Below are 113845 nucleotides of genomic sequence, written 5' to 3'. Positions count from 1 at the left end.
CTTCGTCGGGCCGCCGCCGAACGCCATCGCGGCGATGGGCGACAAGATCGAATCGAAGAAGCTCGCCAAGGCCGCGGGGGTCAATGTCGTCCCCGGTTTCCTGGGGGAAATCCGCGACACCGAACATGCCGTCGAGATCGCTTCGGGCATCGGCTATCCGGTGATGATGAAGGCCTCGGCCGGCGGCGGCGGCAAGGGCATGCGGCTGGCCTGGTCCGAGCAGGACGTCCGCGAGGGCTTCGAGGCGACCAAGCGCGAGGGGCTGGCGAGCTTCGGCGACGACCGCGTGTTTATCGAGAAGTTCATCGAGAGCCCGCGCCATATCGAGATCCAGCTGATCGGCGACAAGCACGGTAACGTCCTCTATCTCAACGAGCGCGAATGCTCGATCCAGCGGCGGCACCAGAAGGTGGTCGAGGAAGCGCCGTCGCCGTTCGTGACGCCGAAGATGCGCAAGGCAATGGGCGAGCAGGCTGTCGCGCTGGCGCAGGCCGTTGGCTATCATTCGGCGGGGACGGTCGAGCTGATCGTCTCGGGCGCGGATACCAGCGGCGAGAGCTTCTATTTCCTCGAGATGAACACAAGGCTCCAGGTCGAGCATCCGGTGACCGAGGAGATTACCGGGCTCGATCTGGTCGAGCTGATGATCCGCGTGGCTTATGGCGAGAAATTGCCGCTGGCGCAGGATGAGGTGCAGATCAACGGCTGGTCGATCGAGAACCGGGTCTATGCCGAGGATCCCTATCGCGGCTTCCTGCCGAGCACCGGGCGGCTGGTCCGCTATCGTCCGCCGGCGACGGGGGAGGGCGTCCGCGTCGATGACGGGGTGACCGAGGGCAGCGAGATATCGATGTTCTACGATCCGATGATCGCCAAGCTGATCACCTGGGCGCCGACCCGCGAAGAAGCGATCGACGGGCAGATCGCCGCGCTCGATGCCTTCCGGGTCGACGGGATCGGCCACAATATCGACTTCCTCTCGGCGCTGATGCAGCATCCGCGCTTCCGCTCCGGCGCGATCACCACCGGCTTCATCGCCGAGGAATATCCCGAGGGCTTCCATGGCGCGCCGGCCTCGCAGGCGCTGAAGCGCAAGCTGGCGGTGATCGCCGCGACGATCGATATCGAGCGCGCCGAGCGTGCGGCCGAGATTTCGGGGCAGCTCAACGGCGCGATTGCGGTGGGCGACCATCGGGTCGTGCTGCTCGATGGCGAACGCTTCGAAGTCAGCGTCGGCGAGCGTGTCACCGTCGATGGCCAGACGGTCGAGATCGAGGGGGAGTGGGGAGCGGACAATCTGATCCTCACCGCGCTGATCGACGGAGAGAGCTTGAGTGTCGGCGTGGTCCGTCAGGGCACGTCGTGGAAGCTCACCGCGCATGGGGCATCGCACCTCGTCCAGGTCCTGCCGCCGCACGTGGCGCAGTATCGGCACCACATGATCGAGAAAATTCCGCCCGACATGAGCCGCTTCCTGCTCGCGCCGATGCCGGGGCTGCTCACCCGGCTCCATGTCGGCCCGGGGGATCGGGTCGAGGCGGGCCAGCCGCTCGCGGTGGTCGAGGCGATGAAGATGGAGAATATCCTGCGCGCCGAGAAGGCCGGGACCGTCAAGGCCGCCAATTTCGCCGAGGGCGACAGCCTGGCGGTCGACGCGGCGATTCTGGAGTTCGAGTGACGCCGGCGCTAATGCGAGTGTGCGGACGAGGCGCGGACGAGATCGGGCATGCGGCCGTTGCCCCCCAGCATCGCCGCGGCTTCGTTGCGGTTCTTCACGCACAGCTTCACGATGATGTTGTGCATGTGGTCCTTGATCGTCGAAACCTCCAGCCCGAGCGCGCGGGCGATCTGCTTGTTCGACATGCGCTGGCGGACGAGGCCGAGGATATGATGTTCGCGTCCCGACAATTTATCGAGATCGGTCGAACGGCCCTGGCGCACCGCGAGCAGCGCTAGCCGCTCCTGCATCCGGCGGGCCACCCGCGGCGGGCATAGCAGCTCGCCGCGGCCCGCGGCTGCAATGACCTGTAGCAGATCGTCGATCGAATCATTCTTGGTGACGAAGGCGGCCGCGCCGGCCTCGACACAGCTCAGCACTTCGTCGTCGCTCTCGACCAGCCCGAGGGCGATGACCGGGCGCCCGCCCGCGGCGCGATAGGCCGATGTGACGCTCTGCGCGGGATCGCCTGCGTCGGAGCTGGTGGTAACGTCGATCAGCACCAGGTCGCACGCCGTCGACAATAGCAGCGCCTCGATCTGGCTCGTGTTGGCGCCGCTTCGGCCTGAGCGCGGACGAATGCGACTTGCTGTTCCTCGCCGCGGTCGTCGAGATCAATCCGCGCGCGGCGCGGATGGTCGCCCTGCTCAACGACAATGGCGGGCGATCGCGACCGGTCGCGGGCGTCGTGGCCGATTGGGAGGGCGATGCCCGCCTGCTGATCGAAAGGCTGGCGGGCGACGGCCCGCTGACCCGCCATGCGCTGGTCTCGATCGAGGGCGACGGGCCGATCGCGACGCGTACCGTCGTCGTCGACGCCACGATCTGGCCGCTGCTGTTCGACCTCGAGCGCCAGCCGCCCTTCCCGGTGGAAACCCTCGAGGTGGCCGCGCCCGAGCGGCTCGAGCTTCCCGGGCACGTCCAGGCCGAGGTGGCGCGCGTCATCGAAGGCCTGGAGGGGCAGGATCCGGCGGGAATCTTCGTCGCGATCGTCGGCGACGAGGAAGTCGGGCGCGGCGCGATTGCGCGTACCGTCGCCTCCAGCCTGAACCGGCGCGCGATCACGGTCGCGGGCGCGGCGCTGCAGACGCCGGCCGCCGTCGCCGCGCTCGGGCGGGAAGCGATGATCGCCGAGGCGGCGGTCATCGTCGCCGATCCCGACGCGATGCCCGCCGAATGCTGGCGGCGGCTCGTGGCGGAGCTGGAGGCGCCGCTGTTCACAGTGGCCGATCCGGATCGGATCAAGCCGCTGCTGCTGGCGACCAGCCGGCCCGCGATCCTGATCGCCGCGCCGCGCCGCGACTGGGCCCAGCGCATCCGCATGTGGCGCGCGCGGGCGCCGGTCGATTGGCAGCCGGAGGCGATCGACGACATCGCGGATCGCTTCGACTTCGGCAATGCGCGGATCGACGCCGCGCCGGGGCTTGCGCGTGCCGAGGCGCGCGCCGCGGGCCGGCCCGCGCCCGATGCCGGCGATGCGCGCCTGGCCTGCGAACGCATCCGCGACACGCGCTTCGGCAGCGCCGCCGAGCGGCTGGAGCTCGCCTTCGATGTGAACGACATCGTGCTGCGCGAGGAAACGCGGCGCGAACTCGATCTTGCCATCGCCTGGGCGCGGCACGGCGCGCGCCTGTTCGGCGAGGGCGGCCCCGGCGCGTCGCTCCACGCCGGCGCCGGGCTGGCCTGCCTGTTCACCGGGCCTCCGGGCACGGGCAAGACGATGGCGGCGCAGATCGTCGCCCGCCAGGTCGATTATGCGCTCTATCGGGTCGATCTGTCGCAGGTCGTCGACAAATATATCGGCGAGGGCGAGAAGCGTATCTCGTCGCTGTTTAAGGAAGCGGGGCGATCTCGCGTCGCCTTGTTCTTCGACGAGGCCGATGCGTTGTTCGGAAAGCGTACCGAGGTTCGCGATTCGCATGATCGCTACGCCAATATCGCCGTCGATCACATGCTGCAGGAGATCGAGCGCTTTCCGGGCTGGACGATCCTGGCGACCAATTTGTCGGGAAACATCGACAATGCCTTCATGCGCCGCATCCGGGTGCGCGCCGACTTTCCGGCGCCCGGCCCGGCGGATCGGGTGGCGATCTGGGAGCGGCTGTTGCCGCCGCTCGATGCGCGCCGCGACATTGTCGTCGCGCTGCTCGCCGAGCCCTATGAACTGGTCGGCGGCGAGATCCGCAACGCGGTCTATACCGCGCATCTGCTCGCCGCGTCGGAAGGGGAGGCGTTGGCGATGCGCCACTGCGTCGCCGGTCTCACCCGCGAGTTGAGCAAATCCGGGCGCGTGGCGGATCTGGGGGTACTGGCGCCCTGGCTTCCCGATGTCCCCGGAGCACCGAGAGGCAGGGTCATCCGCGCGGTGGGCGGGGTTTCCGAAAGCGCGCTTGGCGGCCAGGGCGCTTCCTATCGGACGGCAGGGTAGGGCCTGCCGCTTACTCGACGGCCCGAATCAGTGCCCGCGTCACATCGCCCATGAGCCGCATCCGCACCGGGATCGGCAGGCGGGTGCTGCGGATCATCACCGCGACCGCATAGGTGCGGCCGTCGGGCGATTTGACCAGCCCGACATCGTTATAGCCGGTCGAGAGGCTGCCCAGATCCTGCCCCGTCCCGGTCTTGTGTGCGATGGTCCATCCCGCGCGGAGCCCCGATTTCAGGCGGAGCGGCCCGGTCCTGCTGGCGTTCATCAGCGTGAGCAGGTGCACGGTCGACTCGTTGCTCAGCAGCTCGCCCTTCTGCAGCAGCGCGAGACCATGCGTGATCCCCGTGGCCGAGGCCCCGTCAATGGGTGCGGCGAGATAGCGCTTCAGCGCCTTGTCGCGCGCCGCGAACGGCATCTTGGCGCGCGCCTGCAGGAAGCCCCAGCCACCGGCCCATTCGGGTCGCCAGCGCAGCCCGGCGGTCTGCGCCTGGAGCAGGCGCTCGCCCGGTCCGAAGCCGACCCCGGCAACACCCTTGTTCGCCAGCATGCGGCGGATCGCGGCCGGACCGCCGACCTTCCACAGCAAGACGTCGTTGGCGCTGTTGTCGCTTCGTGTCATCGCGCCGCGCAGCAAAGCGCCGATCGTGGTGCGATAGCCGTCCTTGTCGACCAAAGCGCGGATGGGCTGGTGAAACAGGGTCAGGTCCGATTTTCGGACGGTGACCGGATCGCTGAGCTTCAGCGTGCCGCGATCGACCGCATCCATCAGGGCAATCGCCACCCACAGCTTGCTCACGCTTTGCTGCGGCAAGGGGATGTCGGCATTATACCCCACGGTCCATCCCCGATCCACGTCGCGGATCGCGATGCCCACCGTTCCCCTGAAGCCAGCGCCCAGCGCCTGCACCGCATTGAGCAGGTCCGCCGGCGGTTGCTCGGGACGGGCAACCAGGGCGGCGGCTGAAGCCGATGCCGGGCTTACCGTCGCGGTGACCGGCGGGGTGGGCGGGAGCCGCTGGACCGGCGCTGGAGGGCGGGGTGCCGCGCCGGTCGGAACGCAGGCAGCGGAAAGCAAAACGATGCCGAGGGAGGCGATTGCCCCCCTGGCCATTGGAAATCTACGCAAACGCAAACTCGCTACTCTGTGACGCTCCGCGACGCAGGACGTGGCCTTTACTGCGTCGGCTGGGGCTTGCTGGCCTTGACCGCGGCATCGAATTCGTCGGCGGTAAAGGTCAGCGCAAGGCCGGCCGGTGTCATGATGAACGCCTTGCGCGGCAGCTGAAGGTCGCCGCTCTTGTCGGCCAGCGTCAGCACGACCCATTCCTCGCCGACGACCGACTTCACCGTTCCCAGAAGCGCGGTGCCGCGGACGCTGCGTACCTCGGCGCCGGGCTTCAACGCCGCCACCAGCGCGGCGGCATTGTCCGCGCGCGCCTTGGCGGCAGCGGCGTTCAGTTCGTCGCGGGTCAAGGCGATCACGAGACCCTTCGGCCATTGCGCGAAGGCGCTTGGCGGCAACGTCACCTTCTCGGTGCCCGTGGCGACGACCGCATTCCCGCCGACGATCGATTCGATCGTGCCGACTTCGCCTTCCTTGGCATCATAGACCTTGGCGCCGACCGTCAGGCTGGGCGCGCCCTGGGTCGCCGCAGCCGCAGCCGCAGCAGGGGCGGGAGTCGCGGGCTGCGCAGTCTGGCTCTGCGCCTGCGCAGACGTGGCGATGATCGCGGTGAGGCCGAGGGTCAAGGCTGACAGGGTTCGCATGGTTCATCCATTCATGATTTCAGGTACCGCCGCCGCCTAGCAGCCGACACCGCGCAACGGGGGATCGCATCGGTGAGCCGTGCACTGCTTTGGACCAGTCGTGCCCGATCGGCGAAGGTTGCACGGCTCGGAACATAACGGGGGAACAGGTAACGCCGACATGATCGCTTGGCAGCGGATGCGGACTTTCTCCTGCTGCGCCGGCCGTGATGCCGCCTTCAGATCAGGAATTGACGGAGAGTTTCGAGGGGGTCGCTTTCACTCGCAACAGGCTCGATATCGAATCGCGCGGTCCTAGGTCGAGGATGCCCGCAGCGGCGGCGCTGGACTGGCTGGCTTCCAGCGGCAGGGCCGCATGACCCGCGCACAGGATGAATTTGTCGATCAGCGCGCTGTCCGGCAGCGGGTTGCCGGGATGTCCCGCGGCATGGGGCACTGCGTGGTGCAGTCTCTCGCCGGAGTGCAGGATTAGCGTCAGCGACCCGCTTGCGGCATGCGCCCGACCCCAAGCGGGATTGGAGCGCTCAACCACGCGCTGTGCCAAACCAAGCACTGCTTCCTCGCTGCGCGCGCCGTCGTCGAACGAATTGAGCGACACCTCGCCGTGCACGAGCGCGTGCGCCGTGGCGAAAGGAATGGAGAATTTCGCCTGAATCGCATTCCCTGGCGCGGCTTTGGCAGGCTGCGGGCGGATCAGCATCTCCTGCACCGGGCCGATTTCCGCCTCGACGCGTTCGATGTCGCGCCAGTCGCAGCGTGCGCGGAGCTCCAGCGCCGCCTCGATATAGGGATGCGTTCCCCGGCAGCTCGGCCAGGGCTTGAAGCTGACCTCGTCGCCAAGGAAGCGGCTGCCCAGATCGGCGGTCAGCGCGTCGGTCGGTCCGCCGCCGCCATAGACGGCAAAGAAGCCGCCGCGTCCTTCGAGGGGTTCCGCGAACGCCTGTGCGCCGGCCCGGGCGAGCAACGCCGCCTCGACGGCGCCGCGCGCGGCGAAGGCCTCGCGCACGCCGCGCAGCGGCGAGACGGGGTCATATTTGATTGCGCCGGGGAAACTCGCGGACAGCATCGCGAGCCCCATCGCATCGCGAATGCCGTCGGCGTCCAGCCCGATCAGCTTCGCGCACGCGGCGGCCGAAGCGATCAGTCCGACCAGGGCAGGGGGATACCAGCCGCCTTCTTCATAAGCGCGCGCAGGCGACAGCGACAGGCGGCAGGCGAGGTCACTCCCCACCGCCATCGCCGCGAGGAAGTGCCCGCCGTCGATTCCCGGCTCGGAATCGGCAAGCGCCAGCAATGCCGGGACGAGCGCGGCATTCGGGTGCGCCGCGCCGGGATCGAAAGTGTCGCCGAAATCCATAGCGTGGGCCAGCGCGCCATTGGCCAGCGCCGCTGCGAGGGGCGTGGTGCTCTTGTCCGTCCCGAGAATGCGCGCGGGCCCCTTGCCCTGGTCGAGCGCAAGCTTGCGATACGGCAGGGCTTCGGCGGCGAGGCCGCTCGCCGCGAGCGAGACCCCCAGGGCATCGAGCAGTGCGCGTCGCGTCGCATGCCGTGTGCGCTCGCTCAGCCGGTCGTAATCGATCCCGGCGAAATGGGCGGCGACCTGCGCTGAAAGCCCGATATTTGTTTTGGCGCACAACATTCTATGCAATCGCTTTCATCGGAACTAATGCGGATGCAAGCAGAAAAGGGAAACTGATATGGCGCGCTTGCTTTTCGTCCTGCCGTTGGCGCTGGCGGCTGCAGTGTCGCTGCCCATTGCCGGCCCGCTTGCCGCACAGCAGGCCTCAGGCACAAGGTCGCTTTCCGGCACTTTGCCCAGCGGAGCCAAATGGGTCGCGCAGGTTCCCGCCGTCTGGAACGGCACGCTGTTGCTGTGGAGCCGCGGCTATTCCCCCACCGCCGGTTCGCCCGAAGCGGCGGGGCGCGGGATGCACCAGCAATTGCTCGACGCAGGCTATGCGATCGCCGGATCCGATTATGGCGCAGGCGGCTGGGCGCTGGCCGAAGCGGTGCCGGCGCAGCGGGCGACGATCGCGGCCTTCGCCGCGGCCCATGGCACGCCCAAGCGGGTGATCGCCTGGGGCTATTCGATGGGCGGGCTGGTCAGCACCGCGCTGGCGGAGGAGCCGAAGCCCGCGATCGACGGGGCACTGGCGATGTGCGCGTCGATCGGCGGCGCGGTCGGCATGATGAACATGGCGCTCGACGGCGCCTATGCCTTCCGGACGCTGGTCGCCCCTGATGCAGGAATCCGGTTGGTCGAGGTGGATGACGACCGTGCCAACGGCAAGCGCGTGAACGACGCGCTGGCGGTCGCGATGACCACGGCCGAAGGCCGGGCCCGGGTGGCGCTGGCCGGGGTGCTGGGCGGCATCCCCGGCTGGACCAGCCGCGACCGGCCCGAGCCCGCCGCAAGCGATGTCGAGGCGCAGGTGGACGAGATCGGGCGCAGCTTCACGATGGGCATATTCCTGCCGCGCACCGATCAGGAAGCGCGCGCCGGCGGGGTCTTTTCGTGGAATGAGGGCATCGACTATCGCAAGCAGCTCGCGCGCTCGGGGCGCCGCGCGATGATCGAGGGGCTGTATCGCAAGGCCGGGCTGGATCTCGATGCCGAACTCGCTCGGCTGAATGCCGGCCAGCGCGTCGCCGCAAAGCCGGACGCGGTCGACTATATGGTGCGCAACTACACCCCCAATGCCCGCCCGGGCGTGCCGCTCCTCGCGGTTCAGACCGTCGGCGATGGCTTGACCTCGCCTTCGCTCCAGCACGGCTATGCCGAGGCGGCGCGCGGCGACGTCAAGAGCGTCTATGTGCGCGGCGCCGGGCATTGCACCTTCGCGCCCGAGGCGGTGATCGCCTCGATCCGGTTCCTGGACGCGCGGCTGGAGCAAGGGAAATGGGGCAAGTCACCGGCGCTGTTCGTGCCGTACACGCCGCCGCCGATGCTGCGGCCGTTCGTTCGCGGACGTGAAGGCCGGTAACGACCGGTCAGTCTATCCGCTTCTTCGTGACGGTCCATTGCGTGTCGGTGCAGAGCCGGCAATCCTTGCCCTTGAAGCTCCTCTCCGCAGCGGCATCGCCGCGAAGCTGCCAGTTGAGCCACTGGACCGCGACCTGTGCGACGGGGCCGCCATTGGCCTGCTGGAAGGTACCGCCATGGCCCACGTTCAGGTCGGCGAGCATCACCGGCACATGCTCGATCCGGCGAACGTCGTCGGTGCCGTTGGGATAGGCCACGTCGCCTGGGCCGCCGAGCACATAGAGCACGGGGGTATGCAGTGTCTTTAGCAGCGACTTGTCGACCGTCAGCCCGGCGATCGGATTGCTTCCATCGGTGAATACGCCGCTATTGTGGACAATCACTGCGCCGACGCGCGGATCGCCCGCGACCTGCAGCGCCTGCAATCCGCCGCAGCTATGCCCGGCGACGGCGACCATCTTCGGATCGATACGCTGATAATAGCGGCTGCCCTTGCGACCGTTTTCGGCGAGCGCCCAGCTGATTCCGGCGCGGACTTGGTCGGAGGTGGTTTCCACGGCGAGCCTCCTGGGGCCGGCATTGGCTGGGCGCGGGACGGCGCTGGCGCCGGGGCCACTCATGACCTTGCCGGGCGCGATGACGACATAGCCGTGCGAGGCGATCTCGGCCAAATGGAAGCGCGCGCTGGCGCCGTCTGCGCCGCAGCCGCCATTGCCCCAGACGAGCACGCCCAACTTGCGAGCGCCCAAGGCGTCCAGCTTTGCCGGACGATAGACGACATGGTCGGCGAGCGTCGGATCGACTTCCTTGATTGCCGGAAAGGCGCCGGTGCCGGGCGTGTCGGGGGCCGCATTGGCTGCCGCGCGGGCAGCGGCCGCGTCCGCGGCCGACGGCGCGGGCGAGGTTTGGGGAGTCTGCTGCGCCGATGCCGCGGTTCCGACCAGGGCAAGCAGGGCCAACGTATATCGCATGCAGACTCTCCCGATCTTGGTATGCGGGGAAGCTATTCTCCCTGCCTAGGCGAATGCAAGCGGTTTCATGCGCTTTCGCGGGCGATCACGCGGAAGCCAACATCGATCTTGTTGTCGATCGGCGTGCCCGACGCGCGAGCGCGCAATACGCGAAGAACTTCGCGCGCAATGCGTGCGCCGTCGACATCCACCGAGGTGATCGTCGGGCGCATATCGCCGGCCATGCGCAAATTGCCGAATCCCGTCACGGCAAGCTGGTCGGGAACCCGAACCCCTGCCGCCTGCGCTTCGATGATCAACCCCTGGGCGATCCAGTCCGATCCGCAGACGACCACGTCCGGCCGTTCGGGCAGGTCGGCAAGCGCGCGATAGCTAAGGCGGCCCTGGCCGAAATTGCTTGGCACGTTGACTTCGAGCCGGGTCGGCTCGGTGCCGCCGTCGCGCATCCACCGGTCGGAGAAGCCCATTGCCCGGCGTTCCGATCGGCTCGATCGCGGCACCACCAGATGCGGTCGCCGGTATCCGCGCCCGCGCAGGAAGCGCGCCATCTCCTCGCCTGCGGCACGATGCGAGAAGCCGATGGCCACGTCGATCGGCTCCTCGGGAAGGCCCCAGGTCTCGATCACGGTGACGGGGTTGGCGCGCAGCCGTGCGCGCGTCTCGGCATCGGAGACGATGCCGGTCAGGATGATCGCATCGACGCGCCGAGCCAGCGCCATGTTGATTTCAGCCTCGAGCCGGCCATTGTCGGAGCCGGTGAGCGCCAGCACGACGCTGTTGCCGTCGCTCGCCAGTTCCTCGATCATCGCCTCGACCGTATCGTTGAAGATCGATGCAGCGATGTCCGGCACGAGGGCCGCGATTAACCGCGAGCGACTGCCCGCCAGTGCACCGGCGGTCATGTTGGGCACATAGCTGGTCGCCGCGATCGCCGTTCGGATACGCTCGGCTGTCGCCTCCGCGACCACTTCGGGGTTGTTGAGGAAGCGCGAGACCGTCGCCGCGGAAACGCCGGCGTGGGCGGCGACATCGTCCAGGCGGGGTGCGCGGGCAGCCATGGCCACCCTATGGCCGAAATGGACCGACCGCGCCAGAACGCAAAAGTGGCTTGCAAGCGCTTGCACTGCGCAGTACCAATATTGTTATGTCGCATGACTTTGATCCCCTGGCGCCCGAGACCTTTGGCAGCGCAAATGCCGAATATGCGCGGCTGCGCGAGCGGTGTCCCGTGGCGCATAGCGATGCCTGGGGCGGCTTCTGGGCGCTAATGAAGCATGCCGATGTCGCGGCCGCGGCGAGCGACTGGAAAACCTTCATCACCTCCAAGCAGAATGTGATCCCCAAGGTCGCGTTCACCGGGCGACGCCCGCCGCTGCATCTCGATCCGCCCGAGCACACGCCCTATCGCCGTGCGCTTGCGCCGCTGTTCACCGAGCGGAGTATCGCCCGGCTCGAGCCGATCATTCGCTCGATCTGCCGCGATCTTCTGGCGAAGATGGTGGCCAATGGCGGCGGCGACGCGGTCGCCGATTATTCGGCGCATATGCCGATCGCGACCTTCGCGCACTGGATGAATCTGTCCGAGGATGCGGTTGCCGAGCTCACGCGGGTGGGCCAGCGCTACAATATCGCGGTCCAATCGGCCGACATGGAGTCGACCAAGGAATCGAGCCTCGTCCTCTACGACATGGCGCGCGGCATCGTCGCGGATCGACGCGCCAACCCGATGCCCGAGGATGAGGATGCGACGAGCGCGCTGCTTGCGGTGCGCGTCGATGGCGAGCCGCTCCCCGAGGAGTTGATCGTCGGCACGATCCGTCAGGTTCTGGTCGTCGGCATCATCGCGCCCGGCGTGCTGATCGGGTCGATCGCGGTGCATCTCAGCCGCGACCGCGCGCTCCAGTCCCGGCTTCGCGCCGATCCGTCGCTGGTGCCCGCCGCGGTCGATGAATTCCTGCGGCTCTACACGCCCTATCGCGGCTTTGCCCGTACCGCGGTCGAGGATGTCACCGTCCGTGGTTGCCCGATCCCCGCCGGCGAGCCGATCGCGCTGGTCTATGCCTCGGCCAATCGCGACGCCGATGTGTTCGATGATCCGGATAGTTTCCGGCTCGACCGGCCCAACATGAAGGATTCGCTCGCCTTCGGCCGCGGTCCGCACACCTGTCTCGGCGCCGGGCTCGCCAAGCTCGAGCTCGTCGTCGCGGTCGAGGAACTGCTTGCCGCGGCGTCCGGCTTCACCCTGACCGGAGAGCCGCGCCCGACCCGCTTCCCCGAGATCGGCGCGCTCACCGCCCCGATCGCCTTCGAGGCGGCGGAGGCATGAGCCACGTCTTTCTCGCCGTCGGCGATCTCGCTATGGATCGCGACGATTATGACGAGAGCTTCGTCGATACGCGCGACGTGCTGCGCGCGGCAGACATCAGCTTCGGCCAGATCGAGACCAGCTTTGCCGAAAGGGGCGTGCGCTTGCCGCAGGCGCGCCATGCCGTCCTGGCCCGCCCCGATGGCGCGGGGGCGCTGCGCCGCGCCGGCTTCGACATTGTGTCGCTCGCCGGCAACCATGTCCTCGACTGGGGCAATGACGCTTTCTTGGAGACCGAGGCGAACCTGCAGGCGGCCGGGGTCAAGACCGTCGGTGCAGGCGCGAACCTCGCCGAGGCGCGCAAGCCCGTCTTATTCACGCTCGGCGACGGGACGAAAGTCGCCATCCTCGCTTATTGCAGCATCCTGCCGCACGGTTATTGGGCCGACGAACGCCGCCCGGGCTGCACGCCGATGCGCGCCTTCACGGTCTATGAACAGATCGAGCACGATCAGCCCGGCACGCCGGCGCGCATCCACACCTATCCGCATCGCGAGGACCTGGCGGCGATGGAAGCCGATATCCGCGCGGCCAAGGCGCAAGCGGACGTGGTCGTGGTCTCGCAGCATTGGGGCATACACTTCGTCCGCGCGTCGATCGCCGACTATCAGCGCGACGTCGCCCGCGCCGCCATCGCCGCCGGTGCCGACGCCATCCTCGGCGGGCATGCCCACATCCTGAAGGGCTGCGAGATCGTGGACGGCAAGCCCGTTTTCTATTCGCTGTGCAATTTCGCGACCGATCTCCGCATGGACCCGATCCACGCCGCGTCGAAGAGCTTCAACGAGATCCGCGTGCTCGCCGAGGAATGGGAGCCCGATTTCGAAAGCCTCTACAATTTTCCCAAGGCATCGCGCCTCTCGATGGTCGCGCGGCTTGAGATTGCCGGCGGCCGGATCGTCCGATCGGGCTTCCTGCCCCTCTACATCGATCGGGACGCCGTGCCGCGCTTCGTCGCGCCGGGCAGCGAACGTCATGCCGAGGTCGTCGACTATGTGGCGGCCGTCACTCTAGAAGCAGGGCTCAACGCCCGCTATCGCGTGGAGAGCGAAATGGTGGTCATGGAAGCGGCGGCATGAGCGCCGCCAACAAGAGCGGCGCGTCTGCCTTCCCGCTCGAAGGCTATGTCTTCCTCTATCTGATCGCCTATCTGCCCAACGTAATCATCACCAAGCTGGTGACGAGCACCGTGCACCCCGGCCTGGGCCGCCCGCTGACCGGACTGGAGACGCTGCCGGCCTCGCTGATCATCAGCCTGGTGCTGACCTATCTCTTCATCTGGTGGTCGGGCTGGCACAAGGATGCGCATGGCGTGATGGTGCTCGGGCGCCGCATCCCGGTGCCGACCAAATATACTTTCTATTCGGGGCTGGGCACTGCGCTGGTCCTGTTCACGGTGCCTTTGTCCTTCACTTTCGAAGGCGTCAGCATCCCCTTCATCCAGCTGCTGATGCGGGGCGATATCCTGCTGATCGCGCCGATCGTCGACCTGATCTTCGGGCGCCGGGTGCGCTGGTGGAGCTGGACGGCGCTGGTGATGGTGCTGATCGCGATGGTCATCACCCTGGCCGATCGCGGCGGCCTGTATCTGCCGCCACTCGCGATCCTGACGGTGGTGCTCTACACGATCGGCTACTTTGTCCGCCTGCTGGTCATGACCAAGGTATCGAAGAGCGGCGATCCGGCCTCGATCCGCCAGTATTTCGTCGAGGAGAAGGTGTTCGCGTTGCCGCTTTCGGTGGCGCTCCTTGCCGCGGTTTCCGCGTCGGGGATCGGCAGCCAGTCGGGCGCGCTCGGCTGGGGCTTCCTTTCGGTGTGGACCGATCCGGTGATCCTGCCGCTGTTCGGCATCGGCGTGACGCTCACCATCGTCTCGGTATTCGCGATCATCATCCTGCTCGATCCCCGCGAGAATGCCTATTGCGTGCCGCTCGAGCGCGCCGCGAGCCTGGTTGCGGGTGTCGGCGGCGCGTTGATCCTCGCCTGGGTGTGGGGGCTGCCGCACCCGCGTCCGGCGGAGCTGGTCGGCGCCGGCATCCTGATCGGCGCCATCGTGCTGCTTTCGCTTGCACCCCGCTTTGCCGACCGTCCCGCCCGCGCGGCGCGCGCCGAGACGATCTGAACCACGACAACAGCGATCGAACCGCAGGGACATGCGGAAAACATGAAGAGGAGGGAAGAATGGATATCATCGTCAACCGGCGCACGGCCGATCTGCTCGGCCGCACGGCCATCGGCGCGCTCGCACTTGCTCTATCGACGCCTGCACTGGCGCAGGACGCCACGTCCCCCGCTCCCGTGACCGAGGCGGAAGAGCAGGCGATCATCGTCACCGGCAGCCGCATACGCGGGATCGATCCGGTCGGCTCGGCGGTCATCGCGATCGACTCCGAACAGATCATGGAAGAGCCGGTCACCTCGACCAACGACATCCTGCGCCGCGTGCCGCAGGTCGTGTCGCTCGGCGCCAACCGCGCGGGCGGCACTGCCCAGAACGGCGCGGCGAACGCGACGCGCGGCGCGGGCATCAATCTGCGCGGGCTTTCGACCAACGCCACGCTGTTGCTCTATGACGGTAAGCGCCTGCCGCCGCAGGGTACGCAGGGCCAGTTCACCGATCCCTCGGCCATCCCGTCGATCGCGCTGGGCCGGATCGAGGTCGTCGCCGACGGCACCTCCGCGGTTTACGGTTCGGATGCGGTCGCGGGGGTGGTCAACCTAATCCTGCGCAAGGATTTCTCGGGCATCGAGGCGCGCGGTCGCTACGGCATGACCGAAGGCGACTATTATGAGGCGCAGGCGGCCTTGCTCGTCGGCCACAAATGGGACGGCGGCTGGATCATGGCCGCGGGCGAATATGCCAAGAACAACAATCTGTTCGGCTCCGAGCTCGACTTCTACACATCGGACAATCGCGCACGGGGCGGACGGGATCTGCGCGGCACCAACTGCGCGCCGGGCACGCTGGTTGCCGGCGGCGTCAACTATGCCATCCCGCAGGGCGGAGTGACGGGCGGCAATATCGGAAGCCTCGTCGCCGGCACGCGCAACCAGTGCGAGTTCAACGATATCGCGCAGGTCATCCCCGACCAGGAACGGTGGAGCGGTGTCGCCGCGGCGAGCCACGAGATCACCGGCGGCATCCGCATCTTCGCCGACGGCTATTATTCGCGCCGCAGCGGCACGCTGCTGTTCAACCCGACGGTCAACGCCACCGTGCCGAGAACCAACCCGTTCTTCGTATCGCCGGTCGCAGGTGCGACATCGGTGACCGTGCAGACCAATTTCCTCGCCGACACGGGGCCGCTGCTCAACCCCTATTGGTCGAGCACCTGGAACGTCGCCGCCGGCGTCGAGGCCGATCTGTTCGGCGATTTCCAGGGCACCGCTTATTACGCCTACGGCAAGTCCGAGGAAGTCGCCGATCGGCGGCGCTCGGGCGTCAATGCCGCTGCTCTGGCGGCCGCGCTGGCCGATACCAACCCGGCGACCGCGCTCAACGTCTTCGGCGGGTCCAACAACCCCGCGACGCTTGCCCGGATCACCGACAATTTCTTCGTGATCGAGGGCCGTACGCGGCTCGAGGTACTCAACGCACAGATGGACGGCTCGCTGTTCGAGATGCCGGGCGGGCGCGTTCGGATCGCGCTGGGCGGCGAGCACCGTGTAGAATATACCTATACCTCGCTGCTCCAGGGCCAGGCCGCCACGCAGGCGCGCACCGCCAGCGACGGCAGCCGCAACGTCGATGCAGTGTTCGCCGAGTTGTTCATTCCGCTGGTCGGCGCGGGCAACGCCTCATCGGGGCTCGAGCGCCTGTCGCTCAGCATTGCCGGGCGCTACGAGCATTATAGCGACTTCGGCAGCACCACCAATCCGAAGGTGGGCATCACCTACGCGCCATGGCTGGGGCTGACCTTCAAGGGCACGTTCGGGACGTCGTTCCGCGCCCCGACCTTCAGCGAGGTCTCGACCGTCGGCGGCGGCGCCGGGCTGTATTTCGATACGTTGCCCGGGCCCAACGGCAATCTGATCGGTATCGGCATTGCCGGCGGCAATCCCGGCCTCGCTCCGGAGAAGGCGACGACCTGGTCGTTCGGGGTCGATGTCGCGCCGACCGCCATTCCCGGTTTGAATGCGTCGCTGAACTATTTCCGGATCGACTATACCGACCAGATCCAGGCGCTGCGCGGTACCCCCGGCCTGCTGACCAACCCGATCTACAGCCAGTTCGTCCAGTTCAACCCGACCGCGGCCGAAGTCAGCGCGCTGGTCAATTCGGGCCTTCCGCTCAACGCTGCGATCAACCAGTCGCTGGTTACCTTCATCGCCGACGGACGGCGCCAGAATCTCGGCACCTCGCTGCTGCGTGGGCTGGACTTCACCGCCGCCTATCGCTGGGACTGGGGAGGAGTAGCCCTCGATGCAGGGGTCCAGGGCACCTATGTCCTCGATTATCTGTTCGAGGCGGTTCCCGGATCGGGGCTGGTCGACGTACTCGACACGATCGGCTTCATCCAGAAATTCCGTACTCAGGCGGATATCGGCGCAAGGGTCGGTGGGCTCAAGACGCGGCTGACCTGGAACCACCTCAACGGCTATACCAATACCACCTCGACCGTCGTGCGTGACGTCAGCAATTACGACACGTTCGATTTGCTGATCGGCTACGATTTCACGGATCGGATCAACCTGTCGTTCGACGTGCGAAACCTGTTCAACGAGGATCCGCCCTTCGTCGACACGACCAACGGTTTTGACCCCCAGGCGGCGAACCCGATCCCGCGGCTCTTCGCGATCACGGCAAATGTGAAGTTCTGATGCCGGCGATGCTCGCCGTCGCGCTTGCCGGATGCGCGTCCCTGATGGGCGCGCATCCGGGCGGAGTGTCCGTTACCGCCGCGACCATGGTCACGCCGGCCCCCAATTGGGCGCCGGAGACGCAAAGCTTCTACCGTCCTGTGCCGGTCAGCGTGAAGCTGTGCCGGGTGGAAGGGACGATCGAAGCGAATATCGGCTTCGAGCTCTGGCTGCCCGCCGACTGGAACGGGCGGCTGCTGGGCGCGGGCGTAGGCGGCGATGCGGGCGTCTTCAACTATAGCGACATGAGCCGGCGCGTGGCCGAGGGTTTCGCGACGGTGACGACCGACAGCGGGCACAAGGCGGGCCAGCCTCGCTGGATGGCGGATGCCAAGGCGCGGGTGGATTACGAGCATCGCGCCGTGCACCTGACTGCCGTCGCCGCCAAGGCGCTGTCGGCCAAATTTTACGGCCGCGCGGTCGATCGCAGCTATTTCACCGGCTGTTCGGGCGGCGGGCGCCAGGCGCTGAAGGAAATGCAGAATTACCCCGGCGACTATGACGGCGTGATCGCCGGCGCGCCGGGGCCCTATATGCCGCTGCAGTCGGTGCGGATGATGTGGGGCGCACTGCTCCAGAAGCACAACCCTGCGGGCGCGCTGACCGACGCCGACTGGGCGTTGTACGAACGCAAGGCGACCGACGCATGCGACCGGATCGACGGCGTCGAGGATGGCGTGGTGGAGAATCCGCTGCGCTGCTCCTTCAAGGTCCAGACGCTCGCATGCAAACCCGGCCAGACGTCGGATTGCCTCACCAGCCCCAAGCTCGCCATGCTCCATGCGATCGTCAGCCCGATGCCCGACGAGAAAGGCAAGGCGATGGACTGGGGCCTCTATCCCGGCGTGCGCACGCGTCCCGGTCCGCCGTCGCCGCTGCTGCGCGCAATGTGGGCGGACGGCGTGCATAACGATGCGAACTGGAAGGAGGACAGCTTTCGCCGAACCGCCGATCTGGAGGCCGCGAACCGCGCGATGCCCGAGCTTCGCGCGGACAAGGTTGCGATACAGCCCTTCCTGAAGGCGGGCGGCAAGGCCATCCTCTACCAGGGCTGGGCCGATCCCTCGACGAATGCCGGCCCGACGTTGGCTTATTATGCCAGCCTGAAGCGCGCGCATCGAGAATTAGACCAATCAGTGCGGCTTTTCATGGCCCCCGGCACCTATCATTGTGGCGGCGGGCCGGGCGCCGGCATGTTCGGCGGTTCGGGCCATCCGACCACGCCCGGGGATCCCGAACGCGACATACTCTGGGCGCTGATCCGCTGGGTCGAGCAGGGCAGGGTGCCCGAGCGGCTGACCGCGACCAAGTTGGAGGGCGACCAGGTCCGTTTCACCCGCACGCTATGCCCGTTTCCGAAGGCTGCGCGCTACGACGGTCGCGGCCCTGTGGATGATGCCGGCTCCTATGCCTGCGAGACCGATGCCAGCTTGTTGCGCGTGCTCCGCATGGATAAACGTGGCTGAGACGCGTCGCTTCGCGCCGGCATAGAGCTTGTTCGGTCGCGGTGGGCGGCAGTGAACACCGCTACGATCTGGGGAGCCGAACGAGTGCCGCGTTATCATGAGGCTTAGCGCGGCGACGGGACGTCTGGTGTTGCTGGGGGCGATCATCGCGCTTGGTTCGCTCGCCATCCAGATCATCGTGCCCGCGCTGCCGATGCTGGCTGCGGGCATCGGCGCGACGCCATCGGGCGGGCAGCTGATCATCTCGCTCTATCTGATAGGGCTGGCGCTCGGCCAGTTGATCTGGGCTCCGATTGCGGACCGTCATGGCCGACGCCCCGTCCTGCTGGCCGGGATCGTGATTTTCTTCGTCGGCACGCTGATCTGCGCTTTCGCCGGGGGTCTCGGGACGATGCTGGTGGGGCGCGTGGTCCAGGCGATCGGCGCATCTTCGTCCTTGGTGTCGGGCCGGGCTATGGCCACCGACAAGGCGCCGGTCGGACAGGCCGCGGCGCCGCTTGCCGTGCTGACCAGCGTCACGCTGATCTCGCCGGCGCTCGCCCCCGCGATCGGCGGGGTGCTGGCAGGATTGGGCGGCTGGCGTTCGCTGTTCTGGATCCTCGCGGCGCTGACCTTGCTGGGCGGCGTCCTCGCGCTCCGCATGCTACCGGAAACCCGACCGGGCGACGGCAAGCCGCTTCACCCCGGCCGGCTGGTTCGCACTTACGCCCAGGTCGCGCTGCACAGCGGTTATCTCCCGCTCGCCTTCGCCAATGCGTTGATCAGCGGGGGCTTCTACCTGTTTCTTGCCGTTTCGCCTTTCATCCTTGCCGCAGCCGGCGCTACGTCGGCCCAGGCGGGCCTGTTCTACTCGGGCGTGGCCTGCGCGATCATCGGCGGGACGCTGACTGTGCCGATCATCCTGCGGCACTGGCCGGCACGGCTGCGCATGCTGGGGTCCACGGCGCTAGCGGCGGGGGCGGTGACGGTGATCCTGATCGCCGCGACGGGCGCCGATCCGATCGGCCTGTTCGTGGCGATGAGCCTGATCGCCCTCGGTGCCGGGCTCACCGGACCCTCCTTGCTCGCCGAGGCGATCGAGCGGCAGCGCGAGCGCGCCAGCACCGCCACGAGCCTGTTCGGCACGATGCAGATGGGCGGCGCGGCGCTGATTTCGACGCTGGCGGTCCGGATCGCGCCCTCGGTCGCAGTCGAGCTGGCGGCGATCGGGGTGCTCGTGCTGCTCGCGCTCGCCGCACGCCACCTCTGGGCTGGCGCGGCGAAACCGATCGAGCCTTAGCCCCGCCGCTTCGCGTAATCGGTTGCCGGGCCCTCCAGGAAGGCCGCGATCTGGCGATCCACGGCATCTTCGTCGCTGGCTTCGCGATTATAATTGTCGAGATCGAGCGATAGCACGGGAACCCCCGCTCGGCGCAATGCGCGCAACACGAAGGGATCGGCATCGGACAGCGCCACGGCGCCGTCCACCGCATGGCTCTCAGCCTCGCGGACATGCCAGGCGCCCGCCCAGCTGGGCATGCGCAATTCGTCGCCCATCGTCACGAAGCGCGCGGCGAGCGCACGCATCGGGTCCTGCCCCGCGTTCGTGCGGCGGATATAGCCGTCGGCGGCGAGCGCGAGATACATCGACCAGACGAACACCGCGCCGTGGCTTTCCTCCCAGCGCTGGTAGAAGCCCATGTCGCTCCACATGCCGCGGCCGACCCACATCAGGCGAAGCTTCTCGCCCAGGCAGGCGGCTTCGCCCTTCTCGTGGCGGTCGCGCACTTCCTCGTAGAAATCGCGTGCGGCGTCGCGCGCCCAGACGGTGCCGCGATGCCATTGCGGGACCATCGTCGCGGGCATCGTATCGGCGACCGATACGGGCACGGGGGAGGAGCCGGCGATCAGGTCGCGGGTCTTGCGGTAATAATCCTCCTGCTCGTTCACCAGATCCATGATCTCGGCGAACTTTACGGGGTCGAAGCGGCGGTCGCTGGTCGCTTCGATCTGCGCGACCATCGCCTGCAGTTCCTCGACCATCAGCGCGATCCGGTGCGGCTCGATGACCTCGTCCCAGCGGTCCTGCAGGCTGTCCCACCAATCGAGCGGGATTTCGAGGCGGCTTTCGATGCTGCGCTCGAACAGGAACAGGTCGGCGCCGGTCTCGCGCGCCCAATGTTCGAAGATCCTTGGGGTGGCATCGGTGCCGAGCACTGCCTGGACATAAGCCGGGCGGGGGAGGCCGCCCCAGGGTGCCTGTTCCGCGTCGGTATCGAAGGCGGCGGCGAGGCCTTGCGAGCTATAGGCCTCGGCGTCGCTGGGATAGCCGTGATCGCGCAGCAGCTGGAAATAGCGCGGCGACTGCTGCTTGGCGGCGGCGATAGACGCCCACCATTGGTTGACCACGAACGGCACGTCCATCGCGCGCAGGATTTCCTGCGGGCTGTTGGCGTTGACGACGGCAAGCGGCGCGCCGCCGTCTACCTGCGCGCGCAGGCCCTGGAACCAGTCGCGCTGGAACGCGCCGAAGCCGGCGAGCGAGGCGAGCGATTTGCGGCTACGGCGGCCGTCGCTCGGCTTGCGGGCAGGTGCCGGGCCCTTGTCGGCGGCGGGGAGGGGGGCGGGGGCGCCGATCCGCTCGACGGTGATGCCGCGCGCGCCGAGTTCGCGCTCGAACCAGCCCGCATCCCAAGCTGTCGCCTCATCGCGATCGGATTCGACGATGATAGCGTGGGTTGTGCCCAGCTTTTCCATCCGGGCGACGATATGCTCCAGCCGCGCGGGGGCGGGGGCGAGCATTCGTGGAGTCAGGCGCGCGGGCTCGGCGAAGCCTTCCGGCGTGTCGGGGGTATTGCCCCAGGCATCGACCAGCGGATCGCCCCATTCCTGATCGTCGCCGATCATGCGGAGGCCGCGCGTCGCAAGCTCGCGCTGGCGGGCGGTCGAATAATGGGCCGAGCCGAGGACGAAGACCGGGGTGCCTTCGCTGTCGCTTGTGGCCGCGGCGACCAGGTCCCGCCATTCCGTCGGGGGCAGGGCGTGGGCCGCGGCGATGGCGGCGATGCGCAGCGTGCCGGTGAGGTGGGCGATGGCGGCGGGGCGGGTGCGCTCTTCGTCGGTGGTTGTGGCGAGGGCATCACTCGATCCTCCCCGGAACGGGGAGGTGGCAGCCGAAGGCTGACGGAGGGGGCTATCCGCGGGCCCCGCCGCCTGTGGCGCGCCCCCTCCACCATGCTGCGCATGGTCCCCCTCCCCGTGCCGGGGAGGATAGTTGTGGCTAAGCCACTCGACCAGCGCCGCGATCCGGCCCTGGTTGTACGTGCGGCTGGATTCGCGCGGCAGATGCAGCAAATCGAGCATATGGACCGGGCGCGGCGGCATGTCGCCGGTGCGGAGCAGTTCGCGCACCGCGGCGAACAGCTGGGGGAGCTCGCTGTCGGCGTGGGTGAAGAGCAAGGCGTCGCCGCTGCTGTCGGCGACGATCTGTTGCAGCAGCGATCGTCCGCGGTGCGAGAGCGTGCCGTCTCCGGCGAGCAGATCGGCGTCAGGCGTCGGGCCGGGACGGGGAACCATTCGCACCGGCGCGAAGCCGGCGGCGCGCAGCAGCGCATAGGGTGCGTCCTGGCCGAGCACGCGGATGACCCGCGCGCCTTCGCCGCGCAGGCGATCGGCGACGGCGCCGGGATCGTCGCAGGCCGCGATCAGGCGCGCTGCCGCATCGGTCATCAGATCACGCCCTTTGCGCGCAGCTCGGCAATGCGTTCGGCGGAGTAACCAAGCGCGTCGCCCAGCACGCGATCGTTATGCTCGCCGACCTTGATAGGCATGACATCGTCGAAACCGGTGTCGGCGCCGGAAAAGACGATCGGGATGCCCGCCGTGCGCAGATCGACCGCCGAGCTGTAGTTCGGGTGCGTCACCGGCACCGCCTCGTGCCGGCTGATCACGCGATCGTCGAGCAGCGCATCCTCGGGATGGCGGACGGGGGCGACGGGCACGCCCTCCGCCTCCAGCGCCGCGACGACGGCCGCCACCGGCAGATTGCGCGACCAGGCGTTGATCGTCGCCTCGAGCACCGCGGCATTGGCTACGCGGGTGTCGCGGCTGGCGAAGCGCGGGTCGCTCGAGAGTTCGGGCTGTCCCATCGCGCGGAACAGGCCGAGCGCCAGCTTCTCATGCACCGCGACCAGGGCGATATAGCCGTCGGCGCATTCGAACACGCCGAACGGCGAGAGGCGCTGGACGGTGAGGCCGGTGCGCGCCTGCATCCCTGCCGCCGCCATCGCCGACCAATTCTCGATCGCGACGAAGCTGGTGAGCGCGCCGAGCATCGATACGTCGATATGCTGGCCGATGCCGGTGCGGTGGCGCTGTTCGAGCGCGGAGAGGATGCCGATCACCGAGAAGACCGGCGCGAGCATGTCGGCGATCGGGATGCCGATGCGGACCGGCGGCTCGCCCGGCCCGCCGCTCGCGAACATCGCGCCCGACAATGCCTGGATGATGATGTCCATCGCCTTGCCGCCCTCGGGCGCGGTCGCGCCGAAGCCGGAGAGCGAGCAATAGATCAGCCGCGGATTGACGGCTTTCGCCGCTTCATAGCCGACGCCGAGGCGGTCGGCGGTGCCGGCGGTGAAATTCTCGACAACGATGTCGGCGGTGCGGACGAGATCGAGGAACACCTCGCGCGCCTCGGGCTGCTTGAGGTTCAGCGTGACGCCCAGCTTGCCGCGGGCGCGCGTCAGGTGGCTGATCGAGACGTCGTCGTCGTGGCGGCGATCGACGGTGATCCCGTCGCGGCCGACATAGGGGCTGTTGTCGCGCGCCAGGTCGCCGCCCTTGGGGTCCTCGACCTTGATGACTTCGGCGCCGAGCCCGGCGAGCAGCAGCGTGGCATAGGGGCCGGCCAGCGCGCGGGTGAGATCGATGACGCGCAGCCCTTCGAGCGGGCGGTCACGGGTGATGTCGGTCACTGTATTTTTCCTTCAAGCGCGGCAATCTGCGCATCGTCATAGCCAAGGGTCGCCAGCACCGCCGCCGTGTCCGCCCCGGCGGGACGGGCAGCGTCGGTGACGGCGGCGGGGGTGTCGGAGAGTTTGATCGGGCAGCCGGTGTGGCGGACGGTGCCGCCGGGGGCGGGCAGGTCCAGCACCATGCCGCGCGCGTGATTGTGCGGATCGTCGAGCGCCTCGGCCACGGTCAGCACCGGCGCGAACTGGGTGCCGGCGGCCTCAAGGATGGCGAGCCATTCCGCACGTGGCTTGGTTTCAATCACGGCGGCGATCCGTTCCTTCATCGCTGGCCATCCGGCGCGGTCCATCTGCCGGTCGGCGAGCTCGGACAGGCCGATCGTCTCGACAAAGATCCGCCAGTAGCGCGGCTCCATGTCAGTGGTGACCAGATATAGTCCGTCGGCGCAGGCCCAGATGCCGCTATCGGCGCGGTGCATGCCCTTGGGCGGCGCCTTCGCGACATCGGGATTGCGCGAAAGGATGTTGGCGATCAGCGCCAGCGAGCTGTCCGACATCGCGATATCGACCTGCTGGCCCTTGCCAGTGGTGGCGCGCGCGATCACTGCCGCCAGCACGCCGATCACGGCGTTCGAGCCGCTGAGCAGATCGGCGACGGGAACGCCGGGGAAGGCGGGGCGATCGGGGTGGTCGCCAATCCGCGACAGCGCGCCGGCGATTGCCAGCGCCACCGGATCGTGGCCGGGCTTGCGCGCATAGGGGCCGGTCTGGCCGCACAGCGTGACCGAGCAATAGATCAGGCGCGGATTGAGCGCGGTCATTTCGGGCCAGCCATAGCCCATGCTGGCCATCACGCCGGGGCGGTAATCCTCGACGAGGATGTCGGCGCTTTCGATCAGCTTGTGGATCGCCGCGCGGCCATCGTCCGAGCCCGGATCGATCAGCACGCTTTTCTTGCCGCGCGCGAAAATGTCGTGCGCACGCAGCCTGGCATTCTCCTCGTCCGAAAGCTTGTCCCAGCCGAACACTTTCCGTTGCTTGCCCAGCTCGCGCGGATTTTCGATCCGGATGACCTCGGCGCCGAGATCTGCGAGCAGCCAGGTGCAATAGGGCCCGGGGAGGAATTTGCTGAAGTCGACCACCTTGAGGCCTGCAAGCGCGCTCATGCGCCGTCCCCCTGGTCGAGCGACGAGACCCAGAGCGGCCCCGGCAGCTTCACGCCGTCCACCTCGCGCCAGAAGCCGCGTGCGGCAAGGTGGGGACTGTCGAGCGCGTCCTGCGGCGTATCGATCCACGATAGCCCAAGCCCCGCTTGCTGCGACATCGCGCCGAGCTCCGCGCGCGTGTGGCGCAGGAAGAAGGCCTCGACGACATTCTCCCATTCGATCAGCGTTTCCCGGGGGATGTCGGCGACCAGGATCGCGTCCCAGTCGACCTCGGCGAGCGGCCCGGCGGCGTCGCCCATCGCCTTGACCATGCCGCGCATCATCGGCTGGTTGTCGACCAATGCCCAGGTGACGAAGCCGTCGGCGCACGGCCAGATCTGGCGCACGCCGGACTTGCCGCGGATCAGCAGATTGCCGGTGCGATTGCCGATCCGGCCGGTCCATTGCCAGGTCAGCGGCTCGCGATAATTGGCGAGCACCGCGGACTGATAGGCCGACACTTCCACCAGCTGGCCTTGACCGCTGGTAGCGCGCGCATAGAGCGCGGTCAGCGCGGCGGTGACCGCCTGGATCCCGGCGAGCGCATAGGCCTGCTCGCCCGGCAGCGTGAGCGGCGCGCGATCGGGATCGCCGATGATCGTCATCAGCCCCGAGCGCGCCATCAGCGTGAGATCGCTGGCCGGGCGCTCGCCGAGCGGGCCATCTGGAAGGAAGGGGGCGACGACCACGTCGATCAGCGCCGGATTGGCGGCAGCCAGCGCCGCATGATCGAGTCCCGGATTGCGGACAAGGATGTCTGCCGTGGCGAGCAGGGCTTGCGCGTCGCCCAGCGTCTTGCCTTCGCTCCAGGCGGGGTGGCCGGGCTCGGCGCGGACGACGCGTGCGCCGAGTTCGGCGAGCATCCGCCCGGCGATTTCGCCCATGCCGTCGGTAAGGTCGACAACCGTGAGATGTGCGAGAAGCGGCGTCATGCGAGCGCTCCTGCCTGGGTCAGCTCGGCGACTTCGGCCTCGCTCATGCCGAGCAGATCGACGAAGATTGCATGATTATGCTCACCCAGGTTCGGCGGCGCGGTGACACGGATTGCGCTTTCGGAAAAGCGCAGCGGTGGCGCGGGCATGTCGCAGGTGCCGATCTTCGAATGGGTGATCGGCCGATAATGGCCGCGTTCCGCCAGTTCGGGATCGGTGAAGACGTCGCGGCCGTCGTTGACGGCCTCGGCGGGAATGCCGAGCGCGGTCAGGCGATCTGCGAGCGCATGCTTGTCCTGATGGCGCGTCCATTCGGACAAAGCCGCGTCGAGCGCGTCTTCATTCGCCTTGCGGCCTTCGAGCGTGGCGAAGTGCGGGTCGGCGATGCCTGCCGTCTCCGCAAGGATCTCCCATTCGGCGTCCGAGCGCGCGACGATCGCGATCCACTGGTCGTGCCCGCGCGCCGGAAAGGCGCCGTGCGGGGCATGGCCGGCCGAGCGATTGCCTGGCTTTCCGCCATTCCCGGCCTGCGCACTGGCGAACTGATCGGCCATCACATGGATCAACGGCTCGGTCTGGCTGATGTCGATATGCTGGCCCTCGCCGGTCTGGCGGCGATGCTCGAGCGCGGCGAGCGTCGCGACGGTCGCGAACATCGGCGCGACGACGTCGCCATAAGCGAAGGGCGCCATGTGCGGATCGCGGTCGGGCCAGCCCGAAAGCGCCGCCATGCCCGACAGCGCACCCGCCGAATTGCCATAGCCGCGCATCGTGCCGAGCGGCCCCGATCGGCCGGCGACGCTCACGCTGATCTGGATGATCGCGGGATTGATCGCCTTCAGCGTGTCGAACGAAAGCCCGATCCGCTCCATATAGCCATGGCTGAAATTCTCGACGACCACGTCCGCCCAGGCGACCAGCTTCTTCGCCACTTCGACTCCGCGCGGATCGGAGAGATTGATCGTCACCCCCATCTTGCTGGTGTTGGTGATGCCGAAGAACAGCGACGCATCGGGATCGCGCACGCCGCCGGCGAAGGGCGGCGACATGCGGCCGAGATCCAGCCGCTTGCGCGATTCGATCTTGATGACGGTAGCACCCATGTCTGCGAGATCCTTGGTCGCGCGCGGGCCCGCGCCGACCCAGGAGAAATCGGCGACCTTGATGCCTTGTAGGGGGAGGGTCATCGCGCGGCTCCCGGCGCACACTGGATATCGCCGCTGGCGATCAGGCGCTGGGCTTCGCGGAACACCGGCACCGCGTCGATGTCGAGGCTGGCGAGCCGCTGCGCCTGGCCGAGCGCGTCCTGGTTATAGAGCGCATCGAAACGGCGCTGTTCGGCCTCGGGGATTGCGTTGAAGGTGATGCCTTCTTTCTTGCCATAGTCGATCCCTGCTTGCTCGGCCTTTAGCAACTGGCGGTTGAGCGCGGCTTCCCATTGCTTGCGCCCCACGGTCAGCAATTGCTGCAGATCGGGCGGCAGCCGATCCCATGCCTTGTCCGACATCGCCCGCGCCGGATAGGCGCCGCGGCTGAAGCGGATCGTCGTGAAATGCTTGGCGACCTCGGCGAAGTGGAGGCTGCGGATCGTGTCGGCGGGGGCGACGACGCCATCGATGACGCCTTTGGCCAGCGCCGCATAGACTTCGCCCATCGGCATGTTGACCGGATCGGCGCCGAGCTGCTTGAGGATGTCGACTGCGTCGCTTTGCGAGCGCAAACGGAGCCCCTTGAAGTCGGCGAGGCTGCGGATCGGCCGGTCGCGGGTGAGCACGCCGGGGAAATTGCCGCCCTGGACCGCGAGGATGTGCAGCCCCTCTGTCTCCTTGCCATATTGCGGGAAGCGCGCGGCGAGGCAGTCATAGACCGCGACCTGATCGGGGATCGTCTTGATGCCACCGTAGAAGCCCGATTGACCGCGCAGCAGATGCGCCCCGCCCTTGGCATAGATCGGCGTGATCAGCCCGATATCGGCGACGCCGTGGCGGATCTCCTCCATGCTCATATCCGCCGAGAGCAAGGCGCCCGACCAATAGGGCCGGAAGGCGATGCGACCGCCGCTGTTCGCCTCGACCCACTTCATCCAGTCCTGATCGGCAAGGCCAAACGGATGGGTGGGGGGATAGGGGCTGGCATAGGTCAGGACATGCTCCGCCGTCGACGGCGGCGCGGCGTTGCAGCCGGCGAGGGCGAGCGCGAAGAGGCTAGCGAGGATATTGGGAAGTCGCATCGTCAGCCCGCCATCACGCTGGGGAGCCACAGCGTGACCACCGGGAAGGCGATCAGCATGGCCAAGTGGAAGAAATCGGCGATCAGGAAGGGCACGATGCCGCGGAAGATCTGCCCGAGCGGGATATCCTTGCCGATCGCCTGGATGACATAGACGTTGAGGCCGAGCGGCGGGTGGACGAAGCCGATCTCCATCGTGCGGACCAGGAAGATACCGAACCAGATGGGGCTATAGCCCAGCTCCATCGCGATCGGCAGGAAAATGGGCGTGGTCAGCAGCATCAGCGCGAGGCCGTCGAGGAAAGATCCCAGCACCAGCAGCATCAAGGCTATGACGATCACGACCACCACCGGGCTCGCGTCCATCTCGCGCACGGTGTTCGACATGAGATCGGCGATGCCGGTCACGCTGATGAAGGTGGCGAACAGGATCGCGCCGAAGATGATCAGATAGATCATGCCCGTGGTCGTCAGCGTCTTGGCGAAGGCGCCGCCGATCGCCTCGCGGTTGAATGCCCCGCGCACGGCCATCAGCGCGAAGGCGGCGAGCACGCCGACCGACGCTGCCTCGGTGGGGGTGAACCAGCCGATCATCAGACCGCCGATCACGAAAACGACGAGCAGCAGGATATCGAGAATGCCGAGCAGCCCGCGCATCCGATCGCGCCAGCCGACGCGCTCCGACTTGGGGCCCAGTTCGGGGCGGAACCAGCAGAGGATCGCGATCGCCGCCATGTAGAATAGCGCCTGGCTCAGGCCCGGGATGATCGCGGCGGTGAACAGCCGGCCGATCGAGACTTCGGCGATGATGCCGAACACGATCAGCGCGCCCGAGGGCGGAATAAGCGCGCCGAGCGTGCCGCCGGCGGCCAGTGCTCCCGCGGCGAAGCCGGGATTGTAGCCCGCGCGCCGCATCTCGGGCAGTGCTGCCGAGCCGACCGTGGCGACGGTGGCGAGGCTTGATCCGCTGATCGCGCCGAAGCCCGCGCAACCTGCGATCGAGGCGAGCGCGAGCCCGCCGCGGCGATGCCCGATGAAACGCGCGGCGACGTCGAAGAAATCGCGGCTCGCTCCGGCGGCAAAGCAGAGATGCGCCATCAGCAGGAACAGCGGCAGGACCCCGAGTTCGTATTTGTTGGCAACTTCGAACACGACGACGCCTGCCTTCACCAGCGCCGCCTCGGGCGAGAGCATCACCATCAGGCCGAGCACGCCGGTCAGCGCCAGGCTGACGCCGATCGGCACGCCGACGGTGAGCAGGAACAGCAGGCCCAATATGCCCGCGAAGCCGATCAGCTCAGGCGTCATGTCCGCCCTCCGCCACCGGCCGGCGCGCGAACGCCGCCTTGAGGAACAGGATCGCCACGATGCCGAGCGCGATGATCATGAGCAGCCTGAACCAGCGCAACGGGATGTGGAGCAATTCGGAACGCTCGTGCGCGTTCCACAGATCGCAAAGCAGGATCAGCGACCCGACCATCAGCAGCCCCACGGCGAGCGTGCCGAGCAACGCCGCTATGCGAGCAAGGCGTTGGCGGCGGGCAGGGGGCAAGCGGTCGGTCAGAATATGCACCGCGGCATGGCCGTGCGCCAATGTGACGCTGACCATCGACGCCGCGGCGATGAATACGATCGCCGCCTGGACGATCTCGATCGATCCGAGCAGCGCGAAGCCGGTGTGACGGCCGAGCACCGCGATCGAATCCGCGGCGGTGGCAAGCAGCAGCCCCGCCGATCCGATATAGAAAGCGGCTTTGCCCGCGATGCCGCTGGCGGCATTCTCTTCGCCCACGGGCGGGGCGGCATCGGTGACGGGAAGTGACACGCCTTACCTCTTCGGATTGACAGCCTTCGGAGCGGGCCGTCTAATGAAAGCAATTATTGAAACCGTATATTATTTCAACCGTATATTTTTCATACTATCGCTCCGTTCGAGGGAATGCAGGTGAAGCAAAGCGGCGCCAAGTTGCCAGAGCGCGACGGCGAGCGCAGGATGCAGCTGGGCAGGCTGGGTGACTATGTCGGTTTCCGCATGCGCCGCGTCCAGAACCAGCTTTCGGCGGATTTCTCCGCGGCTACGTCGCATTTCGGAATCCGTTCCGGTCTCTCTTCCTCGCTTGCGTTGATCGACGCCAATCCTGGCCTGTCCCAGCAGGAACTGTCGAGCGCGGTAGGCCTCGACAAGTCGATTACGGTGCAGATCGTCGACGAGCTCGAGCGGCGGGGCTGGGCGCGGCGCGAGCGCTCCACCATCGATCGCCGCCGCCACGCTCTGGTCGTGCTGCCGGAGGGGAAGGCATTTCTCGATCAGCTGTTCCAGATCATGGAGGTGGTCGAGGCCGAAGTCCTGGCCCAGCTCAGTCCCGAGGATCGCCCGATCTTCGATGCGTCGCTCGATCGGATGTACGACGTGTTTCACCGCTGAGCGTCAGGTGATGGGCGGGGGCACGCGCTTAATGCCCCCGGCTTCCTCACATCGAAAAGCGGATCGAGGCCGCCATCACCCGCCCGATCGGGCTGGCGGCGGTGGCATCATAGCCGCCATTGCCGTTTAGCCCAGGCGCAAGGTTCACATAAGGGGGCCCGGTGTCGAGCAGGTTGCGCACCTCGAGGCCCAGCTTGATACCGTCGAACATTCCGCGCGCGCCCATTTCGCCCAGATCGAAGCCCAGGATCAGATCGATCGGAGTGAAGCTCGTTACCTGCTGGTTCGGGGTGATCGCGGTGTTGCGATAGCCATTGACGTGGGTGACGGTGACCTGCGCGAGCATGGCATCGAGCTGCCACGCAATGCTGCCACGCGCCTTGAACGTCAGCGGGTTGAAGATCGTGTTGCGCCGATCGACGGGGGTTCCCGCCGGCGAGACCGCGGTCTTGTAGTTCGTCAGATAGGTGCCGCTGGCGTTCAGGTTGAACGTGCCGAGCGTATCCGTCGGGATGCGCCAGTTGATCGTCGCGTCGATGCCGCTGGTGTTGGACTGGCCCAGATTGTTGTTTCGGCCATCGACGAACAGCGTGACGTTGTTGGGATTGCCGCCCGGGAAGGTCCCGCGTGCCAGCACCACTCCCTGCGCCAGAAGCTCCAGCACGCGATCGCGCGCCTGCGTGCCGCGCAGGATGATGCCCGTGCCCGCAAATTCGGACTCGCGCGTCAGTAGCGCGAGATCGGCAAGATAGCTGTCGACCTGGTTGATATATTCGACGTTCCAATAGGTCGCGCTGACTCGAAGGTTCGGCGTGACGTCCCAATCGCCGCCGACCGACCAGGTCGTCGCTTCTTCGGGTGCGAGGTCGAGGTTCGCGCCCGAGAAGGCGAAACCGGTCAGCGGCGCGCCGCCCGCCGGGTTCTGATAGGTCTGGCCGAACAGATTGTTCGAATTGCCGTAGATTTGCGAGATCAGCGGTGCGCGGAACGAGGTGCCATAGCTGCCGCGCAACACCAGGCCGCGGAGCGGCGACCAGTTGACGCCGAACTTGGGATTGGTCGTCTTGCCGACGTCGCTGTACCGATCGTGACGCACGGCGAGATTCAGCTCGAGCCGCTCAAGGCCTGGCGTCGCGTTCATCGCGCTGAAGATCGGAATCTGAATTTCGGCATAGCCCGAATCGACCCGGCGGTCGAAATTGCGGAACACGATCGGCGTGCCGGCAGCGCCGCGTGCGCTGCCCAGGCTGGTGTCGATCTCCTGGCCCTCATAGCCGGCTGCCAGCTTCACTTCGCCGCCGGGGAGGCTGAACAGCGTGCCGTTGATGCGCGCTTCGTAGCCGATGAATTTGTTGAGCGTGGGCGAAAGCGTCACGAAGTTGCTGATCGCGAGCAGCGTCGCGTCCGACGTGCGACCGCTGCCGTACGGATCGAACGCAGTTGCCGGGTTGCTGCTGGCCAGCGCGGTGTTGAGTGCGGTTGCGTTGAGCCCGCGCACCTGATCCGACTGGTCGTTGCCCTTCCCATAGGTCATCAGCGCTTCGACCTGCCAATCGCCCGGCAGCTTGACGCGCAGCCCCGGCGTAATCTGCCAGTTGGTAGCCGATCCGAACGAGACGTCGCGCGGCAGATCGTTGATGAAATTATAGTCGATCGTGTAGCTGCTGCCGGTAAAGCCGGCGGGCCGGACGAAGAAGGCGTTGGTCTGCGGCACGGTCAGGGTCGAGCTGAAATAGGCCGGCAGCCGCTGATATTCGCGTTTGCTGTAGAAACCATCGGCGAAGAAGGTCAGCCAGGGCGTGATCTCCTGAGTGAAGGTGCCGTTGACCGAATTATAGTGCTGTTGCGGGATCAGGTCCTGGCCGACCAGATCGTCGCAGCTGTTGCTGGTACCGGGAACCAGCGAGCCGGCATTGGCCGCCGTCAGCAATCCCGGCATCGCATAGCTGACGCCGCCGGCGCGCAGCGTGCCCGGCGCGCAGCGGGTGACCAGATAATTGTTGCCGCCGAAGCCGCGCTGGTCCGAACGGAAGAAGTCGCGGTCGTCGCCGCTAAGGTTGGATCGGTAGACGCGCTCATAAGCGACCATCGCCTGGCCGGTGTCCCAGGTCTTGCCGATTGCGATGCCGAGCTGTGACTCCTCGAAATCGGCACCGACGCCGTAGCGTGCGCTGGCCTCGATGCCGTCCAGGCTACGCCGCGGGATGAGATTGACCACGCCGGCGATCGCATCCGATCCATAGATTGCCGATGCGCCGTCCGCGACGACTTCCACTCGCTCCAGGCCCAAAGTCGGGATCACCGACGGCTCGAACGCGCGGCTGTTATTCACTGCGCGATGACCATCGACCAGGATCAGCGTCGCATAGGGGCCGATGCCGCGCAGGTTGATCGTGTTGCCATAGGTGATGTTGCCGCTGCCGCCGCCCTGGCCGCGCGAATTTTCGGATACACCGAGGTCGAAGACCTGCGGCAACTGCTGAATGAGGCGATCGGTGGTGACGGCTCCGGAAAGCTCGACCTCTTCGCGCCCGAGCACGGTGACCGAAGAGCCCACCGGCGCAACACCGCGCAGGCGGCTGCCGGTAACGACGATGTCGCCATTGCCTTCCTGTTCAGCAGTCTCGACATCCAGCGTCTGGGGCGCGGCATCCTGAGCGAAGGCAATGCCGGGCGCGGCCATCGAAATCGCCAGCGCGCTGCAGGCGACGTGAAGGCACTGGAAATGCGAACGCCGGGAGAAACCTGTCATGCGATCATCCTCTCTGTATCGACCGCTGTGCGGCTCGGCATCGATATGATCCTAGACAGTATGTTTTGTCAACGATATTGAACCGTCTTCGGGGGTTGCAGCGTCTGGCTCAATCCGCCCGTCGGACGAGGATCATGGGTCAACAGCACGACCTGCTTGGCGCGATTGCGCCCTTTGTGGGTTACCAACTCCGGCGAGCATCGGGCGCCTTCGCCGGAGATTTCGCGGCCGCGTTCGAAGGGTCGGGGATGCGCCAGGGGCTGATCGCGATCCTGTCGATCGTCGCTGCCAATCCGGGAACCAATCAGGGAGCGGTGGGCCGGGCGCTGGGCATCAAGAGCGCCAACATGGTGTCGCTTATCGGCGAACTGGTCGATTCCGGCATGATCGAACGTGCGGCAGACCCGCGCAACCGGAGAGCGTTCCTCCTCAAGATCACGCCGCGGGGCAGCGCATCGCTTGACGCTTCTCTGGCGCGGATCGCGGCGCACGAGCGTCGGATGATGCGAGGGTTCAGTGCGACCGAGCAGGCAACCTTGCGCGATCTGCTGGCTCGCATCGAACCGCACGAGGGACATGGCTAGGCCCACCGAAAAGTCCAGGCTCCGACGCGTTGCGCACCTTTACGCCGTCTTTATGCAAATGCCGCGCTTCCCCATGGAAGCTTAATCCGCATCCGCACCACATCGCATGCTCCAGATAAGGAGTGCCGATGTGAACGATCTTCTGTGGCTGGGGGTGCTGGCGGGGCTGGCCCTGCTGACCTTCGCCTATATCCGCCTCTGCGATGCTTCGTAAGGACGGGGCGATGACAACTCCCCTCATCCTTGCCGGGCTCACCGCGCTGGGCCTGCTCCTTTATCTCGTGGCCGTGCTCATCCGGCCCGAGCGCTTCTGACGGAGACGAAGCCATGACCATTCAGGGTTGGACGCTGATCGTCCTGTTCGTGGCGATCCTCGTCGCGCTCGCCAAGCCGATGGGGGCGTGGCTCTTCGCGCTTTACGAAGGTCGCCGCACGCCGTTGCACGTCCTGCTCGGCCCCGTCGAGCGGGGCTTCTACAAGCTCTCCGGGATCGACCCGTCGGCCGAGATGGGCTGGCGCCGCTACGCGCTGCACATGCTGTTCTTCCAGATCGTGCTGCTGCTCTTCACCTATGCGGTGCTGCGCCTGCAAGGCGTACTGCCGATGAACCCGCGCGGGCTCGCCGGGCTGGGTGCAGACGGCGCGATGAACACCGCGATAAGCTTCACCACCAACACCAACTGGCAATGGTATTCGGGCGAAGTCGCGCTTTCGAACTTCAGCCAGATGTTCGGGCTGGTGATCCACAATTTCCTGAGCGCGGCGACCGGCATTGCGATTGCGTTTGCGCTGTTCCGCGGCTTCGCGCGGCGCGAGGCGGCGGGGATTGGCAATTTCTGGGCGGATATCACGCGCGTCACGCTGTATCTGCTGCTGCCGATCTCGATCGTCTACGCGGTGTATCTCGTCGCCAGCGGCGTGCCGCAGACCTTCCTGTCGTCGGTCGATGCGACCACGCTCGAGGGCGCCAGGCAGACGCTGGTGATGGGCCCGATCGCTTCGCAGGAGGCGATCAAGATGCTCGGCACCAATGGCGGCGGCTTCCTCAATGCCAACAGCGCGCACCCGTTCGAGAACCCCAGCGCGCTGACCAACTTCATCCAGATGCTGTCGATCTTCCTGATCGGTGTCGGGCTCACCAACACCTTCGGGCGCGCGGTAGGCAACCAGAAGCAGGGCTGGGCGATCCTCTCGGCAATGCTGCTGCTGTTCGTCGCCGGCACTGCGGTGGTCTATTGGGCCGAGGCCGCGGGCAATCCGGTGCTCCACAACCTTGGTTTGGCCGGGGGCAATATGGAGGGCAAGGAGACTCGCTTCGGCATCGCCGCATCGGCCCTGTTCGCGGCCGTCACCACGGCGGCTTCGTGCGGCGCGGTCAATGCGATGCATGACAGTTTCACCGCGCTGGGCGGCATGATCCCCCTGTTCAACATGCAGCTGGGCGAAGTCGTGATCGGCGGCGTCGGCGCGGGCATCTATGGCTTCCTGCTGTTCGCGATCCTTGCGGTGTTCGTCGCCGGGCTGATGGTGGGGCGCACCCCCGAATATGTCGGCAAGAAGATCGAGGGGCGCGAGGTCAAGTTCGCGGTGCTGGCGATCGCGGTGCTGCCGCTGTGCATCCTGGGCTTCACGGCGCTGGCATCGGTCCTGCCGGCGGGGCTGGCGGGTCCGCTCAACAAGGGGCCGCACGGCTTCAGCGATATCCTCTATGCCTTCACCTCGGCGACGGCGAACAACGGGTCGGCCTTCGGCGGCATCACGTCGGGCACACCCTTCTACAACGGCCTGTTGGGCGTCGCGATGTGGCTGGGTCGCTTCTTTGTGATCGTGCCTGCGCTCGCCATTGCCGGCAGCCTGGCGATGAAGAAGCACAGCCCCGAATCCGCCGGCTCGTTCCCGACCACCGGCCTGCTGTGGATCGGGCTGTTGGTGGGCATCGTCCTGATCGTCGGCGGCCTTACCTTCCTCCCCAGCCTCGCGCTCGGACCGATCGCCGATCATCTCGCGATGATCCGTGGCCAGCTTTTCTAAGGCGTACTTCCATGACAAGTGCATCCTCGATGTTCTCGGCCAAGCTCGTCGCTCCGGCGATCGGCGACGCCTTCAAGAAGCTCTCGCCGCGGCAGCTGGTGAAGAACCCCGTGCTGTTCACGACTGCCATCGTGGCACTGCTCCTCACCGTGCTGCTCGGCATCGGCGGCGACGGGCTATCGGTGCCGTTCCAGCTCCAGCTGATCGTCTGGCTCTGGCTGACGGTGCTGTTCGGCACCTTTGCCGAAGCGCTGGCCGAGGGGCGGGGCCGTGCCCAGGCGGCGTCGCTGCGCGCCGCCAAGTCCGAGCTCAAGGCCAAGCGGACGATCGGTGTCGCCGATGCCTGGGAGTGGGTCGGCGCGGCGCAGCTGGCGAAGGGGGATGTCGTGCTCGTCGAGACCGGCGATCTGATCCCCGCCGACGGCGAAGTGATCCAGGGCGTTGCCTCGGTCAACGAAGCCGCGATCACGGGTGAGAGCGCGCCGGTGATCCGCGAAGGCGGCGGCGACCGTTCGGCGGTGACTGCGGGCACGCGCGTTATCTCCGACTGGATCAAGGTGCGGGTGACGCAGGAGCCGGGTCAGGGCTTCCTCGATCGGATGATCGCGCTGGTCGAGGGCGCCGAGCGGCAGAAAACCCCCAATGAGATCGCCCTGACGATCCTGCTGGTGGGCCTGACCATCATCTTCCTGATCGCGGTGTCGACCGTCCCCGGTTTCGCCGCTTATGCCGGCGGCGGCATCCCCATCGCGATGCTCGCGGCGTTGCTGATCACGCTGATCCCGACCACGATCGCCGCGCTGCTTTCGGCGATCGGCATCGCCGGCATGGACCGGCTGGTGCGCTTCAACGTGCTCGCCAAATCGGGCCGTGCGGTCGAAGCAGCGGGCGATGTCGACGTGCTGCTGCTCGACAAGACCGGCACGATCACGATCGGCGACCGCGCGGCGAGCGAGTTCCGCCCGCTTGCCGGGGTTACGATCGACGAGATCGCGACTGCCGCCTTGCTCGCCAGCCTCGCCGACGAGACGCCCGAGGGCCGTTCGGTGGTGACGCTGGCGCAGGGCAAGCATGAGGTAGCGATGCGCGCGCTGCCCGACGGTGCCGAGATCATCCCATTCACCGCGCAGACCCGTATCTCGGGCGTCCGCACCAGCGGCAGCCTGATCCAGAAGGGCGCGGTCGACGCCGTGCTGCGCGCCAATACCGGTTCGGGAAACACCCCCGCCGCCACCGAAATGCGGAAAATCACCGACGAGATCGCCCGTTCGGGCCAAACGCCGCTGGCGGTGGCACAGGACGGGCGGCTGCTCGGCGTGATCGCGCTCAAGGATGTGATCAAGGCCGGGGTGCGCGAGCGTTTCGCCGAGCTGCGCCGGATGGGCATCCGCACGGTGATGATCACCGGCGACAATCCGCTCACTGCCGCCTCGATCGCAGCCGAGGCGGGGGTCGACGATTTCCTCGCCGAGGCGACCCCGGAGGACAAGCTCGCGCTGATCCGCAAGGAGCAGCAAGGCGGACGGCTGGTGGCGATGTGCGGCGACGGTACCAACGACGCGCCGGCGCTTGCCCAAGCGGACGTCGGCGTGGCGATGAACACGGGCACGCAGGCGGCGCGCGAGGCCGGCAACATGGTCGATCTCGACAGCGATCCGACCAAGCTCATCGAGATCGTCGGCCTCGGCAAGCAATTGCTGATGACGCGCGGGGCGCTGACCACCTTCTCGGTCGCCAACGACGTCGCCAAATATTTCGCGATCATCCCCGCGATGTTCCTCGCGCTCTATCCGGGGCTGGCAGTGCTCAACGTGATGGGGCTGCACTCGCCCGAGAGCGCGATCCTGTCGGCGATCATCTTCAACGCGCTGATCATTCCTTGCCTGGTGCCGCTGGCGCTGAAGGGCGTGAAATATCAGCCGATGGGGGCGGGGCCGCTGCTGGCGCGCAACCTGGCAATCTACGGTCTCGGCGGACTGATCGCGCCGTTCATCGGCATCAAGGCGATCGATCTGGTCGTCGCCGGACTGGGCTGGGCCTGAACTGAAAAGCCCCTCCCCTTCAGGGGAGGGGTTGGGGTGGGGCCTTCATCACGGGCGCTGGTCTCGCTGAGACACAGCCCCACCCCTTCCCCCTCCCCTGAAGGGGAGGGGCTTATGTGAGAGAGAAGAATATGCTCAAGGATTTCACCACTGCACTCCGCCCGGCGATCGTCCTGACGATCCTGTTTGCAGCCCTGCTCGGCCTCGCTTACCCCGCGGCGCTCACCGGTATCGGCCAGGTGGCGTTCCCAGCCCAAGCCAATGGCAGCCTGATCCGCGACGGCAATACGGTCATCGGCTCCGAGCTGATCGGCCAGGCCTTTGCTTCGCCGCGCTATTTCCACGGTCGGCCTTCGGCTGCAGGCAGCGGCTATGACGCCAGCATGTCCTCGGGATCGAATCTCGGGCCGACCAGCCAGGCGCTCGCAGACCGCGTCACCGCCGACATCGCCGCCAACCGCATAGCACCAGCAATTTCGGTTCCCACCGATCTGGTGACTGCCTCCGCCTCGGGGCTCGACCCCCATATCAGTCCCGAGGCGGCTTTTTATCAGGTCGACAAGGTTGCCGGGGCGCGCGGGATTCCTGCCGGCACGGTACGCGGGCTGGTCGAGGCGCAGGTCGAGGGACGCCTGTTCGGCTTTCTCGGCGAACCGCGCGTCAATGTTCTCGCACTCAATCGCGCGCTCGACAGGGCGGCCCTGCAAGGCGCAAAAGCACTCGAGTGAACGACGCCCCCCATTCCGACGGCAGACCCGATCCCGAGGCCCTTCTGCGCACCGCCGCGCAGGAGGGTCGCGGTCGTTTGAAGGTGTTGCTCGGCGCCGCGCCGGGCGTCGGCAAGACCTATGAGATGCTTACCGAAGGCGCGGCACGGCGGCGCGGCGGTACCGATGTCGTGATAGGTGTGGTCGAGACGCATGGCCGGGCCGAGACCGAGGCTTTGGTCCACGGTTTCGAGATCGTACCGCGCCGCACCATCGAGCATCAGGGCCGGCCGCTCGAGGAAATGGACCTCGACGCGATCCTCGCGCGGCGGCCGCAGCTCGTGTTGGTCGACGAGCTCGCCCACAGCAATGCGCCGGGAAGCCGCCACGACAAGCGCTACCAGGATGTCGAGGAGCTGCTGGGCGCCGGGATAGACGTCTACTCGACCGTCAATATCCAGCATCTCGAAAGCCTCAACGACGTCGTCGCTTCCTTCACCAAGGTCCGCGTCCGCGAAACCCTGCCCGATCGCGTGCTCGAAAATGCCGAGATCGAAGTCGTCGATATCCCGCCCGACGAGCTGATCGAGCGTCTGAAGGACGGCAAGGTCTATGTCCCCCATGAAGCGACCCGCGCGCTGGGGCACTTCTTCTCCAAGTCCAACCTGTCGGCGCTGCGGGAACTGGCGCTGCGGCGCGCGGCGCAGGCGGTCGATACGCAGATGCTCGAATATCTGCGCGTCCACGCGCTGGCCGGGACCTGGGCGGGCGGGGACCGGTTGGTGGTGGCGGTGAGCGAACTGCCCGGCGCCGCCGAACTGGTACGCGCCGCCAAGCGCATCGCCGATGCGCTGCGTGCGCCCTGGACTGCGGTCCATATCGAGACCCCGCGCTCCAGCCGCTTCGGGGATGTCGAGAACCGCCGTCTCGCGGCGACGATGCATCTCGCCAGCCAGCTCGGCGGGCAAGTCGCGTCGGTGCCGGCGGCGACGGTGCTCGGCGGGCTTACCCGCTTCGTCACCGAGGCGCGGGCGACGCAGCTGATCGTCGGCAAATCGGCGCGCTCGCGCTGGTTCGAATTCGTCCATGGTTCGGTGGTCGATCGGCTCGTCCGCGAGACGCCGGGGGTCGCCGTGCATGTCTTGCCGATGGCCGATGCCGGGCATTCGCCGGCGCGAAACTCCGCGCGCACGAACGGACACGGCTCGGGCCAGCCTGGCGGGTATCTGGTGTCGCTGGGATTGACTGCACTGGTGACGTTGATCGGGGTGAGCATCTTCGCACCGGGAAGCATCACCAATATCGGTCTTCTCTATCTGCTGCCCGTGATGGTCGCGGCGACGCGGTACGGCGTGCGCACCGGCATCTTCGCCGGGCTGGCCTCGTCGCTTGCCTATAATTTCTTCTTCATCCCGCCGACCGGCACCTTCACGATCCAGGATCCACGCAACGTCCTCACCGTATTGGTGTTGCTGGGGGTGGCGATCGTCACCAGCCAGCTCGTCGCGCGGGTGCGTGGTCAGGCGATGCTGGCGCAGCGCAGCGCTGCGCAGAACAGCGCGCTGGCCGGCTTTGCGCGGCTGCTGACTGCGGTGCGCGATCGCCAGGCACTCGGCCAGATCCTGTGCGCCGAAGTCGGGCGGCGGCTGGATGCCAGCGCCGTGCTGCTGTTGCCGATAGAGGGCGAACTGGTGCTGAGTGCGGCCCATCCGCCCGAAGACCGGCTCGAGGCAATCGAACAGGCGGCGGCGCGCTGGGCTTTTGATCACAACACCCCCGCCGGGCGCGGATCGGACACGCTGACCGCGTCGGAATGGCTGTTTCAGCCGATCGTCGCGGGCGGGCGCGTGCTCGGGGTGATGGGTCTCGCACGCCCCGATGCCTCCGCGATCCGTTCGGATCAATTGCCCCTGCTATTGAGTCTGCTCGACCAGGCCGCGCTGGCGCTCGAGCGGATCGCTCTCGAAGGCGAGATGGCGACGATCACCCAGCTCAAGGAGCGCGACCGGCTTCGCGCCGCTTTGCTGTCGTCGGTAAGTCACGATCTGCGGACGCCCCTGACCACGATCCTCGGCATGCTCGCCGAAATGCGGCCGGCTTCGGACGAACAGGTCGAGCAGCTCGCCGCGGCGCGCGGCGAGGCGGAGCGGCTGCATCGCTTTGTCGCCAATCTGCTGGATATGGTGCGGATCGAAGCCGGCGCGCTCCATCAGTCGGTTGAGCCGATCGATCTTGCCGAGGCAGTGGCGGCCGCGGTGCACGATCTGCGCCGTGCGCTCGAGGGACACCCGATCCTGCTCGATGTGTCGCCCGAGCTGCCGTTCGTCATGGTCGATCCGCAGCTCTTCCATCACTGCCTGATCAACCTGCTCGAAAACGCCGCCAAATATGGCGATTCCGGATCCGCGATCACGGTGTCGGCGCGGCGCCAGCCGGGCGCGATGACGCTCAGCGTGCTCGATGAAGGTCCGGGCCTCCCGCCGGGCGACGAGGCGCGAATCTTCGAGACGTTTGCACGGATTGAGGGATCCGATCGAAAGGGCGGCACCGGGCTGGGCCTGGCCATCGTCAAGGGCTTCGCCGAAGCAATGGGGCTTTCGGTTTCCGCCTCCAATCGTGACGACAAGCCCGGGGCCTGCTTCACCATCAGGATCCCCGAGGGGCAATTGAAGAAGGGATCGGCGAGCCAATGAGCCCGCATGCCAACATCCTGGTAGTCGACGACGAACCCGCGATCCGGCGGCTGCTGAACGCCAGCCTGGCGCGCGGCGGCTACCGCGTGGTCGAGGCCGGCAACGCCCGCGAAGCGCTCAGCGCGATGCAGATCGACAAGCCCGAGGCGGTGCTGCTCGATCTGGGTCTGCCCGATCGCGATGGGCTGGAGTTGATCGCGCTGATCAAGGCGTCCGGAGCAGCGGTGATCGTCATTTCTGCGCGCGCCGCGACTGCCGAAAAAGTGAGCGCGCTGGACCTTGGCGCGGACGATTATGTCACCAAGCCCTTCGACACCGAAGAGGTGCTTGCACGAGTGCGAACCGCGTTGCGGCATCGGCTTGCGTCCGAGATCGATGCTCCGACGGTCCGGCTGGGAGACATCGAGATCGACCTCGCGGCGCGGCTGGTTCGGAAAGACGGGAGCGAGGTTCGCCTCACGCCGAAGGAGTTCGGGTTCCTGGCCGAGCTTGCGAAACACCCGGGCAGAGTGGTCACGCATGTTCAACTGTTGCGCAGTGTCTGGGGCCAGGGGCACGAGCGCGACGTCGAATATCTGCGCGTGGCCGCGCGCGGTGTCCGCAAGAAGCTCGAGGGTGGGGCGGGGCCGTCGTTCATCCGCAACGAACCCGGGGTCGGCTACAGGCTGATGATTTCGCCCTGAGCGCGGGACGATCGCTTTTTCTGCGTCGTAGCTGGGAACGCACGGCGGCTTTGCCGCTGCTCCACCGACTGATCCGCGAATGTGCGAGATCGACGCGACCGCATCTTCATCCAGAGGACGGGATGGGCCCGAAGACCGATCCTGCTCGTTCAGCATCGCGTCAATCGGAGTCCCCACTGAATGTTCGAGGTCCAGCGCGGCGCCGGCCGTAAGTTGCTGCTTATCCACGGTCTGGGGGGAAGCTGGCAATCGTGGAGCACCATCCTGGGAGCTCTCAGCGCCGAACGGACGGTGATCGCGATCGACCTGCCTGGACACGGATCCACCCCGGCGGAAGCCGATAGCGGGACTTTCGACGGCCTCGTGGGCAGCGTCGAGCGTTACGTTGGCGACAAGGGGCTGGAAGGGATCGACGTCGTCGGCAGCTCCATGGGAGCGCGGATCGTGCTGGAACTTGCTCGGCGTGGTCGCGTCGGCAACGCTGTTGCACTCGACCCCGGCGGCTTCTGGCGCGGTTGGGAGCGCACGTTTTTCAGGACCACCATAGGCGTCTCGGGACGGCTGCTTCGGGCAATCCGGCCGCTCCTGCCGATGCTGAGCAGCAATGCCGCATCACGCACGGCATTGCTGGCGCAGCTTTCCGCGCATCCTTGGAAGCTCGATCCGGAGGTGGTTGCGACGGAGTTGGCAAGCCTCAGCACGACACGGACCTTCGACGCCTTGGTTCATGACCTTTCGAACGGGCCTGAGCAAACCGGTCCGGCCGCCGACCCGGCTCGCCGCATCGTGATCGGGTGGGGTCGCCACGATCGACTGTGCCTGCCAAGGCAGGCAGCGCGGGCGAAAGCCGCCTTTCCCTCCGCACATCTGCACTGGTTCGAGGCCAGCGGGCATTTTCCCATGTGGGACCAGCCTGAGGACACGGCGGCCGCGATACTTGCGGCAATCGAGTGACCCATGTTCCTTCGCCAGATCGGGTACTGCGCGGTGCAAGTGCCCCGTGGCGCGACCATGGGGCTGCTGATCGCGGCAGCCGACAAGCCCGCAGCTGCCTTGATATCCGCAGGTGAAGCCACGGGCTGCCGATCTCGAGGCACTCCTCGCAGCCGCGCGCTTGGCGTGACCTGCCTGCATGATGGTATCGGCGGCCTCGCTCGAGGTGAACAGTCCGCGTCGCGTCAGCCCCTCCGGACGGTCGGCGGCGGATGTCCGCCGCCGAGCCCTATCAGCCTCGAACAAACGCCAGAAGGTCTGGATTGAGGACAGCGGCATGTGTCGTCAACATCCCGTGCGGGAAGCCGGGATAGATTTTCAGCGTGCCGTTCTGGAGTAGCTTGACCTGGAGGAGGGACGCATCGGCATAAGGGACGATCTGGTCGTCGTCGCCCTGCAGCACCAGCGTCGGCACGGAGATCGCCTTCAGATCCTCTGTCTGGTCGGTCTCCGAAAACGCCTTGATGCCCGCATGGTGCGCCAGCGCGCTGCCCATCATGCCCTGGCGCCACCAGTTGCGGACGACGGCGTCCGACACCTGGGCGCCGGGCCGGTTGAACCCGTAGAAGGGACCGGAGGCGACATCGAGGAAGAAGGCGGCGCGGTTGGCAGCAAGCGCGCTGCGGAAACCGTCGAACACGCTGATGTCGGTCCCGCCCGGATTGTCCGCGGTCTTGACCATCAATGGCGGCACCGCGCTGACGAGCACGGCCTTGGCGACACGGCCCTGGGGCTGTCCGAACCTGGCGACATAGCGAGCGACCTCGCCGCCTCCGGTCGAGTGGCCGATATGGACAGCGTTCCGGAGATCGAGATGTTCGGCGACGGCGGACGCGTCGGCGGCATAATGGTCCATGTCGTGACCGGTGTCGATCTGCGAAGAGCGGCCGTGCCCGCGGCGGTCATGCGCGACGACGCGGTAGCCATGCTGGAGGAAGTACAGCATCTGCGCGTCCCAGTCGTCGGCACTGAGCGGCCAGCCGTGGTGGAACATGATCGGCTGAGCGTCCTTGGGTCCCCAGTCCTTGAAGTAGATCTCCGCGCCGTCCTTCGTCGTGATCACAGTCATGCTGGCCTCCATTTGCAGGCGGACGCTGGCGGATGCCCGTCCGATCAGGCCGATATCGGCGGGGGACGGAGGTAACGATATCATACGCAGGTTTAGGTTCCGGGGATGGCGCCCCAAACCTCCGTATGATGGTTCCGGGCCGGCCGATCGTGGATCCGATGGTCACGCAATCGAGGACCGGACGATGACCATCACGCAACACGCCGCTTTCGAAGTCGCAGCCGTGACCGTGCTTCCCGCCCTTCGCGAGCCGAGCAGCATGGACGAGGCGAACCACCGGGTGGCGAACAGCCTCCAGCTTACGGCTGCACTGGTTTCCATCGCGGCGCGGCGCATTACCGATCCGGCGGCGCTCGCGGTGCTCGACACCACGACGCGCCGGATCGCGGCGATTGCGGGGGTCCATCGGCAACTTTATCGGCAACGGTCGGTGGGTGGAGTCGATCTCGGCGGCTACCTGGAGGATCTCGGCGCCGACCTGGAGACGAGTTGCGGCGACGCCGATGCCGGACGCCACGTCCGCGTCGCCGCGGATCGGGTGGTGGTCACGCCCGAGGTTGCGACCTCGATCGGGGTAATCGTCTCGGAGCTGGTGGGTAATGCCTGCAAATATGCCTACCCCTCGGGGCACCCGGGTGATGTCGAGGTCTCGCTGCGCGATGCCCCGCGGGGCGGGTTCGTGCTCGAAGTTGCGGACCAGGGCCGTGGGCGGATAGCCGGCGCGGCGCCGGAGGGAAGCGGCCTGGGAACCGAGCTTGTCGCGATGATGGCTCGGCGGCTGGGTGCCCAGCACAGGTGGCACGACGCCCGTCCCGGGACGCGTTTCACGCTATGCGTTTGAGCTCGACCGAAAAGTCCGGATCTACGACCTACCTCGGTTCGCCGTTGCGATCTTCGGCGACCTCGTCCAGCTTGGCGATGCTTCCGGTCGCGTGGATCGGGGAGTTGCGGAAGACGACGATGCGCGACGATCCGAATGGCAGGCTTCTGGCGGTGAGGATTCACGGCGTGGCGGCGTTGTCTCTGGCCCTCGCTGTGTTCGCGCTCGACGTGCTGAGCCCGCTGCAGGGTGCGGTCGCCGTGCTCTACACGATCGTCGTCGTCATGTCCTCGCGCAGTCACGATCGGCGGATGATGCTGGCGACCGGCGCGGTCGTGTTCGCGATGGCGGTTTCGGGCTACTTCCTGAGCCATTGGGGCGAACCCCTCGGGTCGCCGGCCGTGCGCCTCGCGGTCAGTCTGGTCGCGATCCTGATCACCACCTTGCTGAGCGTGCGCAACCTCGCCGCCGCCAGAGAGCAGCGGAAATCCGAGGATCGCTACCGCACGATCTTCAATGCGGCCGGCCTGCCGATCTGGGAGGGCGATTGGTCGACGGCCTATGCGCTCCTGGCGGAGGGAGGCTCCGCCACGCCCGAGCAGATCGACCATATCGCCCGGACGGCGACCATCCGCGCGGCGAACGACGCCGCGGCACGCCTCTTCGGCCTGCCGGACGGACGCTCGCTCGTCGGCGGAACGCTGACATTGCACCACACCCCTTCCGCGGAGGCGGCGCTTGGCCGCATCCTTGCGGCGCTCGTCCGGGGAGATCAGGGGATCGAGGAGGAAACCCAGTTCCTCACCGCATCCGGCGCGACGGTGGACGTGGTTCTCCGCGTGACGGTCCCGGCTGGGGCCGATGGCTGGAGCCGCGTTCTGATCATGGCCATTGACGTGACCGAGCGGAACCGTGCGCAGGCGCGGCTAACCCAGTCGCAGGCAGAGCTCACCCACGTCGCGCGCGTCACGACGTTGGGGCAGCTCGCCGCTTCGATTGCGCATGAGGTCAACCAGCCGCTGTCGGCGATTATCACCTATGCCAAATCCGGCCAGCGGTGGCTGGCGCGCGAGGCGCCGGACGCAAAGGAAGCTGCCGACTGCTTCGATCACATCGCTTCGAACGGAGGGCGCGCCGCTGAGGTCATCGCCCGCATCCGCGACCTCGCCCGCAACGCCGAACCCCGCCAGGACACGCTGCTTCTGGGCCCATTGATCGAGGAGACGGTCGCGCTGCTCAGCCGCGATCTCCAAATGAACCAGGTCTCGATCACCCTTGGGGTCGCGGGTGACCTGCCGCCCGTGCGCGGCGACCGGGTCCAGATCCAGCAGGTGCTCATGAACCTGATGCTCAACGCCGAGCAGGCGATGGCCGGAACCCCGGCGGAACAACGGGAGCTTAGCGTCGAAGCCCTGGCCGAGGGCGGCATTGTTCGCGTCGAGGTGCGCGACCGAGGCACCGGCATCGCCGCCGACCCCGAGAGCCTCTTTGCTCCTTTCTTCACCACCAAGAGCGACGGATTGGGGATGGGCCTGTCCATCTGTCGCTCGATCGTCGAGCGGCACGGCGGGAGCCTTGTCGCCGCGAACAATCCCGATCGGGGCGCGACCTTTCGCTTCGTGCTGCCCGTAGCCCAGGCCGAGAGGGAGGCCGCGTGACCGTCTATGTGATCGACGATGACCCAGAGGTGCTGGGTTCGCTGGGCAGCCTGCTGCGCTCGACCGGGCTCGACGTTGCGCTGTTCCAGACGCCGAGGGAGTTCCTCGCCGCCGCGCCGCCGACGGCAGCCTCTTGCTTAGTCCTGGACGTGCGGCTGCGCGGCCAAAACGGCCTCGATTTCCAGGAGCAGTTGGCGAGGGAGGGGGTGGCCATTCCGGTCATCCTGATCACCGGCCATGGCGACATTCCGATGACCGTGCGTGGGATGAAGGCTGGCGCGGTCGACTTCCTGCCTAAGCCGTTCACGGAAGAACAGATGCTCGCCGCCGTCGATAGCGCGCTGGCGCGCGATCGGGAGCGTCGCGAGCATGCCGCCGGCGCGGATGCGCTGCAGCGATGCTACGAGCGCCTGACTCCGAGGGAGCAGGAGGTGATGGGCCTCGTTGTGACCGGCCTGATGAACAAGCAAATCGCGGCGCGAATGGCGCTTTCTGAGATCACCGTGAAGATCCACCGCGGCAATGTTATGCGCAAGATGGAGGCGCAGTCGCTCGCCGACCTCGTGAGGATGGCCGAGTCACTCGGCATTCGGGACGATACCATCCACCGGTTTAACATCTGAGTATGATGGCGCCGCCACCGTGACAGGCGCATCGGGTGGACTGTATCCAGGAGTATCGAGTGAGCGCCTCCCTTGTTATCGGCATCGTGGACGACGACCCTGGCGTGCGGGGAAGCATCGAAAGCCTCGTGCGATCCGCCGGCATGATTCCCCATTGCTTTTCCAGCGCCGGCGAACTGCTGACCACCGACGGCGCCGGATTGGCGTGCGTCGTGACCGACCTCCATATGCCGGAGATGAGCGGGCTCGCGTTGCAGGCGGAGATGCTGCGCCGTGGCTGGACGATTCCTCTGATCCTAATGACCGCTTTCCCCACCGATGCGGCCCGCGAGCAGGCGATGCGTGCAGGCGCAAGGGCTTTCCTGACCAAGCCGGTGGATCCCGACGCATTGCTCGACGCCATCGAGGCCGGGATCGGTTGATGGATGGAGGCCCTTCAGAGATGGGCTGGCGCACGTTCAGCGGACGTCTTACGCGCTGGTGGCGGCGCTGGAAAGAGAAGCCGGCACGGAACCGGGGTTCGCTAAGCGGCGCGGCGAAGAATGGCTTGAACGGACGGTCCGCCAAAAGGTGAATCGGATCAAAGCAAGCTAGGTGCTTGAAGTCGATGGTGACCCCTACGAGAATCGAACTCGTGCTTACGCCGTGAGAGGGCGTCGTCCTAACCGCTAGACGAAGGGGCCGATCAGCACCGGAACGGCGGCACTTAAAAGGCGATGCCGGGGGCGTCAAGCGGAGATGCCGTCAGACGCCCCTCGGAGCGGAGCCTAGAAGGCGGCGCGCACCCCCGCGAAGACACTGCGCCGCTCCACCGGATAGAAGATCGCGCCGCTGGGGACATAGGTTACCACCGCCGAGACATCGCCCGCCGCCTTGCGGTTTGCCAGGTTGCGCGCATCGGCGAAGAGCGTGAAGCGATCGTCGATCTTCGCCTCGGCGCTCAGGTTGAACAGGACATAGCCATCGGCGCGGAAGCTGTTGGCATAGTCCGCCCAGGCGCCGCGCGGCACCCATTCGAGCGCGGGGGAGAGGTGCAGATCGGCGCTGCCCAGCCGCAATTCGCCGCGATAGACATGTTCGGGGATCACCGGCAGCCGGTTGTTGCCGAATTGCAGATCGCCGAGGAAGGCGAAGTCGCTATATTGATACACCTGCCGCAGCCGCGCCCACTTTGCCAAATCGAGGTCGAACCCGGCCTCGATCCCCTGGTGCCGCGTCCGCCCCGCATTGAAGGTGGCGGCCGGAATGGTCGGCGGCGCGACGCTGAACTGGAGCAGTTCGCCGTCGAGATTCGCCCGGTATAGGCTGACATCGAAGCGCAGCGGCCCGATCCGCCCGCGCCCGCCCACCTCCGCGGTCCAGCCGCGCTGCGCATCGAGCGGCACGAAGCTGGCGATCTGGGCGAGCTCGATGAAGCCGGGAAGCTCGTGGCTGCGACTGTAATTCGCATAGAGCTGGATGTCGGCCGCAGGCTCGAACAGCACACCCAGCTTGGGCGAGATCTGCTCGAAGGTAGCGCGGCCAGTGGTGACGAGCGGGAAGCTCTGCTCCTGCCGCCGCAGCCCCGACGTATAGACCGCGCCCGCGATCAGCGTGAGGTTAGGCAGCGGACGCACGCGGCCCTCGGCATAGGCATCAATCGTGCGCGAGGTCAGGTCGGCCTGGAAGGTGGGCGCGCCGCGCTCGCCGTCGATGTTGATATAGCGCCGAGAGTCGACCGAGCCGAAGCGCGCGGTGATACCTGCGGTGAATCCGAACATGCCGAAATCCTGGTCGAGCCGGGCATAGCTGCCCCAGTCGGTCGAATTCTGGTCGGTCACCTGGAAGATCGGATGGTGGAGCTGCTTGGCGTTGAGGAACAGGCCGACATCGAGAGTGCCCGCGCCGATCGCGATGCTCGTGCGGTTCTGCAGCCGGATCGAGTCGATGTCGCGCGCCTGGTCGCCGGCGAAATTGCCGGTCTTCGGCGCGGTGCGCGCCGTCGCATAGGTCAGCGCGCCGGGCAGCTCCTGGCGGATCGTCTGTGCCGAGGCATAGAAGCGGGTCTCGACATCGTCGTTCAGCCGGATGCCGAGATTGCCGTTGACCCGCAGCGCCTTGCGCCGGGCATGGTCGCGGTCCCCGTCCGAACTGTCGCCGGCGATCGCCAGCCAGGCGTCGCCGCGCGCATCGGCATAGCCCATGCTCGCCAGCCCGCGGATCGTATCGAAGCTGCCGCCGTCGACGCGCAGCCGCACGCCTTTGGCCGAGCGACCGGTCGGCGTCACGCCGTTGATCGCACCGCCCAGCGTCGACGAGCCGAAGCGCAGCGCATTGGCGCCGCGAAAGACCTCGACATGCTGGAGGAAGGCGGGGTCGAGCTCCTGGAAATCGCCATTATCGTCGGCGAGGTTCAGCGGCACGCCGTCCTGCAGCAAGGTCAGCCCGCGCATATGATAGCCGCGGCTGATCCCCGATCCGCGGATCGAGAGCCGCACCTCCTGCCCGAAGCGCGGCTGGGCATAGACGCCGGGGGAGAAGGCCAGCACGTCGCGGAGCGAGACCGCGACCTTCTCGTCGAAATCGGTCGCGGGGACGACATGGGCGCCGCCGGGGGTCTCGCTTACCCGCTGGATCGCCTCGGCGACCAGCCGTTCGGCGGTGACGACGATATCGTCGCGGGGATCGGGGGCCTGCTGGGCGAAGGCGGGGAGGGCGGCAAGCAACAAGGGCGCGCCAAACAGCGCGCGGGTCAGATTGGACATTATGATTCCTCAGATGAACGAATGCAGGCGCTCGCAAGCGCCGGGACGGTTCAGATGAGGGCAGGGGGTCCGGTCGAACGGGGCGGGGGTGCGGCCAGGCCGCGCCCGGGGGCGGCAGCAGGAGTCGGCGTGAGCGCCGGCGCGGATGCGTCCGCCGGAACCAGCATCGGCACCGGCGCGAACGTCGCCAGCGGTTGCGCCGCGGCGGCGAAAGCGCAGGGTTGGTCGGTGGCGGGTTGATGTTCGGGCTCGGACTGTTCGCCGGTCGCATCGGCGAGCAGCGCCTTCGCCTCGGCCAAAGCGGCGTTGCCTCCTGTGCCGCTATCGGCGCACCAGGAAAGCGTGAGCCCGGAAGCGCTTGCCTGGGGCATCCAGCCGGCGGGCAACGCCATGCGGAACAGCAAAGCGCAGGCGACGAGCAGCAGCGCGACGTATCGCCTTGCATTGCGCGACTCTGGCCTGCCGATCATGCCCGGCGCTTTAGACCTTCGCTCGCGTGAAGCAACCCTCAGCCGGCAACCGGAAGCCGCAGGTTCCCATCGGGCTCATAATGGACCTCGCTGTAAGCGAGCACGGCGTCGAGCGGCAGATCGCCATAGATGTGCGGGAAAAGCTGGCCGCCGCGCGACGGCTCCCATTTCACGGCGTCGCCGAGCACCTCGAGGTCGACCGCAACCAGCCACAGCCCCTCTTGCCCGGCGAAGTGCTTGTCGAGCGTCTCGCGCAGCTGCGCCTCGCTCGAGAGGTGGATATAGCCGTCCGCCAGGTCCACCGGCGCCCCCTCGAACCGCCGCTCCTGCTCAAGCGTCTGCATCTGGTCGCTGGTGAGGATCTTGTACGCCGTCGCTGCCGCCATCGCCATTCCTAACCGAGCTGCATTACCCGAAGACGCGGCGTCACTCCGGCGTACCCTCCGCCAGATCCTCGCCGGTATCGCCATCGGGCGTGGGCTCGCCCGCGATCGGGCCATCGCCCAGATCGGCCTCGGCTTCTTCCTCGCTCTCGGCGATCCGCGCCGCGGAGACGACATGCTCGTTATCGGCGACGCGGAACAGGATCACGCCCTGCGTATTGCGCCCGGTAACCCGGACCGAGCCGACGGTGGTGCGGATCAGCTTGGCCTGGTCGGTCACCAGCATCAATTGCTCGCCATTATGCGCGGGGAAGCTCGCGACCACGGGGCCGTTCCGATCCGAGCTGACGATATTGGTGATGCCCTGGCCGCCGCGGTTGGTGCGGCGATATTCATAGGCCGAGGTGCGCTTGCCATAGCCGTTGGCGGTGACGGTGAGGATGAACTCCTCCGCCGCCTCGAATTCGGCCATGCGCTCGGAGCTCAGCGTGACTTCGCGGTCGCCTTCCTTCCACGGCGCGGCCTTCAGATAATCCTCGCGCTCCTGCGGCGTGGCGTCGAAACCGCGCAGCACCGAAAGCGAGATGACCTCGTCGCCCTCGGCCAGCCGCGCGCCGCGCACCCCGGTCGAGTCGCGGCTCTGGAATTCGCGCACGTCGGTCGAGGCGAAGCGGATCGCCTTGCCCTGCTTGGTCGCGAGCAGCACATCGTCGGTCTCGGTTAGCAAGGACACGCCGATCAGCCGGTCCTCGGACCCCTCCTCGAAGCGCATCGCGATCTTGCCGTTGGTACGGATATTGGCGAAGGCGTCCATCGAGTTGCGGCGCACGCTGCCCTTGGCCGTGGCGAACATCACGTGGAGATCGCCCCAGGTCGCCTCATCCTCGGGAAGCGGGAGCACGGTCGAGATCGTCTCGCCGCTCGCCAGCGGCAGCAGGTTGATCATCGGCCGCCCGCGCGTGGCGGGGCCACCCTCGGGCAGGCGCCAGACCTTCATCCGATAGACCTTGCCCTCGGTCGAGAAGAACAGGACCGGCGTGTGGGTGGAGGTGACGAAGAGATGCGTGATCGCATCCTCGTCCTTGGTCGCCATGCCGGCGCGGCCCTTGCCGCCCTTGGCCTGCGCACGGAAGGTATCGAGCGGGGTGCGCTTGATATAGCCTTCCATCGTCACGGTGACGACCATGTCCTCGCGCTCGATCAGATCCTCATCGTCGATCCCGTCGGCGGCGGCGGCGATCTCGGTCCGGCGCGGCGTGGCATAGGCCGCGCGCACCGCGACCAGCTCGCCGCGCATCACTTCATACAATTTGGCGCGGTCGCCCAGGATCGCGAGCAGTTCGGCGATCGTCTCGGCCAGCCCGGCAAGCTCGTTGCCGATCTCGTCACGGCCCAGTGCCGTCAGGCGATGCAGGCGCAGATCGAGGATCGCGCGGACCTGGACGTCGGACAGGCGATAGACGTCGCCGGTGATTTCGGTTTCCACCGCCTCGACCAGGCGGATGTAGGAGGCGATCTCGGCGATCGGCCATTCGCGCCGGAGCAGCGCCTCGCGTGCCGCCGTCGGGCTCGACGATCCGCGGATGATGCGGACGACTTCGTCGAGATTGGTGACCGCGACCACCAGACCGAGCAAGATGTGCGCCCGGTCGCGCGCCTTCGCAAGCTCGAACTTCGAGCGGCGGGTGATGACCTCTTCGCGGAACTTGACGAAGGCCTCGATGATGTCGCGCAGGTTGAGCAATTCGGGCCGGCCGCCGCGGATCGCCAGCATGTTCGCCGGGAAGGACGACTGCGCCGGCGTGTTGCGCCAGAGCTGGTTGAGCACGACCTCGGGAGTCGCGTCGCGCTTCAGGTCGATGACGATCCGCACGCCCTCGCGGTTCGATTCGTCGCGAATGTCGCTGACGCCTTCGATCCGCTTTTCCTTGGCCGCCTCGGCGATCAGCTCGACCAGGCGGTTCTTGCCCTGCTGGTAGGGGATTTCGGTGAGCACGATCGAGCGCCGCTCGCCGCGCTGTTCGGTGATGTGCCGGCTGCGCAGCATGATCGAACCGCGCCCGGTCTGGTAGGCCGAACGACAGCCCGCGCGGCCCAGGATGATGCCGCCCGTGGGGAAATCGGGGCCGGGGACGATCTCGATCAGTTCCTCGATCGTGATGCCTTTATTGTCCATGTAGGACAGGCAGGCGTCGATCACTTCGCCCAGATTGTGCGGCGGGATGTTGGTCGCCATGCCGACCGCGATGCCGCCCGCGCCGTTGACCAGCAGATTGGGATAGCGGGCGGGGAGGACCGTCGGCTCACTCTCCGAGCCGTCATAATTGTCCTGGAAGTCGACCGTGTCCTTGTCGATATCGTCGAGCAGCGCCGACGCGACCTTGGCGAGCCGCGCCTCGGTATAGCGCATCGCCGCGGGGGGATCGGGATCCATCGAGCCGAAATTGCCCTGGCCGTCGATCAGCGGCACCCGCATCGCCCAATCCTGGGCCATGCGCGCCATCGCGTCATAGATCGAGCTGTCGCCGTGCGGGTGATATTTACCCATCACGTCACCGACCAGACGGGCCGACTTGCGATAGGCGCGCCCGGCGACATAGCCGCCTTCCTGCGCGGCATAGAGGATGCGGCGGTGGACGGGCTTCAGACCGTCGCGAACGTCGGGGAGCGCACGCGCCACGATCACGCTCATCGCGTAATCGAGATACGAGGCCTTCATCTCGTCGACGATCGAGATCGGGGTAATGTCGGAGGGGTCGGCGAGGATGGTCTCGTCGGTCAAGATATCGCGCTTTCGGGTTTTGTGACGTTCCTGTGGCTCTAGCGCGCGGCATACCACCTGCCAAGCCCGCGCGCTCGCGCGCACGCGTGAGGAAGGCTTTAGGCGGCGGAGGGATCGCTCTCATTCAAATGGCGTTCATGCCTCGATTGGCATCGAACTAAGAGCGCCTCGCGCTTGTATGGTGCGATGCAGCCAATTAGAGGGTCCCCCGACCCCGTACGCCGTTCCCACGAGGAGAGTTCTTAATGACGTTCGCTTCGAAGCTCGCGCTGGCCACCGTGCTGACGCTGGGCACTGCCCTTCCCGCAGTGCCTGCCGCCGCCCAAGACGCCAAGGCGCAGGCAGCCCCCGAACTCAAGGTCAGCAAGGAATTCCGCGAAGCCGCCGCCGCCGCCGATGCCGCGTTGAAGGCAAAGGATCTGACCGGCGCCGACACCCAGATCACCGCCGCCGAGACGCTGTCGAAGAATGACGACGAGAAATATTATTCGGCGTGGCTGCGCCTGCAGCTCGAACTGGAGCGCAAGAACGAAGCCGGGCAGATGAAGGCGCTCGGTATTTTGGCCACCAACCCGCGCACCCCGGTCGACCGCGCGAAGGCCTATGGCTCGATCTATCAATATATGGTGGGCGCGGCGCTCGCGACGCAGAAGAAGCATGCCGAGGCGATCCCGGCGCTGCTCAAGGCGCGCGAGCTCGGCTCGACCCAGGCCGATCTCCCCATCCTGCTCGCCAATTCCTACAGCGCGACCGGCAAATCGGCCGAGGCGATCGCCGAAGTGGACGCCGCGATCACCGCGAGCAAGGCGGCAGGCCGAAAGCCGCCGGCGGACTGGTACAAGTTCGTAATTCCCAAGGTGAATGCCGGCGGCAATCGCGCTGCAATGGCCGGGTGGCTGACGCGCTTCATCCAGGAATATCCGACCATGCAGAATTGGCGCTGGGCGATCCAGGTGTTCCGCCAGGGCACGACCGGCGACGCCGCCAAGCTTGAGCGGATCGACCTCTATCGCCTGATGCGCTCGACCAATTCGCTGGCCGATCGCGGCGACTATTCGAACTACGCCTTCGCGACGCAGCAGGCCGGCCTCCCCTGGGAGTCGGTTGCGGTGATCGAGGAAGGCCGCAAGTCGGGGAAGGTTCCGACGACCGACCGCGATACCCAGACCACGCTCACGGCGGCGCAGACCGCAGTGCGGACCGAGGGATCGCTCGACACCCAGGCCAAGCAGGCGGCCGCCGCCCCCAACGGCAAGCGGGCAGCCAGCACCGGCGACGCGTTCCTGGCCAGTGGCAACTATGCCCGCGCGCTCGAACTCTACGATCTCTCGCTCACCAAGGGCGGCGTGGTCGCAGAGGAGGTCAATCTGCATCGCGGGATCGCGCTGCTGCGGCTGGGCCGCAAGGACGAATCGCGCGCGGCGTTCGCCTCGGTCCAGACCGGGCCCTACGCCAACATCGCGTTGCTGTGGCAGGCATCGATCGACTTCCCGCCGCTCGCCTGAGCGGCCCGCATAGCGACGGACGGGGAGGGGCGGCAGCGATGCCGCCCCTTCTTACATTTCGGGGACGGGGACGCCGGGAAGCGCCTTCGACGTGCGGATCGTCAGCGAAGTCTTCACATGCTCGACATTGGGCGCGGTCGTCAGCTTGGTCGTCAAAATCTGCTGGAAGCTCTGAAGGTCCGCGGCGACGATCTTGAGGATGAAATCGATTTCGCCGTTGAGCATGTGGCACTCGCGCACCTCGGGAATCTCGGCGACCAGCTTCTCGAACGCCTGGAGGTCGCTTTCGGCCTGGCTCTTGAGGCTCACCATCGCGAAGACCGTCAGATTATAACCGAGCGCGGCGGGGTCCAGCGCGGCATGGTAGCCGCCGATCGCGCCTTGCTGTTCCAGCGCGCGAACCCGGCGCAGGCAGGGTGGTGCCGTGAGCCCCACCCGTTCGGCCAGCTCGACATTGGTCATCCGGCCATTATCCTGAAGGAGCCCGAGGATCCGCACGTCGATATCGTCGAACCGCATCTGGATGTCTCTCTTTCACTTTGGTTTCGTTGCACCTGAGCCTCGGTAACTATAAGAATATTACAGCGCAACGCAATTGTCCCACATTGCGACGTACTGAAATCAGTGGTTCCGAAGCGGCGTTCCAGCAGTTAAGGAATCCTTACGGCACGCGTTCGCGCGCCGGGACATTGGGTGAGCATCGCGTGCGTTTCGACGACACATTGGGGACGGTGCTGGCAGCCGATCTGGGTACGCCTTATGGTGTGCAGTCGGCGTGGCGGCAGCTTGTCGATCTGATCGGTCGCCGGCGCGTCGGGGCCGAAAGTGGGGCGATGGCCACGCTCCGCGCGATCCGCGCCCAGGTGCCCGCGTCGATTCGGGCGGCCAGCGCCCGCGCGCTGGAATATGCCAATCCGCCCGGGCCGCTCGTTCGCTTGTTCGCGCTCGACGATCTTCCGATCGCAGCCCCGGTGATTCGCACCGCGCGGCTGACCTCGGCCGAGTGGATTCAGCTGCTCCCCGATCTTGCACCGGCCGCCCGGTCGCTGTTGCGCAACCGGCGCGATCTCGGCCCGCTCGTGAAGCGTGCGCTCGAAGCCTATGGGGCGGTCGATTTCGTCCTGCCCAACCATGCCCCGGCGTCGCTCCAAAGCGGGACGGGGAACCCCGACACGCGCATTGCGGAGCCCTCCGCCGCGGCGCAGGATTCGGGCATGGAATTCGCCGCGTCGATCGAAGCCGAGCCTGCCCAGACCGCCGCCGCGGCCGACGCGGGCACGTTCGCGATTTCCGAAGTCGTCGCCCGGATCGATGCCTTCTGGCGCCACCGCGAGGAAAGCGGCCCGTCGCCCTTCGCCGCGCCCGCGCTCGCCGTAGATTTTCGTTTCGAGACCGACGCCAAGGGCGTGATCCGCTGGGTCGAGGGCGTCAGCCGCGGTCCGCTGGTCGGGCTCTCGCTCGATCTGCAGGGGCGGACCGATGGTTCGCGCGTCGATGGCATCGCCGCGGGTGCGTTTCGCCGCCGCGCCGGGTTCTCCAACGCGCGCCTGGTCATCGAAGGCGACTCCGACGCCACGGGCGACTGGCTGATCTCGGCGATCCCGGCGTTCGATCCTGCCAACGGGCGTTTCAGCGGCTATCGCGGCACCGCGCGGCGCCCCCGCATCGACGAGCGCGCCGAACCGGTCCGTCCCGCGACCGCGGCGATGCCCGCGGACTCGCTGCGCCAGCTCGTCCATGAATTGCGCACCCCGACCAACGCGATCGCCGGCTTCGCCGAGATGATCGAGACCCAGATGCTCGGCCCCGTCGCCGAAGTCTATCGCGGTCGCGCGAATGTCATTCGCAGCCAGGCGCGCGAACTGCTCGGCGCGATCGACGATCTCGATCTCGCCGCGCGGATCGACAGCGATGCGCTGTCGCTCGTCCCCGGCCAGGTCGCGTTGCGGCCGCTGCTCGCCGGCATCGTCGAGGATCTCGACCAATTATCGCAGTTGCGCGGCTCGGCGATCGCCTTGCCCGTCGACGATTTCGCGGTCTCGGGCGATCGGCGCGCGGTCGAGCGGCTGCTCGCGCGGCTCATGGCGACGCTCGTGTCGGCCAGCAGCCCCGGCGAGCGGATCGGAGTCCACACCGCGATCGAAAGCGCGGACCAGGTCGTGATCGCGATCGATCGGCCCCGGGCCCTCGCCGATTATCCGGGCGACGCGGTTCTGGGCATCGACGACGAGCGCGAGGATTCGACGCTGCTCGGCACCGGCTTCGCGCTCCGGCTCGCGCGCAATCTTGCCCGCGAGCTCGGCGGAAGCCTGGTGATCGAGCCCGAGCGCTTGACTTTGCGCCTCCCGGCCTCCGTAACCGCCCAGGTGGGACAGGCAAATCTGAACTGATCGTGGGGGATGGCGATCTCCGGGGGGGCTATCGCCCGGTAGCGCCTGCGCAAAATGCCGCCCTGGATTGGCCGGACATGTTCGGCACGCGCTTCACGATCTTCGTCGATACCGAAGAGGAGTTTGACTGGCGGCTGCCGTTCGATCGCGCGGCGCGGGGAACCACGCATGTCGCGGCTATACCCGCTGCCCATGCGCGCTTCGCCGCGCACGGCGTCCCGCTCACCTATCTCGTCGATCACCCGATCGCGACTTGCCAGCGGTCGATCGATATTCTCGGCGATCTGATCGGAGACGGACGCTCGGCGATCGGCACCCAGCTTCACCCCTGGGTCAATCCGCCGTTCGACGAACCCGTGAACGGTTTCAATAGCTTCGCCGGTAATCTTCCCGCCGGGTTGGAAGACGCCAAACTGGCGGCGCTGACCGACGCGATCGCCGTCGCATGGGGCAAGCGGCCCGTCGTCTATCGTGCCGGTCGTTACGGGATCGGGCCGGCGACCTTCGCCGCGCTATCCCGGCTGGACTATCGCATCGATAGCTCGATGCGCGCACGCTACGACTATTCGGGCGAAGGCGGCCCCGATTACTCGCACATCGGGAACCACGCATTTCGCGTGGGCGACCTGGTCGAGCTGCCGTTGACGACCGTCTATACCGGCGCGCTGCGTCGTGGCGGTCCCGCGCTGTATCGCGCGCTCGGCCGGCTGCCGCGCGGACGCGGCGTCGGCTCTCGGCTCGGCCTGTTCTCGCGCGTCGCGCTGACACCCGAGGACATGCCGCTGCACGAGGCGAAGGAAGCGGTCCGCGTCGCGGTGGGCGAGGGGGTGCGCCTGCTCAACTTCAGTTTCCATTCGCCCTCGGTCGAGCCCGGCCATACGCCCTATGTCCGCGACGCTGCCGGTCTGGCGGCATTCTTTAGGTGGTGGGAAGAAATACTGACGCTACTCGCACGGCTGGGCGTCGCGCCAGCCTCGCTCGACGAGATCGTCGACGCCGCTTGCGGCGAGCCCGCTTCCTCCGCTATCGCCACCCCTGCGGCTGGGGGCCTGTAGCTCAACTGGTTAGAGCTGTCCGCTCATAACGGATAGGTTGCGGGTTCAAGTCCTGCCGGGCCCACCAGCGCCGCGCCGGGCGAAGCGATAGCGAAGCTATCGCACGCCTCAAGGCGCGGCCGGCCGGCGGCGCCTTGAGCGCCGTCCGACGACGCGGCTTTGCCGCGGCGGACCGTTGGCACTCAGATGCCCTTGTGTGTTCCGCCCGAACCGCCTAACCGACCCCAGCGTCGGGGAGTGGCGCAGTCCGGTAGCGCGCCTGCTTTGGGAGCAGGATGTCGCAGGTTCGAATCCTGTCTCCCCGACCACTCAATCCGGATCCATCTCCACCGCCGGCGCCGCGGGCAGCGCGTCGGGCACTCCGTTGAGCGCACGATGCAGCGCATCCTGGTCCAGCGCGCCCTCCCAGCGGGCGACAACCAGCGTCGCGACGGCATTGCCGATGAAGTTGGTGATGCTGCGGCATTCGCTCATGAAGCGATCGACTCCCAGGATGAGCGCCATGCCCGCGATCGGCACCTGCGGCACGATCGCCAGCGTCGCCGCCAGCGTGATGAAGCCCGATCCGGTCACCCCAGCCGCGCCCTTCGAGCTCAGCATCGCCACCCCGAGCAAGGCGAGCTGCTCGCCGAGCGACAGCTCGACCCCCGTCGCCTGGGCGATGAACAGGGCCGCCAGCGTCATATATATGTTGGTGCCGTCGAGGTTGAACGAATAGCCGGTGGGCACCACCACCCCGACCACTTCCTTGTCGCAGCCGGCGCGCTGCATCTTCTCGATCAAGGCGGGCAGGGCGGCCTCGGACGAAGAGGTGCCGAGCACGAGCAGCAGCTCGGCCTTGAGATAGCGCAGCAGCTTGAGGATTGAGAAGCCGTTGAGCGCCGCCACGCCGCCCAGGATCGCCAGCACGAAGATCGCCGAGGTGAGATAGAAAGTGCCGACCAGCGCGCCCAGGCTGATCAGGCTGCCCAGGCCATAGCGTCCGATCGTGAACGCCATCGCCCCGAACGCGCCGACCGGCGCCGCCCACATCACGATCGTCGCCAGCCGGAACACCACCAGCGCCAGCCGCTCGAGCATCTCGGTCACCGGCCGGGCAGGGGCGCCGACCAGCGCCAGCGAGATGCCGAACAGCACCGCGACGAACAGGATCTGGAGGATCGATCCGCTGGTGAATGCCGAGACCAAAGTCGTCGGGATCACGCCCAGCAGGAAACCGGTGAGGGTGGATGCGTGCGCCTTCTCCTCGAAGCCGTGCACCGACGCGGCGTCGAGCGTCGCGGGGTCGATGTTCATCCCCGCGCCGGGCTGGAACAGGTTGGCGACGATCAGCCCGAGGATCAGCGCCAGCGTCGAAAAGAACAGGAAGTAGGCAAAGGCCTTGAAAACCACCCGGCCGAGCGTGCCCAGCCCGTGCGATCCGGCGATCCCGGTGACGACGGTGAGGAAGATCACCGGCGGGATGATCATCTTGACCAAAGCGATGAAGCCGTCGCCAAGCGGCTGCAGGCTTGCCCCGAAGTCGGGAGCGAAATGGCCGACCGAGATGCCGGCGACGATGCCGACGACCACCCAGAAATAGAGCAATCGCCAGAATGGGCGCGGCGGGACGGCAGGGGGAAGCGCAGTGAGCATCGCTCTACATATACCGCAAACGCGAAAAGGGCGCCCCCTTGCGGGAGCGCCCTTCAGCCTGGTCGAGTCCGACCCTTTCGGGCCGGACGTCCGATCAGTTAGCGTTCGCCTCGGCGGCGTCAGCCATATTCTCTTGAACGTCTGCAGCGTTCTCGAGAACGGCCTCAGCGACTTCGTTCGAAGTGTTGTCGGCTGCCTCTTCGTAGATCGCTGCGTTCGCCTCATGGCTCTCGGCAACATTCTCGGCAGTGGTGTTGGTGGGCGTGCCACCGCAAGCTGCGAGCGACATCAGGCCGGCAGTTGCGGCGAGAATGAGAATCTTCTTCATGGGGTGCTCCCTTGGAACATAAACGTTTCGCTCCCGGCCCGAACGCCGATGCGAAACGCTGGAATAGCGTTCGTTGCGGTGCGGTCAATCGCAAATGTGCCGCACTGCAAGAAAGTTGCCACTTTTTGGCCCGATTGTAGACATGTGGGATCGACGCGTTTTCGCGGTTTAGCGCCTCGCGGGCGCCGGCGCGGGACCGATCGTTTCGGGTGCGTTCGCCACAATCGCCAGCATCGTCGTCCAAGCTGCCACATTCTGCCGCAGCTGGGCCGGGTCGACCTTGTCGAGCGTGTCGTCGGGCGTGTGGTGCAGGTCGAAATAGCGCAGTCCCGATTGGCCGAGCGCGACCACCGCTGTGCCGGCCCGAATGACTGCCCCTACGTCCGCGCCACCATCAGGCTCGCCCGACCCCTTCGCGATGCCCAGCGGGGTGAGCGCCGTCACCAGCCGGTCGCCTACAGCCTTGGCGCTCTCGGGCAGTCGCATCTCGACCCGCCAGATGCGGTCCGCACCGAAATCCGATTCGGAGGCGAGCGCATGATATTCGGACTTGTGCGCCGCGAAATACGCCGCGCCGCCGAACACGCCGGGCTCCTCGGCGCCCGCCCACAGCAGGCGGATGGTCCGCCGCGGCTGGCCGGCATCGGCGACGCGCTTGGCGGCGGCGGTGACGATGCCGCAGCCCGATGCATCGTCGATCGCGCCGGTGCCCAGGTCCCAGCTGTCGAGATGGCAGGCGATCAGCACGATTCCCGCCGCCGGATCGCTGCCCGGCACTTCGGCGATGACGTTGCCCGATCTGCCCTGGCCCTTCATTTCCGAGGTCACGACCAGCTTGAGCCGCACCGGCCCGCGCTTGAGCAGCCGCTGGAGCTGCTCGGCGTCGGGGAGCGACAGCGCCGCCGCCGCGGTGGGCTTCACCCCCTGCGCCCAGGTCGTGCCGCCGGTATGCGGGTTGCGGTGATGATCGGTGCCGATCGAGCGGATCAGCGTGGCGACGGCGCCCTTGCTCGCCGCGAGCGACGGCCCAAGCCGCCGCGCTGCGCCCGACGGGCCATATTGCGAGCCGTCCTGGGTCGCGGTCATCGCGTGGCTGATGAAGGCGATCTTGCCCTTCAGGCTGCCCGCGGGTGCGGCCTGCAGATCGGCGAAGCTCGCGAAGTAGACCACGTCGCCCTCCACGCCGCGCGACCCGGTGGAGCCCGAATTGCCCAATGCCGCGATCGTCAGCTTCTGCGCCGACGCGCCCAGGACATGGGCTTCCTCGTCGCCGCGCTCCCAGACGGGCATCGTGAACGGCTCGATCCGGACATTCTGGAAGCCGAGCGCGGTCAATTTCTTGACCGACCAGTCGCGCGCCCGCGCCTCGGCCTCGGTCGCCGCCAGCCGCTGGCCGATCTCGGTGGTCAGTCCCTCGGTAATCTCCCAGGCGAGATCGTCCTCCAGCGCCGCCTCGCGCAGCGCCGCCACGTCGGGGGCGGTCTGCGCCAGTGCGGGGAGGGGAAGGGCGAAGGCGGCGATGGCCGCGAGCAGGGTGCGCTTGTTCATGGGGGCGGTGCTAACCGCCCGCGCGCCGTTTGCCAATGCGCGGTCCAATCGCTACATGCGCCACCGACTTTCCAGCCCTTTAAATTCCCGGAGACCGCACGTGGCTGCGCAATATGCCTTCGTCATGAAAGACATGACCAAGACCTTCCCCGGCGCGCCCAAGCCGGTGCTGTCGAACATCAATCTGCAATTCTATCAGGGCGCCAAGATCGGCATCGTCGGCCCCAACGGCGCCGGCAAGTCGACGCTGATGAAGATCATGGCGGGCGTCGACACCGACTTCACCGGCGAGGCGTGGCCGGGCGAATATATCACCGTCGGCTATCTCGAGCAGGAACCCCAGCTCGATCCGACCAAGACCGTGCTTGAAAACGTCAAGCAGGGCGCGCGCGAGACAGCGGACCTGGTCGATCGCTTCAATGCGATCTCGGCAGAGATGGGCGATCCCAAGGACGACACCGATTTCGATGCGCTGATGGAGGAAATGGGCGATCTCCAGGCCAAGATCGACGCGGTCGACGGCTGGACGCTCGACAATCAGCTCGAAGTCGCGATGGAGGCTTTGCGCTGCCCGCCGGGCGACTGGCCGGTCGAGAATCTCTCGGGCGGTGAGAAGCGCCGCATCGCGCTCACCCGCCTGCTGATCCAGAAGCCCTCGATCCTGCTGCTCGACGAGCCGACCAACCATCTGGATGCCGAAAGCGTCAACTGGCTGGAAAACCATCTCAAGGAATATGCCGGCGCGGTGCTGATGATCACCCACGATCGCTATTTCCTCGACAATGTCGTCGGGTGGATCCTCGAAATCGATCGCGGCAAATATTTCCCCTACGAGGGCAATTATTCGACCTATCTCGAGAAGAAGGCCAAGCGCCTCGAGCAGGAAGAGCGCGAGGAATCGAGCCGCCAGACCGCGATCAAGAACGAGCTCGAATGGATTCGCCAGGGCGCCAAGGCGCGCCAGACCAAATCCAAGGCGCGTATCGCCAAGTTCGAGCAGCTGGTCGAAACGCAGAAGAACCGCAAGCCCAACAGCGGCCAGATCGTCATCCAGGTGCCCGAGCGGCTGGGCGGCAAGGTGATCGAGGTCGAGAATATCTCGAAGGCCTATGGTGATAAGCTCTTGTTCGAGAATCTCAGCTTCACGCTGCCGGCGGGCGGCATCGTCGGCGTGATCGGCCCCAACGGCGCCGGCAAATCGACCTTGTTCAAGATGATCACCGGCCAGGAAACCCCGGACACCGGCACGATCGAAATGGGCTCGACCGTACGCCTCGGCTATGTCGATCAGAGCCGCGACCATCTCGACCCCAAGAAGAATGTCTGGGAGGAAATCTCCGACGGGCTCGATTATATGAAGGTCAACGGCCACGATGCCTCGACCCGCGCCTATGTCGGCGCGTTCAACTTCAAGGGCGCCGACCAGCAGAAGAATGTCGGCAAGCTCTCGGGCGGCGAGCGCAACCGGGTGAACATCGCCAAGATGCTCAAGAAGGGCGGCAACGTCCTCCTGCTCGACGAACCGACCAACGATCTCGACATCGAGACGCTGGGCGCGCTCGAGGAAGCCATCGAGAATTTCGCCGGCTGCGCCGTGGTGATCAGCCATGACCGCTTCTTCCTCGATCGCCTCGCGACGCACATCCTGGCGTTCGAAGGCAATTCGCACGTCGAGTGGTTCGAGGGGAATTTCGAGAGCTATGAGGAAGACAAGCGGCGTCGTCTGGGCGATGCGGCGGATCGGCCTACGGCGCTGTCGTACAAGAAGCTGACGCGCTGAGCCGATGACGGTGGAAGTTGCGCGCTGGAACGGGTCCCTGGCGGAAGCCGCGGACCCGTTGCTCGCGCTGTGCCGATCGGTGTTCGACGACTTCAGCGACGCCTATCTGCTTGATCGCCTGCCAAGCCTGAGCGACCCCGACCTGTGGCTCGCAGTCGAGGATGGCGCGTGGCGCGGCTTCAAGCTCGGCTACCGCCGCGGCCCGCACCTGCTCTATTCCTGGCTAGGCGGCGTCGATCCGTCGCTGCGCGGGCAGGGCATCGCTTCGGAGCTGATGCGCCGCCAGCATGATCATGCCGCAGCGAACGGCTACCGTTTCGTCGAGACCCGCACCCGTGCGGCGAACAATCCGATGATCGTACTGAACCTGCGCCACGGCTTTCATGTAGCCGGGTTCGAGATCGACAGCGGTGGCATCCCGATCGTCACCCAGCGCAAGAAACTGGTCGCAGGCTAAGTCACGGTGACGCTGGGGATCATGGCGTTCAAATCCCCGCCGTTTCCAGCGTCAGCTCTGGAATCGTGGCCGCCTCGATCCGGTCGCCGAACGCCACCTCGCACCGCTGAACATAGCCATCGTCCTCAGGCGCCCACATCTGGTGGATGACCCGAGCATTCACATCCGCGACCCAATATTCGCGGATGCCCGCCCGAGCATAAAGGACGGACTTCCGGCCGAGGTCGCTTATCAAAGTCGTGTCCGCCACCTCCACCACCAACGCGACCGAAGTGACAGGCACCAACCCCTCGCCCACGGGAAGGGAAGTCACGACAATATCCGGCTCGGGTGAATCATGCGGGGGGATCGCAACCGAAACCTCCACGAGCGCCTCCAGATCATTACCTAAACTCTTGAGGGCATCGGCGAGCAAGCGATAAAGGTTGCCCTTCAGCCGGGCGTGCGGCCGATGCTGCGCGTTCATGAAGAAGATTTCTCCTTCGATCAGCTCGGTCTTGGCATAATCGGCGAATGCGCCAAGTTCATTGAGCGCGAGATAGTCCTCGATCCGCAACTTGAGCGGCATCGGTGAAGTGTTGAGCGGGCGCTGCTCGGTCATGCGCGAAACCTATCACATCGGACGTAGCTCTCAAATCGCCAAACCTCAGCGCAGCCGATAGGTGCCGTCGGGCTGCTGATATGCCCGACCGTCGATAATCAGCACCGGCAGCCCCGGGCCGCGGGCCTTGTCGGAAAGCGCCACCTTTGCCGCGCAGACCCTGACATCGGTCAGGCTGCGCCAGATGCCTACGCGGGCCTTGGCAAAGGCGCCGAAGCGCTTCTTGCCTGCCGCGCAAGCCGTGTCGTCGCGCATCGTCAGGATCCAGGGCTCGCCGAATACCGGTCCAGTCGCAACGCAGCTTGCCGCCTTGATATCACGGTGGACCAGCCCCTCTTCCGCATCGAATGGCTTGGCGAGTTGCTTCGCCGCCACCAGCCTCGCAGCGGGCGTGCAGGCGAACATCACCGGCCCCACGGCGCCCCGAGGGATTCCGCCGGGCGCGGGTTGGGCGGCTAGCAGCATCGGGATCGACAATGCGATGATCGACATGGCAGGCTCTCCTCAACCTATCGAGACATCTTCGCATCTGTGCAGCAATCGTCAAGCGCGCGATTGGCGCCGGGCTCAGCGTTGCGCGCGCATCGCGTCGACGCTCCAGGGCCCGGGGCCTGCCGCGGCAAGATACAGGAAGATGAAGCAGTAGAGCATGATCGCTTCGCCGCCATTGACCGACGGATAGAGGCCATTGCCGGCATGCGCGTAGAAATAGCCGACTGCCGACATTCCCGAGGCGACGAACGCCACCGGTCGCGTGAACAATCCAATCAGCAGGAGCGCCCCGCCGACGAGCTCGATCGCCCCGGCCGCCAGCAGCAGAGGCGGCAGCGGGCCCTCCATCGCGAAGGGCGGGATCGCGAAGAATTTGGACGTGCCATGGTGCAGGAAACCGAGCGCGGCGGCGATCCGCAGCACGCTCAGTAGTTGCGCAGACCAGTTGGTCGGTATCGGCATGTTCGTTCCCCCCACGGAGAGGAAAGGCTCCCACAGCCCCGCGCGAGCGTCAACCTCAGGCGGTGAACCGCTTCGTGAAGCCTTTGCTTGCCTTGTCGTCGTCGGTGGGGAAGGCCTCGACATTCTCGACACGGGCATGGACCGGCCCCTCGCGCGCGCCTTCCACCAGCGCCGCCAGCGCTTCCTCTTCGCCGGTGGCAAGGATTTCGACGCGGCCATCCTTGAGGTTGCGGACCCAGCCGGTCAGCTTCGTGCGCTGCGCGGTGCGCACCACCCAGTCGCGATAGCCGATGCCCTGCACGCGCCCGGTTACGAAAATCCGCTGTGTCGCCATAAATCCTACGCTCGCTGGAGCCCGCAGATGGGCTCGCGCGCTCTCCTCTAGCATGGCGGCGGCGGAGGCAATGCCCAAGGCGATTCGGCTCGCCGCAACTGGGGCACGCATCAGGGGTAGGTGATCGCGATCACTTCATATTCGCGCTCGCCGCCGGGGAGCGTCACGCGCCGTACGTCGCCGACGCCCGCACCCCGCAGTGCCCGTGCGAAGGGCGAGTTCCAGCCGACCCGGCCGGTGCCGGCATCGGCCTCGTCGTCGCCGACCAGCGTCAGCACCCGCTCGGAATCGTCTTCGTCGGCAACGGTGACGGTGGCGCCGAAATAGACGCGCGTACGATCCACCTGCTGCGCCGGATCGACCACCTTCGCCGCCTTCATCCGCCGCGACAGAAAGCCCAGCCGCCGATCGATCTCGCGCAGCCGCTTGCGGCCATAGATATAGTCGCCATTCTCCGAGCGGTCGCCATTGCCCGCCGCCCAGGAGATGGTCTCGACCAGCTTCGGCCGCTCGCCGCCGAACAGGGCGTCATATTCGGCCTTGAGCGCGGAATAGCCGGCAGGGGTGATGTAATTGGGACGGTCCATGCGATGTCTTTACAACCAACCGTCACCCCCGCGAAAGCGGGGGACCATCTCCCGGGCGCGCCAGAAATGCGACAGCGGTGGCAGTCGAGGCACCTGCAGGAGATGGACCCCCGCTTTCGCGGGGGTGACGGCGGTAGGCTAGCCCGGCCGCTTCCCCAGATACCAGCTCAGATTCGCCGGCCCGCGGCTGCGCGCATGCTGCGGGTTGAGCAGATCGTAGACCACGGCATTCTCCAGCACCCGCTGGACGTAATTCTTGGTCTCGAAGATCGGGATATCTTCCACCCAGCGCAATATGTCGCCGCCCGGCAGGCGCGGATCGCCGTTCGCGCGGATCCACTTGTTCACATTGCCCGGCCCGGCATTATAGGCCGCCACTGCCAGCGGGTAGCTGCCATATTGGTTGTAGACGCGCTGGAAATAGCTCGATCCGAGCTGGATATTGTAATCGGTGTCGGTCGTCAGCGAATCGCGGTTGTAGCTCAGCCCGAGCTTGCCCGCAGTCTCGCGCGCGGTGCCCGGCATCAGCTGCATCAGCCCGCGTGCGCCGGCATGGCTCACAGCGGCGCGATCGAACTGGCTCTCCTGCCGCGCGATCGCGTGGATCATCGTCCAGTAATTCTGGTGCCCGCTCGGCACCCTTACCGACGGGTAGCCCGCCGCGGTATAATCGGAGAGCCCGTTCTGCAGCGCGCTGCGGCCCACCATCACTCCCAGATCGGGGCGGCCGATCGTGCGGCTCAATTCGGCGGATAGGATATGATCGGTATCGGTCGTCGCCGCCTGGGCGATCTGGCGCACGAACATATTCTGCGCCGCTCGATCGCCCTGCGTGCCGAGCAACTGCGCCGCGCGGACGATCTCCTGGCGGAAGAAGGCATCGCGCGTCGCCGGGTCGACGGTCCCGGGCTTGAAGTTGGGCGCGGTCAGCGCCTTGCCCATCCGCTCGGCGGCGAGCTGGCCGTAATAGAGATCGGGAAAGCCCGCTGCGCGCTGATAATAGCCATCGGCTGAGGCCCGGTCGCCCGCCGCTTCCGCCGCACGCCCGGCCCAATAGAGCCCCTTGGATTGAGTCGTAGGCGTCTTCGATCCGCGCGAATAACGTTCGAACATGCCGATCGCTTCGCGAGGGCGCGAAAGATTATAGAGCGCGGTGGTGCCCGCCAGCCAGGTCAGGCTGGTATAATCGTCGCGCTCGCCCAGCGGCAGCGCACTGATATCGGTCCCCGCCGGGAAGGCGTCGTCGACATTGGCCGCGATCTGATAGGCCACATTATACTGCCCGTCCGCCGCCGCCCCGCGCGCCGCCGTCAGCAGCACCTCATACCACGCCTCGGCGTCGCCGGGATAGGATGTCAGCTGCGGGCGCTGCGCCAGATAGGATCGCATCGCCGCGCTCTGGCCGGTGTCGCGCAGCCACAGCGCGCGATCGGCGATATAGCCCGGATCGCTGCGGCCGGCTGCCATTGCCGCGGCGCTCTTGTCGCCGGCATCCGCAGCCCTGGTGCGAAGCGCGATCCGCGCCTCGAAGATCGGCCGCTTCGCCGCCGATACGTAGCCCAATTGCCGCTGCGCCAGCGCCATCGATCCGCGCCACAGCAGCATATCCATCCGCGCATCATGATCGGCGGGGGTGAGCGCGCTCGAAAAGCCGCTCAGCAGCTTGCTCTCGTCGGCGGTGCGCAGCACGCCCGCGCGCCAGGCGCGCCGCGCCTGCTCGTCGGCCTCGGCGCGCTTGCCCGATACCGCCAGCGCCTCGGCATAGCGCAGACGCCCGGCCGGAGTCAGCGGTGCGAAGCGCTCGAAGAAGCGAATCGTCAGCGAAGGCGCCGAGGCGCCGCTGTCGAGCGCCGTCTCCGCCGCGGCGCGCCGGCTCGTCTCGCCGGGCCAGCCGGGATGCGCGAGGATGAAATTGGCATAATCGGAGAAGGGCCAGTTATCGGATTGCTGGAGCCGCTTCCATTCGACCAGCGCCTGATCGAGCGCGCTCGACTGGACATATTGCGGCGGCGTTCGCGGCATGCCGCTTTCGATCGCCTGGCCATACCAATCCATCTGCTCGCGCACGAGCTGCGACGAGGCGGCCAACCCCGAAACACCCGCGAGCAACAACGCGCTCTTCAACCCAAAACCCAGCATGCTGGACATGATACGCGACCACCGCCTATCTGCCACCCCTGTAATCGCCCGCTAAGGAAGTTTTCGCCGCATGTTTTCCGGCTCCATTCCGGCACTGGTCACCCCGTTTCGCGACGGCGCCTTCTCCGAGCCCGATTTCCGCGCGCTCGTCGAGTGGCAGATCGAGCAGGGCTCGGCTGCGTTGGTTCCCTGCGGCACCACCGGCGAAGCGGCGACGCTCACCAAGGAAGAACAGTTCGAGATCGTCCGGATCTGCGCCGATCAGGCGAAGGGCAGGGTGAAGATCCTCGCCGGCGCCGGCTCGAACGACACGCGTGTCGCGATCGGCAATGTCGAGGCGGCGCAGGCCTCGGGCGCCGACGCCGCCTTGATGGTCCCGCCTTATTATAACCGCCCCAGCCAGGAGGGTATCTTCCGCCATTTCGAGGCAGTGGCGCAGGCGACCGATCTGCCGATCGTTCTCTACAATGTCCCCGGCCGCACCGTCACCGACATCCAGCCCGCCACTGTCGCGCGGATCGTCAAGGCCTTCCCCCGGACCTTCGTCGGGATCAAGGACGCCAGCGGCAGCCTCGGCCGCGTCACCGAGCATCGCCAGGGCTGCGGCCCCGCTTTCGCCCAGCTTTCGGGCAATGACGAGACCGCGCTCGGCTTCAACGCGATGGGCGGCACCGGCTGTATCTCGGTCACCGCCAATGTCGCGCCAAAGCTGTGCGCCGAGTTCCAGGCCGCCTGGGCGGCGGGCGACACCGCGCAGGCGCTCGCGCTGCACGATCGGCTCTATCCGCTCCACATCGCGATGTTCAGCGATGCCTCGCCCGGCCCGGTCAAATATGCGCTCGCCCGCGTCCGCCCGGGCTTCCCCGCCGAGTTGCGGCTGCCGATGACTGCGCCGTCCGAGGCCAGCCGCGCCGCGGTCGACGCCGCGCTCGAATATGCTGGGTTGATCTAACCTTATCGTAGCTTTTTGAGTCTATCCGCGGGTTCGTAAGGAGCTTGCGGACGCGCATGATGCACGGGAAATTCGAGATGCAGGCGGATTGCGTGAGCGTCGAGATGCGGCACGGGTTCCCCGCGCTGCTCGACGGTCTAGCCGATCGCGCGCTCGGCCCGCGCGCCTTCCTGCGCTCGGCCTGGTATGCCGGCGACGGCACCGACGGCACGACCCTGATCGCGCGGCGGGTCGACGGCAGCGCGGTGGCGGCGATCCCCACGGTATCGATCGGTCCTTCCTTGCTCGGGGCACGCGCGGTCCCGGGCTGCTATTGGCCGTTCCGCTCGATCCTGATCGATCGCAGTGCAACCGCGGCCGAACTTGCCGAGACGTTCAAGCATCCGCTCACCCGATCCGCACTGGCCCCTCTGTGGCGCGTCGGCCCCGTCTACAAGGACGATCCGGCAACGGTCCTGCTCAAGCGCGCGGTCGCCCGCGCCGGCTGGACCGTGCTCAGCCGCAGCATCAGCAAGACCTTCCTCTTCGATCTGGCGGCGAGCGGCGAGGAGGGCGGCTGGCCCCGCCGTTCGACCCGGCGCCGGCTCGCGGGCTACGAGAAGCAGCTCGCGCAATCGGGGCCGGTCAGCTACCGCCACGTCACCGGCCCAGGCTGGGACGAAGCCGCGCTCGCGGCGCTGGCGGCGATCGAGGCGAACAGCTGGGTCGGCAAGACCACCGACGGCAGCGGCGCCAAGTTCCTCAACGAAGACCAGCGCCGCCGCTGGCGCGAAAAGGTCCGCGATCCGGTGCTCGCGCAGGCGCTCTCGGCGACGATCCTGTTCGTCGGCGACACCCCCGCCGCCTTCTCCTTCGATCTCCAGGACGGCGCCGTCCAATATAGTATCGCCAGCAGCTATGACGATCGCTTCGCCGCCGGGCGACCGGGGCGGATCGTCACCTGGCGCCAGCTCGAATGGGCGCGGGGCAGGGGCATCACCACCGTCGATCTCGGCGCCGGCGACAGCGGCTACAAGCAGGACATGGGCGCGGTCCAGGGGTCGGAAATTCTCGATCTGCTGATCGTGCGCAGCCGCTCCGCGGCGAAGCTGCTGCGGCTCAAATGGGGCGAGGAATCGGCGATCGGGCGCGACGCCTTCCTGCCCGCGACCGATCTCGGCCATGCAGCCTTGCTCACGCGGATCGAGCCGTGGCTCGCCGCGGGCGCGATCACCGCCGCCGCGCTGGCGCTTTCCGAATGAAGCACGAGGCCCTCCAGCCCGGCGAGCCCGAGCGGCCCGGCGCGCTGCTCGCCCGCGTGCGCCAGGCGGTGATCTGGCGCTCGGGCAGCCAGATCGTCGCGCAGGCGGTCGCCTGGGGCGCGACCTTCATGGTCATCCGCTTGCTTGATCCGGCCGATTACGGCCTGTTCGCGATGACCCAGGTGGTGCTGGTCTTCCTCAACCTGATGAACGGCTATGGCATCGCAAGCGCGCTGATCCGCGCCGAGCAGGTCTCGCGGCTTGAGCTGCGGCAGGTGTTCGGCATGCTGCTTCTGCTCAATCTCGGCCTCGGCCTGGCGCAGTTCGCCGCCGCCCCGTGGATTGCGGCTTATTATCGCCAGGATGCTGTCGCCGCGCTGCTCCGGGTCCAGGCTCTGCTCTATATCGCCACGCCCTTCATCGCGCTCGCCCATGCGATCCTCAGTCGCCGGATGGACTTCAAGCGCCCCGCGCAGGTGCGGCTGCTGTCCGCGCTGGCGGGGGCGGGAACCGCGCTCGGCTGCGCGCTCGCCGGCTTCGGCGTATGGACGCTCGTCGCGGCGCCGATGGCGATCTTCTATGTCGAGGCGATCGGCATGACCTGGGCGGCGCGGTCGCTGATGTGGCCCAGCTTCCGCTTCCGCGGCTCGGGCGGCCTGTTCGGCTATGGCGCGGCGATGATGCTCGCGCAGTTCTTCTGGTTCCTCCAGAGCCAGGCCGACGTGCTGATCGCCGGCCGCGTCGTCGATCCGCACTCGCTCGGCATCTACACCACGGCGCTGTTCCTCACCCAGATCATCGCCTCCAAATTCGTGCCCCCGCTCAACGAAGTCGCCTTCGCAGCCTATTCTCGCGTCCAGGGCCAGAGCGACGTGATGCAGGGCGCATTCCTCAAGACGGTGCGGCTGATCATGCTGGTGGCGATGCCGGCCTATATGGGGCTTGCGGTGACCGCCGGGCCTTTGGTCGCGACGATGCTCGGCGAGAAATGGCTCGAGACCGCCGCGATCGTGCCCATCCTCGCGCTGGCGATGCCGCTGCTGACGCTGCAGATATTGTTCGCCCCCGCCACGAATGCGCTCGGCAAGCCGGGCATCTCGCTGCGCGCGTCGATGGCGGGCGGGGTGGTGTTGCCGGCCGCGTTCCTGATCGGCGTCCATTACGGAATCGCGGGGCTGGCCTGGGGCTGGCTCGGCGGCATGGCGTTGGTGCTCGCCTTCACCGCGATGCAGTCGTTGCCCGCGATCGGGGTGAGAGCGCGCGACGTCGTGCTGGCCGTTGCCCCCGGGGTGCTGGCCTCGCTGGCGATGGCGGGAATCGTGATCGCCGTCGACGGGATGCTTCCGACCCTGCCCCCGGCCGAGCGGCTGGTCCTCCTGATCGGGGCAGGGGCCGCCTCTTATGCCGCCTTGCTCTTCCTCTTTGCCCGCTCGGTAGTGAACGACGCCTGGTCGCTGATCCGCACCGCCGCGCCGGCCTGAGCAAACGCCGCTAGCGTTTCGACCGCCGCGCTCCTACATCGCGGGTCCAATGGCCCGTCCTGTTCCGCTCAAATTCGATAAAGTGAAGACCGTCGCCGAGAATAGGCGCGCGCGGTACGATTATTTCATCGACACGACCTACGAGGCCGGAATCGCCCTCACCGGCACCGAAGTGAAGGCGCTGCGCGGTGGCGAAGGCTCGATCGCGGAGAGCTATGCCGAGGTCAACGACAGCGGCGTCTGGCTGATCAATTCGAACATCCCCGAATATAGCCACGGCAATCGCGAAAATCACGAGCCCAAGCGTCCCCGTAAATTGCTCCTTCATGAGCGCGAGATAAACAAGCTCCATGGCGCGGTGGCCCGCCAGGGCATGACGCTCGTCCCGCTTTCGGTATATTTCAACGCGCGCGGGCGTGCGAAGATCGAGATCGCGCTCGCAAAGGGCAAGAAGACGCATGACAAGCGCGAGTCGACCAAGGAGCAGGACTGGAAGCGCGAGCAGGGACGCCTCCTTCGCGATCGGGGCTGATTTGACCCAGCCGACGCGCCTCCGCCGCTGGATCGACAAGGCGACGCCGAGCCGCGAATCGATCGAGGGCAATCGCTGGCTCAAGCCCTTTGCGCGGCGGATGATGCATTCGTCGCTGTGGCGCTTCACCCGCCGCTCGGTCCCGCGCGGCGTGGCGCTCGGCATGGTGACCGGCATCCTCGTGCCGATGGGCCAGATCCCCGCCTCGGCGGTGCTGGCGCTGCCGTTCCGCGCCAATATCCCCGCGGCGGCGGCGACCACCTTCTTCACCAATCCGATCACCACGCCGCCTTTGTGGATCTTCGCTTACTGGCTGGGATCGCAGTTCGTCGGCGAACATGGCGCGGGGCCGCAATCGGCCACCGTCCGGCAGGGCTGGGGCGAATGGCTGCTCAACGACGCCGCGCCGACTTTGGTCACCGGCCTCGTCACCGTCACGATCATCCTAGCTTTGATCGGCTATTTCGCCAGCGCGCTCGCCTGGCGCCTGTGGATCGCGCACAAATGGCACAAGCGCAGCCGCGATCGGGCGATGCGGGCGGCGGGCTGACCGATCGTCGGAGCGTCCCCATGCCGTCACCCCCGCTTTCGGGGGGTGACGATCAGGTTTGTCGAGCCTCCCCAACACATTGACCCACCGTATCAACGGCCTAATACGGCGCATCACTTCCCCTGAGGAATAGTTCATGCGTATCCTGCTTCTTGCCACCACCATTCTCGCCACGCCGCTCGCCGCTCTGGCCCAGACGACACCCGCGCCTGCCCCCGCCGCGCCTGCGCCGCAGACCGGGGCCCCAGACAAACCCACCTTCGGTACCTATGGCTTCGATACCGCCGGCATGGACAGCTCGGTCCGCCCGGGCGACGATTTCTACGATTATGCCAACGGCACCTGGGCCAAGACCACGCCGATACCTGCCGACAAATCCAATTTCGGCTCGTTCAACCTGCTCTCCGATCTTTCGCAGGAGCGCACGCAGGAAATCCTCAAGCAGGCCCAGGCCGATCCCACTTCGAAGATCGGCATAACCTATTCCACCTATCTCGATACCGCGGCGATCGACGCCAAGGGCCTCGCCCCGATCCAGCCCTGGCTCAACCAGATCAAGGCGGTGAAGTCGAAGGCGGGCCTGCCGGCGCTCTACGCCCAGGCCGCGCGCAACGGCGTCCGCTCGCCGATCGGCGGCTATGTCGGCCAGGACGACAAGGAGCCCGAAGTCTATGCGCTGTCGATCGCCCAATCGGGGCTCGGCATGCCCGATCGCGATTATTATCTCTCGACCGACGCCAAGCTGGTCGAGACCAAGGCCGCCTATCTCAAGCATCTGACCAACGTCCTGACGCTGGCCGGCGAGCCCAACGCCGCCGCCCGCGCCGCGGCGATCCTGGCCTTCGAGACCGAGCTGGCCAAGGTCCACTGGACCCGCGTCGACAGCCGCGATTCGACCAAGACCTATAACAAGATGACCGTCGCGGCGCTGGCGAAGAGCGCCCCCGGCTATGACTTCAAGGCCGCTTTTGCCGCGGCCGGCACTCCGGTCGACAGCGTCATCGTCGCGCAGCCCAGCGCGATCACGGGCACCGCGAAGCTCATCGCCGCGACGCCGATCGGGGTGCTGACCGATCAGCTGATGGTCCGCAGCCTGGATTCCTTCTCGGACGTGTTGCCGAGCGCGTTCGACAAGGAGTATTTCGCATTCTCGGGCACGGTCCTCTCGGGCACGCCCGAGCAGGAAGCCCGCTGGAAGCGCGGCGTCGATTTCACGACCGGCGTGCTGAGCGACGACGTCAGCAAGCTCTACGTCGCCAAATATTTTCCGCCCGAGACCAAGGCCGCGGCCGACGCGCTGGTGAAGAACGTCATCGCCGCATTCGGCGAGCGGATCGACCAGCTCGACTGGATGGCGCCCGAGACCAAGGCCAAGGCGCATGAGAAGCTCGCCGCCTTCGTGCCCAAGATCGGCTATCCCGATCGCTGGAAGGATTATTCGAGCCTCAAGATCGTCGCCGGCGACGCCTTCGGCAACAATCTGCGCGCCAACCAATGGTCCTATCAGGACAATATCGCGCATCTCGGCAAGCCGCTGCAGCGCTGGGAGTGGGGGATGACTCCGATGACGGTGAACGCCTATGCCAATTTCGGCATGGTCGAGATCGTCTTCCCCGCCGCGATCCTCCAGCCGCCCTTCTTCGATCCGAAGGCCGACGACGCGGTCAATTATGGCGGCATCGGCGCCGTGATCGGCCACGAGCTCAGCCACCATTTCGACGATCAGGGCGCGAAGTATAACAAGGAAGGCCGCCTGACCGACTGGTGGACCCCCGCCGACGTCGCCGCCTTCAAGCAGCGCACCGACGCGCTGGTCGCGCAATATGACCAATATGAAGCGCTGCCCGGCATGAAGGTGAAAGGCGCGCTGACCCTCGGCGAGAATACCGCCGATCTCGCCGGCCTGACGGTCGCCTACGACGCCTACAGGAAGTCGCTCAACGGCCAGCCCGCGCCGGTGATCGACGGCACTTCGGGCGATCAGCGCTTCTATCTCGGCTGGGCCCAGGTCTGGCGCCGCAACTATCGCGAGGCGAACCTGCGCCAGCGCCTGCTGACCGATCCGCACAGCCCCAGCGAACAGCGCGCCGCCGTCGTCCGCAACCTCGACCCCTGGTATTCCGCCTTCGCGCCCGCGCCGGATTCAAAGCTGTTTCTCGCGCCGGCGCAGCGCGTAAGGATCTGGTGACCAAACTCCCTCTCCCATTGGGAGAGGGGATTTGCTTGACCCCCGCCCAACTACCGAACATCGCTATTCGCATGGCGACCCTGCCCAACATCCCAACCTCGGCGCGCACGCACAGGCTGCCGTTGGTCGCCGCGATCGCCGCCGGCTTCGTCGCGGCTGCGCTCGTCCTGCTCACGCTCGACGAGCGCGCGGTGGCGATCGGCTTCGCCGGCGCGGGCATCCTCGTCGCCGGCACGCTCTACGCCGCGGGCCGCATGCTGCGCAGCGAGGCGCCCGAGGACGCCCCCACCGACTGGTCCGTCGCGCACACACTCGCCGCCGCGTCGGACGATGCGCTCGCGGTCACCGATCGCGCCGGGCGAATGGTCTGCGCCAATGCCCGCTTCGAGGCGCTGTTCGCCGGCTGGCCGACTCCGCCCAACCTGCCGATCAGCGATTCCTCCGCCACCGCGCTCGGCACCGCCGCGCGCACGGCATGGCGCGACGGAGAAGGGCGGTGCGACGGCATCCAGGTGTTCGGCGCCCCCGTCTCCGCCCGCGTCACCCGCGTCGGCCAGGAATCGCTGGTCTGGCGCTTCATCGGCGTCCAGGCACTCGATCTCGCCGCGCAGGTCGAGACGCTGATTGCGGGGCACACCGGCGATCGCCTCGGCGGCTCGGGGATCATGACCGCTTTGGTCAATCCCGACGGACGTATCCGCTCGGCCAACCGCGTCTTCACCACCCGCGCGATGGGTGGCCCCGATTTGGCGATCGAAGGCCGCGACTTCGCCCGCTTCCTGATCACCGACAGCGCCGGCTTGGTCCGCTTCGAGCGCGAGGGGCTCGACGGCACGCCCCTGCGCGTCCTCCAGATCCCCTTCCTCGATGGCGAGGACGCGCCCTTGCTCGTCGCCTTGCTCGACGAAGAGCCGAGCAACCTGCCGACCCCCGCGATCGGCGCCAGCGCCACCGCGCATGTCCGCTCGCTGATCGCCTTGCTTCCCTCGGGCATGGCACTGGTCGATCGCGACGGTCGCTTCGTCCACATGAACGACGCCTTCGTGCGCGCCACCCGGATCAATCCCGCCGCGCCGCCGTTATACCCGATCGACCTCGTCGTGCGCGAAGACAAGGGCGCACTCGCCGACGCGGTCCGCCGCTTCGCCGGCGGCGCCGGCCAGTCGGCGGAGATGACCGTCCGCTTCACCGACGCCCCCGAGGAGCCCGTCGCGATCGCGATCGCCGGCGCGCGCGGGCTCGGCGAGGCCGCGGTCCTCATCAGCCTTCGCGATTCGGGCGAGGAGGGCAAGCTCAAGCGCCAGGTCGCCCAGGCCACGAAGATGCAGGCGGTCGGCCAGCTCGCCGGCGGCGTCGCCCACGATTTCAACAATATCCTGACCGCCATCATCGGCCATTGCGACCTCATGCTGATGCGCCACTCGCCCGGCGACGGCGACTATGACGACATCCAGCAGATCCGCGCCAACTCGAACCGCGCCGCCAGCCTAACCCGTCAGCTCCTGGCCTTCTCGCGGCAGCAGACGCTGCGCCCGCAGGTCCTCCAGCTCCCCGACGTCATTTCCGAAGTATCGAACCTGCTCAAGCGCCTGCTCGGCGAGACCGTCCGGCTCGAGGTCAAGCATGGCCGCAATCTCGGCCCCGTCCGCGCCGATCCGGGCCAGCTCGAACAGGTCGTGGTCAACCTAGCGGTCAACGCCCGTGACGCCATGCTGGCAAACCGCGCGGGTGGCGGCGCCGTCCTGACGATCGAGACGCTCGGCGTCTCCGCCAGCCAGGTCCGCCAGATGGGCGACGACGTGCTTCCGGTGGGCGACTACACCGCGCTGCGCGTCTCCGACAATGGCAGCGGCATCCCGCCCGACATTCTCGGCAAGATCTGGGAGCCCTTCTTCACCACCAAGGATGTGGGGAAGGGGACCGGGCTCGGCCTCTCCACCGTCTATGGCATCATCAAGCAATCGGGCGGCTTCATCTTCGCCGACAATGTCCCCGGCGGCGGCGCGCAATTCACCATCTACCTGCCGGTCCACGCCGCGGCCGAGGCGACCGTCGCCAAGGCCCCCGTCGGAAAAGCCAAGCCGGCGGACCTGTGGGGCAGCGGCACGATCCTGCTGGTCGAGGACGAGGATATGGTCCGCGCCGTCGCCGAGCGCGCGCTTACCCGCCAGGGCTATACCGTCGTCACCGCCGAGAATGGCGAAGTCGCGCTTGAGATGCTCAAGAACATGGACCCGCCCGATCTGCTCGTGTCCGACGTGGTGATGCCGCTGATGGATGGCCCGACGATGGCGCGCCACATCCGCAAGCGCTTCCCCAAGCTGCCGATCCTCTTCATGTCGGGCTATGCCGAGGAGCAGCTCCGCAAGTCGATCGATCTCCCCAATGTCGCCTTCCTGCCCAAACCCTTTTCGGTTCAACAGCTTGCCGAAGCCGCGCATGACGTTCTCGCACCGAAATAACTCTTGGCGGGCGCGTAAATTCCTTGCAAAGGGCAGCGCATGCCCGCCCTCCGCAACATCCTCATCGTCGAAGACGAACCCCTGATCGCGATGATGCTCGAGGATTTCCTCGACGCGCTCGATCGCAAGGTCGCCGGTAGCGCCGACAATGTCGCCGCCGCGCTCGAGCTGATCGACGCGGGCGACGTCCATGCCGCGATCCTCGACGTGAACCTGCGCGCCGGCGAGCAAAGCTGGCCGATCGCCGATCGCCTCGCCGAGCTGAACATCCCCTTCGTCCTTGCCACGGGCGGCTCGGGCGACACCATCGCCGAAAACCACCGCGGCCGCCCGGTCCTGTCCAAGCCCTTCACGATGGACGGCGTGGAAAAGGCGCTCAACGGGCTCGACGGGTAAACCGGTAAGCCGTCGACCGGCCCGATGCGGGCGAGCATCCCCTCGCAAAATGTCGGGCGGACCCGTCGGCCAACAAGCCCCGCGTCCGGTGGCGATCCGGCGTCGGTTCCGATAGGTTCGCGCCGATGCGCCTTATCTTCATCCATGGGCCGCCGGCGTCCGGAAAGCTCACGATCGGCCGAATCCTCTCCGAGAGGACCGGAATAGCGCTGTTCCACAATCATCTCGTGGTGGACGCCGTTGGCGCGGTTTTCCCCTTCGGATCGGAAGAGTTCATTCGGCTGCGAGAGAAGTTCTGGATGGATATGTTCACGGCAGCTGCGCGCTCGGGCCGATCGCTCATCTTCACCTTCGCCTCCGAAGCCAGCGTGGCCGAGGATTTTCCGCGCCGGACGTCCGATCTGGTCGAGGCCGCGGGGGGCGAGGTGACCTATATCGCGCTGACGGTAACCGACGCCGAGCAGGAGTCGCGCATCGGCACCGCTGCCCGCGCCGAGTTCGGCAAGCTTCGATCATTGGACCTGCTGCGCGAGCTGCGCCCGTCGATGAAGCGCGCCGAAGCGATGATGCCCAGACCGAACCTCGTGATCGATACCTCCGCCACCGCGCCGCGCGATGCCGCCGACGCCATCGCCCGACTGCTGAAAGACTGACCGTGTGGCCCTGAGCCGAGCTTCGGCAACCCCGGGCCGCCATCCCCGTGCAGGCGGCGATAGCGAAGGCAATCACCCCATCACGCGAACCGCATCCCCAATCCGCACCAGGCCCTTGCGCAGCGCAGTCGCATATACCCCATAGCCATTGCCGAACCGCTGGGCGACGGTCCGCAGAACCTCAGCATAGCGCACGCCGCTATCGGGATCGATCGTCACCATCGCACAGCGCGGGATCGCCGCGGTCACCCCCAGCAACGGGCCATCCTCCCCGAACGCCAGGCGCTTGCCGGCAAATTCGATCTCGGGCACGTCGCTCTCGATCACCACATTCATCCGGAACCGCCGCAGGTCGAGCGCCGACCCGTGCGCCGCCTCGACCAGCTTATGCCCCGCCGTCGTCACCACCGACAGCGGCATCGCATCATAGGTCCCCGTCGCCAGCTGGATCAGCCCGATGGGCCGTCCTACTGCGGCCGACAGCCGCTCGAGCAGCGCTGCGTCGGTGACGGTTCCCCGCCACCCATCGGGTGCGGCCACCTCGACTGCGGCTGTCCTGGGCGCGCCGCCCTCGGCATAGCGCGCCACGTGCAACACCATTTCGGACCACTTCCGCGCCGTGCACCAAGGAAAGCGCGAACCATCGTCGCGGAAATAGAAACCGTATTGCCGATCGCCCTCCATCCCCTGCCAATCGATCTCGGCGACCGCTAACGGCTCCCCGGCCATCGACTTGACCGGAAAACGCGTGAGCGCGGCGACATGGCCGACGATATCGCTCATGCGACGGTTGCCGGACCGGCATAGGGCAGGCGAGGGCTCATCGCGGCAGCGGCCCGCTCTCCAGCCGGCGCATGCGGAAGCCGAAGCCGTTCTCGCGGGTCCACGTCATGGTCGCCGGCACTTCGCGGCGCGGCGCATTGTCGACGCGCTCGGTCAGGTCGATACTGCCCTCGATCCGCACCCGATCCGCACGCTCGCCAAAGATCCGGCGCGGCCGGAAGCGATGCGTCGCCGCCTCGCGCGCCCAGACTTCGGACGCGGCCTGCGAGCCCTTCACGGGCGCGAGCCCCGGCCAGGCGAAGTCGACCTGTTCGTGGAACTGATATTGCAGCGCCCGCGCGAAATCGGGCCCGCGCGGATTGGCGAACCAGGTCGCCTCATAGGCATTGAGCGCCTGCGCCGCGGCCTGCCGGTCGCCGCCCAGCATCGTGCAGACACCCAGCCGGGTAATGTCGTTGCGGCTCGTCTCGGGATCAATCAGCCCGCAGGCCGGCATCGCCGCCACCGCCGCCTTGGCGAGGCGGAAGGCAAAGGGCACGGCCAGCCCGGCATCGCAGGCGCCCTCCGTCTTGCGACGGATCGAGCCGTTCGCATCCACTGCCTCCACCGTCACGACCCAGGAATGCAGGCAGATGCTGAGCATGGCGCTCGCCGGCGCGGGAGCGAGCTTGCGTTCGAACAGGCGTCCCTCGGCTACCAGCTCGTCCCAGACCGCCGCGGTTACCGTCGCCGTGAGCGACGGCGGCTCGGCCGGGCCGGCATCGGCCTTCGGGAAGCGCACGTCGACCCGCGGTTCGGTCGCCGGCGCACGCACGAAGCTGACCAGCGCCGCATCCCTGCCATAGCCGTCGACGAAGAAGGCGCGCATCATGACCGTCTTCGCCGCCGCAACCTGGTCGATCGGTGCCACGCCATAGGCGGCGCGCTGGCGCGCCTGCGCCTCGGGCAGGCAGCGATCCTGGCCGCTATCGTCGCGGCAATCGGCCTCCCTGGGGGCCGATTGCGCCGTGGCAGGGGCGGCGGCGAGGCATGCAAAAGCGAATGCGAGTGCCGGAAGGACGCGGGTGCGGGCAGGGCTCATGCAGAACTTCTGGCACGCGCGCGCGCCGGCTGCCATGGGTTTAGGCGGAAATCCGCCGCCAGGCGTAGTTCCCCTCTTGTTCCACGAGAACAAATGCGATACATACTCGATCAAGAGTTGAACGCGTGGTGCAAACCTTCTAGCGACTGGGGACGAAAAATGGCGGCATCTTTGAAGGTCATCGACAGCAAAATGGCAGCTCCCAGCACGGACAAGCAAAAGGCGCTCGAAGCCGCCCTCGCCCAGATCGATCGCGCCTTCGGCAAGGGTAGCGCGATGCGGCTCGGCTCGAAGGAGACGATGCAGGTCGAGACGATCGGCACCGGCTCGCTCGGGCTCGATATCGCCCTGGGTGTCGGCGGCCTGCCGCGCGGCCGCGTCATCGAAGTCTATGGCCCCGAAAGCTCGGGCAAGACCACGCTCGCGCTCCACGTCATCGCCGAGGCGCAGCGGGGAGGGGGCACCGCTGCCTTCGTCGACGCCGAGCATGCGCTCGACCCCGTTTATGCCAAGAAGCTCGGCGTCAATATCGACGAGCTGATCGTTTCGCAGCCCGATACCGGCGAGCAGGCGCTCGAGATCGTCGACACGCTGGTCCGCTCGAACGCGATCGACGTGCTCGTGGTCGATTCGGTCGCGGCTTTGGTGCCGCGCGCGGAAATCGAGGGCGAGATGGGTGACAGCCATGTCGGCCTCCAGGCGCGTCTGATGTCGCAGTCGCTCCGGAAACTCACCGGCTCGATCAGCCGGTCGCGCTGCATGGTGATCTTCATCAACCAGCTGCGCATGAAGATCGGCGTGATGTACGGTAATCCGGAGACCACGACCGGCGGCAATGCGCTCAAATTCTATGCCTCGGTCCGCCTCGACATCCGCCGCACCGGCCAGATCAAGGATCGCGACGAGATCATCGGCAACACCACCCGGGTGAAGGTCGTCAAGAACAAGGTCGCGCCGCCGTTCAAGCAGGTCGAATTCGACATCATGTATGGCGAGGGCATTTCCAAGATCGGCGAAATCCTCGATCTCGGGGTGAAGGCCGGGCTCGTCGAGAAATCGGGCGCCTGGTTCAGCTATGACAGCATCCGCATCGGCCAGGGTCGCGAGAATTCGAAGACTTTCCTCAAGGAAAATCCCGAGCTCTGCGCCCGTCTCGAAGCCGCGATCCGCGCCCGCACCGACAAGGTGGCCGAGGAGCTGATGGCCGGCCCCGAGCCCGACGACGATATCTGAGGGACGCGGCCTGGCCTCGAACCTCTCTCTAGCTTCGGCCGCGCCGCCACCTGCTGGTGCCTGGCAGCGGTCACGGGACGCTCGTTCCCATCGGAAGACCCGGCGCATTGCCCTGCGCCGGGTCTTTCGCTTTGTTGCTTCGTCGGGCAATCTTGTGAGTCAAAACACGCGAAAAGTGCGAAGCTAAGCCGGGAGCGCCGCCATGATCATCGTCCACCATCTCGAAAATTCGCGCTCGCAGCGCATCCTCTGGCTGCTCGAGGAGCTCGGGCTTCCCTATGAAGTGAAGCGCTACGAGCGGAACAAGACGACCATGCTCGCGCCGCCCGAACTCAAGCGCATCCACCCCTTGGGCAAGTCGCCGGTGATCGAGAATGACGGCCGCGTCGTCGCGGAAACCGGGGCGATCATCGACTATCTGGTCGAGCATGCCGACGGTCGCCTCGGCGCCCCCGCGCACCGCGACGATGCGCTGCGCTACCGCTTCTTCCTCCATTATGCCGAGGGCTCGCTTATGCCGCCCTTGTTCACCAAGCTCGTGCTCAGCCGCATCCCCCTGCTCGGCAAGGTCGCGCAGAAGAAATTCCAGCCGATGATCGACGTCCATCTCGATTATGTCGAGGCCGAGCTCGCATCGCGCCCCTGGTTCGCCGGCCAGGACTTCACCGCCGCCGATATCATCATGAGCTTCCCCCTCGAAGCCGCCGTCGCCCGCGCCGCGGCCACCGAAGGCCGCCCGCATCTCGCCGCCTGGATCGCCAAGGTCCACGCCCGCCCCGCCTACCAGGCGGCGCTCAAGGTCGGCGGGCCCTATGCTTATGCCTGATCGGGGAGGACTGCCCGCATGACCAAATATCTGATCTCCTTCCCCAGCGAAGCCATGGTCGTCAGCGACGCGGAACTCCCACGGGTGGCCGCCGAGTCGCTTGCCGTGATCGAGGAGGCCAAGGCCGCCGGCGTCTATGTCTTCGGCGGCGGCATCAACGAGCAGGTCGCGCCGGTCCGGCTCTCCGGCGACGGATCGATATCCGCCGAAACCTATCCCGGAAGCCGGCTCACCGGCGGATTCACCGTGCTCGAACTGCCGTCACGCGGGGAGGCGATCGCCTGGGCGCGCAAGATCGCCGTCGCCTGCCGCTGCGCCCAGGAATTGCGCGAATTCATGTACCATCCGGCGAGCTGATCAGGGCGCTCGCCGGCAAGACGGCACCCCTCAGCTCTTGCCGTAATCCTGGAAGCTGTCCTCGCTTCCCGGCCGCCCGGCAACTGGCAGCACGATCGCCTCGTCCGGATCCTCGGGCGCATCGAGCTGCCCCTCCCAGCGCGCCACCACCGTCGCCGCGACCGCATTGCCGATCACGTTGGTCGCGGTCCGGCCCATGTCGAGGAAATGATCCACCGCCAGGATCAGCAGGATGCCCGCCTCGGGGATCTGGAAATGCGCCAGCGTGCCCGTGATCACCACCAGGCTGGCGCGCGGCACGCCGGCGATGCCCTTGCTGGTGATCATCAGGATCAGCAGCATCGAGATCATCGTCGCCCAGTCGAGCTGGATGCCGTAGGCCTGCGCGATGAAGATCGACGCGAAGGTCATGTACATCATCGAGCCGTCGAGGTTGAACGAGTAACCCAGCGGCAGCACGAAGCTGGCGATCCGCGGCGGCACCCCGAACTTGTCGAGCGCCTCGAGCGTGCGCGGATAGGCGGCTTCCGACGACGCGGTCGAGAAGCCGAGCAGGATCGGATCGCGCAGATAGCGCAGCAGGGTCCCCGTCCGCCGCCCGACGATCAGGAAGCAGGCTCCTAGCAGCACCGACCACAGCACCGCGAGCCCGATATAGAAGGTCCCCATGAAGTAAGCGAGGTCGCCCACCACGCCCAGCCCCCGCGTCGCCAGCGTCCGCGCCACCGCGCAGAACACTGCGATCGGTGCGAACAGCATGACATAGCCGGTGACCGTCAGCATCACGCTCACCAGCGCCTCGAGTCCGTCGAGCAGCGGCTTGGCCTTCTCGCCCACCGCCGCCATGCCGACGCCGAAGAAGAGCGAGAAGATCACGAGCTGGAGGATGTCGTTGGTCGCCATCGCGTCGATGGCCGAGGTCGGGATGATATGGGTGAAGAATTTGGCCGCGTCGAAGCCGGTACGGTCGACTCCGCTGGCCGCCGCCGCGTCGGGGAGCGGCAGGTTCAGCCCCACGCCCGGCTGGAGCACGTTCACCAGGATCAGCCCCAGGGTCAGCGATATCAGGCTGGCGCAGACGAACCAGAAAAATGCCTTGATGCCCACCCGCCCGATCGCCCCGGTCCCGCCCATATGCGCGATGCCCACGACCAGGGTGGAAACCACCAGCGGCGCGATGATCATCTTGATCAGGTGCAGGAACATCTGCGTCGGGATGTCGAACCAATAGCTGGCGCCGGCCAGAAATTCGGTGCCCGGGCCGCCATTGTCGTCATAGGCGACGTTCATCCCCCAGCCGACCAGCCCACCGAGCAGAAGCCCGGCAATGATGTACCACGTCAGACGCTTGCCCACGCAAATCCCTTTACTTTCGTTGCCGGCAACGAAGGGGATTGTCGCCGCCGGGTCAACCCCTGCGCGACGGGGATTGCCCCGGCGGCCCTCCGCGCCCTATCGCGGGAAAGCCATATCGGAGCTGCTGCATGCCATCCCTCACTCGCCGCCAGATGATCGCCGCCGGAGCCGCGCTGCCGCTGCTCACCGCCCCCGGCCTGCTGGCCGCTGCCCAGCAGGACGTTTCCGAGCTCAAGGACCTCACCACCGGTGCGCAGCCGATCGGCCCCGCCGAACGGCAGGCGCGGATCGCCCGCGCGCAGGCGCTGATGAAAGCGGCAGGCATCGGCGCGGTGCTGATCGAACCGGGCTCGTCTCTACTCTATTTCACCGCCGTCCGCTGGGGCCGCAGCGAGCGGCTGACCGCGGCGATCCTTCCTGCAGAGGGCGAGGCCTGCATCGTCACGCCGTTTTTCGAAGAGCCATCGGTTCGCGAGAGTTTGGGCGTGCCCGCCGAGATCCGCGTGTGGCAGGAGGATGAGGATCCGCTCGCGCTGGTCGCCGCCTTCCTGCGCGAGCGCAGGCTCGACAAGCTGCCCCTCGGGATCGAGGAAACCAATCGCTATTTCATCGTCGACGGCCTCCAGCGCGCGCTGCCCGGCGCCCGGATCGTCTCGGCCAACCCGGTCGTCCGCGGCTGCCGGATGATCAAGACGCCCGCCGAGATCGCCTTGATGCAGCTGGCGACCGACGTGACGATCGCCGCCTATCGCTGGACCCATCGCCGCATCACCGCCGGCATGACGCCGCAGGATATCGCCGCGTTGATGAGCGCGGCCACCCGCAAGCTCGGCGGGTCGAACGAATGGAACCTGATCCTGCTCGGCGAGGCCGCGGCCTATCCGCACGGCACCCGCAAGCCGCAACGCGTCGTCCCCGGCGAAGTCGTCCTCATGGACTGCGGCTGCAGCGTCCAGGGCTATCAGTCCGATGTCTCGCGCAGCTTCGTCTTCGGCGAGCCGACGCTGGAGCAGCGCAAGGTCTGGGACGAAGTCGCCCACGGCCAGCAGATCGCCTTCGAAGCCGCGAAACTCGGCGTTCCCGCGGGCAGCGTCGACGACGCGGTCCGCCGATACTACACGTCGCTCGGCTACGGCCCCGACTACAAGCTCCCGGGCCTCTCGCACCGCACCGGCCACGGCATCGGCATGGACGGCCACGAGCCGATCAACCTCGTCCGCGGCGAAAAGACCTTGCTCGCCCCCGGCATGTGCTTCTCCAACGAGCCCGGCCTGTATCTCCCCGGCAAGTTCGGCATCCGCCTCGAGGATTGTTTCCACATGACCGATGCCGGCCCGAAATGGTTCAGCGTCCCGCCCAGGTCGATCGACGCGCCGTTCGGGTAAGCGCGCCGGGGACGGCACAGGGGCATTGCGGCGCTAAAAGCCGCTCTTGGCGTGAAACGCAGTTACCGGTCCATGGGCGGTGTCCAGGCAGCCAGGCCCAGCGCCTTTCGCATCTTGATGATTCCGTCGAGCTGGGTTGCCTGCTCGCTGCCGACTCGGTCGATCTTCCAGCCAGTCGGCGCCTTCACCAGTTCCAATGTCACCGATCGCGTCGCCGGCTCGCCGGTGAAGAGTGCAAAGCGCGCGATCGCACGGGCGCGGCCCGGCGCGATTTCGGCTGCCGTCACCCGAAGCGTCCGCTTCAAGACCGCTTCGTCCATGTCCTGGCATCCGCACAGCGCGCCGGCATCCTCGGAACAGAGCCCAAAGGATTCACTCTCGCCGAGCTTGCGATCGTAGCGCGTCTGTAGCGCTGCGCATTCTGCCGCGATGGCATCGGCGCGCGGCGTCATCAGGGACGGTCCTGTTTCCTCATATGCGTAGGCGCGGCGCACCACCGTTTCGATCGCAGCGAGGTCGGTCGCGGCCAACCCGCCGGTCGCGCGTGCGGTAGGAGCGGATGACGGCAAGGCTGTTGCTGCGCTTGGCTTGTAACAGCTCGCCAGCGCGGCAGCGAAGGCGGCATCGGCGCCCGCCAGCGGAAACCCCGCGGGCGGCATCCCGGTCACATGCAGCGAAGCGACGCCGCCCGCCGCCATCCGGCCGAGCAGCGCGGGATCGGTGATCGGGATCATCCATGTTTCAGACGTGCCGATCCGTGCGAGCCCGACCTCGTGGATCGCCGCGCCGACGATCAGCCGACCGCGCGCCGCGCGCGCCGTCGCCTTCGTTGCCAGACGTACGGCCATTAACGGCCGCCCGCGATCGCAGGTGACAGCCACGCCGCGAAGCGACGTTCCGGGCACTTGCACCCGCGCCGCGGTCGGCTGGCCTGGCTGCTGCACTGCGGTCCAGCCCGCCTGCGCATGCGCAATCGACGGTGAGAACAACAGCGTCGCAACAGCGGCGCAAACCAGTCTCATTGCCATGTTTCCCCCCAGACCGTTGAGCCACCGTAACTATACCATGATTGCTACGTCTCCAAAATGGCTAGGATCCTGGAGGCGGCCCGCACGGGGTGGTCGTGTGGGCGATGCGCTCGGTACATCGTCTTCGTAACCTCGGGGACGATCCCGGCCAGCCGCGACCGGTCCTCCTCTTGGCCACTGTCCAGCGCCAGGAACCGGCAGCGATCTCGCTCGCAGCTTCCGCTCCCGTCGCTGCCTCGCAGGCGCCTGGACCGAAAAGGTCGGACCCAGGCAAAACTGGTCGCCATATCCGCTCAACCGTTTCGCTTGAGGAAGACGCCGCGCGCCCCTAAGTCGCATCCATGACCTCGACCAACGACATCCGCCGCAGCTTCCTCGACTATTTCGAAGGGCAGGGCCACGCGCGCGTTCCTTCCGCCCCGCTGGTGCCGCATAACGATCCGACCCTCATGTTCGTCAATGCGGGCATGGTGCCGTTCAAGAACGTCTTCACCGGTCTAGAATCGCGGCCTTATTCCACCGCTACCAGCAGCCAGAAATGCGTCCGCGCGGGCGGCAAGCATAATGATCTCGACAATGTCGGCTACACCGCGCGCCACCACACCTTCTTCGAAATGCTCGGCAACTTCTCGTTCGGCGACTATTTCAAGGAACAGGCGATCAGCCGCGCCTGGACGCTGCTGACCAGGGAATGGGGCCTCTCGCCCGACCGGCTGACCGCGACCGTCTATCATACCGACGACCAGGCGTTCGACCTGTGGAAGAAGATCGCCGGGCTGCCCGAAAGCCGGATCATCCGCATCGCCACCAAGGATAATTTCTGGGCGATGGGGGCCGACGGGCCCTCGGGTCCCTGCTCGGAAATCTTCTACGATCATGGCGATCATATCTGGGGCGGCCCGCCGGGATCGCCCGAGGAGGACGGCGATCGCTTCGTCGAGATCTGGAATCTGGTCTTCATGCAGCATCTGCAGGAAGCCGACGTGATCGTCGCCGATCTGCCCAAGCCGAGCATCGACACCGGCATGGGGCTCGAGCGAGTCGCCGCGGTGCTCCAGGGCGTCACCGACAATTATGACACCGACACGTTCAAGGCGCTGATCGAGCAATCGGGCGCACTTACCGGCTCGGTCACCACCGGCGACAATCAGGCGAGCCACCGCGTCATCGCCGATCACCTCCGCGCGTCGGGCTTCCTGGTGTCCGACGGCGTGCTGCCCGCCAATGAGGGCCGCGGCTACGTTTTGCGCCGGATCATGCGCCGCGCAATGCGTCACGCCCATTTGCTCGGCGCCAAGGAGCCCTTGATGCACCGGCTGGTGCCGTCGCTCGTCGCCGAGATGGGCGCGGCCTTCCCGGAGCTGCTCCGCGCCCAGCCGCTGATCGAGGCGACCTTGCTCCAGGAGGAAACCCGTTTCCGCCAGACGCTCTCGAACGGCCTGCGCCTGCTCGACGAGGCGACGCATGGCATGATGGCCGGCGATACGCTGCCCGGCGCGACTGCGTTCAAGCTCTACGACACGTTCGGCTTCCCCTATGACCTGACCGAGGACGCTCTGCGCGCCCAGTCGATCGCGGTCGATCGTGCCGGCTTCGACAGCGCGATGGCCGAGCAGAAGCGCGCCGCCCGTGCCGCCTGGAAGGGATCGGGCGACAAGGCATCGGACGATCTGTGGTACGATCTCGCCGACGAACTCGGCAGCACCGAATTCATCGGCTATTCGGGCACCGATGGCGAAGGCCAGGTGCTCGCTTTGGTCAAGGACGGAGCGCGCGTCGAACGCGTCGGCGCCGGCGAGAGCGTCATCGTCATCACCAACCAGACGCCCTTTTACGGCGAGAGCGGCGGCCAGATGGGCGACGCCGGCATCCTCTCCAACGACAAGCTGCGCGCGGTCGTGCACGACACGTCCAAGCCGCTCGGCCGCATCCACGCGCATCAGGCCAAGATCGAAAGCGGCGAGCTTGCAGTCGGCGACACGGTCCATCTCCAGGTCGATGTCGAGCGCCGCGACGCGATCCGCGCCAACCATAGCGCGACGCATCTGCTCCACGCGGCGCTGCGCGCGCATCTGGGCGGGCATGTCAGCCAGAAGGGCAGCCTGGTCGCCGCCGATCGGCTGCGCTTCGATTTCTCGCACCCCTCGGCGCTGACCGGGCAGCAGATCGCCGACATCGAGGTCGATGTGAACGCGCAGATCCGTCACAATGAATCGGTCACCACCCGGCTGATGACTCCCGACGACGCGATCGCCGCGGGCGCGATGGCCCTGTTCGGCGAGAAATATGGCGACGAGGTCCGCGTGCTGTCGATGGGCCGGGGGGCGGATGCGTCTTACTCGGTCGAGCTGTGCGGCGGCACCCATGTCGAGGCGACCGGCGACATCGCGATCTTCAAGATCATCTCCGAAAGCGCCGTCTCCTCGGGCATCCGCCGCATCGAGGCGTTGACCGGCGAGGCTGCGCGGCTGTGGCTCAACGCCCGCGACGAGCGGCTGCGCGAGGCGGCGGCGGCGCTCAAATCCTCCCCCGACGAAGTGCCGGCGCGCGTCGCCGCCTTGGTCGAGGACCGCCGCCGACTCGAGCGCGAGCTGGCCGAGGCGAAGAAGGCGCTGGCAATGGGCGGGGGCGGGGCGTCCGCGCCTGCCGGGCCCGAGCAGGTAGCCGGGGTCAACTTCATCGGCCAGGTGATCGAGGGGATCGATCCCAAGTCGCTGCGTGGCGCGGTGGACGAAGCCAAGCAGCGCATCGGCTCGGGCGTGGTGGCTTTGGTGGTGGTGAACGAGGGCCGGGCGTCGGTCGCCGTCGGCGTTACCGACGATCTCGTCGCCAGCCAGAGCGCGGTCGATCTCGTCAAGCGCGCGGTGGCGGTGCTGGGCGGGCAGGGCGGTGGCGGCCGTGCCGACATGGCGCAGGGCGGCGGTCCCGACGGGACGAAGGGCGTCGAAGCGCTCGCCGCAGTGCGCGAGGCGCTGGCCGAGGCGAAGGCGGCGGTCTGACCCGCCGCCTCCGGCCTTACTGGCCGATCTTGTACCCCTCCTCGGGCTTCACCCAGGAGATCTTCTGGTTGAGCTCCGGCCGCGCCACCCCGTCCAGCGTGACCTCGACGGCAACTAGATCCCCGTCGACTCGGTCGCGCGCGCAGCCATTCTTGCCGTCCATGGACGCGATCGCGCCCAGCACCTGGCCCTTGATCGCCTCGGCGGTCGCGGCGTCGGCGGGCTTGCCGTCGACGCTGAACTTCGACGCGGCATAATCCTGGCTGCGAACCAGCCCGCACACGGCGCCGTCCTCCACCTTGCCCGACGAACGCGTCTCCATCGTGATCAGCGGGGCGGGCGCGATCATCGCGACGACGACGCTGTCATAGCTGCCATCGGGCCGTACCGTGTAGGTCGCGGTCCCCATGCAGGTCTTCTTCTCCTTGTTGGGAGCGATGCATTGAATCTTGCCTTCGCGTGCCGGCGCCAGCGGGTCGGCGGCCTGGGCGCCGCTGGCGGCGAGGATGAGAAACAGCGATTCGAACATGCGAGAGGCTCCCATTTGGTCGCCTGATCATGCGTCTCGCCCTTGCCGCGGGCAAGGCGAATCAGATCGGCGTTTCGCCTTTTCGCAGCAACCGGATGCGCGGATCGCGCTGGAGGCCGGCGGCTTCCTTGATCGACTTGCGCATCTCGTCGCGCTTCTCGTGGATCGATGCGATCACCGGGCCGACCGCCATGCCGACATCGACCAGCACGGCCTCCGATAGCTGCAGCGAGCTTTCGAGCGTCTCGGGGACGGCATCGGTCGCCCCGGCCTTGTACAGCTCGGCGGCGTGGGCCGCATCGCGGGCGCGCGCGATGATCGGCAGATCGGGGACCCAGCTGCGCACGCGCTTGGTGAGCCGCACCGTCAGCACCGGATCGTCCATCGTCAGCACCAGCGCCTTGGCGTGGCCGAGCTTCAGCTGATCGACCAGTTCGGTGCGCGCCACGTCGCCGAACAGCACGGTATAGCCATCGCGCCGCGCGGCATTCACATTGTCGATATCGGCGTCGACGCCGATATAGGGCTGGTCGTGGCGGCGCAGCATGTCGGCGACGGTACGCCCGACCCGGCCGAAGCCGATCACGACCGTGCCGGGCCCGTCGACGCCGATGTCGGTCTCGGCGAGATCGGAGACCGGCGCGCCCTGATCGATCAGCCGCGAGGCAAATTGTCCGGCCTTGGCGAGCAACGGCGTCAGCGTGAGCCCGATCGCCGTCACCGTCGTCCAGAAAGCCGCGGTCGCTGGCAGAATCAACCCCGCCGCGCCGGCGACGCCGAGCACGATCAGCGTCGTCTCCGACGGGCTTGCCATCAGCACGCCGGTCTCGGCCGCGGTGCCGGTGCGCGCGCCGGCGATCTTGAGCAGCCCCATCGTCACGGCGACCTTGACCGACATCACGACCACGGTCGCGAGCAGCAATGTCGACCAGTTATCGACGACGAAGCTCAGGTCGAGCCGCATGCCCACGGTGATCAGGAAGACGCCAAGCGCCAGCCCCTTGAACGGCGCGGTGATCGATTCGACTTCGCCATGATATTCGGTCTCGGCGATCAGCAACCCCGCGATCAGCGCACCGACGATCGGGGAGAGCCCCGCCGCGGTGGTCGCCAGGCTGGCGACGATCACTGCCAGCAGGCTCGCCGCCAGGAACAGTTCGGGGCTCTTGGTGCGCGCCGCCTGCGAAAACATCCGCGGCAGCAGGAAGCGCCCGCCGACGAACAGGATGGCGATGGTGACGATCCCCGCACCCAGCGTGGTCAGCAGCCCCATCATCCCGGCATCGTTCGCGGCGGGGGCGAGTGCGCCGAGCATGAAGATGATCGGCACCAGCGCGAGATCCTCGAACAGCAGCATCGCGAATGCAGCCTTGCCCACTGCGCTGGTGGTCCCGGCGATCGGCACGACCAGAGCAGTGGAGGACAAAGCCAGCGCCAGCCCGAGTCCGATCGATCCGCTGGTGCTGAGTCCGGTGAGGTAGAGCGCCGCGGCCAGGATCAGTCCGGCGCCCAGCAGCTCGGCGGCGCCTACGCCGAAGACGAGCGTCCGCATCGCCCATAATCGCTTGAACGAAAGCTCGAGCCCGATCGAGAAGAGCAGCAGGATGATGCCGAATTCGGCGAAGGGCTCGATCGAGTGCGGATCGCTGATCGTGAGATAATAGAGCCAGGGCTGCTGGCCCACGAGCGTGCCCAGGCCGGCCGGGCCGACCAGCACGCCGACCAGAATGAAGCCGATCACGGGGCTGATCCGGAAGCGCGCGAACGCCGGAATCACGAGCCCGGCGGCGCCCAGGATCACCAGCGCATCGCTGAATCCGCTATTGGTGAGGGTGAGCATATCGCCCTAATAAGCGGTTCGGAACGGCAATGTCATGGTCTGATATGCATCGCATGCGAGTCTGTATTGCCGGGGGCGGACCAGCCGGGATGATGGCGGGTCTGCTGTTCGCGCGAGCGGGCGTCGATACGGTGGTGCTGGAGAAGCATGCCGACTTCCTGCGCGATTTTCGCGGCGATACCGTCCATCCCTCGACCCTGGACCTTTTCGACGAGTTGGGGCTGCTCGATTCATTCCTTGAGCGCCCGTTCGACAGGGTCGACAATGTCGGCGCGGTGATCGGCGGCAGCGACTATCGCGTCGCCGATTTCAGCCATTTGCCGGTGCGCGCGCGGTTCATCGCGTTGATGCCGCAATGGCATTTCCTCGATTTCGTGGCGGAGCAGGCGCGGCTTTACCCCAATTTCACGCTGCGGATGGAGACCGAGGCGACCGAACTGATCGAGGAGGAGGGGCGCGTGGTTGGGGTGCGCGGCGCCGCGGGCGAAGCATTCCCTGCCGATCTCGTCCTCGCCGCTGACGGTAGGGGATCGCGGCTCCGCGACGGCCTACCCTTGCAGGATCTCGGCGCGCCGATCGACGTCCTGTGGTTTCGCGTGTCGAAGCAGCCCACCGCCGCCAACCAGACCCAGGGCTATATAGCGGGCGGCGAGATGATCGTCGCGATCGATCGCGGCGACTATCTCCAATGCGGACGGGTGATCGAGAAGGGCGGCGCCTCGCGCGTGCTGGCACGCGGGCTCGATGCGTTTCGCGCCGAAGTCGGCGCCGTGGTCCCGAATGCGCGCTGGGGCATGGAGCGATTTGCCAGCCTCGACGAGGTCAAGCTGCTCAGCGTCTCGCTGGACAGGCTCACCCGCTGGCACCGGCCCGGATTGCTTGCCATCGGGGACGCGGCGCACGCAATGTCCCCGGTCGGCGGGGTGGGCATCAATCTGGCGATCCAGGACGCGGTGGCGGCCGCCAATATCCTTGCCGGCCCCATGACGCGGGGCGAGGATCCCGATCCGCTGCTCCACCGTGTCCAGGCGCGGCGCATGTTTGCCGTCAGGCTGGTCCAGGCCGCCCAGCGGACCGCGCATCGCACCGTGCTGCGCGCCGCGCTGGCGGGCAAGATCGTACGCGCACCCTTGGCGGTGCGGCTGATCGATGCCGTGCCGCTGCTGCAGCGCATCCCGGCTCGGATGATCGGGCTGGGCGTCCGCCGCGAGCATATCCGCTCGCCCGTCGCCACCCGCTAGGCAGATAGCGGGGAGCATCGCTGCCCCCCGCCGCCGCAATTACTGCCAGCTGCCCATCGCCTTCTCGAGGTTGACGCGAACGGTCTCGAAGAACTGCTCGGTGGTCATCCAGGCCTGTTGCGGCCCGATCAGCAGCGCGAGGTCCTTGGTCATCGCGCCGCTCTCGACGGTCTCGATGCACACGCGCTCGAGCGTCTCGGCGAAGCGGGTGACGTCGGGCGTCTCGTCGAACTTGCCGCGATACTTGAGGCCGCCGGTCCAGGCGAAGATCGATGCGATCGGGTTCGTCGATGTCGCCTTGCCCTGCTGGTGCTGGCGATAATGGCGTGTGACGGTGCCGTGCGCCGCCTCGGCCTCGATCGTCTTGCCGTCGGGCGACATCAGCACCGAGGTCATCAGTCCGAGCGAGCCGAAGCCCTGCGCGACCTGGTCCGACTGGACGTCGCCGTCATAATTCTTGCAGGCCCAGACGAACTCGCCATGCCATTTCAGCGCCGATGCGACCATGTCGTCGATCAGGCGATGCTCGTAGACGATGCCCGCTTCCTTGAACTTGTCCTTGAACTCGCGCTCGAAAACGTCGGCGAAGATGTCCTTGAAGCGCCCGTCATAGGCCTTGAGGATCGTATTCTTGGTCGAGAGGTACAGCGGCCAGCCGCGGCCGAGGCTGTAATTCATGCTCGCCCGCGCGAAATCGGTGATCGATTCGTCGAGATTGTACATGCCCATGGCGACGCCGGCCTCGGGGAAGTTGAACACTTCCTTTTCAATCGTCTCGCCATTCTCGCCTTCCCACTTCATCGTCAGCTTGCCCGCGCCGGGCACCTTGAAGTCGGTGGCCTTATACTGATCGCCAAAGGCATGGCGGCCGACGACGATCGGCTTGGTCCAGCCGGGAATCAGCCGCGGCACGTTCGAGATCACGATCGGCTCGCGGAAGATCACCCCGCCCAGGATGTTGCGGATCGTGCCGTTGGGCGACTTCCACATTTCCTTGAGGCCGAATTCCTCGACGCGCTGCTCGTCCGGAGTGATCGTCGCGCACTTCACGCCGACGCCATATTCGCGGATCGCATTGGCCGAATCGATCGTGATCTGGTCGTTGGTCTCGTCGCGCTTCTCGACGCCGAGGTCGTAATATTTGAGGTCGATGTCGAGATAGGGGAGGATCAGGCGCTCGCGGATCCATTCCCAGATGATCCGCGTCATTTCGTCGCCGTCGATTTCCACGACGGGCGTTGCAACCTTGATCTTCGCCATAAGCTCGCTTCCTCTGAATAGGGTTTGGCGAGCGTCTAGGGGGAAGGGCAGGGGCGATCAAGCGCCCCGCGGCGGGATCAGTCCTTCCACGCCCACCAGAGCTGCGCCGGCGGGATGTTCCACCATTCGACCTTGTGATCGATGTGCTGCCAGTGCGGGGTCAGGAAATTGCGGACCTTGGGGTTATATTGATAGACCAGGAAGGCGCCGCCGGGGCGCAGCACTTCCTTGGTCGCCTTGGCGATCTTGTCGCCCACGCCCGTGGGCAGGGTCGAGAAGGGCAGGCCGGAGACGACATAGTCGGCCTGCTCATGTCCATGATCGCGGACGATCCGCTTCACGTCCTCGGCCGATCCCAGCACCGCGAAGAAGCGCGGATCGTCGATCGTCGCTTTCAGATATTCGATGAAATCCGGGTTGGGGTCGATCGCCACCAGCTTCGCCTCCGGGCCGAGACGATCGAGGATCGGGCCGCAAAAGGTGCCGACGCCCGGGCCATATTCGACGAACAGCTTGGTATTGTCCCAGTCGCAGCGGCTGATCATGTGGCGCACCAGCGTGCCGGACGAGTAAGCGACTGCGCCCACCATCACGGGATGCTTGAAAAAGCCGCGGATGAACATGCCCCAGGGAGAAGGGACACCTGCGGCGCGGCGGCGGCGCGTGCGCTGCTCTGCTGCGGTCGATGCGGGCATGGTGATCCTTCTTGGAGTTTTTAATGGGGGAAGCGTGGCCCTGCGCAAAATCGAACGAACTTTCAAGCATGGAGGTTGCATCCCCAGCGTGGCGCCACCGCCGCACCGTGCAAAAAGGGGACGAAGCGGCCTGCTGGGGTCCCGGTGCTGTCGCCATGATATCGGACGCCGGTCTAGGAAAGCGCGAGCGGTACGGCTACACGCCGCGCATGGCATCGCTCGACAAGCCCCCCATCGGCACTTCGACGGTGAAGTGGCGTTTCCCCGACATTCACCCCGAGGGGCGGAAATATGTGCTGATTGCAGGCGCGATCGCGCTGCTCAGCCTGTTCGTTTGGGATTTCATCACCTGGCCGCTGGTATTCCTGACGCTGGGCGTCGCGGCATTCTTTCGCGATCCCGTGCGCGTGACGCCGCAAGGGGAGGGGCTGATCGTCTCCCCGGCGGACGGCCTCGTCACGATGATCGAGCGCGTGCCGCTGCCGCCCGAACTCAGCGGGCCCCATGCGCTGGGCGACAAGCCGATGATCCGCGTCTCGGTTTTCATGAGCATGTTCGACGTTCACATCAATCGCACGCCGATCACCGGCACGGTGCGCCACGTAATCTATCTCTCCGGTAAGTTCATGAACGCCGATTTCGACAAGGCCAGCGAAGAGAATGAGCGCCAGCATCTGATCGTCGAGGACAGGAACGGGCTGCGCGTCGGCTTCACCCAGATCGCCGGGCTCGTTGCGCGCCGCATCGTCGCCTTCGTGAAGGCGGGCGACATGGTGGTCGGCGGACAGCGGATCGGGCTGATCCGCTTCGGTAGCCGAGTCGATATATTCATACCCGACGCGTTTGGCGTCCAGGTCTCGCTTGGCCAGCGCGCGGTCGCTGGCGAGACGATCCTCGCTTGCAAGGGCGCTCCGGCTACGCTCGGCGTCGCTCAATGAGCGCCGCCCGGACCAAGCGACCCCGCCGCGAGCGGGGAATCCCGCTTCGGGCCGTGCTCCCGAACGCGGTCACCGCGCTCGCATTATGCTCGGGCCTGACCGCGATCCGCTTCGCCATTCTCGGCAATTGGGAACTGGCGGTGCTGATGGTCCTGGTGGCCGCGGTGCTCGACGGAGTCGATGGCCGGATCGCCCGTTGGGTCCGCGCGGAGAGCAGGTTCGGGGCGGAGCTCGACAGCTTGTCCGACGCGATCTCCTTCGGTGTCGCGCCGGCGCTCATCCTCTATCTGTGGACGCTTAACACGCTGGGCAGCTTCGGATGGCTGGTCGCCTTGCTGATGGCGCTGGCCTGCGCGCTCCGCTTGGCGCGCTTCAATGCGAGCATCGATGGCGAGATTCAGCCGCACAAATCGGCAGGTTTCCTAACCGGCGTGCCGGCGCCGGCCGGGGCCGTCCTGGCGCTTACACCGCTCTTTCTATGGCTCTGGACCGGGGCGGAAATCGTGCGCACCCCCATTGCGATTGCCGTCTGGACCGTGTTCGCCGCGAGCCTGATGGTATCCAGCATCGCCACCTTCTCCCCGACCGTGCGCCTGCGTCGCAACATCCGCTTCGAATTCGTGGTGGCGCTCGTCGTGTTCATCGCCGCGCTGGTATCGGCGCCCTGGCCGACGCTCGCGATCGTCGCGATCGCTTATCTGGCGACGATCCCGTTCAGCATCCGCAGCTATCGCCGGATCAGGCTGCAGCGCGCAGCGGCGCCCGCGCCGGCATCCGCGCCGGAGCCGAGCGGACCGTCAGGCGCGTAAGCCGAGGCGGCAAGGCGGGAACCGCCGAGACCCGGCCGAACAATTCGGCATAGCGATGCAATTGCGGGCGAATGCTCGAAACCAAGGTCCAGGCCGACGCGGCGAACGCAGCGCTGAACAGAATAAGAATAGCGAAACCAGTCATATCCAGGCTCCAAAACGCCCCTACAAGGCAGGAATCTAGCAATTCCAACCGCTTGAGGCCGCAAGACGTTCCATGTCCGCGTTGTGAACCCTTTATGTTCCGTTAACGTTCCGCTGTCAACGGGTTGTTCCTTCATTGTTCCGCTTGCGCACCCCGCACATATCGGCTAACCGCGCCGCCTCAACCCCACATGGGAAGCAACATAACCCGGTGCCGTGGCCTCCACGGTTCCCGCTTCCCAGAGGATCAACCGGAAGGAGTTATCCCTATGGCGGCACCAGTCGTCTCCATGCAGCAGCTGCTCGAATCGGGCGCGCATTTCGGCCACCAGACGCATCGCTGGAACCCGAAGATGAAGCCGTATCTCTTCGGAGACCGCAACGGCGTCCACATCATCGATCTTTCGCAGACCGTGCCGCTCTTCGCGCGCGCGCTCGAATTCGTGAACTCGACCGTCGCCGCCGGCGGCAAGGTCCTGTTCGTCGGCACCAAGCGCCAGGCGCAGGAGCCGATCGCGGACGCGGCGCGCCGTTCGAACCAGCATTTCGTCAACCATCGCTGGCTGGGCGGCATGCTCACCAACTGGAAGACCATCTCGGGCTCGATCAAGCGCCTCAAGACGCTCGAAGAGCAGCTTTCGGGCGAGACCGTCGGTCTCACCAAGAAGGAAGTCCTCCAGCTCACCCGTGAGAAGGACAAGCTCGAGCTCAGCCTCGGCGGCATCCGCGACATGGGTGGCATTCCCGACATCATGTTCGTGATCGACGCGAACAAGGAAGAGCTGGCGATCAAGGAAGCCAACACGCTCGGCATCCCCGTCGTCGCGATCCTCGATTCGAACGTCAGCCCGGACGGCATCGCCTTCCCGGTGCCGGCGAACGACGACGCCAGCCGCGCGATCCGTCTCTATTGCGAGGCCATCGCCATTGCCGCCACCCGTGGCGGCCAGGAGCGTCAAGCCAGCTTCGGCAACGACATCGGCGCCATGGATGCGCCGCCGGTCGAGGAGGCCCTTGCAGCACCGGCACCTGCCGTGGCTGACGAGGCACCTGCCGCCGACGCACCCGTCGTCACCGCAGAAGAGTTCGAAGCGCCTGCCGCTGCCGCTCCCGAGGCTCCCGCCGCAGATCCGGAAACCCCGGCCGCTGCGACCGAGACCCCCGAGCAGGCCGCCGAGGGCGAGCGCCAGATCGACGCATAAGCGTCACCGAACTGACATTGGGGACGGGGTAGGGCGAAAGCCCAACCCCGTCCCGCAATTTTTCCAGACCAGAAGGACAGCAACATGGCAGAGATCACTGCAGCAGCGGTCAAGGAGCTCCGCGAAAAGAGCGGCGCCGGCATGATGGATTGCAAGAAGGCGCTCACCGAAAATGGTGGCGACATCGAAGCGGCCAGCGACTGGCTGCGCTCGAAGGGCCTCGCCGCCGCCGCCAAGAAGTCGAGCCGCACCGCGGCCGAGGGCCTCGTCGGCGTGGCCGTCGCGGGGACCAAGGGCGTCGCCGTCGAGGTGAACAGCCAGACCGATTTCGTCGCGAAGAACGAGATCTTCCAGGGCTTCGTCCGCGAAGTGACTGCGATCGCGCTCGAAAAGGGTGACGATGTCGATGCCCTGAAGGCCGCGCCGATGGCCGCCGGCGGCAGCGTCGACGAAGTGCTCGTCGCGAACATCGCCACGATCGGCGAGAACCAGGTTCTGCGCCGCGCCAAGGCCGTATCGGTCAACCAGGGCGCCGTGATCCCCTACGTCCACAACGCCGCCGCCCCCGGCCTCGGCAAGATCGGCGTGCTCGTCGCGCTTGAGTCGGACGCCGGCGTCGCTGTGCTCGAGCCGCTCGGCAAGCAGATCGCGATGCACATCGCCGCGGCCTTCCCGCTGGCGCTGTCGGTCGCCGATCTCGATCCCGAAGTCGTCGAGCGCGAGGCTGCGATCCTGCGCGAGAAGAATGCCGAGAAGATCGTCGGCAAGTCCGCCGAAGTCGCCGACAAGATCCTCAACGGGCCGATCGAGAAGTTCAAGAAGGAGAATGCGCTGCTCACGCAGGCGTTCGTCATGGACGGCAAGACCCCCGTCGGCGACGTCATCGCCAAGGCAGCCAAGGATGCCGGCGCGACAATCACCCTCGTCGACTATGTCCGCTTCCAGCTCGGCGAAGGCATCGAGAAGGAAGAGAGCGACTTCGCCGCCGAAGTCGCAGCCACGGCAGGCCTGACCAAGTAAGGGGCGGGAAGGGCGGTTTCGGGCTTCCCTTCCCCTCTCGACAAGCATCACTGCTTGTTCCAGCGGCGCGGCCCCTCTAAGGTCCGCGCCGCTTCGCTGTCCGCTTCCCAACCCGCAGGTATCATGACCAATCCCCGGTTCAAACGCATCCTTCTCAAGCTCTCGGGCGAGGTCCTGATGGGCGAGGGCGGGCTGGCGATCGATCCGGAAGTCACCGCGCGGGTGGCCGGCGAAATCGCCGATGCGCGGGCGCAAGGCTATGAGCTTTGCGTCGTCGTCGGCGGCGGCAACATCTTCCGCGGGCTTTCGGCGGCGGCGAAGGGAATCGAGCGCGCCACCGCCGATTATATGGGCATGCTGGCGACGGTGATGAACGCGCTTGCGGTGCAGAATTCGCTCGAGCAGATCGGCGTCGAGACCCGCGTCCAGTCGGCGATCCCGATGGCATCGGTCTGCGAGCCCTTCATTCGCCGCCGCGCCGAGCGTCACCTCGAAAAGGGCCGCGTCGTGATTTTCGCGGCGGGCGTCGGCAGTCCCTATTTCACCACCGACAGCGGCGCCGCGCTGCGCGCGGCCGAAATGAAGTGCGACGCCTTGTTCAAGGGCACGTCGGTCGATGGCGTCTATGATGCCGATCCCAAGAAAGTGCCGACCGCCACGCGTTATGAAACCGTGACCTACGACACGGTCCTCTCGCAGAATCTCAAGGTCATGGACGCAAGCGCGATCGCCTTGTGCCGCGACAACCATATCCCGATCGTGGTCTTCAACATCCGCGAGCCCGGCAATCTTGCCGCGGTGCTGAGCGGCGACGGCGTTTCCACGATCGTCCAGAACGAAGCCGAATACGCATAGGAGAGCCCGAAATGGCCGCATATAACAAAGCAGACCTCGAGCGCCGGATGGCCGGCGCGGTCGAGGCGCTCAATTCCGATCTGCAGGGCCTGCGCACGGGCCGCGCCTCGATCAATCTGCTCGATCCCGTCACGGTCGAAGTCTACGGCGCCAACATGCCGCTCAACACGATCGCCACCGTCTCGGTCCCCGAGCCGCGAATGCTGTCGGTCCAGGTGTGGGACAAGTCCAATGTCGGCCCCGCCGACAAGGCGATCCGTTCCGCTGGCCTCGGGCTCAACCCGATCGTCGACGGCCAGACGCTGCGCCTGCCGATCCCCGATCTGACCGAGGAGCGCCGCAAGGAGCTTGCCAAGCTCGCAGGCAAGTATGCCGAGGCGGCGCGCATCGCCGTGCGCAACGTCCGCCGCGACGGCAATGACAGCCTCAAGGCCGACGAGAAGAAGGGCGTTATCTCCGAGGACGAGCGCAAGCGGCTCGAGACCGAAGTCCAGAAGCTCACCGACGCCACCGTCGCCGAACTCGATGCCGCGGCGCTCGCGAAGGAAAAGGAAATCCTCGGCAAGTGACCGTGGGCGATCGCCCTTATTCTGTCGAGCATCGGCATGGCGGCTAAACCGGCACCCGAGCTCCCCTCGGGAAGCACGCCGCGCCACGTCGCCATCATCATGGACGGCAATGGCCGCTGGGCGAAGTCGCGTTTCCTGCCGCGCATCGCCGGGCATCGCCAGGGCGTGGAAGCCGTACGCCGGGTCAGCCGCGCCGCGCGCAAGCTCGGGATCGAGGTGCTTACGCTCTACGCTTTCTCGTCCGAGAATTGGCGCCGCCCCGAGGAGGAAGTTCGCGACCTCATGGGGCTGCTGCGCCACTTCCTGGCGAGCGAACTTGATGAGCTGATTGCCGAGGGCGTCCGCCTGCGCGTCATCGGCGACTGGCGCAGCCTCGCGCCCGATCTGGTCGCGATGATCGACATCGCGATCGTCCGCACTGCAGACAATCCCGGTCCGACCCTGGTGATCGCGCTGAACTATGGCGCGCAGGCCGAGATTCTCGCCGCCGCACGGCGCCTCGCGGAACAGGCGCGCGATGGCACGCTCGATCCCGCCGCGATCGACGAGGCGCGCTTCGAAGGCGCGCTGGAGACCGCGGGCTTGCCGCCGCTCGATCTGCTCATCCGCACCTCGGGCGAGCAGCGCCTGTCCAATTTCCTGCTCTGGCAGGCGGCGTATGCGGAACTTCTGTTCGTCGATACGCTTTGGCCCGACTTCAACGAGAAGATTCTGGCGGCGGCGCTCGATCAGTTCGGGCAGCGCGAACGCCGCTTCGGAGGGTTGTGAGCAAAGCAGGGTCCGATCTCGGCACGCGGCTCGGCGTTGCCTTCATCCTCATAGCAATCGCTGCGGCGGCGCTCTGGGCCGGCGGTCTGGGCTTCTGGCTGCTCACCGTCGTCGGCGCGCTGTTGCTGATGTCCGAATGGGCGGAGCTCGATGGCGCCAGTCCCAGGCAGAAGCGCCTGGCCCAATATGCGCTTTCGGTGCCGCTGGCGATCATGGCGCCGGGTCTTGCTGCAGGACCGGGCTTCCTCGCATTGGGCCTCGTGATCGGCGCAGGCTTCTTCGTGGGCGCGGTCACGCGTCGGCCACGCCTCGCCGGGGGTGTTCTCTATGTCGGGCTCCCGGTCCTCGCCTTGATCCTGCTGCGCGAGCTGCCCGAACGGGGGCTGCTCCTCGCCTTCTGGGCGATGGCGCTCGTCTGGGCGGCAGACAGCGGCGCCTATTTCGCCGGCCGCGCGATCGGCGGCCCCAAGCTCGCGCCCTCGATCAGTCCCAACAAGACCTGGGCGGGCTTCATCGGCAGCCTGTTCACCTCGGGCCTTTTTGCCGCGATACTCGTCTGGCAGTTCGCCCTGCCGGTCGCGCTCGCGCTGACCACGCCGCTGCTCGCGGTGATCGCGCAGCTCGGCGATCTCTACGAAAGCCATCTCAAGCGCCGCGCCGGGGTCAAGGATTCGGGCAATATCCTGCCCGGCCATGGCGGCATCCTAGATCGTCTCGACGGCCTGATCGCCGTCGCCCCGGTCGCGGCGCTGCTCGTGCTGGCGCTCGGCCGATGAAACGCGTCACCATCCTCGGCGCGACCGGTTCGGTCGGCAGCTCGACGCTCGATCTGATCGAGCGTACGCCCGAACGCTTCGAAGTTGTTGCGCTCACGGCGAACAGCGACGTCGACAAGCTCGCCGCCGCCGCGATCCGAACCAAGGCGAAGGTTGCCGTCGTCGCCGACCCCGCCTGCCTCGAGGCCCTGCGCGAGCGCCTCGCCGGCACCGGCACCGAGGCGCGGGCAGGGGCCGAGGCGGTCTGCGACGCCGCGCGGCTCGGTGTCGATTGGACGATGGCCTCGATCGTCGGCACCGCCGGGCTCAAGCCGGTCATGGCCGCGCTGGAAGCCGGCGGCATCGTCGCGCTGGCAAACAAGGAGGCGCTGGTCTCCGCGGGCGAAGTCATGATGGCCGCCGCCCAGGCGCATGGCACCACGCTGCTGCCGGTCGATTCCGAGCATAATGCGGTGTTCCAATGCCTCGATCGCACCGCGCCGAAGGGCGTGAGCCGGATCATCCTCACCGCCAGCGGCGGGCCGTTCCGTCGGACCTCGATCGAGGACATGCGCGCGATCACTCCGAAGCAGGCGGTCGCACACCCGAATTGGTCGATGGGCGCCAAGATTTCGGTCGATTCGGCGACGATGATGAACAAGGGACTCGAGCTGATCGAGGCCTACCATCTGTTTCCGGTGCGCGCCGATCAGCTCGACGTGATTGTCCATGCCCAGTCGGTCATCCACTCGATGGTCGAATATGTCGACGGATCGGTGCTGGCCCAGCTCGGGTCGCCCGACATGCGCACGCCGATCGCCTTCGCGCTCGCCTGGCCCGAGCGGATGGAGACGCCCTGCGAGCGGCTCGATCTGGCGAAAATCGCGCGGTTGGATTTCGAGGCGCCCGATTATACCCGCTTCCCCGCGCTCCAGCTCGCCCGCGATGCGCTGACCGCGGGCGGCGCCCGGCCCGCCATCCTCAACGCCGCCAACGAAGTGGCAGTCGCCGCATTCCTCGCTGGCCGGGTCGCCTTTCTTGAAATTGCCGCAATCGTCGCAGATACGCTGAGCCGTTACGATCCGGCTGCCCCGGACTCGCTCGATGCCGTGCTGGCAGTCGATGCCGAGGCGCGGGTTCGTGCGGTCGAGCGTGTGAAGGACTGCGTCGTTTGATCGAAACCCCCGGCATCCTGCTCACCGTCCTGGCGTTCGCGCTGGTGATCGGGCCGCTCGTTTTCCTGCATGAGCTCGGACATTATCTTGCCGGACGCTGGTTCGGCGTAAAGGCCGAGGAATTCTCGATCGGCTTCGGCCGCGAGGTTGCCGGCATTACCGACAAGCGCGGCACGCGCTGGAAGTTCGGCTGGCTGCCGCTGGGCGGCTATGTGAAGTTCGCCGGCGACATGAACCCCGCTGGCCAGCCCTCGCCCGAATGGCTGGCGCTGCCGGCGCACGAGCGCGCCCAGACGTTCCAGTCGAAGCCCTTGTGGCAGCGCGCGATCATCGTCGCCGCCGGCCCGATCGCCAACTTCATCGTCGCGATCCTGATCCTGTCGGCCTTCGCGCTGGCTTATGGTGACAATCGCACGCCCGCCACCGTCGGTTCGGTGATCGCGGGAAGCCCCGCCGCCGCGGCAGGACTGCAGCCTGGCGATCGGATCACCGCGATGAGCGGGCGTTCGGTCGAAACCTATGGCGATCTGCTCAAATATACCCAGCTTCGTCCCAACGAGGCGGTGCGGATCGACTATGAGCGGGCAGGGCAGGCGCAGGCCGTCGATGCCGTCATCGGCATGCGGACCGAGACCGATCGTTTCGGAAACGAATATCGCGTCGGCCGACTCGGCATCGGTGCCAGCGCTCCGGTGCAAGAACCGGTCGGGCTGCTCGAAGCGCCGCTGGTCGGCATCCGGATGACTGCCGACATCGTCCAGATGACGCTCGACGGCCTCGGCCAGATCATCACCGGCCGGCGCTCGGTTGCTGAACTGGGAGGCCCGCTGAAGATCGCGCAAGTCTCGGGCGAGCGCCTTGCACTGGGCGCCACAGAGTTCGTGTTTCTGATCGCGCTTATTTCCATTAATCTCGGATTCATTAACCTTTTGCCAGTGCCAGTGCTGGATGGCGGGCATCTTCTGCTCTACGCAGTCGAAGCCGTTCGCCGCCGCCCGGTCGAGCCGCAATTTGTGGAATGGGCTTTCCGAGGCGGCATGCTCGCAATATTGGCGTTGATGCTGCTGGTTACGTTCAATGATCTCGGCGCGATCGGCGTCTGGAGAAATCTGGCCGGGTTGATCGGCTGACGCGGTTAAGGCAGGGGCGGTTCCGGCGTCGCATGGGCAGCGGCATTACTCGAAATCCGACTTGGGGTGGGATGTGACGATCAAGGTAAATAGTTTCGGCGTACGCGCCACCGCAACGCTTCTCGCGGGCACGATGCTCTCGAGCATGACGGCTGCGGCTTATGCGCAGACCGCCCCCGCCCAAACGGCGCCCGCACCTGCTCCCGGGGCGACGCCGCCTGCCGGCGCGCCGAATGCCACCCAGCCTCAGACGGCCGCGCCCCCGGTCGCCCCGCAGGTGGCACGCCCCATTCGCTCGATCCGCGTCGAGGGATCGCAGCGGCTCGAACCCGACACCGTGCTGTCCTACACCAGGCTGCGCACCGGCGGCACCTACACCAACGAGACGATTGATCAGGCGCTCAAGGACCTGCTCGCGTCCGAGCTGCTGGCCGACGTCGCGATCGAGGGTGTCGAGACCGGCGACCTCATTATCCGCATCCGCGAAAGCCCGGTGATCAATCGCATCATCTATGAGGGCAATAAGCGCCTCAAGAACGACAAGATCGAGAAGGAAGTGAAGCTGGCGCCGCGCCAGATCTTCACACGCACCGCGGTTCGCGCAGACGTCGCTCGCATCGTCGAGCTCTATCGCCGACAGGGCCGTTTCGCCGCGCAGGTCGAGCCGAAGATGGTCAGCCTGGACCAGAACCGTGTCGACGTGGTGTTCGAGATCAACGAAGGGCCGAAGTCCAAGGTCCGCCAGATCAACGTGATCGGCAACGAAGTCTTTTCGGACGGAAAGCTTCGCGGCGAGATGGCGACCAAGCAGGCGCGCATCACCTCGCTGTTCAGCTCGAACACGACCTATGACCAGGATCGGCTGGCCTACGACCAGCAGAAGCTGCGCCAATTCTACCTGACCGAAGGCTATGCCGATTTCCGGGTGATTTCCGCGGTCGCCGAGCTCACGCCGGACAAGCGCGATTTCATCATCACTTACGTAGTCGAGGAAGGCCCGCGCTACAAGTTCGGCCCGGTCACCGTCGACAGCGCGATCCGCGATTTCGACGACAAGCGCCTCGCCTCGGCCTTGGCGATCAAGGAGGGTAATTGGTACAATGCCAAGCTCGTCGAGGACACGGTCGAGCAGCTGAGCGAGACCGCGGGCGCGTTCGGCTATGCCTTCGCCGAGGTGAAGCCCGATTTCCAGCGCGACCGCGAAGCGCTGACCATGTCGATGAGCTTCAACATCGCCGAGACGAACCGCACCTATATCGAGCGGATCGACATCACCGGCAATCGCCAGACGCAGGACAAGGTCATCCGCCGCGAATTCCGCGTGGCGGAAGGCGACGCCTTCAACACCTTCCTGGTCAAGCGCTCGCAGGACCGGATCAATTCGCTCGGCTATTTCCAGGACAAGTTCGAGATCGAGCGCAAGGAAGGTTCGGCCCCCGATCGCATCGTTCTTGCCGCGAATGTCGAGGAACGGCCCAACGGCCAGCTGACCTTGTCGGCGGGCTTCTCGAGCCTGGAGCGCTTCATCCTCCAGGCGTCGATCCGCCAGGGCAATTTCCGCGGCATGGGCCAGACGGTGTCGGCCTCGGTCGATTATTCGAGCTATTCGAAGTCGGTCGAGCTCGGTTTCACCGAGCCTTATGTTTTCAATAGCAACGTGGCGCTGGGCGCGACGCTGTTCCGCCAGGATTACAACGCGTTCAACTATATCGGCAGCGATCGCAACACGACCTACAGCCAGGTCGCGACCGGCTTCCAGCTCGTCGCGGGCGTCCCGCTTACCGAATATTGGACGCTGTCCGGCCGCTACACGCTGCGCCAGGACGACGTGACGCTCGACCAGTCGAGCTTCTTCACCAACGGCGTCTGCGATCCGCTCAAGGCGGGCCGTTATTATTGCGAGGCGGTGGGCAATCGCATCACTTCGCTGGTCGGCGTCTCGCTGATCTATGACAGCCTCAACAGCCGCCTGCGCCCGACGCGTGGCCAGCGCCTGACCGTCGGCGGCGACTTTGCCGGTCTGGGCGGCGAGGTTCGCTACCTTCGCGCTCGCGCCAACGGCGAGAAATATTTCAACGTCGGCAGCGGCTTCATCTTCTCGGTCTCGGCCGAGGGTGGCTATATCCACAGCCTGGAAAAGACCGGGGCAGGGATCGATCCGGTCCGGATTACCGATCGCTTCTATCTGGGCGAGCCGCAGTTCCGCGGCTTCGATATTCGCGGCGTCGGCCCCCGAGTCCAGCGTATCGCCTTCACCGGCAGCGCGCTCGACGGCACCCAGGCGCTGATCACCGATCGCGAGCAGATCATCGACGATGCGCTGGGCGGCAAGGCCTATTACATCACCAAGGCAGAGCTCGAGATTCCGCTCGGCGCCGGTGCGGCCGAACTGGGTCTGCGGCCGTCGATCTTCGTGATGGCGGGCAGCCTGTTCAACATCACGCGTCCCGGTCTGACGATCAACTTCCCGCAGGCGCGCGATGCGTCGGGCGCGCTGCTGTTCAACAAGGACGGCTCGCCGACCTTGTTGCCCGCGGACAATTTCCAGAAGGATGCCGCCGGCAACCAATATTATCTCGTCGGCGCCGGCGACTCGGTCAATGCCGGGGCGGCGACCACCTGCACCGTCGGCTACTCGGCGACGCCGGGTGGGCCCTGCGTTGGCACTTCGGTCAATACCATCTATAACATCCCGACAGCGGCCTTCTTTGAGCGCTTCGTCGGAGACTCGCCGAAACCGCGCCTGTCGATCGGTGTCGGCGTCAACTGGAATTCGCCGTTCGGCCCGCTGCGCATCGATGTGGCCAAGGCGCTGCTTTCGCAGCCCGGCGACGACACCAAGCTCATCACGTTCAACGTAGGGACTCAGTTCTAATGACCAGCAAGAAAATCCTCTTGGCAGCTCTGCTCGCCGCGCCTGCAGCGATGGCAATCGCGGCTCCCGCCAGCGCGCAGGTTTCGGGCATCGCATATGCGAACCCGACCAGTGTCGTCGCCGCCTCCAAGGCGTTCGCTGCCGCCAACCAGCAGATCTCGACGACCTACAAGGCGTCGTTCGACCAGATCCAGGCGCGCCGCACCGCGATGCAGACCGAGCTGCGCCCGATGCTGACCCAGCTCGACACCAACAAGGACACCCAGATCTCTGACGCCGAAATTCGCGCCGCGGAGACCGCCAAGAATCCCGTCCTCGATCGCCTGAAGGCCGCGCAGACCCGCGCCGAGACCGAGATCAACACGCTCTCGGCGCCCGCGTCGCGCGCCGAGCTGTTCGCGATCGAATCGATTCTGCGCCAGTATGAGGCGGCCCAGCTCCGCGTCGTCAACGCGCGCAAGATCAACGTCGTGCTCTCGCCCGAAGTGTTCATGTACGCGCCCGATTCGGCCGACATCAGCGCCGCGATCACCGCGGAGATCGACAAGGTCGCGCCGACCGTGACGATCACGCCTCCTGCAGGCTGGCAGCCTTCGCGCGAAACCGTCGGCATCCAGCAGCAGCTGGTCCAGGCGGCGCAGTTGCGCGCCTATCGTGCGCAACAGGCTGCCGGCGCCGCTGCGCCTGCGGCTGGTGCACCCGCTGCCGGCGCGCCCGCAGCCGCCGCGCCCGCAGGAGCGACTCCGGTCCGGCCGGCCGAACCGCGTTGAGCGAAGCCGAGAACGGGGGCGCCAATATCGGTCCGCTCGATATCGGGCGGATCCTCGCGGCGCTCCCGCATCGCTATCCGATGCTGCTGGTCGACCGAGTCGAGGCGTTGATCCCCGACCGGTCGATCGTCGCCATCAAGGCGGTGAGCATGAACGAGGAGTTCTTCCAGGGGCATTTCCCCGGAAGGCCGATCATGCCCGGCGTTTTGCAGGTCGAGGCGCTGGCGCAGGCCGCGGGCGTCCTCGCCGTCGAGAGCCTCGGGCTCGCGGGATCGGGCAAGCTGGTCTATTTCATGTCGATCGACGGCGTGAAGTTCCGCAAGCCGGTCGAACCCGGCGTGCTGTTGCGGCTTGAGGTCGAGTTCATCCAGAAGCGCTCGCGCGTCTGCAAGTTCGCCGGCCGCGCGCTGCTGAACGGCGAAGTCGCCACCGAGTGCGAATTCACCGCCATGATCGCAGACCCGCCGAAGTAAGCGAGAGCCGCGCCCCCCGAGGTTGCACCCACAGCCGGTCTCTGTTAGGCGCGCGCGTCCGCTGCTGGTCGGTAACCAGCGGCTATCCCGAGGAATATAGACCGTGAAGAAAGATACCCATCCCGAATATCACCGGATCACGATCCAGATGACCGATGGCTCCGTGTACGAAACCCGCTCCACCTGGGGCAAGGAAGGCGACACGATGCAGCTCGAAATCGATCCGCTGGCGCATCCGGCCTGGATCGGCGGCCGCGGCCAGATGCTCGATCAGGGCGGCCAGGTGGCACGCTTCAACAAGCGCTTCGGCGGCATTTCGCTCGCCAAGAAGTAAGGGTCTCAGCGGCGCGTTGACCTCGTTAACGCGCCGTTAGCCACCCCGCGCCTAGCGTGCGCGGATGCTGATTTCCGAGAAACCACGATCCTTCGCAGCAGAATATGAGCCGGCCGAAAGCCTCGGTCGCCGCCGCAGCCCGCGTGCGCCGGTCTCGCTCGATGCGAAGATCGGCCGGGGCGGCCTCGATCGCGCCTTGTGCAAGGTTACCGATCTTTCGCTGCTCGGCGCGCGTCTTCAAACCTATTCGGAATTGCGTGCCGGCGTGATGATCTGGCTCGCATTGCCCAAGGTCGGGCATATCGCCGCCAAGGTGGTCTGGGCGAATGATTTTGAAGCCGGCCTGGAATTTCAGACGCCGCTGACCCTCGAGGCCTTCGAAGCGCTTACCGGTCCTCCCGCGGTCCCGCCCTCGCTGCAGTGAGGCGTCCGCGCGGCAGGCCGTTGGCCGCCGCATTGGCAATCATGACAAAGCCTGTCATTCTTGTGCTTCACTGGTTGGGGAACCGTGATGTTGAGGGCGTTGGTTGTCTGTGCGTTCGCTTGCTCGCCTTTTCCCGCGAGCGCCGGTGATCGTATCGTGCCCGCGCTCAAGTCAGCCACGCCCGCGACTCTTCCCCGCGACACCCCCACCAGTTACGGCCAGAAACCGGCGCCGGTGGTCAGGTCCGGGCCTGCGCGCCTCGATGATAGACCCTTGCCCTTCACGCTTCCTGCCGCATCGGCGCGGATCGAGGCACCAGCGCCGCGAATCGATATGATCCGGGCCGGGCAGGGCGCACCCGACAGCTTCGATATGGTCGCGCCACGCTCGGCGGATCGTTGGAACCTGACCCCGGGGATTGAAGAGACCACGTCGGCGGATGGCGGAAGCTATGCCGTCCGCGATATCCTGCGCGCGCAGCCCCGCCGCAGCCGGCGCGGCTCTCCGCTTGCCGCAGCGCTCGTCCTGCGTCTCGACGGCCAGGAAGACAGCGAGCCGTTCAGCATCGGCGGTGGGGGCGTCGCCGCCGCGCTCTGGCGTGCCGTTCCGAAAGAATAGCGCGACGCCAACCCCGCGCGGGCGGCCCTTGGCGGAGAGGGTGGGATTCGAACCCACGGTGAGCTTGCACCCACGGCGGTTTTCAAGACCGCTGCCATAGACCACTCGGCCACCTCTCCGCGCAGGCCCCCGCTATCGCGCGATGCGGCGGCGCGCCAGAATTTCTTGGGCGCCACGCGCTTCGGGGCTTCATGCTGCCGCATTGCTGTGGCACAAAATCCCCATGTTGAACTTGCGTACCCTGTTGGGAAGATTTGCGACGCTCGGCGTGGCGGTGGTGGCGGCGGCGCCCGCCGGGGCTCCGGCGATCGCCCAGGATGAATCGGGCTTTCAGGCCTATCTGCAGACGCTGGGCCGCCAGGCGGTGTCGGAGGGCGTCAGCCGCCGCACCGTCGATGCGGTGATCCCGACCTTGTCCTACAATGCCCGCGTGGTCGAGCTTGATCGTCAGCAGCCCGAAACGCGCCCCAACGCGCCGATCCCGGCCTTCGCGCCCTATAAGGCCCGCCATGTCGATGCGGCGCGGATCGGGCAGGGGCAGGTGGCCTATCGCCGCCAGCGCGCGAAGCTCGAACGGATCGAGCGCGAGACCGGCGTGCCCGAATCGGTGATGGTCGCGATCTGGGGGCATGAGACCAATTACGGCCGCGTGATGGGCGGCTTCGATCTGCCCCGCGCGCTGGCCAGCCTGGCCTATGAGGGGCGTCGGCGAGCCCTGTTCTCGTCTGAATTCATCGCCACGCTCAAGATGATCGATCGCGGCGTGCCGCGCGACAAGCTGGTCGGCAGTTGGGCAGGGGCCTTCGGCGGCCCGCAATTCCTGCCTTCGGTCTATCTGCGCCTCGCGGTCGACGGCGATGGCGACGGGATGGCCGATATCTGGAGCAGCGAAGCCGATACGCTCGCCTCGATCGGCAACTATCTCTCCAACGCCGGCTGGCGCGCCGGTCAGCCCTGGGGCTTCGCGGTCAGCGTGCCGCAGGGGCTGAACCGTGCCGCGCTGGCGAGCACCACCGTCTCGCCGCGCTGCCCGCGCGTGCATGAGCGTCACAGCCGCTGGAAGACGATGGCGGAGTGGCGCGCGCTCGGCATGGTGCCCACCGGGCGCGGTTGGCCCGCCGATTCGGTGCAGGCGACCCTTCTCGAGCCCGACGGCCCCGGAAAGACCGCTTATCTGCTCACCGGAAATTATCGCGTCATCCTCGATTATAATTGCTCGAATTTTTACGCTTTGTCGGTAGGTCTGCTCGCCGATGAAGTCGAACATTAGCCTGACGGCAGCCCTCAGCCTCCTTCTCGCCGCCTGCGGCGGGGGACGCAGCTATTCCAACTACGCGCCCGAGCCCGCCGGCCCGCCGGAGCCGACGACGTGGCGCACAGCCGACGGTTCGCTCCGCTCGCGCCCGGCCGATGATTTCGGACCTCCAGCGGACGGCCCGGCGCCCTATATCGCCCCGGGGGCGGACTATGCGGCCCCTGGCGCGGGTTATACTCCGCCACGCCCCAATGCCGCCCCGCCGCCGCCACGGCCCTTTACGCCGCCGCCGGCGCCGCAGGACGGCATGATCGATCCTGCCGCCGGTGCCACCGGGCCCAGCGGCTCCTCGCGTCCCGGCCCGGGCGAAACGCGCTACGACGAGCTCGGTTATGCCGGCGTGCGCCCGGTCGCGGGCGGCGGCGCGGCCGATGCCGCCGTGGTCGCGGTCCACCGCTCGCTCCCCGTCAACACGATCGTCGAAGTCACCGCGCTCGATACCGGACGCACGATCCTCGTCCTGATCACCGGCACGATGGATACGGGCGCCTATCCGATGGCGCTTTCCGCGGGCGCCGCCCGCCAGCTGGGGGTCGATGGCGCCCAGTCGATTGCGGTGCGCGTGCGCCGGGTCGCCGCAGCGCCGCAGGATGTCGCCGCGCTGCGCGCCGGACAACCCGCCGCCGCCCGTCCCGATACGCCCCCCATACTCCTCACTGCACTCCGCAAGCGGCTTCCGGCCGCCGCCGCTGCGGCACCGACGCGCCCGGCGCCGGCGCCCGGCCGCGCCACGCGCCCGCCCGCACCCCCGCGTGCTGCGCGCGCGCCTGCCGGCAGTGGCTATTTCGTGCAGGTCGCCGCACTTTCGAACGCGCGCAACGCGCAAGCGCTTGCCCAAAGCATGCGCGGCTTCGTAAAGCAGGGCGGAGGGCTCCATCGCGTGCAGCTCGGTCCCTTCGCGACGCAGCGGGAGGCCGAGACGGCACGGGCCGGGGCCGTACGCGCGGGTTATAGGGACGCGCGCGTTTTCGCCGTCAACTGAGTAACCCGCGGGACCCTGAATACATGAAGAAGCTGATCGCCGCCTCGATCCTCGCGATCGCCATCGCCTATCCCACGACCGCGCAGACCCCGCCCTTCGATACGCCGGCGCCGATCGCCTATCTCGAGGACCTGTCCTCGGGCGCGGTGCTCTATGCCAAGGATGCGGATCGCCGCATCCCGCCGGCATCGATGGCGAAGATGATGACCGCGTATGTCGCCTTCGACCTGATCAAGCAGGGCAAGCTCAAGCTGACCGACACGTTCGAGGTTCGCCCCGAGACGTGGAAGAAGTGGCACAGCCAGGGCTCGACCATGTTTCTGGCAGTCGGCGAAAAGCCTACGGTCGAGGATCTTCTCAACGGCATCGTCGTCCTGTCGGGCAACGACGCCTGCGTCGTGCTGGCCGAGGGAATCGCCGGCACCGACGAAGCCTTTGTCAACCTGATGAACCAGCAGGCCAAGAAGCTCGGCCTCAACAACAGCCAGTTCGGCACCACCAACGGCTGGCCCGACGAAGGACGCACCTTCGTCACCGCGCGCGATCTCGCGCATCTGGCAAAGGCGACGATCCAGGATCATCCGCAGCTCTACAAGCAATTCTACAGCCGCACCTCCTACACCTGGGGCAAGACGCTCGGCGCGGGCGCGGCGATCACCCAGGGCAATCGCGATCCGCTGCTCGGCAAGGTCGCCGGCGCAGACGGGCTGAAGACGGGCCATACCGAGGAAGCGGGCTACGGCTTCACCGGCTCGGCCGAGCAGAATGGCCGCCGGCTGGTGATGGTCGTGGCGGGACTCGATTCCTACAACGGCCGCGCTTCCGAATCGGTGCGCTTCATCGAATGGGGCTTCCGCGCCTGGAGCCCGCGGCCGATCGCGTCGAAGGGCCGCAAGATCGGCGATGTCGAGGTCCAGGGCGGCGGCGCCGATACCGTCGCGGTCGCCGCGCCGCGCGATCTCAACGCAACCGTC

General features: G+C 66.7%; 99 protein-coding genes and 4 tRNA genes (2 of these 103 running past the window's edge). 63 read left to right on the top strand and 40 right to left on the bottom strand.

Annotated features, from left to right (window positions below; genetic code table 11):
- On the top strand, positions 1 to 1678 hold the 3' portion of the coding sequence (locus OKW87_RS04145) for an acetyl-CoA carboxylase biotin carboxylase subunit (protein WP_265542527.1). It extends 302 nt beyond the left edge of the window; only the last 1678 of its 1980 coding nucleotides appear in the window; its start codon lies beyond the left edge, outside the window; its stop codon occupies positions 1676 to 1678.
- A gap of 8 nt (positions 1679 to 1686) precedes the next feature.
- Here the strand turns inward: OKW87_RS04145 and OKW87_RS04140 are convergent, their stop codons facing one another.
- On the bottom strand, positions 1687 to 2220 hold the full coding sequence (locus tag OKW87_RS04140; protein ID WP_265542525.1) for a LuxR C-terminal-related transcriptional regulator: 534 nt from the start codon (positions 2218 to 2220) through the stop codon (positions 1687 to 1689).
- Positions 2221 to 2303: 83 nt separating this feature from the next.
- On the opposite strand from OKW87_RS04140, the gene OKW87_RS04135 reads away from it, so the two are divergent.
- Positions 2304 to 4145, top strand: coding sequence for an ATP-binding protein (locus OKW87_RS04135; RefSeq protein WP_265542523.1), 1842 nt, complete (start codon positions 2304 to 2306; stop codon positions 4143 to 4145).
- Between the two features lie 10 nt (positions 4146 to 4155).
- Here OKW87_RS04135 and OKW87_RS04130 read toward each other — a convergent pair whose 3' ends face one another.
- The 3 genes from OKW87_RS04130 to OKW87_RS04120 form a co-directional block, all read right to left on the bottom strand.
- A complete protein-coding gene (locus OKW87_RS04130; protein ID WP_265542522.1) occupies positions 4156 to 5256 on the bottom strand; it encodes a serine hydrolase in 1101 nt (366 codons plus the stop codon).
- Positions 5257 to 5318: 62 nt separating this feature from the next.
- Positions 5319 to 5912, bottom strand: a complete 594-nt coding sequence (locus OKW87_RS04125; protein WP_265542520.1) for a hypothetical protein — start codon at positions 5910 to 5912, stop codon at positions 5319 to 5321.
- 223 nt (positions 5913 to 6135) lie between these two features.
- Positions 6136 to 7548 carry an MmgE/PrpD family protein gene (locus OKW87_RS04120; RefSeq protein WP_265542518.1) on the bottom strand — a complete coding sequence of 471 codons (1413 nt, stop codon included), beginning with the start codon at positions 7546 to 7548 and terminating at the stop codon, positions 6136 to 6138.
- Positions 7549 to 7609: 61 nt separating this feature from the next.
- Between OKW87_RS04120 and OKW87_RS04115 the strand changes: the two genes are divergently transcribed.
- The gene (locus OKW87_RS04115; RefSeq protein ID WP_265542516.1) at positions 7610 to 8896 is read left to right on the top strand and encodes an alpha/beta hydrolase; all 1287 of its coding nucleotides are present in this window, start codon (positions 7610 to 7612) and stop codon (positions 8894 to 8896) included.
- A gap of 7 nt (positions 8897 to 8903) precedes the next feature.
- On the opposite strand, the gene OKW87_RS04110 is transcribed toward OKW87_RS04115, so the two are convergent.
- Complete coding sequence (locus tag OKW87_RS04110; RefSeq protein WP_265542515.1) at positions 8904 to 9866, bottom strand: hypothetical protein; 963 nt, start codon at positions 9864 to 9866, stop codon at positions 8904 to 8906.
- 65 nt (positions 9867 to 9931) lie between these two features.
- The gene (locus OKW87_RS04105) at positions 9932 to 10924 is read right to left on the bottom strand and encodes a LacI family DNA-binding transcriptional regulator (protein ID WP_265542513.1); all 993 of its coding nucleotides are present in this window, start codon (positions 10922 to 10924) and stop codon (positions 9932 to 9934) included.
- Positions 10925 to 11010: 86 nt separating this feature from the next.
- Here OKW87_RS04105 and OKW87_RS04100 point away from each other — a divergent pair, with 86 nt between their 5' ends.
- The 6 genes from OKW87_RS04100 (at position 11011) to OKW87_RS04075 (ending at position 19836) form a co-directional block, all read left to right on the top strand.
- Complete coding sequence (locus OKW87_RS04100; RefSeq protein ID WP_265542512.1) at positions 11011 to 12192, top strand: cytochrome P450; 1182 nt, start codon at positions 11011 to 11013, stop codon at positions 12190 to 12192.
- Positions 12189 to 13310, top strand: coding sequence for a CapA family protein (locus OKW87_RS04095; RefSeq protein ID WP_265542511.1), 1122 nt, complete (start codon positions 12189 to 12191; stop codon positions 13308 to 13310). The genes OKW87_RS04100 and OKW87_RS04095 overlap by 4 nt, the downstream gene beginning before the upstream one ends.
- Complete coding sequence (locus OKW87_RS04090) at positions 13307 to 14353, top strand: hypothetical protein (protein ID WP_265542509.1); 1047 nt, start codon at positions 13307 to 13309, stop codon at positions 14351 to 14353. The genes OKW87_RS04095 and OKW87_RS04090 overlap by 4 nt, the downstream gene beginning before the upstream one ends.
- 59 nt (positions 14354 to 14412) lie before the next feature.
- Positions 14413 to 17052, top strand: coding sequence for a TonB-dependent receptor plug domain-containing protein (locus OKW87_RS04085; protein ID WP_265542507.1), 2640 nt, complete (start codon positions 14413 to 14415; stop codon positions 17050 to 17052).
- Positions 17052 to 18557: a tannase/feruloyl esterase family alpha/beta hydrolase gene (locus OKW87_RS04080; RefSeq protein WP_265542505.1), complete on the top strand. Its 1506-nt coding sequence runs from the start codon at positions 17052 to 17054 to the stop codon at positions 18555 to 18557. The genes OKW87_RS04085 and OKW87_RS04080 overlap by 1 nt, the downstream gene beginning before the upstream one ends.
- Before the next feature lie 97 nt (positions 18558 to 18654).
- Entirely contained in the window at positions 18655 to 19836 is a 1182-nt protein-coding gene (locus tag OKW87_RS04075) for an MFS transporter (protein ID WP_265542503.1), read from the top strand.
- On the opposite strand, the gene OKW87_RS04070 is transcribed toward OKW87_RS04075, so the two are convergent.
- From OKW87_RS04070 to OKW87_RS04035, 8 genes are read right to left on the bottom strand one after another with little or no spacing between them, the layout of a single operon-like run.
- Positions 19833 to 22265: a 2-hydroxyacyl-CoA dehydratase family protein gene (locus tag OKW87_RS04070; RefSeq protein WP_265542501.1), complete on the bottom strand. Its 2433-nt coding sequence runs from the start codon at positions 22263 to 22265 to the stop codon at positions 19833 to 19835. The genes OKW87_RS04075 and OKW87_RS04070 overlap by 4 nt on opposite strands.
- A complete protein-coding gene (locus OKW87_RS04065; protein ID WP_265542498.1) occupies positions 22265 to 23512 on the bottom strand; it encodes a CaiB/BaiF CoA transferase family protein in 1248 nt (415 codons plus the stop codon). Before OKW87_RS04065 ends, OKW87_RS04070 begins: the two co-directional genes overlap by 1 nt.
- On the bottom strand, positions 23509 to 24675 hold the full coding sequence (locus OKW87_RS04060; protein WP_265542496.1) for a CaiB/BaiF CoA transferase family protein: 1167 nt from the start codon (positions 24673 to 24675) through the stop codon (positions 23509 to 23511). Before OKW87_RS04060 ends, OKW87_RS04065 begins: the two co-directional genes overlap by 4 nt.
- Entirely contained in the window at positions 24672 to 25646 is a 975-nt protein-coding gene (locus OKW87_RS04055) for a CoA transferase (protein ID WP_265542494.1), read from the bottom strand. The genes OKW87_RS04060 and OKW87_RS04055 overlap by 4 nt, the downstream gene beginning before the upstream one ends.
- A complete protein-coding gene (locus OKW87_RS04050) occupies positions 25643 to 26833 on the bottom strand; it encodes a CaiB/BaiF CoA transferase family protein (RefSeq protein WP_265542492.1) in 1191 nt (396 codons plus the stop codon). Before OKW87_RS04050 ends, OKW87_RS04055 begins: the two co-directional genes overlap by 4 nt.
- The gene (dctP, locus tag OKW87_RS04045) at positions 26830 to 27876 is read right to left on the bottom strand and encodes a TRAP transporter substrate-binding protein DctP (protein ID WP_265542491.1); all 1047 of its coding nucleotides are present in this window, start codon (positions 27874 to 27876) and stop codon (positions 26830 to 26832) included. The genes OKW87_RS04050 and dctP overlap by 4 nt, the downstream gene beginning before the upstream one ends.
- 2 nt (positions 27877 to 27878) lie before the next feature.
- Positions 27879 to 29183, bottom strand: coding sequence for a TRAP transporter large permease (locus OKW87_RS04040; RefSeq protein ID WP_265542489.1), 1305 nt, complete (start codon positions 29181 to 29183; stop codon positions 27879 to 27881).
- Positions 29173 to 29700 (bottom strand): TRAP transporter small permease, encoded by a 528-nt coding sequence (locus OKW87_RS04035; RefSeq protein ID WP_265542487.1) that lies wholly within the window; start codon positions 29698 to 29700, stop codon positions 29173 to 29175. The genes OKW87_RS04040 and OKW87_RS04035 overlap by 11 nt, the downstream gene beginning before the upstream one ends.
- 120 nt (positions 29701 to 29820) lie before the next feature.
- Here OKW87_RS04035 and OKW87_RS04030 point away from each other — a divergent pair, with 120 nt between their 5' ends.
- Positions 29821 to 30300: a MarR family winged helix-turn-helix transcriptional regulator gene (locus tag OKW87_RS04030; protein WP_265542486.1), complete on the top strand. Its 480-nt coding sequence runs from the start codon at positions 29821 to 29823 to the stop codon at positions 30298 to 30300.
- 46 nt (positions 30301 to 30346) lie between these two features.
- On the opposite strand, the gene OKW87_RS04025 is transcribed toward OKW87_RS04030, so the two are convergent.
- Positions 30347 to 33052 carry a TonB-dependent receptor plug domain-containing protein gene (locus OKW87_RS04025; RefSeq protein ID WP_265542484.1) on the bottom strand — a complete coding sequence of 902 codons (2706 nt, stop codon included), beginning with the start codon at positions 33050 to 33052 and terminating at the stop codon, positions 30347 to 30349.
- 77 nt (positions 33053 to 33129) lie between these two features.
- Between OKW87_RS04025 and OKW87_RS04020 the strand changes: the two genes are divergently transcribed.
- The 8 genes from OKW87_RS04020 to OKW87_RS03985 all read left to right on the top strand — a co-directional run bounded on the left by OKW87_RS04020 (position 33130) and on the right by OKW87_RS03985 (position 42746).
- Entirely contained in the window at positions 33130 to 33636 is a 507-nt protein-coding gene (locus OKW87_RS04020) for a MarR family winged helix-turn-helix transcriptional regulator (protein WP_265542481.1), read from the top strand.
- Between the two features lie 224 nt (positions 33637 to 33860).
- A complete protein-coding gene (gene kdpF, locus OKW87_RS04015; RefSeq protein WP_265542479.1) occupies positions 33861 to 33950 on the top strand; it encodes a K(+)-transporting ATPase subunit F in 90 nt (29 codons plus the stop codon).
- A 13-nt stretch (positions 33951 to 33963) separates the two neighbouring features.
- Positions 33964 to 35667, top strand: coding sequence for a potassium-transporting ATPase subunit KdpA (gene kdpA, locus OKW87_RS04010; RefSeq protein ID WP_265542477.1), 1704 nt, complete (start codon positions 33964 to 33966; stop codon positions 35665 to 35667).
- An 11-nt stretch (positions 35668 to 35678) separates the two neighbouring features.
- Positions 35679 to 37709: a potassium-transporting ATPase subunit KdpB gene (gene kdpB, locus OKW87_RS04005; protein WP_265542475.1), complete on the top strand. Its 2031-nt coding sequence runs from the start codon at positions 35679 to 35681 to the stop codon at positions 37707 to 37709.
- Between the two features lie 131 nt (positions 37710 to 37840).
- On the top strand, positions 37841 to 38437 hold the full coding sequence (kdpC, locus tag OKW87_RS04000) for a potassium-transporting ATPase subunit KdpC (RefSeq protein WP_265543990.1): 597 nt from the start codon (positions 37841 to 37843) through the stop codon (positions 38435 to 38437).
- Complete coding sequence (locus OKW87_RS03995) at positions 38434 to 41109, top strand: sensor histidine kinase (protein WP_265542473.1); 2676 nt, start codon at positions 38434 to 38436, stop codon at positions 41107 to 41109. Before kdpC ends, OKW87_RS03995 begins: the two co-directional genes overlap by 4 nt.
- Positions 41106 to 41792: a response regulator transcription factor gene (locus OKW87_RS03990; protein ID WP_265542471.1), complete on the top strand. Its 687-nt coding sequence runs from the start codon at positions 41106 to 41108 to the stop codon at positions 41790 to 41792. Before OKW87_RS03995 ends, OKW87_RS03990 begins: the two co-directional genes overlap by 4 nt.
- Positions 41793 to 41972: 180 nt before the next feature.
- Positions 41973 to 42746, top strand: a complete 774-nt coding sequence (locus OKW87_RS03985) for an alpha/beta fold hydrolase (RefSeq protein ID WP_265542470.1) — start codon at positions 41973 to 41975, stop codon at positions 42744 to 42746.
- A 271-nt stretch (positions 42747 to 43017) separates the two neighbouring features.
- Here OKW87_RS03985 and OKW87_RS03980 read toward each other — a convergent pair whose 3' ends face one another.
- Positions 43018 to 43854 (bottom strand): alpha/beta fold hydrolase, encoded by an 837-nt coding sequence (locus OKW87_RS03980; protein WP_265542468.1) that lies wholly within the window; start codon positions 43852 to 43854, stop codon positions 43018 to 43020.
- 184 nt (positions 43855 to 44038) lie between these two features.
- Between OKW87_RS03980 and OKW87_RS03975 the strand changes: the two genes are divergently transcribed.
- From OKW87_RS03975 to OKW87_RS03960, 4 genes are all read left to right on the top strand, one after another.
- A complete protein-coding gene (locus OKW87_RS03975; RefSeq protein ID WP_265542466.1) occupies positions 44039 to 44695 on the top strand; it encodes a sensor histidine kinase in 657 nt (218 codons plus the stop codon).
- 119 nt (positions 44696 to 44814) lie between these two features.
- A complete protein-coding gene (locus tag OKW87_RS03970) occupies positions 44815 to 46332 on the top strand; it encodes a sensor histidine kinase (RefSeq protein WP_265542465.1) in 1518 nt (505 codons plus the stop codon).
- A complete protein-coding gene (locus OKW87_RS03965; protein ID WP_265542463.1) occupies positions 46329 to 46955 on the top strand; it encodes a response regulator transcription factor in 627 nt (208 codons plus the stop codon). The genes OKW87_RS03970 and OKW87_RS03965 overlap by 4 nt, the downstream gene beginning before the upstream one ends.
- A 59-nt stretch (positions 46956 to 47014) precedes the next feature.
- Positions 47015 to 47377, top strand: coding sequence for a response regulator transcription factor (locus OKW87_RS03960; protein WP_265542461.1), 363 nt, complete (start codon positions 47015 to 47017; stop codon positions 47375 to 47377).
- 186 nt (positions 47378 to 47563) lie between these two features.
- Here the strand turns inward: OKW87_RS03960 and OKW87_RS03955 are convergent.
- The 5 genes from OKW87_RS03955 to gyrA form a co-directional block, all read right to left on the bottom strand.
- Positions 47564 to 47638: transfer RNA gene (locus tag OKW87_RS03955), tRNA-Glu, on the bottom strand.
- 84 nt (positions 47639 to 47722) lie between these two features.
- Positions 47723 to 49699 (bottom strand): TonB-dependent receptor family protein, encoded by a 1977-nt coding sequence (locus tag OKW87_RS03950; RefSeq protein WP_265542459.1) that lies wholly within the window; start codon positions 49697 to 49699, stop codon positions 47723 to 47725.
- 50 nt (positions 49700 to 49749) lie between these two features.
- Positions 49750 to 50169 carry a hypothetical protein gene (locus OKW87_RS03945; RefSeq protein WP_265542457.1) on the bottom strand — a complete coding sequence of 140 codons (420 nt, stop codon included), beginning with the start codon at positions 50167 to 50169 and terminating at the stop codon, positions 49750 to 49752.
- A 38-nt stretch (positions 50170 to 50207) separates the two neighbouring features.
- The gene (locus OKW87_RS03940) at positions 50208 to 50561 is read right to left on the bottom strand and encodes a DUF952 domain-containing protein (protein WP_443025078.1); all 354 of its coding nucleotides are present in this window, start codon (positions 50559 to 50561) and stop codon (positions 50208 to 50210) included.
- A 34-nt stretch (positions 50562 to 50595) separates the two neighbouring features.
- Positions 50596 to 53334 carry a DNA gyrase subunit A gene (gyrA, locus tag OKW87_RS03935; RefSeq protein ID WP_265542453.1) on the bottom strand — a complete coding sequence of 913 codons (2739 nt, stop codon included), beginning with the start codon at positions 53332 to 53334 and terminating at the stop codon, positions 50596 to 50598.
- A 245-nt stretch (positions 53335 to 53579) separates the two neighbouring features.
- On the opposite strand from gyrA, the gene OKW87_RS03930 reads away from it, so the two are divergent.
- Entirely contained in the window at positions 53580 to 54839 is a 1260-nt protein-coding gene (locus OKW87_RS03930) for a tetratricopeptide repeat protein (RefSeq protein ID WP_265542452.1), read from the top strand.
- A gap of 51 nt (positions 54840 to 54890) precedes the next feature.
- On the opposite strand, the gene OKW87_RS03925 is transcribed toward OKW87_RS03930, so the two are convergent.
- Positions 54891 to 55358, bottom strand: coding sequence for an Lrp/AsnC family transcriptional regulator (locus tag OKW87_RS03925; RefSeq protein ID WP_265542450.1), 468 nt, complete (start codon positions 55356 to 55358; stop codon positions 54891 to 54893).
- Between the two features lie 185 nt (positions 55359 to 55543).
- Here OKW87_RS03925 and OKW87_RS03920 point away from each other — a divergent pair, with 185 nt between their 5' ends.
- The 4 genes from OKW87_RS03920 to OKW87_RS03905 all read left to right on the top strand — a co-directional run bounded on the left by OKW87_RS03920 (position 55544) and on the right by OKW87_RS03905 (position 58592).
- Positions 55544 to 57229, top strand: a complete 1686-nt coding sequence (locus OKW87_RS03920; protein ID WP_265542449.1) for a sensor histidine kinase — start codon at positions 55544 to 55546, stop codon at positions 57227 to 57229.
- Positions 57230 to 57306: 77 nt separating this feature from the next.
- A complete protein-coding gene (locus tag OKW87_RS03915) occupies positions 57307 to 58284 on the top strand; it encodes a polysaccharide deacetylase family protein (protein ID WP_265542447.1) in 978 nt (325 codons plus the stop codon).
- Positions 58275 to 58351 (top strand) — tRNA-Ile (locus OKW87_RS03910). The genes OKW87_RS03915 and OKW87_RS03910 overlap by 10 nt, the downstream gene beginning before the upstream one ends.
- A 164-nt stretch (positions 58352 to 58515) precedes the next feature.
- Positions 58516 to 58592 (top strand) — tRNA-Pro (locus OKW87_RS03905).
- Between the two features lies 1 nt (position 58593).
- On the opposite strand, the gene OKW87_RS03900 is transcribed toward OKW87_RS03905, so the two are convergent.
- The 3 genes from OKW87_RS03900 to OKW87_RS03890 all read right to left on the bottom strand — a co-directional run bounded on the left by OKW87_RS03900 (position 58594) and on the right by OKW87_RS03890 (position 61795).
- Positions 58594 to 59919: a dicarboxylate/amino acid:cation symporter gene (locus OKW87_RS03900; RefSeq protein ID WP_265542446.1), complete on the bottom strand. Its 1326-nt coding sequence runs from the start codon at positions 59917 to 59919 to the stop codon at positions 58594 to 58596.
- A gap of 94 nt (positions 59920 to 60013) precedes the next feature.
- Positions 60014 to 60247 (bottom strand): hypothetical protein, encoded by a 234-nt coding sequence (locus OKW87_RS03895; RefSeq protein ID WP_265542444.1) that lies wholly within the window; start codon positions 60245 to 60247, stop codon positions 60014 to 60016.
- Between the two features lie 168 nt (positions 60248 to 60415).
- Positions 60416 to 61795, bottom strand: coding sequence for a M28 family peptidase (locus tag OKW87_RS03890; RefSeq protein WP_265542442.1), 1380 nt, complete (start codon positions 61793 to 61795; stop codon positions 60416 to 60418).
- A gap of 100 nt (positions 61796 to 61895) precedes the next feature.
- On the opposite strand from OKW87_RS03890, the gene ettA reads away from it, so the two are divergent.
- Positions 61896 to 63575, top strand: a complete 1680-nt coding sequence (gene ettA, locus OKW87_RS03885) for an energy-dependent translational throttle protein EttA (RefSeq protein ID WP_265542441.1) — start codon at positions 61896 to 61898, stop codon at positions 63573 to 63575.
- 4 nt (positions 63576 to 63579) lie between these two features.
- Entirely contained in the window at positions 63580 to 64032 is a 453-nt protein-coding gene (locus tag OKW87_RS03880) for a GNAT family N-acetyltransferase (protein ID WP_265542440.1), read from the top strand.
- A 28-nt stretch (positions 64033 to 64060) separates the two neighbouring features.
- On the opposite strand, the gene OKW87_RS03875 is transcribed toward OKW87_RS03880, so the two are convergent.
- From OKW87_RS03875 to OKW87_RS03850, 6 genes are all read right to left on the bottom strand, one after another.
- On the bottom strand, positions 64061 to 64633 hold the full coding sequence (locus OKW87_RS03875; protein ID WP_265542438.1) for a Uma2 family endonuclease: 573 nt from the start codon (positions 64631 to 64633) through the stop codon (positions 64061 to 64063).
- 45 nt (positions 64634 to 64678) lie between these two features.
- Positions 64679 to 65125, bottom strand: a complete 447-nt coding sequence (locus tag OKW87_RS03870; RefSeq protein WP_265542436.1) for a hypothetical protein — start codon at positions 65123 to 65125, stop codon at positions 64679 to 64681.
- Positions 65126 to 65200: 75 nt separating this feature from the next.
- Positions 65201 to 65587, bottom strand: coding sequence for a DoxX family protein (locus OKW87_RS03865; RefSeq protein ID WP_265542434.1), 387 nt, complete (start codon positions 65585 to 65587; stop codon positions 65201 to 65203).
- A gap of 55 nt (positions 65588 to 65642) precedes the next feature.
- Positions 65643 to 65921, bottom strand: a complete 279-nt coding sequence (locus tag OKW87_RS03860) for an acylphosphatase (RefSeq protein WP_265542433.1) — start codon at positions 65919 to 65921, stop codon at positions 65643 to 65645.
- A 110-nt stretch (positions 65922 to 66031) separates the two neighbouring features.
- A complete protein-coding gene (gene greB / locus OKW87_RS03855) occupies positions 66032 to 66508 on the bottom strand; it encodes a transcription elongation factor GreB (RefSeq protein WP_265542431.1) in 477 nt (158 codons plus the stop codon).
- A gap of 138 nt (positions 66509 to 66646) precedes the next feature.
- A complete protein-coding gene (locus OKW87_RS03850; RefSeq protein WP_265543989.1) occupies positions 66647 to 68647 on the bottom strand; it encodes a lytic transglycosylase domain-containing protein in 2001 nt (666 codons plus the stop codon).
- A gap of 70 nt (positions 68648 to 68717) precedes the next feature.
- Between OKW87_RS03850 and dapA the strand changes: the two genes are divergently transcribed.
- The 9 genes from dapA to OKW87_RS03805 all read left to right on the top strand — a co-directional run bounded on the left by dapA (position 68718) and on the right by OKW87_RS03805 (position 79102).
- The gene (gene dapA, locus OKW87_RS03845) at positions 68718 to 69599 is read left to right on the top strand and encodes a 4-hydroxy-tetrahydrodipicolinate synthase (protein ID WP_265542429.1); all 882 of its coding nucleotides are present in this window, start codon (positions 68718 to 68720) and stop codon (positions 69597 to 69599) included.
- Positions 69600 to 69655: 56 nt separating this feature from the next.
- The gene (locus tag OKW87_RS03840) at positions 69656 to 70840 is read left to right on the top strand and encodes a GNAT family N-acetyltransferase (protein ID WP_265542427.1); all 1185 of its coding nucleotides are present in this window, start codon (positions 69656 to 69658) and stop codon (positions 70838 to 70840) included.
- Positions 70837 to 72321 carry a lipopolysaccharide biosynthesis protein gene (locus tag OKW87_RS03835; protein WP_265542425.1) on the top strand — a complete coding sequence of 495 codons (1485 nt, stop codon included), beginning with the start codon at positions 70837 to 70839 and terminating at the stop codon, positions 72319 to 72321. The genes OKW87_RS03840 and OKW87_RS03835 overlap by 4 nt, the downstream gene beginning before the upstream one ends.
- Positions 72322 to 72370: 49 nt before the next feature.
- Complete coding sequence (gene smpB / locus OKW87_RS03830) at positions 72371 to 72853, top strand: SsrA-binding protein SmpB (RefSeq protein ID WP_265542423.1); 483 nt, start codon at positions 72371 to 72373, stop codon at positions 72851 to 72853.
- A 1-nt stretch (position 72854) separates the two neighbouring features.
- Positions 72855 to 73403: a DUF2062 domain-containing protein gene (locus OKW87_RS03825; protein WP_265542422.1), complete on the top strand. Its 549-nt coding sequence runs from the start codon at positions 72855 to 72857 to the stop codon at positions 73401 to 73403.
- Between the two features lie 136 nt (positions 73404 to 73539).
- Positions 73540 to 75591: a M13 family metallopeptidase gene (locus OKW87_RS03820; protein WP_265542420.1), complete on the top strand. Its 2052-nt coding sequence runs from the start codon at positions 73540 to 73542 to the stop codon at positions 75589 to 75591.
- A gap of 71 nt (positions 75592 to 75662) precedes the next feature.
- The gene (locus tag OKW87_RS03815) at positions 75663 to 78053 is read left to right on the top strand and encodes a response regulator (RefSeq protein WP_265542418.1); all 2391 of its coding nucleotides are present in this window, start codon (positions 75663 to 75665) and stop codon (positions 78051 to 78053) included.
- A gap of 39 nt (positions 78054 to 78092) precedes the next feature.
- A complete protein-coding gene (locus OKW87_RS03810; protein ID WP_265542416.1) occupies positions 78093 to 78449 on the top strand; it encodes a response regulator in 357 nt (118 codons plus the stop codon).
- A gap of 125 nt (positions 78450 to 78574) precedes the next feature.
- The gene (locus OKW87_RS03805) at positions 78575 to 79102 is read left to right on the top strand and encodes an AAA family ATPase (protein ID WP_265542414.1); all 528 of its coding nucleotides are present in this window, start codon (positions 78575 to 78577) and stop codon (positions 79100 to 79102) included.
- A gap of 72 nt (positions 79103 to 79174) precedes the next feature.
- On the opposite strand, the gene OKW87_RS03800 is transcribed toward OKW87_RS03805, so the two are convergent.
- Both OKW87_RS03800 and OKW87_RS03795 read right to left on the bottom strand, forming a co-directional pair.
- Positions 79175 to 79885: an MOSC domain-containing protein gene (locus OKW87_RS03800; protein ID WP_265542412.1), complete on the bottom strand. Its 711-nt coding sequence runs from the start codon at positions 79883 to 79885 to the stop codon at positions 79175 to 79177.
- 37 nt (positions 79886 to 79922) lie between these two features.
- Positions 79923 to 80966, bottom strand: a complete 1044-nt coding sequence (locus OKW87_RS03795; protein WP_265542410.1) for a hypothetical protein — start codon at positions 80964 to 80966, stop codon at positions 79923 to 79925.
- Between the two features lie 159 nt (positions 80967 to 81125).
- On the opposite strand from OKW87_RS03795, the gene recA reads away from it, so the two are divergent.
- The 3 genes from recA (at position 81126) to OKW87_RS03780 (ending at position 83382) form a co-directional block, all read left to right on the top strand.
- On the top strand, positions 81126 to 82199 hold the full coding sequence (recA, locus tag OKW87_RS03790) for a recombinase RecA (protein ID WP_322740330.1): 1074 nt from the start codon (positions 81126 to 81128) through the stop codon (positions 82197 to 82199).
- Positions 82200 to 82401: 202 nt separating this feature from the next.
- A complete protein-coding gene (locus tag OKW87_RS03785; RefSeq protein WP_265542406.1) occupies positions 82402 to 83025 on the top strand; it encodes a glutathione S-transferase family protein in 624 nt (207 codons plus the stop codon).
- Positions 83026 to 83043: 18 nt separating this feature from the next.
- Positions 83044 to 83382, top strand: a complete 339-nt coding sequence (locus OKW87_RS03780) for a YciI family protein (RefSeq protein ID WP_265542404.1) — start codon at positions 83044 to 83046, stop codon at positions 83380 to 83382.
- Between the two features lie 30 nt (positions 83383 to 83412).
- Here OKW87_RS03780 and OKW87_RS03775 read toward each other — a convergent pair whose 3' ends face one another.
- Positions 83413 to 84738: a dicarboxylate/amino acid:cation symporter gene (locus OKW87_RS03775; RefSeq protein WP_265542402.1), complete on the bottom strand. Its 1326-nt coding sequence runs from the start codon at positions 84736 to 84738 to the stop codon at positions 83413 to 83415.
- Between the two features lie 128 nt (positions 84739 to 84866).
- Between OKW87_RS03775 and OKW87_RS03770 the strand changes: the two genes are divergently transcribed.
- Positions 84867 to 86123 carry a M24 family metallopeptidase gene (locus OKW87_RS03770; RefSeq protein WP_265542400.1) on the top strand — a complete coding sequence of 419 codons (1257 nt, stop codon included), beginning with the start codon at positions 84867 to 84869 and terminating at the stop codon, positions 86121 to 86123.
- A 62-nt stretch (positions 86124 to 86185) separates the two neighbouring features.
- Here the strand turns inward: OKW87_RS03770 and OKW87_RS03765 are convergent, their stop codons facing one another.
- Positions 86186 to 87145 carry a hypothetical protein gene (locus OKW87_RS03765; RefSeq protein WP_265542398.1) on the bottom strand — a complete coding sequence of 320 codons (960 nt, stop codon included), beginning with the start codon at positions 87143 to 87145 and terminating at the stop codon, positions 86186 to 86188.
- A 347-nt stretch (positions 87146 to 87492) separates the two neighbouring features.
- Between OKW87_RS03765 and alaS the strand changes: the two genes are divergently transcribed.
- Positions 87493 to 90150, top strand: coding sequence for an alanine--tRNA ligase (gene alaS / locus OKW87_RS03760; RefSeq protein ID WP_265542397.1), 2658 nt, complete (start codon positions 87493 to 87495; stop codon positions 90148 to 90150).
- Positions 90151 to 90166: 16 nt separating this feature from the next.
- Here the strand turns inward: alaS and OKW87_RS03755 are convergent, their stop codons facing one another.
- Positions 90167 to 90679: a hypothetical protein gene (locus tag OKW87_RS03755; protein ID WP_265542396.1), complete on the bottom strand. Its 513-nt coding sequence runs from the start codon at positions 90677 to 90679 to the stop codon at positions 90167 to 90169.
- Positions 90680 to 90740: 61 nt separating this feature from the next.
- Entirely contained in the window at positions 90741 to 92519 is a 1779-nt protein-coding gene (locus tag OKW87_RS03750; RefSeq protein ID WP_265542394.1) for a cation:proton antiporter domain-containing protein, read from the bottom strand.
- 29 nt (positions 92520 to 92548) lie between these two features.
- On the opposite strand from OKW87_RS03750, the gene OKW87_RS03745 reads away from it, so the two are divergent.
- Entirely contained in the window at positions 92549 to 93760 is a 1212-nt protein-coding gene (locus OKW87_RS03745) for an FAD-dependent oxidoreductase (RefSeq protein WP_322740329.1), read from the top strand.
- A 39-nt stretch (positions 93761 to 93799) separates the two neighbouring features.
- Here the strand turns inward: OKW87_RS03745 and OKW87_RS03740 are convergent, their stop codons facing one another.
- Both OKW87_RS03740 and OKW87_RS03735 read right to left on the bottom strand, forming a co-directional pair.
- Positions 93800 to 95020 carry an NADP-dependent isocitrate dehydrogenase gene (locus tag OKW87_RS03740; protein ID WP_265542388.1) on the bottom strand — a complete coding sequence of 407 codons (1221 nt, stop codon included), beginning with the start codon at positions 95018 to 95020 and terminating at the stop codon, positions 93800 to 93802.
- Positions 95021 to 95097: 77 nt separating this feature from the next.
- Entirely contained in the window at positions 95098 to 95715 is a 618-nt protein-coding gene (locus OKW87_RS03735; protein WP_265542386.1) for a class I SAM-dependent methyltransferase, read from the bottom strand.
- 209 nt (positions 95716 to 95924) lie between these two features.
- Here OKW87_RS03735 and OKW87_RS03730 point away from each other — a divergent pair, with 209 nt between their 5' ends.
- The 16 genes from OKW87_RS03730 to OKW87_RS03655 all read left to right on the top strand — a co-directional run bounded on the left by OKW87_RS03730 (position 95925) and on the right by OKW87_RS03655 (position 110574).
- Positions 95925 to 96653 carry a phosphatidylserine decarboxylase gene (locus OKW87_RS03730; protein ID WP_265542384.1) on the top strand — a complete coding sequence of 243 codons (729 nt, stop codon included), beginning with the start codon at positions 95925 to 95927 and terminating at the stop codon, positions 96651 to 96653.
- A complete protein-coding gene (gene pssA / locus OKW87_RS03725; RefSeq protein WP_265542382.1) occupies positions 96650 to 97462 on the top strand; it encodes a CDP-diacylglycerol--serine O-phosphatidyltransferase in 813 nt (270 codons plus the stop codon). Before OKW87_RS03730 ends, pssA begins: the two co-directional genes overlap by 4 nt.
- A gap of 413 nt (positions 97463 to 97875) precedes the next feature.
- Positions 97876 to 98808, top strand: coding sequence for a 30S ribosomal protein S2 (rpsB, locus tag OKW87_RS03720; RefSeq protein WP_265542381.1), 933 nt, complete (start codon positions 97876 to 97878; stop codon positions 98806 to 98808).
- A gap of 84 nt (positions 98809 to 98892) precedes the next feature.
- The gene (gene tsf, locus OKW87_RS03715) at positions 98893 to 99828 is read left to right on the top strand and encodes a translation elongation factor Ts (protein WP_265542379.1); all 936 of its coding nucleotides are present in this window, start codon (positions 98893 to 98895) and stop codon (positions 99826 to 99828) included.
- Between the two features lie 123 nt (positions 99829 to 99951).
- The gene (gene pyrH / locus OKW87_RS03710; RefSeq protein ID WP_265542377.1) at positions 99952 to 100683 is read left to right on the top strand and encodes a UMP kinase; all 732 of its coding nucleotides are present in this window, start codon (positions 99952 to 99954) and stop codon (positions 100681 to 100683) included.
- A gap of 11 nt (positions 100684 to 100694) precedes the next feature.
- Positions 100695 to 101252 carry a ribosome recycling factor gene (gene frr / locus OKW87_RS03705; RefSeq protein WP_265542375.1) on the top strand — a complete coding sequence of 186 codons (558 nt, stop codon included), beginning with the start codon at positions 100695 to 100697 and terminating at the stop codon, positions 101250 to 101252.
- A gap of 36 nt (positions 101253 to 101288) precedes the next feature.
- Complete coding sequence (locus OKW87_RS03700) at positions 101289 to 102020, top strand: isoprenyl transferase (protein WP_265542373.1); 732 nt, start codon at positions 101289 to 101291, stop codon at positions 102018 to 102020.
- Positions 102017 to 102796 carry a phosphatidate cytidylyltransferase gene (locus tag OKW87_RS03695; RefSeq protein WP_265542371.1) on the top strand — a complete coding sequence of 260 codons (780 nt, stop codon included), beginning with the start codon at positions 102017 to 102019 and terminating at the stop codon, positions 102794 to 102796. The genes OKW87_RS03700 and OKW87_RS03695 overlap by 4 nt, the downstream gene beginning before the upstream one ends.
- Entirely contained in the window at positions 102793 to 103950 is a 1158-nt protein-coding gene (locus OKW87_RS03690) for a 1-deoxy-D-xylulose-5-phosphate reductoisomerase (RefSeq protein ID WP_265542369.1), read from the top strand. Before OKW87_RS03695 ends, OKW87_RS03690 begins: the two co-directional genes overlap by 4 nt.
- Positions 103947 to 105080: a M50 family metallopeptidase gene (locus tag OKW87_RS03685; protein WP_265542367.1), complete on the top strand. Its 1134-nt coding sequence runs from the start codon at positions 103947 to 103949 to the stop codon at positions 105078 to 105080. The genes OKW87_RS03690 and OKW87_RS03685 overlap by 4 nt, the downstream gene beginning before the upstream one ends.
- A gap of 133 nt (positions 105081 to 105213) precedes the next feature.
- Positions 105214 to 107955 (top strand): outer membrane protein assembly factor BamA, encoded by a 2742-nt coding sequence (bamA, locus tag OKW87_RS03680; RefSeq protein WP_265543987.1) that lies wholly within the window; start codon positions 105214 to 105216, stop codon positions 107953 to 107955.
- Positions 107955 to 108725 carry an OmpH family outer membrane protein gene (locus OKW87_RS03675; RefSeq protein WP_265542366.1) on the top strand — a complete coding sequence of 257 codons (771 nt, stop codon included), beginning with the start codon at positions 107955 to 107957 and terminating at the stop codon, positions 108723 to 108725. The genes bamA and OKW87_RS03675 overlap by 1 nt, the downstream gene beginning before the upstream one ends.
- On the top strand, positions 108722 to 109198 hold the full coding sequence (fabZ, locus tag OKW87_RS03670; protein WP_265542364.1) for a 3-hydroxyacyl-ACP dehydratase FabZ: 477 nt from the start codon (positions 108722 to 108724) through the stop codon (positions 109196 to 109198). The genes OKW87_RS03675 and fabZ overlap by 4 nt, the downstream gene beginning before the upstream one ends.
- 103 nt (positions 109199 to 109301) lie before the next feature.
- The gene (gene rpmE / locus OKW87_RS03665) at positions 109302 to 109532 is read left to right on the top strand and encodes a 50S ribosomal protein L31 (RefSeq protein WP_265542362.1); all 231 of its coding nucleotides are present in this window, start codon (positions 109302 to 109304) and stop codon (positions 109530 to 109532) included.
- A 64-nt stretch (positions 109533 to 109596) separates the two neighbouring features.
- Positions 109597 to 109956 (top strand): PilZ domain-containing protein, encoded by a 360-nt coding sequence (locus OKW87_RS03660; protein WP_265542360.1) that lies wholly within the window; start codon positions 109597 to 109599, stop codon positions 109954 to 109956.
- Between the two features lie 273 nt (positions 109957 to 110229).
- Positions 110230 to 110574 carry a hypothetical protein gene (locus tag OKW87_RS03655; RefSeq protein WP_265542358.1) on the top strand — a complete coding sequence of 115 codons (345 nt, stop codon included), beginning with the start codon at positions 110230 to 110232 and terminating at the stop codon, positions 110572 to 110574.
- Positions 110575 to 110603: 29 nt separating this feature from the next.
- Here the strand turns inward: OKW87_RS03655 and OKW87_RS03650 are convergent.
- Positions 110604 to 110693 (bottom strand) — tRNA-Ser (locus OKW87_RS03650).
- Between the two features lie 104 nt (positions 110694 to 110797).
- Between OKW87_RS03650 and OKW87_RS03645 the strand changes: the two genes are divergently transcribed.
- The 3 genes in view from OKW87_RS03645 to OKW87_RS03635 are tightly spaced (at most 23 nt apart) and all read left to right on the top strand, a layout consistent with a single transcriptional unit that may run on beyond the window.
- Positions 110798 to 111844, top strand: a complete 1047-nt coding sequence (locus OKW87_RS03645; protein WP_443025077.1) for a lytic murein transglycosylase — start codon at positions 110798 to 110800, stop codon at positions 111842 to 111844.
- On the top strand, positions 111828 to 112871 hold the full coding sequence (locus tag OKW87_RS03640; protein ID WP_265542357.1) for an SPOR domain-containing protein: 1044 nt from the start codon (positions 111828 to 111830) through the stop codon (positions 112869 to 112871). Before OKW87_RS03645 ends, OKW87_RS03640 begins: the two co-directional genes overlap by 17 nt.
- A 23-nt stretch (positions 112872 to 112894) precedes the next feature.
- On the top strand, positions 112895 to 113845 hold the 5' portion of the coding sequence (locus OKW87_RS03635; protein ID WP_265542356.1) for a D-alanyl-D-alanine carboxypeptidase family protein. The gene runs 210 nt beyond the window's last position; 951 of the gene's 1161 nt are visible here — the first part of the coding sequence; the start codon lies at positions 112895 to 112897; its stop codon lies off the right edge, out of view.

This window comes from Sphingomonas sp. M1-B02, assembly GCF_026167525.1.
In the GTDB taxonomy this organism is placed as follows: Bacteria; Pseudomonadota; Alphaproteobacteria; order Sphingomonadales; family Sphingomonadaceae; genus Sphingomonas.
This window is presented reverse-complemented; position numbering and strand designations above follow the sequence as displayed.

What these genes read in the sequence shown, in the direction of transcription:
- OKW87_RS04130 (WP_265542522.1), bottom strand. Translation starts at nt 5,256, where the DNA reads ATGGCCAGGGGGGCAATCGCCTCCCTCGGCATCGTTTTGCTTTCCGCT.
- OKW87_RS04125 (WP_265542520.1), bottom strand. Translation starts at nt 5,912, where the DNA reads ATGCGAACCCTGTCAGCCTTGACCCTCGGCCTCACCGCGATCATCGCC.
- OKW87_RS04115 (WP_265542516.1), top strand. Translation starts at nt 7,610, where the DNA reads ATGGCGCGCTTGCTTTTCGTCCTGCCGTTGGCGCTGGCGGCTGCAGTG.
- OKW87_RS04110 (WP_265542515.1), bottom strand. Translation starts at nt 9,866, where the DNA reads ATGCGATATACGTTGGCCCTGCTTGCCCTGGTCGGAACCGCGGCATCG.
- OKW87_RS04105 (WP_265542513.1), bottom strand. Translation starts at nt 10,924, where the DNA reads ATGGCTGCCCGCGCACCCCGCCTGGACGATGTCGCCGCCCACGCCGGC.
- OKW87_RS04100 (WP_265542512.1), top strand. Translation starts at nt 11,011, where the DNA reads ATGTCGCATGACTTTGATCCCCTGGCGCCCGAGACCTTTGGCAGCGCA.
- OKW87_RS04095 (WP_265542511.1), top strand. Translation starts at nt 12,189, where the DNA reads ATGAGCCACGTCTTTCTCGCCGTCGGCGATCTCGCTATGGATCGCGAC.
- OKW87_RS04090 (WP_265542509.1), top strand. Translation starts at nt 13,307, where the DNA reads ATGAGCGCCGCCAACAAGAGCGGCGCGTCTGCCTTCCCGCTCGAAGGC.
- OKW87_RS04085 (WP_265542507.1), top strand. Translation starts at nt 14,413, where the DNA reads ATGGATATCATCGTCAACCGGCGCACGGCCGATCTGCTCGGCCGCACG.
- OKW87_RS04080 (WP_265542505.1), top strand. Translation starts at nt 17,052, where the DNA reads ATGCCGGCGATGCTCGCCGTCGCGCTTGCCGGATGCGCGTCCCTGATG.
- OKW87_RS04075 (WP_265542503.1), top strand. Translation starts at nt 18,655, where the DNA reads ATGAGGCTTAGCGCGGCGACGGGACGTCTGGTGTTGCTGGGGGCGATC.
- OKW87_RS04070 (WP_265542501.1), bottom strand. Translation starts at nt 22,265, where the DNA reads ATGACCGATGCGGCAGCGCGCCTGATCGCGGCCTGCGACGATCCCGGC.
- OKW87_RS04060 (WP_265542496.1), bottom strand. Translation starts at nt 24,675, where the DNA reads ATGAGCGCGCTTGCAGGCCTCAAGGTGGTCGACTTCAGCAAATTCCTC.
- OKW87_RS04055 (WP_265542494.1), bottom strand. Translation starts at nt 25,646, where the DNA reads ATGACGCCGCTTCTCGCACATCTCACGGTTGTCGACCTTACCGACGGC.
- OKW87_RS04050 (WP_265542492.1), bottom strand. Translation starts at nt 26,833, where the DNA reads ATGACCCTCCCCCTACAAGGCATCAAGGTCGCCGATTTCTCCTGGGTC.
- dctP (WP_265542491.1), bottom strand. Translation starts at nt 27,876, where the DNA reads ATGCGACTTCCCAATATCCTCGCTAGCCTCTTCGCGCTCGCCCTCGCC.
- OKW87_RS04040 (WP_265542489.1), bottom strand. Translation starts at nt 29,183, where the DNA reads ATGACGCCTGAGCTGATCGGCTTCGCGGGCATATTGGGCCTGCTGTTC.
- OKW87_RS04025 (WP_265542484.1), bottom strand. Translation starts at nt 33,052, where the DNA reads ATGACAGGTTTCTCCCGGCGTTCGCATTTCCAGTGCCTTCACGTCGCC.
- kdpF (WP_265542479.1), top strand. Translation starts at nt 33,861, where the DNA reads ATGACAACTCCCCTCATCCTTGCCGGGCTCACCGCGCTGGGCCTGCTC.
- kdpA (WP_265542477.1), top strand. Translation starts at nt 33,964, where the DNA reads ATGACCATTCAGGGTTGGACGCTGATCGTCCTGTTCGTGGCGATCCTC.
- kdpB (WP_265542475.1), top strand. Translation starts at nt 35,679, where the DNA reads ATGACAAGTGCATCCTCGATGTTCTCGGCCAAGCTCGTCGCTCCGGCG.
- kdpC (WP_265543990.1), top strand. Translation starts at nt 37,841, where the DNA reads ATGCTCAAGGATTTCACCACTGCACTCCGCCCGGCGATCGTCCTGACG.
- OKW87_RS03990 (WP_265542471.1), top strand. Translation starts at nt 41,106, where the DNA reads ATGAGCCCGCATGCCAACATCCTGGTAGTCGACGACGAACCCGCGATC.
- OKW87_RS03985 (WP_265542470.1), top strand. Translation starts at nt 41,973, where the DNA reads ATGTTCGAGGTCCAGCGCGGCGCCGGCCGTAAGTTGCTGCTTATCCAC.
- OKW87_RS03980 (WP_265542468.1), bottom strand. Translation starts at nt 43,854, where the DNA reads ATGACTGTGATCACGACGAAGGACGGCGCGGAGATCTACTTCAAGGAC.
- OKW87_RS03975 (WP_265542466.1), top strand. Translation starts at nt 44,039, where the DNA reads ATGACCATCACGCAACACGCCGCTTTCGAAGTCGCAGCCGTGACCGTG.
- OKW87_RS03970 (WP_265542465.1), top strand. Translation starts at nt 44,815, where the DNA reads ATGCGCGACGATCCGAATGGCAGGCTTCTGGCGGTGAGGATTCACGGC.
- OKW87_RS03950 (WP_265542459.1), bottom strand. Translation starts at nt 49,699, where the DNA reads ATGTCCAATCTGACCCGCGCGCTGTTTGGCGCGCCCTTGTTGCTTGCC.
- OKW87_RS03945 (WP_265542457.1), bottom strand. Translation starts at nt 50,169, where the DNA reads ATGATCGGCAGGCCAGAGTCGCGCAATGCAAGGCGATACGTCGCGCTG.
- OKW87_RS03940 (WP_443025078.1), bottom strand. Translation starts at nt 50,561, where the DNA reads ATGGCGATGGCGGCAGCGACGGCGTACAAGATCCTCACCAGCGACCAG.
- OKW87_RS03930 (WP_265542452.1), top strand. Translation starts at nt 53,580, where the DNA reads ATGACGTTCGCTTCGAAGCTCGCGCTGGCCACCGTGCTGACGCTGGGC.
- OKW87_RS03925 (WP_265542450.1), bottom strand. Translation starts at nt 55,358, where the DNA reads ATGCGGTTCGACGATATCGACGTGCGGATCCTCGGGCTCCTTCAGGAT.
- OKW87_RS03915 (WP_265542447.1), top strand. Translation starts at nt 57,307, where the DNA reads ATGTTCGGCACGCGCTTCACGATCTTCGTCGATACCGAAGAGGAGTTT.
- OKW87_RS03900 (WP_265542446.1), bottom strand. Translation starts at nt 59,919, where the DNA reads ATGCTCACTGCGCTTCCCCCTGCCGTCCCGCCGCGCCCATTCTGGCGA.
- OKW87_RS03895 (WP_265542444.1), bottom strand. Translation starts at nt 60,247, where the DNA reads ATGAAGAAGATTCTCATTCTCGCCGCAACTGCCGGCCTGATGTCGCTC.
- OKW87_RS03890 (WP_265542442.1), bottom strand. Translation starts at nt 61,795, where the DNA reads ATGAACAAGCGCACCCTGCTCGCGGCCATCGCCGCCTTCGCCCTTCCC.
- OKW87_RS03880 (WP_265542440.1), top strand. Translation starts at nt 63,580, where the DNA reads ATGACGGTGGAAGTTGCGCGCTGGAACGGGTCCCTGGCGGAAGCCGCG.
- OKW87_RS03875 (WP_265542438.1), bottom strand. Translation starts at nt 64,633, where the DNA reads ATGACCGAGCAGCGCCCGCTCAACACTTCACCGATGCCGCTCAAGTTG.
- OKW87_RS03870 (WP_265542436.1), bottom strand. Translation starts at nt 65,125, where the DNA reads ATGTCGATCATCGCATTGTCGATCCCGATGCTGCTAGCCGCCCAACCC.
- OKW87_RS03865 (WP_265542434.1), bottom strand. Translation starts at nt 65,587, where the DNA reads ATGCCGATACCGACCAACTGGTCTGCGCAACTACTGAGCGTGCTGCGG.
- OKW87_RS03860 (WP_265542433.1), bottom strand. Translation starts at nt 65,921, where the DNA reads ATGGCGACACAGCGGATTTTCGTAACCGGGCGCGTGCAGGGCATCGGC.
- greB (WP_265542431.1), bottom strand. Translation starts at nt 66,508, where the DNA reads ATGGACCGTCCCAATTACATCACCCCTGCCGGCTATTCCGCGCTCAAG.
- OKW87_RS03850 (WP_265543989.1), bottom strand. Translation starts at nt 68,647, where the DNA reads ATGCTGGGTTTTGGGTTGAAGAGCGCGTTGTTGCTCGCGGGTGTTTCG.
- dapA (WP_265542429.1), top strand. Translation starts at nt 68,718, where the DNA reads ATGTTTTCCGGCTCCATTCCGGCACTGGTCACCCCGTTTCGCGACGGC.
- OKW87_RS03840 (WP_265542427.1), top strand. Translation starts at nt 69,656, where the DNA reads ATGATGCACGGGAAATTCGAGATGCAGGCGGATTGCGTGAGCGTCGAG.
- OKW87_RS03835 (WP_265542425.1), top strand. Translation starts at nt 70,837, where the DNA reads ATGAAGCACGAGGCCCTCCAGCCCGGCGAGCCCGAGCGGCCCGGCGCG.
- smpB (WP_265542423.1), top strand. Translation starts at nt 72,371, where the DNA reads ATGGCCCGTCCTGTTCCGCTCAAATTCGATAAAGTGAAGACCGTCGCC.
- OKW87_RS03820 (WP_265542420.1), top strand. Translation starts at nt 73,540, where the DNA reads ATGCGTATCCTGCTTCTTGCCACCACCATTCTCGCCACGCCGCTCGCC.
- OKW87_RS03815 (WP_265542418.1), top strand. Translation starts at nt 75,663, where the DNA reads ATGGCGACCCTGCCCAACATCCCAACCTCGGCGCGCACGCACAGGCTG.
- OKW87_RS03810 (WP_265542416.1), top strand. Translation starts at nt 78,093, where the DNA reads ATGCCCGCCCTCCGCAACATCCTCATCGTCGAAGACGAACCCCTGATC.
- OKW87_RS03805 (WP_265542414.1), top strand. Translation starts at nt 78,575, where the DNA reads ATGCGCCTTATCTTCATCCATGGGCCGCCGGCGTCCGGAAAGCTCACG.
- OKW87_RS03800 (WP_265542412.1), bottom strand. Translation starts at nt 79,885, where the DNA reads ATGAGCGATATCGTCGGCCATGTCGCCGCGCTCACGCGTTTTCCGGTC.
- OKW87_RS03795 (WP_265542410.1), bottom strand. Translation starts at nt 80,966, where the DNA reads ATGAGCCCTGCCCGCACCCGCGTCCTTCCGGCACTCGCATTCGCTTTT.
- recA (WP_322740330.1), top strand. Translation starts at nt 81,126, where the DNA reads ATGGCGGCATCTTTGAAGGTCATCGACAGCAAAATGGCAGCTCCCAGC.
- OKW87_RS03785 (WP_265542406.1), top strand. Translation starts at nt 82,402, where the DNA reads ATGATCATCGTCCACCATCTCGAAAATTCGCGCTCGCAGCGCATCCTC.
- OKW87_RS03780 (WP_265542404.1), top strand. Translation starts at nt 83,044, where the DNA reads ATGACCAAATATCTGATCTCCTTCCCCAGCGAAGCCATGGTCGTCAGC.
- OKW87_RS03770 (WP_265542400.1), top strand. Translation starts at nt 84,867, where the DNA reads ATGCCATCCCTCACTCGCCGCCAGATGATCGCCGCCGGAGCCGCGCTG.
- OKW87_RS03765 (WP_265542398.1), bottom strand. Translation starts at nt 87,145, where the DNA reads ATGAGACTGGTTTGCGCCGCTGTTGCGACGCTGTTGTTCTCACCGTCG.
- alaS (WP_265542397.1), top strand. Translation starts at nt 87,493, where the DNA reads ATGACCTCGACCAACGACATCCGCCGCAGCTTCCTCGACTATTTCGAA.
- OKW87_RS03755 (WP_265542396.1), bottom strand. Translation starts at nt 90,679, where the DNA reads ATGTTCGAATCGCTGTTTCTCATCCTCGCCGCCAGCGGCGCCCAGGCC.
- OKW87_RS03750 (WP_265542394.1), bottom strand. Translation starts at nt 92,519, where the DNA reads ATGCTCACCCTCACCAATAGCGGATTCAGCGATGCGCTGGTGATCCTG.
- OKW87_RS03745 (WP_322740329.1), top strand. Translation starts at nt 92,549, where the DNA reads ATGTCATGGTCTGATATGCATCGCATGCGAGTCTGTATTGCCGGGGGC.
- OKW87_RS03740 (WP_265542388.1), bottom strand. Translation starts at nt 95,020, where the DNA reads ATGGCGAAGATCAAGGTTGCAACGCCCGTCGTGGAAATCGACGGCGAC.
- OKW87_RS03735 (WP_265542386.1), bottom strand. Translation starts at nt 95,715, where the DNA reads ATGCCCGCATCGACCGCAGCAGAGCAGCGCACGCGCCGCCGCCGCGCC.
- OKW87_RS03730 (WP_265542384.1), top strand. Translation starts at nt 95,925, where the DNA reads ATGGCATCGCTCGACAAGCCCCCCATCGGCACTTCGACGGTGAAGTGG.
- pssA (WP_265542382.1), top strand. Translation starts at nt 96,650, where the DNA reads ATGAGCGCCGCCCGGACCAAGCGACCCCGCCGCGAGCGGGGAATCCCG.
- rpsB (WP_265542381.1), top strand. Translation starts at nt 97,876, where the DNA reads ATGGCGGCACCAGTCGTCTCCATGCAGCAGCTGCTCGAATCGGGCGCG.
- tsf (WP_265542379.1), top strand. Translation starts at nt 98,893, where the DNA reads ATGGCAGAGATCACTGCAGCAGCGGTCAAGGAGCTCCGCGAAAAGAGC.
- pyrH (WP_265542377.1), top strand. Translation starts at nt 99,952, where the DNA reads ATGACCAATCCCCGGTTCAAACGCATCCTTCTCAAGCTCTCGGGCGAG.
- frr (WP_265542375.1), top strand. Translation starts at nt 100,695, where the DNA reads ATGGCCGCATATAACAAAGCAGACCTCGAGCGCCGGATGGCCGGCGCG.
- OKW87_RS03700 (WP_265542373.1), top strand. Translation starts at nt 101,289, where the DNA reads ATGGCGGCTAAACCGGCACCCGAGCTCCCCTCGGGAAGCACGCCGCGC.
- OKW87_RS03690 (WP_265542369.1), top strand. Translation starts at nt 102,793, where the DNA reads ATGAAACGCGTCACCATCCTCGGCGCGACCGGTTCGGTCGGCAGCTCG.
- bamA (WP_265543987.1), top strand. Translation starts at nt 105,214, where the DNA reads ATGCTCTCGAGCATGACGGCTGCGGCTTATGCGCAGACCGCCCCCGCC.
- OKW87_RS03675 (WP_265542366.1), top strand. Translation starts at nt 107,955, where the DNA reads ATGACCAGCAAGAAAATCCTCTTGGCAGCTCTGCTCGCCGCGCCTGCA.
- OKW87_RS03660 (WP_265542360.1), top strand. Translation starts at nt 109,597, where the DNA reads ATGCTGATTTCCGAGAAACCACGATCCTTCGCAGCAGAATATGAGCCG.
- OKW87_RS03645 (WP_443025077.1), top strand. Translation starts at nt 110,798, where the DNA reads ATGTTGAACTTGCGTACCCTGTTGGGAAGATTTGCGACGCTCGGCGTG.
- OKW87_RS03640 (WP_265542357.1), top strand. Translation starts at nt 111,828, where the DNA reads ATGAAGTCGAACATTAGCCTGACGGCAGCCCTCAGCCTCCTTCTCGCC.